We start from the raw sequence: 115,343 nt of genomic DNA on the forward strand, positions 1-115,343 counted from the left end.
CTTTGAAGGTAGGCGCAAGATTTCGTTTGGAAACCACCTTTTCTTCCATTTCTTCTAGAGGAAGTGTCAGTTGCATGGTATAATGATCATTAGTAGTCGTCAGATTACGCATAAAAACCGTCCCTTCTTAAAATGTTTGTGTGGTAACTTTCATTTTACAGGAAAAGACGGTTTTTTTGTGTACATTTTTAACATTCAACAAAAACGGGGCGTCCAGTCAGTTTTCACTGGCTTTCTGGACAGCCCCTTTTTTGAATTCTTATTCAGATTAATCTTTCCTTGCGCTCCTTTATCATTTAATCAAAAATGGCTTCCAGCAACAGATAATTGCCTTTAATTCACGGAAGCCGCATAGTTAGCGTTACGGGCCAATACGAGATTAGCCTCTGCGATCATCAACGCCAGCCACTCGCCAACATGTGACAATGAACATCTAACACAAGGAGGTCTGCTGTATTTTATGAAAGCTCAACGAACTGATCCTCTGGCATCGCCTCCCTCTCCGAACAAGAAAGCCTCTTATGGGAACAAGCTGGCGAAAAGAATGTGGAAAGACCGCTATCTGCTTCTTATCGCTTTGCCGGGAATCGCTTATTTTATCATCTATAAATATGTTCCCATGCTGGGCTTGTATCTTGCTTTCATCGATTTCAATCCTTTTATCGGGATTACGCAAAGTGACTGGGTTGGACTTGCTCATTTCAATACGATCTTTGCAGATGCCGAAATCGTTAACGTACTGTGGAACACGCTGCAAATCTCCTTTTTGCAGATCGCCTTTGCCTTTCCTGTTCCTATCATTCTCGCCCTGATGCTTAACGAGCTGCGTGGTCAGGTGTATAAAAGAGTGGTGCAATCGATCGTCTACCTGCCCCATTTTCTATCCTGGGTAGTCGTCATCGGAATTTGCGTCATTTTTATGCGAAGCGAAGGGTTGATTAATCAGTTTCTAATCAACGTATTAGGTATGGAAGCCATCCCTTTCCTGTCCAATGCCTCTTTATTCAAGCCTATAGTCGTGCTACAGGTCATTTGGAAGGAATCCGGCTGGGGCACGATCATTTTTCTGGCTGCATTGGCGGGTGTCAATCCTCAGTTGTACGAAGCGGCGGTTATGGACGGAGCCGGACGGTTCCGGCGAATGTGGCATGTCACTCTGCCTTCCATTCGCAGCACAATCGTCATTTTGCTCATCCTGCGCCTGGGCAATGTGATGGACAGCGGCTTTGAACAAATCTTCCTTATGCTGAATCCGTTTAATATGGAGGTCGGCAATGTGCTCGATACGTATGTATTCTTCAAAGGAATTGAACAGTCCGATTACAGCTTTGCGACAGCCGTAGGATTGTTCAAAGGAGCGGTCGGGTTTATCCTGGTCGTATCGGCCAACTATCTTGCCAAAAAATTCGGAGAAGAAGGCATCTATTAGATCAAAAGGGGACTTTATGAACAACCTCGTGAAAGGAGAGCAGCCTGATTTGAAAGAAAATAGTATAAGCTCACGCCTGTTTGATGCAACCAACGTCGTTCTGCTGGCCATTATTTCGCTGGTCATGCTGGTTCCCTTTCTATATGTGGTAGCGGTATCCTTCTCTTCCTACAAAGATTTTTTGGAGAGCAGCTTCGTTCTTTTTCCTAAAGAATGGGTGATTGATTCCTACCAATATATTTTCAGCTCCAGCTCGTTTGTCCGCTCGATATTTGTAACTATTTATATTACGGTCATCGGTACTTTGATCAATTTATTTTTTACGGCTACTCTTGCTTACGTACTATCCAGACCGGTGGTCGGGCAAAAAACCGTCTTATTCGCCGTCTTGTTCACTCTGCTCTTCTCTGCCGGAATGATCCCGACTTATTTGGTCGTCAAAGAGACCGGCCTGCTTAACTCGTTCTGGGCGCTCATTCTTCCCGCGGCGATCAGTCCATTCAACCTGATTGTGATGAGGCAATTTTTCCTCAGTATTCCTTCAGAATTGAATGAAGCCGCTGTCATCGACGGTGCGAACGATTTGCAAACATTCATCAAGATCATTCTGCCGTTGTCCAAGCCTTCCATGGCCGCCTTCGGACTCTTTTACGCCGTAGCGCATTGGAACAATTATTTTAGCGGAATTTTGTACTTGAATGATCCTGCCAAATGGCCGATCCAGGTCATTTTGCGGCAAATTGTCGTCGTCAATGAAGCACAGAATTCATTGGGTAATCCCCAGGTGCTGATGGAGCACGCACCTCCAGCGGAAACGATCCAAATGGCAGCCATTATCACCGCCACGCTGCCTATTCTGCTCGTCTATCCCTTCCTGCAAAAGCACTTCGCCAAGGGGGTGATGCTCGGTTCCGTCAAAGGCTGACGAGGCTCGAAGGGCTCGAGCGATTCAAGAAAGCTGCAGCTTAATAGATGCGATATGCTGTAAAATAAGAATAAGGGGGATTTCGACATGAAAATGAGACAATGGTTAGCCGCCGGATTAGTTCTGGCCGTATCCGCCACGACAGCTGCCTGTGGTTCCAAACCGGATAGCGGAGGCACAAGCAACGGTGGTGAATCGCCTAAAGAAGACGAGAAATTTACGATTACGGCCATCGATTTCCGTTACGGTGCTATTCCGCCATCCAATGGCAGAGGCATCGAAATGATTAATGAACGCTTTAATGTCGATTACAAGCCGCAGTACGTCGTCCAATCCGATTATGTGCAGAAGCTGAGCGCAGTCATAGCCTCCGGCGATATTCCGGACATTATCGTCATGGAAGGAACCGATTCGAATTTCTATAAATGGGCGAAGCAAGGAGCCTTCCTGCCACTGAACGAATATATGGACAAATATGAAACCTTCAAGCTAATTCCGGATAATGTACGCAATGCCGTTACGCTTAACGGCAACGTGTATGCCATTCAAAGATACTTAACCGAGAACTACGAGCTGACACCCGTCATCCGTAAAGACTGGCTGGACAACCTGGGCTTACAGGTTCCGACGAATTATGAGGAGCTGAAGGAAGTCGCGATCGCTTTCACCAAGAACGACCCTGACGGCAACGGCAAGGTTGATACTTATGGAATGGCCATGTCCCAGAACATCAACCCTCATTATGGAATGGGAGCCTACTGGGACTGGAACGCCTGGTACCACAAGAATGAGGAAGGACAATTTATTCCAGGCTTTATTTCCGAAGCCCGCAAGGAGCATATTGCCTTCTTGGCCGAGCTGTATAAAGAAGGTGCCATCTCCAAAGATTTTGCGCTGTTGAATTGGGGACAGACGAATAAAGAATTTTACTCCGGGAAGGCCGGAATCTTCATCGGAACTCCGCGGGGCATGAGTGCGCCCTACATGCAAGGCCTGGTCGATATCGATCCTAAAGCAGATATTGTACCGATTCCTCCATTCGAAGCGCCGGACGGCTCACAGGGCTTTACTTCCTCCCCGGGTTATTATGGAGTCATCATGCTTAATGCCAAGCTGAAGGATCAACCGGCCAAAGTGGAGAAGATTTTGGAAATGATCGACTTTGGGCGTACGTTTTACCCGCTGGAGGACCGCAAACCGGACAATGCTGATTTCGATTGGATGAATGGCGGGGAAAACAACGGATATACCCTAGTTGACGGCAACGTTCAAAGAGAACCGGATGACAAAGGTCTCGCTCCCATTAACTACATGCCGGACAATCGGATGTGGGGTCCTAGTGATTTAGCCAATGGCTACTCCAAGGAATATCCAGTAGAGCTGCTGCGCAAGCTGGCGGGAGACTTGGAAATCATGCACGAGGAAACAAAGCATTATATTAATCCTATGAATGCCGTCTTCTCGGATACCCGGGCGGCCAAAGGCAGCGATCTCGATAAATTCCTGTTCACAGAGCAAACCAAGATGATCGTCGGCGAGAAATCGATAGACGATTGGGACAAAATGGTGCAGGAATGGATGGATAAGGGAGGCGCAGAAATCATTAAGGAAGCCAATGAGGGCATGAAGGAAAACGGCTACTCCGAGCCTCAGTGGAAGTAATTATAATTCTATATGTGATCAAAAAAAAGCATCCTGCGAGCGGGATGCTTTTTTGCGCGTACTAAAGGGTTACAGCCCTTTCGTCTTATCATCGTTATAAGCGGCGGTTAGAGTCGCCAAAATGAATAAAGCAAACACGATAATACTGATCCAGAATGCGAAACCCATAAAATGCACCCCCTGCGTTATTTCCATTGTATTTAAGTATGCATGACGTATCCAATAAGTAAACACCTATATTATACCCAATAGACAGCTAAAAGAAAACGGCTAAATGTGAACATTTCCTTACAGCCCTATGGGTCTGGCCTACCAGATGCCTTCGATGAGGAACGCCCGTGTTTAAAAGATTGTTTTTATCGCCAATTAGTCTTTAATGTAAGTAGGGAAGTCAAATATTATAACGATCGTTACAGCACCATTGCCGCAGAAATTTTGGAAGGAGTGACGGATAGAGCCCGGTTCGTCAAAGCATACGACCTTACGCTGGTGCCTCCGGAGGATCCGGAAATCAGCAATGCGGATTTCGACAAAACGATGGTCGACTTTCCTCCCTTTCCATTGGATATGGACAGTGACCAGCCGGATGCGGCCGAGATCCAGCCGTGGCTGGAGCAGGTAGATCTTCAATTTGCCGAAGGTCTGGTCATGAACGAAAAGCCGATCAGTGCCAATCAGCGGGAGCGAATCCGGTCCTGGCTAAATCAGTCGTTTACGGAGGAGAAAACCGAAGAGCTTCTCAATCAATATGTGCTCGATATCAATAGCGAGAGATACATGATTATGGGAGGGTTGCTGAATCTGTTCCCACCTGCCATTATCGACAAAACAGAGAATGCAGAGCTGCAGCCGCAAGCGGACGGAACTTACGTCTACACTCTAGACATTGTCGCAAGCGGTACAAACGATTTTAAGCTCATGTGCACCCTTGTACTGGAAAACGGCTTATGGAAGATCGGAGTTTATTCATACGATATGTTTTAAGGCTGCAGATTAATGAGCGGCTCCAACCTAGGCCATACTACTATAACGGGAGAATGACTTATCAGGGTACAGCTAAAGGAGCGCTGATCATCCATATGAACTACGAATGCATCATCGTAGGGGGAGGAATTGCCGGGCTGCAGGCCGCCATTCAGCTGGGCCGGTATGAGCACCGCGTGCTGGTTGTCGACTCCGGTCACGGAAGATCTACACTGTGCCGCAATTACCATAATCTGCTGGGATGGCCCGAAGGGGTATCGGGGGATGTTCTCCGACAGCTCGGCCGGGAGCATGCGGCTAAGTACGAAGTGGAATTCGCCGAAGATTACATCGTCGATGCGTATCAAGATGAGCCCGGCTTTGTATTGAAAGGGCGCAGCGGACAAGAGTACCGTTCTTTGACCCTGCTTCTGGCCACCGGAATTCTCGACCGATTGCCGGAGCTTCCCGGGCTTTTACCTTGTCTCGGGTTAACCGTCTATGTCTGCCCGGACTGCGACGGATACGAAATTCGCAACCGTCCCACTCTCGTTCTAGGCTCAGGCGATGTGGGAGCCCGGATGGCTTTGACGCTTCACTCGCGCACAAATCAGCTCGTTTACATCAATCACGGGGGAGAACCGGTGAATCCGGATAACGTCGCACGCTTGCGACACAAGGCGATTCCGATCGTAGAGCAATCGATTCAGGAGCTGCTGGTCGAGGGAGACGGCAACCTCCGTGGGGTTCGCTTAGCAGATGACGAAATTTATGAAGCGGACCGAGCCTTTGTCGCCTTCGGTGGAAATTTGGTCAACTCGCAGCTCGCAGAACAGCTTGGTATCGAGCGGATGGAAAACAAGCATATTGTCACCGACCCGCGCACCAAAATGACGAACGTCAAGCATGTATGGGTCGCCGGAGATATCGGGGTTCATTCAGAGCTTGCCGCCATCGCGATGGGAGAAGGGGTTCAAGCCGCCATCTGGATTCATAAAGCGTTATTGCAAACCGCCGAGCAAAGCTAGTCGGATCATATGCCACGCCCTGCAATCCGCCGGTCATTTCTACCTATGGCCATCCTCATTGATCTGAATTGGATATATCAGTATAAGCTTGAGCCAGCCGAGGCAAGCTATGGGGGAAAACCTAAAAGGGAGGCGTTAATTATGAGCCAAAGCAATGATTGGAATAACAGTGGCGACAGCAACAACAGGAACAAACAAGCCCGGTCAAACCTTGCCCAGCAAGCAGAACTGGAAAACAATAACAACCAGGCGACCAATGACGACGCAGTGCAAGCCTTAACTCAAAGAATTAATGATAATGATGCCGATCCTGACGAATGTTAATTTAATTATAGACAGATACCCTGCGAGGCTTAATGCTGCGCAGGGTCTTTTGAACAAGAGCAGTTGGCAGATAAACTCAGCTTACTCTAAAGCCGATCCGCCGATAATATCATCGGGCTGCTGGCCATTATTCGCTTTTTCTGCTGTGCCGACTCCCAGCATCGGTTCCACAACATAAGCGAACTCCTTAAGCGCTTTTTCACCTTGGGGAGTGATTTCATAAATTCCTCGACTGACCCGGCGGAACCATAGATAATAATTATGCTGCAAAATGCCCGGCACGTTAGGATGACCCGTCAGTTCTTTTAATTGTCTCGGAGCCATGGGACCGTTCTGCTTCAAATGATAGGCGCAATGAAGCGCCTTTTCCCGGTAAGCCGTCACCAGCTTTCGCTGACTGCTCCCCCCTACATTGTAATCTCCGCTTCTCTCTTTGAACTCGTTAACCAGTCTCATCGTCTTCCGCGGACTTTTTCTCGGCATGTAGGACTCGGGATGACATACGACCTCAACCAGCGGAGCCTTGCGCTTGTAGAATCGGACCGTCATCAGTCCGAGACCGAGCATTTGGCACAGCCTTCGCAGCTCGCTCCACTTCAGTTGATGGGGAGCCCTTCCGTGCTCTTTTTTCTCAAAAGCTATGTAAACCATATCCGATTGCCGAAGCCGGTCGATTCCTTGAACCAGCAGCGGAACGGTGAACGATTTTTTGAGCTCGACAATTAGCGGGGGCTCGTCTCCACGAATAGCGACCAGATCGCAGTTCTTCACTTCCCCTTTAACTTCATATCCCAAGCTTTCCAAATAAGTCTTTACCGGCGGATATAGCTCGGTCTCACTTTGGATCGCCACTTAACTCTTCCCTCCCGCGGTACTTCAGCACAGCTTTTTTATTGCCAATCCTGACAAGAAGCCAGCCAGCTTATGGTCATTACTTTATTTGAACAGCGACCTCATAACCTGGTCCCTCCTCTTCCTCATTATACCATACCCCCTGAAATCACGGCCGAGTCACGAATCTTGAAAGCAGGAAGGAGATGATCCAATGACTCAGCTGCCAAAACGCTGCTTATTCTGTGAGAGTAACATAGCCGGACTCCGCTTGGAGGGGCGGAAGAGTTATCTTTTTAGAAATTGCTACTGCACTAACAATGGCGAATATGAAATTCTAGAGGAGGTTTACGAACGGCTCCACGCACGTCCTCATTCGCAGAAAAGGGTGCAGTATCCGTACATCTCCGGATATATCCGGGAAAAAACGGATAAGCGGGAGAAAATCATGCTGGACTCTGACAATTTATCGCCGATCCTGGAATCCTCTGACATTCCAAAGACTCTGGAAGAAAAAATGAACAAGTGCCTGTTATTCCTTTATCGCCATTCCTCCCGACCGGAAGATTCTGTCGTCCTGAATTCGATTCATTATTCGTACAACATTACTTATTCACCGAATTTGCAGGAATTTATTTATATATTAGAAGAATTAAAAACGAAAAAGCTCATTACGAGAATAGGAGCTGCCTTGCAACTAACGGCCAAAGGCTGGGAGCACGCAGCCTCATTATCCGACAAAAAGCCGAATAAAACATGCTTTATCGCCGTTCCCGCCGACTCCTCGCTGTTCGAGCCGTTTCGTGACGTTGTGGTTCCGCATATGGACGATAACGGCTTTGCCGCCGTGATTCAGCAGCCAGCTGCCGATTCGTCACCTGAGGCCGCCAACCCATTAGAGCAAATCCGCCAAAGCGATGTGGTCATTGCAGACTTGACCCGATCCCATCCGGACGTTTACTTTAATGCCGGCTTTGCGCTGGGCCTCGGAATCCCTGTCATCTATACCTGCGGCCAGGAGGACACGGCCTCGAGCATCGCCTCTCCAGGGGAACCGCTTGTCTGGAAAACGGTAGAAGAACTGGCTGACAAACTGGTTGTCGCTCTATCCGAAACCGACCGTAAATGAACGTCTCAACAAAGCCTGATTAACGGAAAATATCAACAGGATAACCTCCTGACTTTTTTGTCCAAAAGCTCCCATAGGGGAAGGGATAACACGGCAAATAAAGAGGAGCAAGATGAACCGTATGGCTTCTTTTATTTTGCTGGAAGGTTGCCCTCCCCTTCTTTTTTGGCTTGTCTTCTTGGAATTTCGGGAAACATCTCCTCTTCCTCTGCATAGTTATTAATACGTTGGTTTAGCACTAGCTGGGAAGAGAGGAGGCTACCATGGATATTTTCAAACGTATATCCGAGCACAGAGCAGAGATGGGAAAGCTATCGTGGACCGGCACCTTTGCGGAATACATCGAAAAAGTGAGAGAGAACCCGGAACTGGCCATGACCGCGCACGCAAGAGTCTATCGGATGATCGAATCCCATGGAGTCGAAGAGGATAACGGGCAGATTAAATATAAATTTTTTGAAAAAGAAATTTACGGGCTTGATCAACCTATTCAAAAGCTGGTAGAGGAATATTTTCATTCTGCCGCGCGACGGCTGGACGTTAGAAAGCGCATCTTGCTGCTGATGGGACCGGTGAGCGGAGGAAAGTCAACCATAGTCACGATGCTCAAAAAAGGGCTGGAGGCCTTCTCCCGTAAGGAGGAAGGGGCGGTCTATGCCATTAAAGGCTGTCCGATGCATGAGGAGCCGCTTCATTTGATCCCGCAAGAGCTCAGGGCAGATATCGAATCAGAGCTTGGCGTCAAGATCGAGGGAACCCTCTGTCCTTCGTGCCAGATGCGGCTAAAAACCGAATACGACGATCGAATTGAGGATGTCCTCGTCGAACGCGTCCTTATTTCCGAAGAAAATCGAACCGGAATCGGAACGTTCAGCCCGTCCGATCCCAAATCTCAGGATATCGCTGATTTGACTGGGAGCATTGATTTTTCGACGATTACCGAATACGGTTCGGAATCCGATCCTCGAGCGTACCGTTTTGACGGAGAACTGAACAAGGCCAACCGGGGACTAATGGAGTTCCAAGAAATGCTGAAATGCGACGAGAAATTTCTGTGGAATCTGCTTTCCTTGACGCAAGAGGGAAATTTCAAAGCCGGCCGCTTCGCCCTTATCTCTGCAGACGAACTAATTATCGCTCACACGAACGAATCCGAATACCGTTCGTTTATTGCCAATAAGAAAAATGAAGCGCTCCAGTCCCGAATTATTGTTATGCCCATTCCGTACAACCTGAAGGTGTCCGAGGAGGAAAAAATATATACGAAGCTCATCAAGCAGAGTGACATGAATCATATTCATATGGCGCCCCATTCTCTTCGCGCGGCGGCCATTTTTACAATTCTGACCCGGCTTAAAGAATCGAAGAAGCAAGGGATGGATCTGCTGAAAAAAATGCGGATGTATGACGGGGAAGCGGTGGAAGGGTACAAAGAAAATGATCTCAAGGAAATGCAGAATGAATTTGTTGAGGAAGGCATGTCGGGAGTCGATCCGCGGTATGTCATTAACCGTATTTCCAGCGCACTGATCCGTCATGATGTGCAGTGCATCAATGCCCTGGATGTATTAAGGGCTATCAAAGAAGGGCTGGATCAGCATCCGTCCATTACGAAGGAAGAGCGGGAGCGGTACCTCAACTTTATCTCCACTGCCCGCAAGGAATACGATGAGCTGGCCAAGAAGGAAGTGCAGAAAGCTTTTGTCTATTCGTTCGAGGAGTCGGCCAGAACGTTATTCGAAAATTATTTGGACAATATTGAATCTTACTGCAATTGGACAAAAATGAAGGACCCTTTAACCGGAGAGCCCGTAGACCCCGATGAAAGATTGATGCGTTCGATCGAGGAGCAAATAGGTATTTCCGAAAATGCTAAAAAGGCGTTCCGGGAGGAAATTCTCATCCGGCTGTCCACTTATTCCCGAAAGAGCAGAAAGTTTGACTATAACACGCACGAGCGGCTGCGAGAGGCCATTGAGAAGAAGCTGTTCGCTGACTTGAAGGACATCGTCAAAATTACGACATCGACCAAGACGCCTGACGCGACTCAATTAAAGCGGATCAATGAAGTGACCCGCAGACTGATCGACGATAATGGCTACTGCCCGGTCTGCGCGAATGAACTGTTGAAATACGTCGGAAGCCTGCTTAACAGATAACCTGTCCAACGTCTTTGCTAAAGGTATACATCAAAAAGCGCACCTCTTGAAAAGCAGGTGCGCTTTGGTTCATAATCGCTCTTGCTGTCAGCGATTGTAATTATCCTATGCTTATGTAGATCAAGGGATATCACTCTTTCCCCGTCACTTGCTGCAAGCATTCTTGACAAATGTGCTTTTCCTTGAACTCGAAGACTCCATCCAGAGTACTACAGAACACGCAGCGTGGGCGGTACCTTTCCAAAATAATGTGGTCTCCCTGTACGAGTATTTCTACAGGATCGCCTTCATTCATCCGGAAGCGGTTCCTTAATGATTTGGGCAAAACAATTCTCCCCAATTGGTCGACCTTCCTAACGATCCCGGCTGGCTTCATTTTGATATCCCCCCAATCTGTTTAAACATTTTGCCCCTCTTTTATGATATTCGTGACCACCTCCCGTTTTATGTCCTTAGCTTTCAATTTTTCTTCCATCAGACAGCCTCGCATTCCAATAATCCAGATTTTTCAACGATAATAGCACCGATGCGCCAACACGCCGGTGCTTCTCAGCACTGCAGCTTCGCCCGCCAACTAACGGCGTCTTGTCAACCCATCAGCATCGTTGCCAACGTACATTGCTTTCTTTAGCACCGGAGCCTCGTACGTCAACTATTGTTAATACCCATTAATGGCACTGGCGAAACAGTCTAATTGGCTTTCACGTCATAATGAACAAAATGGAAGTTTCAAGTCAAGCGGCATAGAGCCGAAATTCTTGCTCCGCAGTCGCCTTTTTCCGTTATGGATTCACCCCCCTTCAAGATAACCCGTTAAATTGAAGTTGGCGAAGTCCTTCATACAAGATGATAGCGGCAGAATTGGACAAATTAAGAGATCTAACATCATCGCTTATCGGGATTCTCATGCAGGTCTCTTGGTTACTCTCAATAATATCCTTCGGCAGCCCGGCGGTCTCTTTGCCGAACACAAAAAAATCCCCGTCTCGAAATTCGAAGTCGGCATAAGATTTATCCGCTTTGGTCGTAGCATAAAAAAAGCGCGCTTCTGGATACTTGTGTTTGACCTCGTCAAACGAGTCATGATATTCGAGTTTAACGGAGTGCCAGTAATCCAGTCCCGCTCGTTTTAGCGTCTTGTCGTCAGTTGAAAAACCGAGAGGGCGAACCAGGTGCAAATAGGTGCCGGTTGCGGCGCAGGTTCGCGAGATATTTCCTGTGTTGGCAGGAATTTCAGGTTCGACTAGTACAATGTGAAATGCCATAAGCTCTTATTCACCCCCGATTATTTCATCTTCAAATTTTACATCTAGTTTACTCTTTATTAATTCGGCATTGACAAAGATAGTGGATAATTAACAATAACTTAGTCACATAATACTCAGTCGATAAAGGAGATCCGTTGATGAATAACAGAATTTTGGTCGTTGACGACGAGCCGTCCATTGCCATGCTGTTGGATTATAATTTAAAGTTGGCTGATTATGATGTCCGTTGTGTATACGATGGCGGGGCTGTCTTTGAAGCCATTCGATCCTTCCGCCCCGATTTAATGATATTGGATCTTATGCTTCCGACTATGGATGGCGTTCAAATATGCCGCAAGCTGAGAAGTGAAGGAAACGGCCTCCCTATCATTATGTTAACTGCCATGCAAGAATTATCAGACCGGATTGCCGGGCTCGATCATGGCGCCGATGACTATATGGTTAAGCCATTCAGCCCGCAGGAGGTCATCTCCCGGATCCGAGCGGTTCTGCGCCGCTCTGGTGCGTCCAGCCCCGAAGCTCCTCCTGCGGAAATTCACTTGGGGGAAATATGCATAAGCGCAGAGCGCAGAGATGTGACACTCAATGGCCGATTGATCGATTTGACACCGAAGGAATTCGAGCTTCTTCTTTATTTGTGCCAGCATCAGGGAAGAGCGCTAAGCCGGCAGCAGTTGCTGCAAAACGTATGGGACTATCATTTTCTAGGAGATACTCGGATTGTCGATGTTCATATCAGCCATCTTCGTGACAAAATCGAAGCCGATGCGCGCAATCCCCGATATATTCAAACCGTGCGCAGCGTCGGTTATAAGATGACCGACCCTTATGCCATCCCTGGCCAGAGAAAAAGCACATTGGCGAGTCGCTGATCCAGAGTATGTTATTCAACAGCGTATCCATATACGATAAACCACTTACTATCCACAAGCAGCGTGTTCCGGAATCCCGGAACACGCTGCTTTCGCCTAATTACAGCAGGCTCTAGTCAGGTGGCAAGACCGTGTAGAAGAAGCTTGCTCTAATAAGTTGGAAGAATTCTACAAGAGTTGTGTTTCAAACTCTCACTATTTATATTTTAACCGTTACGGCGCTGAAAATCGACCATAAATTCGGCTAATGCTTTACAACTTTCATAAGGAACCGCATTATAGGTGGAGGCTCGCATGTGACCTACGCTGCGATGCCCCTTCAAACCAACAAATCCATTAGCGGATGCATCTTCTAAAAACTTCTTTTCCAGTTCATCCGACTGCAGCTTAAAAGTAATGTTCATGATGGAACGGTCTTTCTTGGCCGCCATTCCTTCATAGAATCCCCCGCTGTTATCGATCGCATTATAGATTAAAGCGGTTTTCTCCCGATTCAGCCTCTCTACAGCATCTATTCCGCCGCTATTCCGAATCCATTTCAATACGAGATTCATCATATACACAGAATAGACTGGGGGAGTATTATATAAAGAATTGTTGCTCGTATAAGTATCATATCGCAGCATGGTCGGGATGGTTGCAGGAGATTCCCGCAGCAGATCTTCGCGGATAATGACGAGTGTCACTCCGGAAGGTCCGAGATTTTTCTGTGCTCCCGCATAAATAAGCGAGAATGGGGAAGCATCGAATCGACGGGACAAAATATCGCTGGACATGTCGCCGATCAGCGGAACGTCCCCCGTATCCGGAAATGCGAAATACTGTGTACCGGCAATCGTCTCATTGGATGTGACATGCAGGTAAGCGGCTTGCTCAGGCAGTTGGATTTCATCCAAAGCCGGGATGTTAAGCGGACCATCTTCCTTGGAAGCAGCCGCAATATAAGTCTCTCCAAAGAGCTGCGCTTCTTTATAAGCTTTATCCGCCCAGCTGCCGGTCAGCACATAGGCGGCCGTCTTGCCGGGAGTCAGCAAATTCATCGGCACCATAGCGAATTGAGTACTGGCGCCCCCCTGCATAAAGAGAACTTTATAACCGGCTGGCAGTTCCATCAATTCCTGAACCAGCTGTTGAGTTTCATCATTGACTTGCTCATATTGCTTGCTCCGGTGCGAGATTTCCATGATGGACATGCCTATTCCACCGTAATCGATAATCTCTTCCTGAGCCTGCTTCAGCACTTCCAACGGAAGTGCAGCCGGACCTGCGTTAAAATTGTATGCTCGATTTGCCAAGTTCCACACCTTCTCCATGTATGATATCGTAATGATAACAATATTTTTTTCTCGCTTCAACAATATAAAAGACATTAAAGACAATAAGTCTTTAAACCGTACTATCCAGCAAGGAGGAGTCCTATGTCCACTGCCCGATTGTTTATTGCCGCCCCTATTTCCCCCTCCGTCAAAAATACGCTAGAGCGATGGACTCGAACGCTTGCCGGTGAACTGCCCTTTCGCAAGTGGACCCATCCTGACGACTACCACATCACTTTGCAGTTTTTAGGAGAAACCAGCGCGGAGAAGCAGAGGCAAGTCGAGCAGGCTCTTCGCTTCACCGCGGAAAGACACCCGAATTTTTCATTGACGCTGAATGGATTAGGCTTATTCGGCCCGGAGCCATCCCCGCAAATTCTGTGGGCAGGAGCCGAAGGGGATACCTCTGCCTTACGCTCCTTACAACAAGACGTCGTTGAGGCTATGTGCAAGGTCGGCTATGAAGCTGAATCAAGGCCTTACCGTCCACATATTACACTGGCCAGAAAATACGCAGGCCCTTCCCCATTCGAGCGTTCCAAGCTTAAGTCCGCGCCGCAACCGGAAGCGGGCGTTACCTCCTGGCTTGTTAACGAAGTCGTTCTGTACCAAAGCCATTCGGGGAAACGTCCTATGTACGAGCCATTGTCTGCATTTCCGCTAACCCAAGCTATGACTCAAAGATAAACGCCTGCGCTTTCTTGAACTCTGATCAAGAAAGCCTACGTTTACCTTCGAAATTTAATATATAGAACAAGCCGCCGGGGAGCAACCCGGCAGCTTGCTTCTGATCCCCCACCTAATAAAGATCTTATTGGGATCCTTCTAGGCTCCAGGCATCAGCAATCGAAATATAACGAATATTCATGGGGATGAATACGGATCTGGACGCCCTTCGCTTCGTTTCTCTTCAATTCGATATAGTTATAAATAAAGTCCTTCGTGAAGACTCCGCCCTGCAGTAAAAACTCGTAATCAGCCTGCAGTGCGTCCAAAGCTTCTTCCAATGTGGCCGGCACACTGCGAATATCTCTTTTTTCCTCCTCGGTCAAATCGTATATGTTCCGATCCATCGGGCCATATCCAAGCTCGCGTGGATCGATCCGGTTCTGAATGCCGTCCAGACCGGCCAGCAGCATCGCCGAGAAAGCAAGATAAGGGTTAGCGGTGGAATCGGGCGTCCGGAATTCGATACGGCATCCCTTTGGGGTAACCGCCGCAACCGGTATGCGAACCGCAGCGGACCGATTTCCTTTGGAGAAGACGAGGTTCACGGGAGCTTCATAACCGGGCACCAGCCTTTTGAAGGAATTGGTGCTTGGGTTCGTCAGCGCGAGCAAGGCGTTCGCGTGATGAAGAAGGCCTCCGATATAATATAGAGCCGTATCGCTCAGATTGGCATAGCCGCCCTTATGATAGAACAAGGGAAGGTCGCCGTCAAAAATACTTTGATGCACATGCATTCCGCTGCCGTTATCCCCAAATAGAGGCTTCGGCATGAAAGTCGCCACTTTGCCATATTGACGGGCCGTATTATGAACAATATATTTGTACTTCATCAGATTGTCCGCACTGGCCGTCAGCGTATCAAAGCGAAAGTTGATCTCGGCCTGACCCGCCGTCGCCACTTCATGATGATGACGCTCAATCCGAAGGCCAGACTCCATCATAATACGGCACATTTCGCTGCGCAGATCCTGCTGGGTGTCGGCCGGAGCGACCGGAACGTATCCGCCCTTATGGCGGATCTTGAAGCCGAGATTTCCGCCTTCTTCCTCACGAGAGCTGTTCCAGAACGCTTCCTCGGAATCCACCTCGAAATATGATTTATTCATGCCGCTTTCGTAGCGGACATCGTCAAAGATAAAAAATTCCGGCTCCGGAGCAAAGAAGGCCTTCGTGCCAATATTCGTCTGCTGTAAGAAGGCTTCCGCTTTCTGCGCAATCCCTCTTGGATCCCGATCATAGCGCTCCCCGTCCGGGGTGTAAATATCACACATGACGATCAAGGTTGGATGAGAAGTGAAAGGATCCATATACACTGTGTTGATATCCGGCATCATAACCATATCGGAATCTTCCACACCTTTGAAGCCCGGAATGGAGGAGCCGTCAAAAGCAACGCCGTTGATCAAGGTGTCTTCCTCTACTTCAACAGCCGGAACGGAAATATGGTGGGCTTTACCATTCAGATCGACAAACCGGAAATCCACCCATTCTATTCCGTTTTCTTCTATCATTTTCAATATTTCATCAGCTGACATGCTTTAAACCCCCATTATCCGAACATTTATTTAGATCCCGTTGATGAATGTTCAACTTTCATCCATCTTTACCTGAATAATTATAAATCTGCTCGAAAATGGCGTCAATAGCTATGTCAGCTTTTATTACATAGATGCCGTCTGCCTGAACCCCGGACGGTTTTCTTTTTGCTTTTCCATGCGAATTCGATTATTCTCCCGCGAGATGCTGAGCAAGATTCCCGTTCCGGCCATGGACACGAGCAGGGAGGAACCGCCATAGCTGATAAATGGCAGGGTCACCCCGGTGATGGGCAGACTGCCGGTCACCGCCCCGAGATTGAACACGATTTGAACACTGAACATGATCACGATCCCCAACCCCAGAAACATTCCAAATAAATGCTCGCAGGTTAGAGCCGCCACAAAACCGCGGACAATAAAAATACCGAGCACCAGCATCAAAAAGACAATTCCAGCAAACCCCAGCTCTTCCCCGATAATTGCAAAAATAAAGTCCGTATGAGCTTCCGGCAAATAATGAAACTTCTGAAAGCTTTGTCCCAAACCTGCCCCGGACAGCCCCCCTCTGGACAAGGCAAATAGCGATTGAATCAACTGATATCCCGTGTCGGTTGGATCGTCCCATGGATTGAGAAAGGCTGTAATTCTTTGAAAACGATAGCTTTCAAAAATAACGAGCAATACAATAAGGGGGAGCGCAACCAAACCAATCGTAAAGATATGACGCATGTTCGCCCCGCCAATAATAACGAGAAGAAAGGTAATGCCGAGCAAGTTAATGGCCGTTCCTAAATCAGGCTCCAGCAATATTAATCCAATCATCAATCCCACGATGACCAGAACAGGGGCCAGCCCCTTTTTAAAATCTCGGATCTGCTCCTGTTTCTTACTAATGAAAACCGCCAAAAAAAGAATTAACGACAATTTAACGAATTCGCCGGGCTGCAAGCTGAATGGGCCTATGAAAATCCATCTTTTAGCGCCGTTAATATCGGTTCCGATCTGGAGTACCAGAACGAGCAGGACGATGGACAGAAGTAAAGAGGGATAAGCCAATGCTTTCAATCTGGCAAAAGGTATATTCATGAGCACAAGCAGAATGATCCATCCTACTACTGCAAAAATAATTTGCCTCTGCAGAAAATACCAGGAGTCCCCATACTTATACAGAGCATGCGGAGAACTGGCGCTAAAAACCATTATGAGCCCGAACCCCACTAGCAAAAAGGTGGAAAACAGCAATATAAAATCGGGCCTTCCTCTAGATTTATACTTCATATTTCTGCCGTCCTTCTTTCCTATTGAATTAATGATGTGTTGTGGATGCACTCATATCTCCAGCCAATATTCCTGTTAAAAAATAAAAAGCACACCCTCGAACAATGAAGGTGCGCATAAAATTCAACATAACTATCAATAAGTTATCGGTTGAGTTCCAGCACGGTATGGCATAGGATTCGATGCTTACCAGCTGCGTTCAAAACCATCGGCTGCGATGATTTCTGTCGACCCGTTGGCGTCTCTGGACATTTCCTGGGCAGCAGCATCTCTCCAACCAAGAGCCTCATCTAACGAGGGGATCAATTTGGTTGTTATCGACACCATACCGAAAGGCGGGAGCTTTGTCAACCATTGGCAATAGGATTCCGGACTCGCTGTATCCTGCTCGGGTCCAAACCAGCCAGCGTTCTATATAGGAAATACCCCCGCATCATGAACGAGCGGGGGTATACACAAGCCGTCTGGCGCTGTAACTTATATTTTCCATGATCCGGCCAGCACAGGCTCCTTCTTGGTCGAGAAGGTTTTGCCCATGAGCTCAGCCAGCTTCTCCAAATCGACAAGCAGGTTGGCGAATTGGTCGGGGAACAGAGACTGAACTCCGTCTCCGGTCATCGAATTATCCGGATCCGTATGCATCTCGATAATCAAGCCGTCGGCTCCAGCCGCTACCGATGCTTTACACATAGGCTCAACCAGCTCGCGGCGTCCCGTTCCATGGCTCGGATCGGAGATAACCGGCAGATGGCTCAGCTGCTTCAATACCGGGATAGCCGTTAAGTCAAGCGTATTCCGAGTGTAGGTTTCGAAGGTCCGGATTCCCCGCTCGCACAGCATAACGTTAGGGTTTCCTCCGGCCAGAATGTACTCGGCGGCATTAAGAAACTCATCATAAGTAGCACTGAAGCCTCTCTTTAGCAGCACGGGCGTCTGAATGGTACCCAGCTTGCGAAGCAGGTCAAAGTTCTGCATATTGCGCGTACCGACCTGCAGAATGTCTGCATGCTCCGCGCACACATCCACATATTCCGGTGTCATGACTTCTGTAATCGTCAGCAGGCCATGCTTCCGACCCGCTTCCGCCATCATCTCCAATCCTTCCACTCCGACGCCCTGGAAGCTGTATGGACCCGTCCGGGGCTTAAATGCGCCCCCGCGTAGCACCTGTCCGCCCGCCGCCTTCACCAATCTGGCGATTTCGTCAATTTGCTCCGGGGTTTCCACCGCACATGGACCACCCATGACAACCAGATTGTCTCCTCCGATGTCTACCCCTTTAATGGAGATGACCGTATTGGACGGATGGAAATCACGGCTCGCCAATTTGTATGACTTGGATATTTTAATAACTTCTTCAATACCGGACATTTGGCGAAGCTGCTCGGCCAATACCGGATCCGCTTTGCCAATAATGCCGATGACGGTCCGGTCCTCACCTTTGGATACATGTGCAGATATATCATGCTTCTCAATCCAATGGACGATTTCTGCTATTCTTGCATCCGTTATGTTATGGGATGTGATGGCTATCATGCTGAATCTCTCCTTATCTCTCAATCATTATTATTGTTGTTAATGGAAGCTTATACATTAATGAATATCCATGCAGAATGGCGTATAATTAATTTTCGCACTGCACCGCTTATCCGCTGTTCTTCGTTAAAGCAACTATAGCGGAAAAACTTCGAGCCGTCAATCCTTATTTTCGCCTCGAAGTTTAACGCTAATACGAGATCAAGCTTTCTTCTTCGCCTTGACCGTCGGAATAAGCCGTGCCATATCAATCGTCCGACGGATGGTCCAGGTCTCGGGATCGCTCGGGTTATAGCCCTCCAGAAAGTCGATGACCTCTTTCGTTATGGGGGTCGGAGTGGAGGCTCCCGAAGTGACGGCCACCTTCCGCACGCCTTGCAGCCAATCGGTCTGCAGCTCGGAAATATCAGCTATCCGGTATGCACGCACTCCCGCTATCTCCTCAGATACCTGGGCGAGCCGGTTGGAATTGTTACTGCGCGGATCGCCGACGACAATAACGAGGTCGGCCTCCTTCGCCTGCTCAGCCACCGCCTCTTGTCTGACTTGGGTAGCCAGGCAGATTTCGTTATGAATCTCCGCCGTCGGATACCGCTCAATAAGGCGGTTCATAATATGCCGGATATCCCACTGACTCATCGTCGTCTGGTTTGTAATAATGATCCGGTCCGTGTCCAATTCCAGAGCATCGACCTCTTCCAGCTTCTCGATCAGTGTGACATGATCCGGAGCGATGCCGACCGCCCCTTCCGGCTCGGGATGGCCTTTTTTGCCGATATAAATAACCGAATATCCTTCGCCTGCCTTCTCCCGGATCAGATCATGCGTACGCGTAACGTCCGGGCAAGTTGCATCCACGACGGTCAGCCCCTTCTCTCTGGCGCGCTTGCGCACTTCCGGCGAAACTCCGTGTGCGGTAAAAATAACCGTTCCTTGCTCAACCTGATCTAATATTTCAAGCCGATTGACCCCGTCCAGTGTTACAATCCCTTCTTTTTCAAAAAAATCGGTTACGTGGGAATTGTGAACGATCATTCCAAGGATATAGATAGGCCGCGGCAGATCCATATTCTTGGCCGTCGTCATGGCCAGCGCCATCGCGTCAACTACACCGTAGCAGTACCCCCTCGGGGAGATGCGAATCACATCCATCATATCACCTGTCCATCTGCCTTAAGCATATTTCTTCTATTATAGCATTAATCTTGCTCTCTCGATACGACAGGCAGCCAGATGATGAAGCTGGTGCCCTCACCCTTGCGCGTAGTGACCTCAATAGATCCTTCATGCTCATCGATTATCCATTTGGCTATCGATAAGCCAAGCCCGGTTCCCTGGGTTCTGCCACGGGAAACGTCAGCCCGGTAGAAACGCTCGAAGATGTGCGGCACTTCATCCTTGTCCATTCCGATTCCCGTATCGCTGATCCGAAGTCCAATCTGACTTCCATCCTCGGATTCAAGAGCATCCACCCAGACGACTCCTTCCGGCGTATATTTAAAAGCATTCTCAATGAAGATAAAGAGCAGCTGCTGCAGGTAATCCGGATTGCCCATAATCCGAATCCCTTCCAGAGCGGATAGATCCCCTGCCCTCCATTGGGCCTTCTTCGGGAATAAATTCGCTTTGCGCGAAACCTCCTCGACCAACGGCTGGAGCTCCAGAATATGTTTCTCCAACACATAGCCGGCATCCGCGCGAGCCAGCGACAACAAACTATTAACGAGACGGCTCATGCGGGCCGCTTCGTCGGATATATCCCGCATCGCTTCCAAAGAAAGATCCATGTTGCCGTTGCTGTTGCTGCCCGAGGTCGTATCCTGCTCGAGCTGTCCCCACATTTTTTCGAGCAAATCGACGTTGCCGCGAATCGTCGTCAGCGGAGTGCGCAGCTCATGGGAAGCATCCGACACGAACCTTCTCTGCGCCCGATAAGCCTCTTCCAGCTCGGTATATGCCACCTGCAGCCGGCCAAGCATACCGTTAATCGTGTCGGTCAGCCGCCCGATTTCATCCTGCGGCCCATCGTAAGCGATTCGCTTGCTCAAGTCTTCGCCGATTTGAATCTGATCGAAGGCAGCAATAACATTATCGATCGGCTTAAGTGCCTTACGGGATAAAAACCAACCAATGGTTGCAGCCAAGGCAACCGTAACTATTCCTAAAGAAATTAAAGTGTACTTTAATGTTCTAAATAGCTGAAGATCATTAGCAACAACATGGCCCACCTGCAAAATGGCAATCGGTCCCCCATCCAGCAGCACCGGGTGGTTATAGATGAGAATATCGACTCCCCGGTAACGGGCCTGCTCGAAATACCCTTTTCTTTCTTGAGCCGCCTGAATAGCTGCATTGGATACCTGAAATTGAATATCCGTCTTGATCAGCGGGGGATTTCTGGTCACGTTCTTGCTTTCAAGATCGTTAAATTGCAGTAAAATATTGTTGTTGCGAAGATCCGATTCATCCAACTGGAGATTAATATAAAGGCCCTTGCGGGATACATAAATATCCGGCTTAATTCGGGAATAAATATCTTCCGCCTGAGCCTGCACCCCTCTTCTGACATCACCAAAATATACATAGTGCAGGGAAGAATATAGTCCGACGCCCAAAATCATCAACGTCAATAGCAAAACTCCTGAATACCAGAGGGTCAAACGCATTCGGATCGACATGGTCAGGAAACCCCTCTCAACACATAGCCGGCGCCCCGAACGGTTTGAATAATCCGGCTTCCTCCATATTCCTCCGTTTTTTGGCGGAGCAGAGCAATATATACCTCTAGTACATTCGATTCGCCGCTATAATCATAACCCCATATTTTATCCATAATGACGTCACGGGAGAGAACTCTTTTCGGATTTTGCATAAATAAATGCAGCAGGTCGAATTCTTTGGTTGTCAGGTCGATTCGCTGTCCCGAACGCAGAACCTCACGCGTATCCAAGTCCAGAATAATGTCTTCATAGCTGATTCTGCTGTTATTCTCCGCGCGATCCGCCTTTCTCCGCAGCAAGGAACGCACTCTGGCCAGCAGTTCCTCGAGAGCAAAGGGCTTGACCAAGTAATCATCTGCTCCTAAATCCAGCCCTTTGACCCGATCGGCCACCTCATCTTTAGCCGTGAGCATCAGAATCGGAATATTCATTCCGCTTTCCCGAATTCTGCGGCATACTTCCCAGCCGTCAATTTTAGGCATCATAACGTCCAAAATAATCAAGTCAGGGACCTGCTGCAAAATGGACTTCAGTCCCTCTTGACCATCATTCGCCGTCCCTACTTCGTAGCCTTCAAATACGAGACTCCTCCGCAGCATAGATGTAATCTTCTCATCATCGTCGATGACCATAATGATTTCTCTCATCCGCTTCACCCCTTCCTTTTCATTATAACAAGAAATAAGAGAAGCAGCCCTGCGGAATATTCCGCAAAGTCTGCTTCCCAGGCAGCGGACATTATTGCTGCTGCTGTGCTTTCTCCATTTCGTTCATGTCGCCGATCGTCACTTCAATGTCCCTCTTCTCCCCGTCGCGGACGATGCCCAACGTCACCTTGTCTCCTACTTTCATAGTCAGCACTTTAGCTTTGAAATCATTGAAGTCCTTCACCTTATTTCCGTTAAAGGTGAGAATGACATCATTCTGCTTCAAGCCCGCTTTGAAGCCTGGGCCTCCCATAAGGACATTGGCAATAATCGTTCCGTCCGTGCTGTCCAGATTCAGCACTTCAAGATAAGACTCCTCGATATTTGCCACTGAAATTCCGACGAAGGGAACGGGCTCTTTAGGAATTTCTACGCCGTTCTTTAAATTATCCAGCACATTCTGTACCGTGCTCATCGGAATAGCAAAGCCTATCCCTTGCGCCTGGGCGCTTACCGCCGTATTAATACCGACCACTTCTCCATTCAGATTAAGGAGAGGTCCTCCCGAGTTGCCGGGATTGATAGAGGCATCCGTTTGCAGCAGGTGCTTATATTGCCGTGTTCCTTGTCTATCCTGAATCGGGATTTCCCTTTCTTTCGCACTCAGAACCCCTACCGTTACAGTATGGTCAAAGCCGTAAGGATTCCCGATGGCGACCACCCAATCTCCTACGTTAATATCAGAGCTTGCCATCCGTAAGTAGGGAAAGTCGTGGTCCCCCTGGATTTTTAGCACCGCCAAATCCAGATCGTAGCTGCTGCCCAGAAGCTCCGCCTTGAACGGTTCATCGTAACCTTGAACCGTGAGCAAGATTTCATCGGCGCCGTTTACTACATGCTCATTAGTAAGAACATAGCCGGATTTGTCAAAAATAAAGCCGGTTCCTATACCTGCAGCTTCCTTGCTTCCTTCTTTGGGCTGTTGATTAGGAGCAGAGTCAAAATCATCTCCAAAAAAGTAGCGGAAGATCGGATCGTCCATCAACGGGCTGCGGCTTCCCCCTCCGCTCCGAACTTGCTTGTAGGTCTCTACCTTAACTACTGCTGGACCCGTAGAGTCTACAATCTCCGCAATGTTAGTCGGCCGGGCGGAATCCCAAGCGGCGCTTTGCGCCATACTGCCGCTATTGGAGCCGCTGTTATTATTAAAGGCTGGAGCAGGAGAGCCGCCTCCGTTGCCCATCGCCCCTTGCGCCGGTGTAAACCAGTTGCCATTGTCTGCAGCGAACATCAGACCTCCTACAACGACCGCCCCCGCCAGGAAGGAAATAAACACCGATTTCCAGCGGCTCTTCTTTCGTTCGCTATTAACGGACCAGGAGGCGCTTGACGGTTGTCCTTGGCGCTCCTCCGTCACACCAATGGGCTTTACAGGGCGAGGCAGGCGCATCTCAATATCTGTAGAAGAGCTGGAACCATACGAGAATGCCGATTTGGCGGAACGCTGGTCTTCCTCTGACGGACGCTGGGATTTATAGGGTCCGTAGGAATAATAGTAGGACGAAGGAGTTTGATTCTCTTTGCCAGAAGAAAAGTTATCTTCCTTGCCGCTATCATCATTAGAAGATTTGAAAAAATCATCGTACCCATTATTTTTTTGATTGTCATCCATCGTAGTACTCCTCCTCCGCTAAATAGATCAGTTTAAAATAACATCCATGGAATGTGTATTCGATTAGAAATCGAATATGAATTAATAGTTTTATTCTTAACTATATAATGGACTGTTAACCTTAAACCAACATTAAAAACAGCTAAAGAGGAGTTAAAAAGTAAGAATCGATTGGGAAATCCAGTCTTCAGGATAAATGCTGCTCCACTTCCTGTACGATTTCGCGTGCTTTATCCGCCCATTCTTGTCCTATTTCAGCGTCCTTGTCTACCGGCGTTTGGAACTGATTGATCAATCCTCCCATAATCTGCATGTCGGCCTGGGGGTCGGAGCTTTCCCTATAAAGATGCCTCAGAGCAAAAGGTTGACCCAACTGAATAATCGCATCAGAGCTGTCATGATCCCCGTCGAAAGTACCATGTGTCACCTGAAAAGGGATGCGGAGCCACATTTGCTGCTTTTCATCCAATGCCCGGTCGAAGCTTCCCTGCCCGTATTCCCAATTTCCTCCTAAAGTAAAATCTATTTCCTGCAAGCTTCGATACAGATTGACAAAAGCCTCTTCGCGATTTTCCAAAGATGATGAAATCGGAATCAATAAACTCCACTCCTTATCTTGAAATCATTTTCTCATAGCATTTTCGAATATCGCCCTTTTTATGTGCCTGAAGGCAATCATGGGGCTTTGGGGAAAGGCCTATTTACAGCCCTCAGTTGGCCGCGGTCCTGCAGCGAGTAAACCTATATAAAGAACGCCGAAACGGTTTCGACTTGCCGTTCCAGCACTTGTATCACCTCAAAAAGAGAAAAGACCGCCACTTATGTGGCAGCCCTTGTTATGTTATTGCTAACGGGTTCCTATTTTGTTTGCGCAGTAATATATCTTATTTTACAATAACGAACGTTATCAGAAAAATTAAATGCGGGTCCAATATATAAAGCTAAAACAAGCACATCACAAAACCATGGAGGTCTTTAACGATGTGCTTGTTACATTTCCACGAGCCATTTATCTTTTGAACGCCTCTTCGAGACGTTCTTTAATGAACTGACTGTTTCTCCGTCTATTCGCCCGCTGCTCAAGTATAACCTGCGCCGCGCTTTTCTTAGAAGGTGCAAACAACAGCGCCTCCTTCGGCTGCGTACCTACTGCTTCCGAAATAACTCCGTTCAACGATACATAAACCTTAGTTGCCATGCTGCATCCCTCCTATCAGCATACGTGCAAATTCGAACGCCAATGCATTTTTATCTATTATAACACGTATAACGCTATCTTTGGAAGCCATGAACTTGTCGGTGTTCCATTCCGGTCCACACGGCAAATGAAACGTCATAACATGGTTTGGGAGCCGGAGGCAAAAATAAAATGTACAATTCGATTCCTTGAAGAATACCTGATCGTCTGGCTCTGGGTTGCTGTACGTAAGTGCAACAAAAGAGTCTTTGTTGTCCAGCAGGTAATAATCTTCTCCAGTGGCAGATCCCGTCTTCTCCATTACCACCATGCGGTCATTTTGAAACTCATACAAGGTGACGGCCGAGCAATCACCGAAAGAGCCCACTGGTTCCTTAACGAAACCATAGTCGTATTCCACAACATCACCCGTCACCGAACGTTGGAAGGTTTCCAAAAAAGCTTTAAGACTGCGAAATCCAGCGATATTAACAATCGGTATGACATTGGTCAGTATATCGTAGAAATGTTCGTGTTGATCTAATTGGCGCTCATTCGTTTCAATCGCATCTTTAAATGGCATCAGTTGGATGCCTCTTCGCAATAGATCACTGAAATACACTTTCCAGTCGGGAGCGACAGCGAGGTTTAAGTCCTCAAAATAGATGCTCCGTCCAACAATGTCATGGAGTAAAAACCAAACGTAGGGATCGACTTGAGAAGACAGATCCGCAGAACGGAGTGCCGTAACGATTTCCGAAGCCTTTGGAAATGAAGACGTTTCCGCTTTACAGGCCTCTATGTACTCCTCTATAATGGCCTTCGCCTTTGCGAAATATTCTGCCTTCACCGCACTATCCACAAACACAAGAATGGTTTTGCGCCGAGCACAAGCTTCAATAAGCTCCATATGCGTAACGGTACGCTGGGATTCTTTATAAAACGTGCCAGCCTTGTTGGAAATGAAAAGCAAAAACGCATCTGATTCCCGTACGCACTCAATGCACTTTTGTACAGGATTAGTATGGATTTCCCATGCTCCGAAATTTCGTTCAAACAGCATCGGTTCATGCCCAAGCTCATGCAGTATTTCCCACATGCTCTCTCGTAGAGGCCGGAGTGAATCTTGAGCGACCGAGCTTATAAAAATCTTAGTTTTCGTGAACATGGCGAGTCCCACATCCTGTCACACGCGTTATCAATTTACTATCTTCTACTATAACATACTTTCAGAATGTGGCAATTATCGAGTGATTTCATTCAAGTTAATTAGATAAAAATATTTAATTGAAAAAGGAACCCGCTTATTCGCATGGTTCCCAATGGAATCCTTTATTTTCGCACTCCTTCGCTAGGATTGTTCTGAGCGGGATGCTTGGCGTTCTTCTCCACAACCTCTTCGGCAAACTCGGAATTATAAAGCTCCTGGTTTTGCTTGTTCTTCTTGCCTTTCTTTTTCACTCATTTCACCTCCTGATTGGTAAGTATTATGGTCCCGTCCGATTTATTTATGTATCTTCTGATTGGCATGCCAAGTTCCCCAAGCTCCCCATCGGCCAGAGCCCCAAATTTTAAAAAAGCAACCCGTTCGGCAACGGGCTGCTAAGCTCAAACTTTTATGGAGTTAACGGAAAATCGACAGGAATGGCCTGCCCCGAATTAAGACGGTCCATCATCACCTCGGTCACACTGCCGTCTCCCCGTCTAAGCACATACACCTTGACGCTTCGTTTACCCCACTCGGAGTAAACCTGATCTTTGGTTTGAAAATACAGATCTATTTTTTTTCCTTTAATGGCACCTCCGGTATCCGCTACCACGCCAAATCCGTACCCCGGTATATACATCAACGTTCCGATTGGAAACACTTTAGGGTCAGCGGCAATGGTCGAAAATCCATCCTTTTCCCTTCTAACTTTGACGCCGGAATACGTAATCCCATAGCCGGGATGTCCCGGATGCTTACCTGTGGATTCGACACCGGCATAATAGCCGGTAGCGACGACTTCCACCGTTTCCGCTTGCTGCAGATTGGAAAAGAGAAGCTCATAATCTGTGAATTCAGCGGTGTCTGCCGCTTCCGCGTCAAAACGGCCGATAGACGAGGATGACGTAGTCTGGGCGCTTAGCTGATCAGCTTCGATAAAAGCTTCAGACTCACTAGCAAGCATCCCTGCCAGTGTAAGGACAACGATAAAAAGCAGAAACAGGTGAAGCCACTTTTGACGCAAGGTCAAGGAAAACATATTTGGATACCCTCCCTAATAGGGGAGGATGCCCAAATGATGGCCGTTTATACATTTGGTAAATAGCGGAAAATAATCTAGTCGACTCTTTTTGCCGTAATTTCTTCCCGCAGCCTTTCTATTATATGATCTGGAAGATATTCACCCAGAATCTCTCCCCGTCTGCGTACACTTACCGTCCCACTGGCTACCTCTTGTTCGCCAACGACCAGAATATATGGGATTTTACGGAGCTGGGCCTGGCGTATTTTGTAGCCCAGCTTTTCTCCGCGGCAATCCGCTTCTGCCCGAATTCCGTTCCCTTGAAATTTCTCCCGCAACTGGAGAACATCAGCATTGAATTTATCCGATACGGAAAGGATAACCAACTGCACGGGGGCAAGCCAAAGCGGAAAGGCTCCCGCATAATGCTCGGTCAGAATTCCTATAAACCGGTCGATCGAGCCATATACTGCACGATGGATAACTACGGGACGATGCTTTTCGTTATCCTCGCCGATAAAGGACAGGTCAAATTTCTCCGGCATTTGAAAATCCAGTTGAACGGTAGCACACTGCCAACTGCGCTTCAAACAATCGAGAATATGGAAGTCAATTTTAGGTCCGTAAAAAGCACCGTCTCCTTCATTGACAGTGAAATTCACACCCCTTCTTGCAAGCACATGGGCCAGAGCTGTTTCGGCGCGTTCCCATAACATCTCCGATCCCATGGAATCGTCCGGCCTCGTCGACAGCTCCATTCGGTATTCGAAACCAAATATACCGTAAATATATTCTATAAGGTTGAGGACCTGCTCAATTTCTTCTTCGATTTGATCGGGATGAACGAACAGGTGAGCGTCATCCTGGCAGAAGGTTCTCACTCGGAACATCCCGTTCAAAGCTCCCGATAATTCATGGCGGTGAACCTGGCCGAATTCTGCCAGACGAATGGGCAGGTCCCGGTATGAGCGCAGCCGATGCTTGTAAAGCAGCATGTGACCCGGACAATTCATCGGCTTCAAAGCAAATCGGGCTTCATCGACTTCCGTGAAATACATATTGTCGCAATAATGATCCCAATGTCCCGATTGTTCCCACAATCGCTGATTCAGCATTAAAGGAGTCTTCACCTCTTCGTACCCGCGGGATTGCTGAAGCCCTCTTAAAAACTGCCCCAATTCATTCCGAAGGATAGTACCGTTAGGCAAATAAAAAGGCATGCCAGGAGCTTCTTCGGAGAAGAGGAACAGCTCCAGCTCCTTTCCCAGCTTGCGGTGATCGCGCTTTTTGGCTTCCTCGAGCAGATGCAGGTGCTCATCAAGCTGCGACTTCTTCGGGAATGCCGTACCGTAGATTCGCTGCAGCATCTTGTTCTTCGAATCTCCGCGCCAATAAGCTCCCGCTACACTGAGCAGCTTGAATGCCTTGATCCGGCCTGTGGACGGCAGATGCGGTCCGCGACAGAGATCAAAAAATTCCCCTTGATCATAGATCGTAATGACCGAATCCTCCGGCAAATCCCGGATCAGCTCCAGCTTCAGCGGGTCCTCCAGCTCTTCAAAGATGCGCAGCGCCTCTTCGCGGCTGACGACCCGTCTTTGGATCGACAGATTCTCCTTGATGATCTTGTTCATTTCGGCTTCGATCTTGGCCAGATCATCCGAAGACAGCGGCGTCTCCAAATCGATATCGTAATAAAACCCGTCCTCGATGACCGGACCGATGCCCAGCTTCACCTTCTTCTCGCCATAAATGCGCTTGATCGCCTGAGCCATCAAATGCGCAGTGCTGTGTCGATATACCTCCAGCCCGTCTTCGCTGTCCAGCGTGACGATTTCTACCTTGCTGTCTGCGTCGATCGTCCGGTTCAAATCTACGACTTGCCCATTAATCTTGCCAGCCACCGCATTTTTCTTCAAGCCGGAGCTGATCGAACCGGCCAGTTCCTCTACAGTCGTTCCCTGCTCATACTCCCGGACCGCTCCATCCGGAAAAGTAACTTGAATCCCCATCTGTAACCCTCCAATGTTTTTCTTGAAATTTCGTTGACTCTTTTGTCTAAGGAGCTGTGCTCCCCGCAGCTCTTGCCAAGGCCAATCGCTGCTTTGCCCTAAGGCTGACTGCAAATGTGCAGGCGAATCGATAAAAAACTACCCGTTTTCAAGGATTGGCTGCAAATATGCAGGCGATTTTTCGTTTTTGGCGAAAATAACCAGAAATCAGCTGATTCTGCTGTACTTTCGCAGTAGATTCATCGCCAGGATGCCGAATAGGTCCAAACCACTGCATTTTTGCATTCGCCCCCTGGCTATTCTCACCGCGTCTTAAATGAACGCAAAAAAACGCAGCCCGCCCAAAAGGGACGAGTGCGTTCTGCTCGTGGTTCCACCCTTATTCGATTCGCCCATGTCCAAGATGTGTTCAGACAACCTAAACGGCTGCCGGACCAGCATCAGGTAACCAGGCACCGAAGCCGAATGAGCCTCTTCTTCGCCTGATTCAGTTCGCCCACACAATAGCTGAGGGCCTAAAACCGATAGAAATCGGAATTAAAATGGCTGTACGAATCCTCTAAGTATTCGATAACGGGAATAATCCGGTAACATTTACTTTCGCATCGCTTATCGAGACGGTCATGGGATACATCCATATCCAATCTGTAGCCATCGGGTATTCATTCTCCAGAGTCTCCGAACGATAAGCTCAATGCGGGTTCCATATCACAGCTGCAAAGGGGTAACGCCTCTCCCGGAATCAGAAGAAGCTTGCAGCCCAAGGCTCCTCTCTCTGTACAGTCCGGACAAGGGTCATGTCTTTGGTCATGGCCTTTAGAGTCATATGCTGCTTTTCTTAGATTTACTTTGCTTCACATACACTGGACTAACTTGGCTTCAAAAAAACTTGGGGCGTGCTTCGCATAATTTTCCATGCCCAATATGAGTTCTGAACGATTTACATAATCATGTTTTATTCGCCCGTATCTTGATGCTTTTTGCTGCGTATTTCTTCCAGAATCATGTTAGCTGTATCTTCTATACTGTGAGCACCTATATCCCCTTGCCCTCTTCGACGAATAGAGAGGGTTCCGCCCTTTTCCTCGTTCTCCCCTACTACAAGCATAAAAGGGATTTTCTCCAATTGAGCTTCACGGATCTTGTAGCCGAGCTTCTCGTTGCGCTCGTCGGCTTCCGCGCGAATTCCTGCCGCTTGCAGTGCTTCAACCGCTTGGCGGGCATAATCATTGTAAGAGGGCGAAACGGGCAGCACTCTGGCCTGAATCGGAGCCAGCCACGTCGGAAGAGCGCCGGCGAAATTCTCCAGCAGGAACGCCGTCATTCTTTCCATGGTGCTGATAATGCCACGATGAATGACGACCGGGCGATGCTTCTGTCCATCTTCACCGACATATTCCAATTCGAATCTTTCCGGGAGCAGAAAATCAAGCTGGGCCGTGGACAAGGTTTCTTCTTTTTTCAAAGCCGTTTTGATCTGCACATCCAGCTTGGGCCCGTAGAATGCCGCTTCCCCTTCCGCCTCGTAGAACGGGAGCCCCATTTCTTCGACAACCTCTCGCAGCATTCGTTGGGACATTTCCCACATTTCATCGTTCGGGAAGTATTTTTCGGTATCCTTCGGATCACGGTACGATAGACGGAAACGGTATTCCTCGATGCCGAAGTCGCGATAGACTTCACGAATCAAGTTGACGACACGCGTAAATTCCTCCTTGATCTGATCAGGGCGGCAAAAGATGTGAGCATCATTCAAAGTCATCGCCCGCACCCGATGAAGACCGGTCAACGCCCCGGACATTTCATAGCGATGCATCGTGCCCAGCTCGGCAATACGCAGCGGCAAATCGCGGTAGCTGTGCATTTCGCTTTTATAAATCATCATATGGTGAGGACAGTTCATCGGACGGAGAACCAATTCCTCATTATCCATCTTCATGACAGGAAACATGTCTTCCTGATAATGATCCCAGTGTCCGGAAGTTTTGTATAAATCGACGTTTGCCAACACCGGAGTGTACACATGCTGATAGCCGAGACGCTCCTCCAAATCGACAATATAGCGCTCCATCGTGCGGCGAAGCTTCGCTCCATTCGGCAGCCACAGCGGCAGACCTTGCCCTACTTCCCGCGAAAAAGAAAAGATTTTTAATTCTCTTCCCAGCTTGCGGTGATCGCGCTTTTTGGCTTCCTCGAGCAGATGCAGGTGCTCATCAAGCTGCGACTTCTTCGGGAATGCCGTACCGTAGATTCGCTGCAGCATCTTGTTCTTCGAATCTCCGCGCCAATAAGCTCCCGCTACACTGAGCAGCTTGAATGCCTTGATCCGGCCTGTGGACGGCAGATGCGGTCCGCGACAGAGATCAAAAAATTCCCCTTGATCATAGATCGTAATGACCGAATCCTCCGGCAAATCCCGGATCAGCTCCAGCTTCAGCGGGTCCTCCAGCTCTTCAAAGATGCGCAGCGCCTCTTCGCGGCGGACAACCCGTCTTTGGATCGGCAGATTCTCCTTGATGATCTTGTTCATTTCGGCTTCGATCTTGGCCAGATCATCCGAAGACAGCGGCGTCTCCAAATCGATATCGTAATAAAACCCGTCCTCGATGACCGGACCGATGCCCAGCTTCACCTTCTTCTCGCCATAAATGCGCTTGATCGCCTGAGCCATCAAATGCGCAGTGCTGTGTCGATATACCTCCAGCCCGTCTTCGCTGTCCAGCGTGACGATTTCTACCTTGCTGTCCGCGTCGATCGTCCGGTTCAAATCTACGACTTGCCCATTAATCTTGCCGGCCACCGAATTTTTCTTCAAGCCGGAGCTGATCGAACCGGCCACTTCCTCCACAGTCGTTCCCTGCTCATACTCCCGGACCGCTCCATCCGGAAAAGTAACTTGAATAGCCATCTGTAAACCCTCCAATGTTTTTCTTGAATTTCGTTGATTCTTTCCAATGCACTCGCGAGCTTGCCCTAAGGCTGACTGCAAATGTGCAGACAAATCGATAAAAAACTACCCGTTTTCAAGGATTGGCTGCAAATGTGCAGGCGATTTTTCGTTTTTGGCGAAAAGGGGAAGAAATTAGCTGATTCTGCTGTACTTTCGCAGTAGATTCATCGCCAGGATGCCGAATAGGTCCAAACCACTGCACTTTTGCAGTGGCCCCCCTGCTATTCTCACCGCGTCTTAAATGAACGCAAAAAAACGCAGCCCGCCCCAAAAGGGACGAGTGCGTTCTGCCCGTGGTTCCACCCTTATTCGATTCGTGTAACACGAATCCTCTAAGTATTCGGTAACGGGAATAATCCGGTGACATTTACTTTCGCATCGCTTATCGAGACGGTCATGGGATACATCCATATCCAATCTGTAGCCATCGGGTATTCATTCTCCAGAGTCTCCGAACGATAAGCTCAATGCGGGTTCCATATCACAGCTGCAAAGGGGTAACGCCTCTCCCGGAATCAGAAGGAGCTTGCAGCCCAAGGCTCCTCTCTCTGTGCAGTCCGGACAAGGGTCATGTCTTTGGTCATGGCCTGCCGTTATTTCATTTACTATATGCAACGGAGTTAAGCAGTGTTTACTATAGTAGATGCTTGTTTGATTATCAATTATAAATTCATCATGTCGGATGGTCAAGCAGCATTTTATTGCTGGCATTTTATTGAGGTCTATGGATCCTTTTTAAAGTATGGCTTTGAGGGTTTACACCGAAATCAATATCAAATCCAGAACTCGCCACAATCCGCTAAGGAATCAAGAATGAAGAGTGCACAATTCCACTCGGTGCTCAAAAATTTGTTGAATCGTTTTGATCACCTGAAGCTCGGGCTCTCGGGTATGAATGTAAATTTTTTGTGGAGAGACCGAAAGCAGCGCACTGACGATCAGGTCCTCCTCGCTCTCCTCCGCATCGAACACTTCCCCCCGATTTATATGAAACAGCTTCGGGTCTATCGGCTTCATATGCTCGTTAAGCAATTGGAATTCATGTCCGCCCTTGTGCATCAAATGAGCGGCAGGAATGACCGTATCCTGCACATATACATAATATTTCAGCAAGGAAATAAAATCCTGATACTGCTGCTCCATCATCATTTCTTCAACCGCGTAATCGACAGCCTCCTCGAGCTCCCTAGTATAATCCCCCAGTCTGAACCGCATAAATCCTGTAAGATGAAGGACTGGAGTTTCCAGTAAATAAGACTGGATGGCCGACGATACTTTCGCTTTCCGCCGTCTTTTAATATCGAACGGATGGGCATCCTCCGAAGAACCATCCAACAGTTCCTTGCAGTAGCAAGAAATTTTATCTGTCTCTTCTTGACTGCAGCGGTACTCTTTAACAATAATTCGATGGATAATTTTTAACTCCTCACAGTCAACGATGTATTCCGCCAGCACGCGGCCTACAGCCGTTCCCGCTATTTTACGCGTCTCCTGTTTTAATACTCCCTGTTCCCCTGAAACCCAATGAATGGTTACCGTGAAGCGGCCGGCATCGTAATACAGCTGGTATACGTTATCCGATCTATTTATTTTTTGCAGTTCCTTTTTTAACGTTTGAACCAAGACAGCATAATGATTATCCGGCATCTCCGGCAAGTATAATTGAAACAGCTTCATCCCGCACCACTCCTTTCCGAACGAAAGTTCTTTTTTAAGTATATGGTGGTCGAAATGGAGATATACGATTAAACTTTATATGATGTAAACATTGGAAGTTGTGGGTAAATGAGGTTGTAGGGAAGATGCTTTTCTTATCGCTAAATAAAATTGAGGGATTCAGGAAAAAATGATAACTTCCTTATGTGGTTAGAAAATCAAGTTATACCTTAACCTAAGAAAAGTTAATTCCAAGCTTTTAATAATACGCGGCAGGATGTGGTTTTATATGAATAGCCCCTATTCCCCTTATACGACCTTCACTCCACCCGAATGGGGAAAATTGTACGATGACTCATCCGAAAGCTCATCGCTTACTGCTGAAGACCTGCTGGCTCTGCAGGGGATTAATGAGTCTCTTTCCCTGGAGCAAATTCGAGAAGCTTATCTTCCGCTTTCAAAGCTGTTGAATCTCATCGTCGAAACAACTATAGCCATGCGGCAAGCGAAAAACCTTTTCCTGAAAAAAGCTTCTGGAACCGTGCCCTTTATTATCGGGATTGCCGGCAGTGTAGCCGTAGGCAAGAGCACTACCGCCCGTTTACTGCAAAAGCTGCTCTCCTGCGGGCCTTCCCATCCTCGTGTGGATCTGGTCACTACTGATGGATTTCTGTATCCTAATGAAGTGCTGGTTCAGAGGGGAATCATGGCCAAGAAGGGATTTCCTGAAAGCTATGACACGCGGAGGCTGATTCAATTTTTGGCGGATGTTAAATCCGGCGTTCCCCAAGTCGAATGCCCTGTCTACTCTCATTTGGAATACGATATTGTTAAGGGTAAGAAGCAACGGGTGATCCAGCCCGATATTGTCATTATGGAAGGGCTTAATGTACTGCAAACGAACACTTTAAATTCTGCCCCGGACGTTTTTGTATCGGATTTTTTTGATTTCTCCATATACGTCGATGCGGATAGTGCATTGATAGAGAACTGGTACATTGATCGGTTTAAAATATTACGAAACACGGCCTTTCAAAGCGAGCATTCTTACTTTCACAAATACTCAACCCTGACGGAAACGGAGGCGGTAGATACGGCCCGCAGCATTTGGCAGGAAATTAATTATTCGAATTTAATCCATAACATTTTACCTACACGAAGCCGTGCAGATCTTATTCTGACTAAGACGGAACAACATAAGCTCAAATCCGTCCATATAAAAAAATGAGTCCCGATTCCGGGCATTTCCGGAAAATCGAGACTGTGCGCGCGATAATATTCTATTCCGCAGGAGACGAAGCAGCTCTTGTTACTGCGGTAAGGTTTCACCAGCCAGCCTAGAGGGTGATAAGTCCTTCACGGGAAACCGTAAGCTGCTCATATCCGGCGGAGGTTATGACATAGCTATTTTCTATCCCGACAACGCCCTGTCCAGGGAACGTAAATTTGGGCTCGATGGCTAGGACCATGCCCGGCTCCAGCGGGTATTGAAATCCTTTGGCCAGTACCGGATACTCATCCATTTCCAAGCCGATGCCGTGTCCGATAAATTTAACCTGCTCGGCCCCGTACCCCATAAAATGCTCCCGCAACCCGCTTGGATCCACCTGCTCCAGCGAAGCAGCGTATAATTCCTGGCACACCGCACCCGGCTGCAGCCTCGTCTCCGTCGAACGAAGCACTTCTTCTGCGAGTAAATAGGCGGCGTATAAATCGTCAGGAAGCTCGCCGATGACGACCGTCCGCGTCTGATCGATGACATAGCCGTTAATGCAGCAGCCGATATCGATCAGGATCGGTTCGTTCCTGCGAATCCTGCGAACGCTGGAGCTTTGCGGGCTGGCCGCGCTCATTCCAAGCCCTCCGGTCGGGCCGTCAAAGTAGGTCGGCTGCGCAATCGCCTCTCCCGCCCCTACTACACCGGTGATGATTTCTTGGTTAAAGCCGCGCGTCCGCATCATCCCCAAATGCCCTTGCAACCGAATGGCCTTCTCAATGAGGCTCATCAGTTCTATTTCCTTCATTCCCTCCTGAAGGGCATCCAGCCCTTCTTCGAAAGCGTGATCGATTACAGCAGCAGCTTGTTTGATCTGAGCTATTTCATCGTTCGTCTTGATCATTCGAGTTTCACGTATGAGGGTAGACCCATCCACCCATTCCACGCGAGGAAGAGCGGCCTGCAAACGATGATACCACTGAACCGGAAGGACATCGAATTCAGCCGCTATGACCGGACGGGCTCCTTCGCGAAAGATTTCGGTAAACGTTTGCGCCAATTTGGATTCGAACATTCTCAGCGATCCGAGCTCCTCGACAGGCATGTAAGACTCCGTGATCGCCCGGCTCAAGCTTCGCCTGACATAATATCGAGGCTCTCCTTCGGCAGGAACAAACATAAATCCGGTCTGCATCGAGCCAGTCAAGTAATATAAATCCACATTTTGCGCAATCAGCATTCCATCGATAGCCTGTGCCTGCATTTTAGCCTGTAACCGGCTCAGGCGGCTTTGATAGCTAGTTGGCTCCATCGTTGTTCCTTCCTTTCCAACACCTCTTCCGATTCAGGAGTAAGTAAATTTAGGCTTTCGTTTCTCGAGAAACGCGTCAACCCCTTCCCGATAGTCTTCCGTTTCAAAGGAATCCAGGACCAGCTTGGCGATTTCATCCGTATCCCGAGTTTCTCCCTCGCATACTTTGCCGATAATATATTTCGAGCCGCGGACGGCAAACTGCGCATTCCGGCAAATTCCTTCGGCATATTCGTAAGTTTTGGCCTTGATTTCATCGCTTGAATAGATGCGGTCTATTAACCCGATGTTGAGAGCCTCTTCGGCATCCAAGAGCCGCCCCGTAAACAAGATGTCCTTCGCTTTAGCCGGTCCCACCAGGTCAACCAAATTTTTCGTTCCGGGTAAATTGTATACAAGACCAAGCTTAGCCGGCGTGATGCCAAACTTGCCGGACCCATCGGAAAAACGGAAATCGCAAGCTAAAGCTATTTCGCAGCCGCCGCCGACACAAAAGCCCTGGATCATGGCAATCGTCGGTTTGGAGAGATGCATAATTTTTTCCTCCGCGACGAGTGTGGCTCGATTGTAACGATCCGCAGCCACCGCTGTATAACGCAATGTTTTAAACTCACTAATGTCCGCTCCCGCGGCAAAAGCCGATTCGTCCACTCCACGAAAAACGACAAATTTGATTTCTTTGTCCTGCTCGCATTGATCCATCAGTTCACCGATCGCAACCCACATTTGGTAATTCATCGCATTTCGTTTGTCTGGACGATTTAAATAGACGGTGGCGATTTCACCATTTTTCTCCATATATACATAGTTTTCAGACATGTTCAACCTCCGTTCATCCCTGTTGGATGTTCATTGAATAGCCCCTTCTTCACGCAGCTTCTGAATGGAATCTGCCGATAGCCCGACAGCTTCCAATACTTCGTTGGTATGCTGACCGAACGTCGGGGAGGGGGTCCGGATCTGTCCGGGAGTCAAAGAAAATTTGGTTGGAATGCCGATCGTTTTCATCAGGCCGATGACAGGATGCTCCAGCTCCTGCACCATACCTCGCGCCAAATAATGCGGGTCCCGAAGCGCTTGCTCGAAATTGTTAATGGGTCCGGACGGGACGCCGGCTTTCTCGCATTTTTCGATCCAGACCTTGTTGGGCTGCCCGGCGAGAATCTCTTCAATCATCGCCTCCAGCTCCTCCACATTTTGCTTCCGGTCGGTATTGGTCTTGAATCGGGCATCTTCGATCCACTCCGGTTTCTCCAACACATCGGTACAAAATCGTTCCCAGGTCCGTTGATTGGCACATCCCAGCATCATATAGCCGTCCTGCGTTTTGATAGATTGATAGGGAGCCAGAACCCGATGACGCCAGCCCGTCGGACCCGGAATAGTCCCATTGGTGAAATAGGCGGCCGCTTCCCAAATAAACCACGGCAGCCCGCTTTCTACGAGCGACACGTCAACATGTTGTCCTTTCCCGGTTTTTACCTTATGAATATAAGCGGCAAGAATGGAGTAAGTGGCGGTAAGACCCGCTCCAATATCGTAGACGGCAATCCCCGATTTCATCGGCTTCTTGCCTTCTTCGCCCGTCATGCTCATCAGGCCGGACATCCCTTGAGCGACCAGATCAAATCCGCCCTTATGCGCATAAGGACCCGTCTGGCCATATCCCGAGATAGAACAGTAGACGATGCCGGGATTGATTGTCTTAATCGTGTCATAATCAATTTGCAGCGACTTGGTTACTCCCGGACGATTATTTTCCACAAGAATGTCCGCAGATTTAGCCAGCTCATAAAATATTTCTTTCCCCTGCTCGCTTTTCAAATTCAAGGCTATCCCTTTTTTATTTCTATTGATTTGCGCAAAACAGGTCGATTCTCCATTGACGAAGGGACCCATTTGCCTGGAATCGTCGCCGCCGTTAATTTTTTCGACTTTGATGATTTCAGCCCCCAAATCTCCAAGAACCATCGTACAGTAAGGACCTGCCATGATTTGTGATATATCGAGTACGCGAATTCCTTGTAAGGGCAGCATGTTGTACACTCCTTTAAACTCAATTCGATAGTATCGTTCTATTTATTTAATAGGGTTACTTCATAAGAGAAGGTAAAAAAGTTACGACAGGCGGGAAGATCATCATAAGCAAGATGGTAATGATAATGCACAGAATGAATGGGATCGACGCCCGGAATACCTGCAGCACATCGACCTTGGCAATCGACGAGGCTACGAATAGATTCAATCCGACCGGCGGAGTCAACACTCCGATACTTAGATTGACGGTCACCATAACACCGAATAATATCGGGTCTACTCCGAGCTCGAGAATCGTCGGGAAAAAGATCGGTGTCAGAATAATCAGGATGGACACCGCGTCCAAAAACATTCCTGCCAGTAATACAACTAGATTAATAAGCAGCAGAATGATAAAAGGATTGTCGGAAACCGACAGAATCGTGGCCGATACTTGCTGCGGGATTTGTTGGGTCGTCAACGTCCACGACAGTAAATTAGCGGTTGCCATTATAATCATGACAACAGCGGCCGTTAAAGCGGCGCGGCCAAATACGTTCATTAAATCTTTAATCTTGATTTCCCGGAATACGAAAACCGATAGCAGAAAGGCATATCCGGCGGCAACAGCAGCCGCTTCCGTAGCGGTAAAGATACCGGTTACGATTCCCCCCATAATAATGACGGGCAGCATAAGCGTTGGAGACGCTTTCAGTGTAATTTTTAAAAATTGCTTGAAAGTGATTTTATCGCTTATCGGAAACATCTTTCTTTTGGCAATAATAAAGACGGTCAGGATAAAAGCCAGACTCATCATCAGCCCCGGAATGTACCCGCCGACAAACAATTTACCAATCGACACCTCAGCGATGACGCCATAAATAATAAGCGGGATACTGGGAGGGATAATCGGACCAATCGATCCTGCGGCAGCGACTACCCCCGCCGAGAAATCAGCCGGATACCCTTCTTTCTTCATCGCCGGGATCAGTGTAGCTCCGACGGCCGCCGTATCTGCGGAAGCCGAGCCGGAAATTCCCGAGAAGAATACCCCTGTCCCGATGCCGACCATAGCCAAACCGCCGCGAATTCTTCCCACGATAGCTCTCGTAAAGTTGACAATCTGTCCAGCGATGCTTCCGGTATTCATCAGTTCCCCGGCCAGGACAAACAACGGAATAGCCAGAAGTGGAAAGCTGTCGATGCCGACGAACATTTTTTGCCCGATCATCTCCACCGGAACCTCTCCCGTATTCAGCAAGAACAGAACCAGAGCGGAAATTCCAAGAGAAATAAAGATCGGTATACTCAAAATGATGGAGATCAATAAAACAATGGCGAATATAAGCAGTATCATCATAGGGTCCCCCCGTTGGGTTGGGATTTCTTGTCGCTCACGGCCTGCTTGATGTCCGTCCACAGGCGGATGATCGTAATCAGCATCATGAGAGCAGCCGTAATCGGGATAACGGAATAGACATAGCTCATTTTGATCGAAAGTCCCGGAGAGGTCTGAAATCCGGCAATTTCCAACAAGGAGAAGCTCCCCGCCATCATCAAACCGAGAAATACCAGCATGGCGGCAGACCGGATGATCAGGAACACCACTTTAGCTTTAACAGGCAGCTTTACGATCAAGTTATCGATTTGGATGTGCAAATTTTGCCTCAGGGCGATAACCGCCCCGAAGAAGGTCATCCAGATCATTAAGAAACGAACCAACTCTTCCGACCAGGTAAGCGAGCTTTCCATAAAGAATCTGTAGAACACCTGGGCCAACACCAGCGCGGTCATGACCATCATCACAATAGCGAGAAATCCTATCTCCAATTTTTCTAAAACCGAAGATTTTCCAACCGGTCCTTTCTCGGAATCTGTAATCATTTGAACTCTTCCTTTCGGCTGGTTTCATTCGTCATACAATCTATATATAAGCGACACTAAAGAATAGCTCTCATTCCGTTCCGAAGGAAAGTGCCCCCGAAGCTTCAAACATCTTGTTTCGTATTCCTTATTTATGGGATAGGCCTTCGGATGGTAGGAATACAAAGCCAAAACTCGCCCTGGAAGCATCTTTCTTTCTCCACTTCATGAGCTATCCAATCATTAGCTCAGCTTATATATTATTCCCCGCGAATTCTCTCCACCAAATCTTTTAATTGAGGATTTTTTTGATAAAAATCTTCGTAAACCGGTGCACTGAGCGCACGGAAGGGTTCCAGATCAGGAGTAGTCACCTTCATTCCATTATCCATGAGGGTCTGCTTGTCTTTCTCTTGCTCCTCGCGGAATATTTCTCTTTGGTATTTGCTCGTTTCAAAAGCGGCTTCCTCAATAATTTTCTTCTGATCATCCGGCAATTTGGCGAACCATTTCTCGCTGCCGACAATAATAAAGGAGCCCCACATATGATTCGTCTCCGCCACATACTTCTGGACTTCGTAAAATTTCGAGGAATTGATTGTCGGGTAAGCGTTTTCTTGTCCGTCGACAACTTGCTGCTGCAAGCCGCTATACAGTTCATTGAAGCTTAGAGTGACTACATTGGCGCCGAGCGCTTGCAGGTTGGCGATCGAAATCGGCGCTTCCGGCACGCGGACTTTCAAGCCTTTTAAATCTTCCGGTGTGTTGATCTCTCTCTTGCCATTGGTGACTTGACGGAAGCCGTTCTCCAGATAAGCAAAGCCGTGAAGTTTCTTACTAGGGAGGTCCGATAAAATTTCCTGTCCGAGCGGTCCGTCCAATACAGAATCCAGATGAGCGTAATCCTTAAATAGATAAGGCAGATCTAAAATATTTATTTTCGGATCAATATTTCCTAATACAGGACTTACATAGGCCATATGCACCGTGCCTAACTGCAAATGCTCAATAACATCCCGTTCTCCGCCCAATTGACCATTGTCGAATACTTCAACCTTGATCGCCCCATTGCTTTTCTCTTCGACCAGCACTTTGAATTTTTCGTTGATGGCCCTTACAGCCGGGTGCTTGGCGTTGTTGATAGCAGAAAACTTAAGGGTCATTACCTCTCCGGATGAGCCTGTACCTTTGCCAGCCGCCGAAGTATTGCTTCCGCAACCGGTTACAATAATGAGGATGGAACAAACTAATGCGAGCCACAATGCTTGATTCCTAACGGTTTTCATAAAAGGCCTCCCCCTAGTATGGCGTTTCGCCCCGGCCTTCTGCTTCGGCCGCATAGGGTCGGCAGAAGACGGAGGAAATCGCTTTACAACTTTTATTTACTTAGCTATGCTTACCTGATTAACCAGTTTGGTTTCCGCCAAATTTTCGATAACTTGGCAGACAGCCGTATGATCGAGATTGCCTTTGCCTTGTGTTTTAGCCGCATGATATAGATTGTAGGTCGTGGAGCCGATGAAGGAAGGAATCAGATTTTCCTGAGCCATCTTGACGTAGAGCTCCATGTCCTTGTGCATATGATTGAGCATGAACTTGATGTTCTCGTAGGTGTCGTTGATAATATTCGGACCGAAGAAAGCGAGAGTGCGGCTGCTTCCGACGCTTTTGCCGATGACGTCCGCCATTTGTTTAATATCGAGCCCTTGTTTAACGCCTGTGGCGAAGGCTTCCCCGAGGGCGACGGTCGTCGCGGCTACGACCATGTTGTGGCATAATTTGAGGGTCTGTGCTAATCCGGTATCTCCGATATATTCAATATTGCTTCCTACACATTTCAATGTGGTGAGCAGCTGGTGAAATTTCTCTTCCGGTCCGCCGACCATAATGGTCAATGTTCCGGCATCCGCCCCATCCGGTCCTCCGCTGACCGGACAATCAAAGTACGAAATGTCTCTTTGCGAACAAAGAGCGGCCATTTCTTTAGTGGTAGAAGGATCAATGGTGCTGAGATCTGCTATAAACGAGCCTTCCTTGAGGCTGTTGATAATGCCTCTTTCCCCTGCCAGAAGCTCACGCACGACTTGCGGTCCCGGCAAACTGAGGAACAGAATATCTGCATGCCTAGCCACTTCATCCGGAGCCTGGGCCGATTTGCCGCCTAATGCAGCGATGTTGGACTTGCCTGATTCTGATTTGTCATAGGCGACGACATCGAAGCCATGTTTAATCAAATGCTTCAGCACACCTTTGCCGATGGCGCCCACGCCGATAATACCAGCCTTTTTCATATTCCATTCCCCATTTCTAGTTATGAAAGTCTATAATCAGCCGTTAAGCTTTCATATAAACCGTTTTCAACTCGACATAAAATTCGATAGCAGACTTACCTTGCTCACGCGGTCCCAGGCTTGTCTGCTTAATGCCGCCAAAGGGGAACTGCGATTCACTATAGGTGCTTGGCAAATTGACATGGGTTACCCCAGCTTCAATTCCATCAATATAAGCTTGCGCTTTACGCAGATCGTTCGTATAAATCGTAGAGGATAAACCGAACGGCACGTGGTTCGACCACTCCAGAGCCTGCTCGAAGGAATCGACGACCATGATCGAGACTACCGGTCCGAAGATTTCTTCCTGGGCAATCGTCATCTCGGGAGTGACATCGGTAAAGATCGTCGGCTCTACGAAGTAACCGTTTGCATATTCTCCTTCTGTCAGACGATTTCCGCCAAGAAGCAGCTTTGCTCCTTCCTGCTTGCCGATGGCAACATAGTGCTCGAAGGTTTTGACTTGTCCTACATCGACTACAGCGCCCATTGTCGTCTCGGCATCCAGAGGATTGCCTACTGTAATTTGCTTCGCTTTGCTAACCAGCTTGTCGGTTAATGCCTCCGCCACCGACCGCTCTACGATTACGCGGCTGGTTGCTGTACATCTTTGACCGCATTCGCCAAACCCGCCGAATATAATATGATCTACCGCAAGGTCGAGATCCGCATCGGCCAGAATGACGAACGGGTTCTTGCCGCCCATTTCCGCTTGCATCCGAGCGCCGCGCTCGCATACGATTTTGCCCAGTGCGGTTCCAACCTCTGTCGAGCCTGTGAACGATAGGGCTTTAACCTGCGGATGCGTCGACAATACTCTGCCGGCGGGACCTCCTGGACCGGTAATCATATTCAGCACGCCTTTGGGAAGGCCGCATTCCTCCAGCAGTTGAATGAACATCACGCTGATCAGCGGGGTGTTGCTCGCCGGCTTGAACACCGCCGTATTGCCTGCTATTAACGCGGGAGTAATCTTCCAGGCCGCAATTCCGAGAGGAAAGTTCCACGGAGCGATCAACGCGACGACACCGACAGGTTCTAGTGTAGTATAAGCGAAAACTCCGGGGGTTTGCGATGGAATTGTTTGGCCACAAAGCCGTGTCGATTCTCCGGCTAAAATCCGCATGGCCGCGATCGAACGATTGACCTCACCGCGTGCTTCCGCCAACGTCTTTCCACTTTCTCTGGCTAACTCAGTCGTAAATTCGTCCGCGCGCTCCTCCAGCTTTTGAACCGCTTTGAAGAAGATTTGTCCCCGTACCGGAGCCGGCGTGCTCCGCCATTCCGGAAAAGCTTTCGCTGCAGCTTCTACGGCAGCGGTTACATCGGTTTCGTCGGATTTGGCGAATTCGCCCAATACTTCCGTTGTGTTAACCGGGTTAACGCTTACAAAAGTGTCGCCACTAGCTGCATCTACCCATTCCCCGCCAATATAATTTTGATAACGGCTCAAATCGTTCAGCTCCTTTTACTCAGTAAATAATTTCCATGGTTCGTTGGTCAGACCAACGAACCTATAAACAGAGTATAAGGGGGCCGACACAAAATTGTCAACACTACTTTTTCTCTCTATCAGGGGATTTTCCCAGTTATTCGTCACTTTTTAATTGACTATTTATAAATTCCGCGTTGACTCTCTGTTGAGAATAGTCGATATGATAGAACATTTTCTCTCCCGCAAGCTGACCATTCTGGTCCTTGATCGCCATATAGATATCATAATGCTGCTCATAAATAATGTTGTTATAATTCGGATAAGAAGCCAGAGTTTTTTTAGTAAATGCGACACTGTACTGCATCAATCCCGCTATCACTTCCATCACGGCATTAAACAAACTATTCCCCGCTGCCTGGGTAATGGCACGGTGAAACATGACGTCGGCGGAGATCAGATCCTCCTGCTCGTCTTTGCTGGCCAGCATTCTATCCAATTGCGCCTTGATCGCCTTCAAATCCTCTTCCGTTCTTCGCTCAGCCGCCATCTGCGCAGAGCATACTTCAAAGCATTTGCGGATTTCATACAATTCCCCATGCGGCTCCTCGTGAGTGGCGAGCAGCATCATCGGAAATAGCTTTAACAAGCTGGACACGGAAGGCACCTTGAGTATTTTCCCTTCCCTCGGCTTGACCTCGATCAGATCCATAACTTCCAGCACTTTAAAAGCTTCGCGAATCGAAGAACGGCTCACATTAAGCGTTTGTGCCAATTCACGCTCAGGCATGATTTCATCGCCAGGGAGAAGCTTTTTCTCCGCAATCAGATCCAGAATTTGATTGAGAATCAATTCGAATATTTTTTTGTTCTCGATGGGGATTAAATCATTCTTCATCACCAAGTGACCTCCTTGTTAAAGTACGTAATTTTTATATAAAGGCCGAATTCCTTTTTTGTCAATCTAATATTAAATTTCACCGCCCTTTCTAGATTTGACAAAAAAACCGCCCCGATTCCGGAACCTATCCGGACATCGGGACTGGTTTATTGTGGCCAGAAATTTGGTTTAATTCTGCATAATAAAGTCTTTATCCACTGCGTCAGACTCTTCGAACATCCGAATAATCTCGTAGCGGGTGTTACGCTGTGCCGGTATTTTGCCAGCCTCGCGAATGAGCTTGAGAATAGTGCCGATATTCACCTTATGAGTTGTGCCCGCTGCAGAGACCACGTTCTCCTCAATCATCGTGCTGCCGAAATCATTACAGCCGTACTGAAGAGAAAGCTTGCCGATTTCCGGGCCCATCGTGACCCAGGAAGATTGGAAGTTAGGAATGTTATCGAGCGTAATCCGGCTGATCGCCAGCGTCTTCAAATATTCCTCCGGCGTCGACTTCTCCGCCTTCAGCCGAGTGTTATCGGGCTGGAATGTCCATGGAATGAACGCCAGGTAGCCAGGTGTATTGAACTTCCGTTCTATACACTTGTCCTGGGATTCGCGAACTCTAAGCAGATGAAGGGCCCGCTCCTCCATCGATTCGCCGAATCCGATCACCATCGTGGCCGTCGTATGCATTCCAAGGTTGTGAGCCGTCTCCATGACCTCGATCCAGTCCCGCCATGAGCCTTTAAGACGGCTGATCTTACGGCGCGTGCGATCATCCAATATTTCTGCTCCGCCGCCCGGCAGAGAGTCCAGACCCGCGTCCCGTAGTTCCCGGACGACTTCCTCCAAGGTCAACCCGTTGGATACTTCTTTCATTTTCAAAATTTCGGCAGGAGAGAAGGAGTGCATTTGAATGTCAAAACGCTTTTTAATTTCACTAAGCAAATCGGTATAGTACGTAAAAGGCAGATTCGGGTTCGTTCCACCCTGCATTAAGATTTCAGTCCCTCCGACGTCGAGGGTTTCCTGGATTTTCTGAAAAATCGTCTCGTCCGGCAAAACATACCCTTCTTCGGAACCCGGCGGACGGTAAAAAGCACAGAAACGGCAATAGACATCACATACGTTCGTATAGTTAATATTGCGGCCGACTACAAAGGTCGTAATCGGTTCCGGGTGCCAGCGTTTCATAATTTGATTAGCCGCATGCCCCATTTTTTCAATTTGATCAGATTCGAACAAGGCAATGCATTCTTCCAAATCGATTCTCTGACCATCCAACGCTTTTTGTAAAATTCGGTCTATGGAACTCAAGTCCCCCACATCCCTTCCTATCCATGGCTGCCAAAGGCCAACCATATCTCATCGATTCTTTCATCGTATCATAAAGGGGACCTGAACGTCATTACTTTTTACGCAGCCATTTCCAAACAAGAGACGATCATCCGTCCTGAAACACGGCAACGCACGCCACAAACTCGCGTACGTTGCAAGTATACGGCAGGTTTTGTCAACAAATTGCTCCCAGTTCCCTAACACGCTTAAACAGCTTTGAAGGAATAATTAATCCTCGGCGAGAGCTCTCTCCAAATCGGCGATAATGTCATCGATCGATTCCAGACCGACAGAATAACGAAGCAAACCATCGGTAATTCCCCGCTCAAGCCGGACTTCTCTGGGCATAGCCGCATGGGACATCATGGCCGGGTAGGACAGGATGCTTTCGACGGCCCCCAGGCTTACCGCCACTATCGGAATACGCACCCGGGACAGCAGCCGCTTCGCTTTCTCCCCGCTTCCCAGATCGAAGGAAACAACGGCTCCGTAGCCTTTGGACTGCTTCTCATGAATGGCTCGTCCAGGATGATCCGCCAGTCCGGGGTAATAAACTTTAGCTACATCCAGGCGGCCGGCCAACCAACTGGATAAGCGCGCCGCGCCTCGTTCGGAGACTTCCATCCGGGCCTGCAAGGTCTTCATTCCGCGGATGAGCAGCCAGGAATCCTGCACGCCCAGCACGCAGCCCAGTCCGTTCTGTATTTGCTTTAATTGTTCTCCCAGCTTTTCATTGGCTGCCACGGCGAGACCTCCGAGCACATCGCTGTGCCCGCCCAGAAATTTAGTGGCGCTATGCAGCACGATATCCACTCCGTGTTCGAGCGGTCTTTGGTGATAAGGGGTCATGAAGGTATTATCCAGCATCGTCAGCAGCTGATGCTCCTTGGCCCAGGAGACAACCGCCTCAATATCCGTAATTTTTAAAGTCGGATTGGAGGGCGTCTCAATATAGATCGCTTTAGTATTGGGCCGCAGCGCTGCCTTGACGCGATCGAGATCGGTCATATCGACGAACGTTGTGTCGATATTCATCCGGTTCAATACTGTCGTCAGAAACCGGTAAGTTCCCCCGTAAACATCCTCCGTACAGATAACATGATCCCCTGCTGACAGCATGAAGAACGCCGCCGATATAGCTGCCATTCCCGAGGAAAAGGCAAAGCCTCTTGCTCCCCCTTCCAAGGTCGCTATATACTCCTCCAGCACTTGACGCGTCGGATTGCCGGAACGGGAATAATCGAATTCCGGGGGCTGCTCAATGTCAAAATGATGAAACGTAGACGCCTGATAAATAGGAATACTGGCGGCTCCCGTTTGTTTACAAATCTCGGAGCCAAAATGAATAAGACGAGTGGAAAAATCAGGGCGGGCTGCAGCTTCTTTCTCTGCTATCTGCTCTTTAGTCATTACTTTGACCTCCTTCTTGGACCTGTCCTTCTGCATGCTCCTCCGCCAATGCCGCATCGAAGGCATGAGCCAGATCGCTAATTAAATCATCGATGTGCTCGATGCCAACCGAGAATCTCAGAAGCCGGTCATTCACCCCGACCCGATTGCGAATTTCCACCGGAATATCGCCATGTGTCTGAACCGCTGGATAGGTCATTAAAGATTCGACGCCACCCAGGCTTTCAGCGAAAGCTATCAACCGGATATGACGCAGAATGGGATCGACATACCGGGCCTTTCTTACTTTAAAGGAGAGAATTCCGGTATTTCCCGAAGATTGCTTGCTTTGCAGTACTTGGTCAGGGTGGCTCTCCAGGCCGGGATAATAGACCTCTTCTACCAGTGCATGCTCGGTCAAAAATTTGGCAATTTGCGTAGCGTTGAACTGATGTCTTTCCATTCGCAGGGCGAGCGTCTTCATCCCCCGCATTAACAGCCAGGAATCGTTAGGCCCCAGAACGGCGCCAATCGAATTTTGCAAAAAGCCGATTTGCTCACTTAGTTCCTTGCCCTTGGTCACGATCAATCCAGCGAGCACGTCATTGTGGCCACCCAGATACTTGGTTGCACTGTGGATGACCAGATCTGCACCAAGCTCCAGCGGTCTTTGGAAAAAAGGAGTTAGCAGCGTATTGTCCACGATCACCAGCAAACCTCTGCCCTTCGCCCACTCCGACACCTTCCGCAAATTGGTAATTCTCATCAATGGATTAGTTGGCGTTTCGATAAGAACCGCTTTCGTATTGGCCGTACAATTGCGCTCCAGCTCATCCAGATCATTCGTATCCACATAAGATGCCGTAATACCAAAGCGATTCAAAACCTGCTCGATCAGCCGATAAGTTCCGCCGTACAAATCCAGCGATACCAATAAGTGATCCCCTTGACCGAACATAGCAAAAATAGTTTGCAGCGCCGCCATTCCGGAGCTGAAGGCAAAACCGGCATCCCCCGATTCTAAATCAGCGATGGCCTCCTCGAGAACGGTGCGGGTAGGATTTTTCGTTCGGGAATAATCAAATCCGGTGCTTTCTCCGAGCCTCGGATGACGAAAGGCTGTTGCGTTGTAGATCGGGAAGCTAACCGCTCCCGTGACTGGCTCCGAGATAGAACCGATTTGGGCGAGACGACTTTCGAATTCCATATCAAATTATCCCCCTCTATTTAATGAGTATTTAAGCGAGAACAGACCCTAGCCGATCTGTCACCAACTATCCCAAGCATGGCTTCAGGTGGAGCCTGAGTCCACCTGATTCGCCCGTTGGCAGCAATCATTCATTTACTTCTGCAATGATTTGGAAGCATTCCAATCGTAAGGAGTTTCCTGGTAAACATAATAGTTAAGCCAATTGGAGTATAACAGATTGGCATGAGCTCTCCATTGGATGAATGGGGGTTTGGACGGGTCGTCGTTAGGGTAATAGTTTTTGGGGATATCTATATCCAGTCCCTTTTCAATATCACGATCGTACTCCCATTTTAACGTATTGGAGTCATATTCGGAATGACCGGTAACAAATATTTGTCTGCCATCTTTAGTGGCCGTAATGTACATTCCCGCTTCCTCGGAAACCGACAGCACTTCAAGCTCCTCTATTTGTTCAATATCGTCAATTCTCACTTCCGTATGTCTCGATTGGGGAACGTAAAACACTTCATCGAATCCGCGCAGCAGCTTCACGTTCTGCTTATTTACCACGTGGGGAAACACTCCAAAAATCTTCTTGTCCAGCTTGTACTTGGGAATTCCGTAATGATGGTACAAGCCGGCTTGGGAAGCCCAACATATATGAAGAGTGGAGGTCACGTTCTCTTTGGTCCAGTCCATAATTTGCTGCAGCTCTTCCCAATAATTAACTTCTTCAAAATTTAACTGCTCGACCGGAGCTCCGGTAATGATCATTCCGTCAAATTGCTGATCCTTAATATCGTCAAATGTTTTGTAGAACATTTCCAAATGCTCAAGAGAAGTATTTTTGGACGTATGAGACTTCGGATGCAGCAATACAAATTCAACCTGAAGTGGCGTATTGGCCAGCAGCCGCAGAATCTGCGTCTCCGTCGTTTCTTTCGTCGGCATCAAATTCAGAATGGCAATTTTAAGAGGACGGATGTCTTGGTGAAAGGCCTGCTGTTCACCCATCACAAATATGTTTTCTTGATGCAGAATTTCTTTAGCCGGCAAATGATCGGGAATTTTGATCGGCATCTGAATCCCTCCTTATTCATCATTTGTTTGTCAATTGTGTCATCTTAAAACCAACAACTTGTGGAGAGGGCGTTTTAATGATTAAAAAACCGCCCATCTCATTGAGAAAGGCGGCTTGATTATCCGTGTGTCCTCTCTCATCTCTCAGAAGCGTCTAAGCTTCTGCAAGAATTAGCACCGTGCGCTCCTTGGCTACAAGGAATGTCGGTTGCCGGGTATCATCGGGCTAGTCCCTCCACCTGCTCTTGATAAGAGTTTGCATTATTCAATTAATGAATCTAGTTACAGTCTACTCTAGCCCAAAAAAACCTATCCGTCAAGGGCTGAACGGCAGAGAAAGAAGGAATGGCAGCCATACCCCCTTAACCCGCTTGCCAAAAGCAAACCTCCCCATTCAATATGGCAGGTGTCAGCAACTCATGACTCAAGTCGCGAGTATCCTTTAGCGGATCATGAAGCTTGCAGCCCTTCAAATGATAAGGGGCAGATGGATTCTTGATGGATTTCATCCCGCAGGTTATACTATTCAAGAATTAATGACAAGGTCAGAGGGGTGACGAGCAAATGGACGGAGACCGACCGCGATTATCCGATCGGGATCGGATCATCCACAACATCGCAAGATCGGTCGGGTCCGTTCGTTCCCGTCACTCGCTGAACGTTCGGAGAGCCCGACTGTTTCTTCAGGGGAGAAACAACACGGGAGAGTGATAGCTAATGAAAGCACGCTGGGTGAGAAATGGCGTCTTTACGCCGATGGAAGAGGTAGCCAGCACGATAGCTCCACCGACAGACGGCTTCTATTGGATTGATGCGGATGCGGATGAAATCGAAACGCTGCAGCCTCTATTCCATTTACATGATCTGGCGGTGGAGGATTGCTTGAGCCAGGAGGTTCAGCGGCCGAAGCTTGCTATTTATGAGCACCATTACTTCATGGTCATTAACAGCATTCGATTTGACGATGAAGAAATTTTCCTTCGATCTTTAAATATTTTTTTGGGGAAGCACTTTATCCTTACAGTTACGAAGCAGAAAATTAACGAAATCCGGACAATCAAGCCGCTTTTGCTGGATGAGCAAGCCCATTCTCCATCCCGCTTTCTTTACCACTTACTCGATTTGGTCGTCGATAATTATTTCCTCGTGGCTGATCGGATCGAAGCCCGCATAGAAAAGCTGGAAGAGGATATTCTGATGCATACGAAGAAATCTCACTTGAATGAAATTATAGGCTTGCGCAGTGAAATCTTATGGCTCAAAAAAACGCTTGGCCCTCAAAAGGAATTAATCGCTACCCTGAGCAAAAAAGAACTGAGGCTTATTGACGATCGGCTGCAAAAATATTTCAGTGACATCCACGAAAATGCGGTTAAAATCGCTGAGGAATTCGATACGTTTCGCGATTTAATGGCCAACCTGCGCGAAGCTTATCAATCTAGCCTAGCGAACCGAGCCAACGAAATTATGAGAATTTTTACCGCCTTGACGACCATATTCATGCCACTCACGTTCATCACCGGGATTTATGGGATGAACTTCGACGATCTTCCCGGACTGGATATTCCGGGCTTTGACTTTATCGTACTCATTGGCATGGTCATTGTCGCTATCACTATGCTATTTATTTTTAGGAAGAAGGACTGGCTTTAGAGCCTGTCCTTCTTCATTCCTCATAAGATTGAGGCACGCTCTACCCGAAGATCACCCCGCTTGCTTGCGGTATTTAAGACGATAAAGACGGAGCCAGTTATAAATTTGGCCGACATCCCGCTGCTTTAATTCCTCCTCGGAATAGAGCTCCTGCACAACCGGCTTCAAGTAGTGGTCCCCCATATCCCGAAACAGCCGTTCCGCTTCCTGCTGTTCTGTTTTTCCGATCGCTCGCAGCTCTAGGTCTATGACAGGACTGACATCATAGCCTTCACGATCCAATTCCTCCACCAGTAAGATAAGCTCCCGCCGCTCCATCGATAGAATCCGGCCGATTTCGTTCAAGGCTTCCCCTTGACTGATCGCTTGAAGCAGCTTTTGCTTTAATTCCTTTTTCTTCTCTCCGGCTGCGGCTTTTCTCTCATGCTGCTCCACCAGCCAGTTCTCAAAAGATCCGGGATCCACCTTTTCCTTCACCCAATTCAACGGAAAGGATGTGCTTCTTGCTACCGGTTTAAGCTGCTGCACCAATTGTTCTCCGTAGCTGGACAGCCGCTGCTCTCCGAAACCCGGAATCTGCTTTAATTCGTCTATTGTATGGGGAACAAAGGCGCTAAGCATTTGCAGAATCCGGTTGGTCGCAATTATAAAGGCTGATTTGCCCTCCTTCGCTGCCTGTTCTTTTCTCCATTGCTTCAACTTCTCGTATAAATCGGACCGTCCATGGGTCTCGCTGTAAAATTGCAGCATCTGTGAGAAACTTCCGCGCAGCCCCCTTCCCCTCCTCATATCTGTCCCTTGAACAAGTGGAATATAGTTCTCTTTGAATTTGGCCGCGAGCCCTTCACGGAAACTATCCAGCGCTTCGTTCCACATCGAACCTTCGTACCAGGCCTCCCTTACGGTATGTCCCTCCTCCTTCTCCTCATTCCAAAAAACATGCCATACTCCATGCTCTTCATAGATGGACACAAGAGCAGAACGGACTCGATTCTCCCCCGTCGCTTTCTCCAATGTGTTGCAAAAAATCAGATTCATCCCTATTCCTCCTCATTAAATGGATTCGCGGATAAATAAAAAAGCACCCCTCTTATTAAAGTTAATAAGAGAGGTGCTTCCTCCGCGTCAAATATATGTAACTCTATTATACTACATTAGGAATGGAATGCAATTGCTAAATTTAATAATTTGCGCAACAACCCCTCTCCGCGATTAACTTTCCTTCTCCCCGATATGTTAAGATGTAAACAATCGGACTATGGATGGACTGTTATCCGGTCCATCCGTCAGCGTAGGGCTGACAGCTATTTTTAAGGGCGGAGGGAAAGCCATGCTGGATAAAGAAATTGACTTTTTATACGATGCGACAGAAGAAACATCGACAAGATTTGTCTGCTTTGTGAGCGAGAGCATGAAACGTTTTGATCTTGCCATCACGTCCTCCAATCGATTCTACGGTAAAAAGCTGGTTACGGATATTCAATACGGGATTACCGCTATATTAGGTCCGGACGATGTCGAGGAAGAAGGGTGCTTGGAACGGCTATTCCGATTGTCGGAGGAAGAAGCGGCGGATTTGCGCTCTTTCTTGGGTCAAATTATCGGAACGGTAAATTTTACCGATATTTGACAATAGGTCATACCTGCAACCAAACGGGGAAAGCTAAGTTAGTGAATATTTCCCGGAGGTGGATCATGAAAGAAGGCTTTATTAAAGAAAATCGGACGGAGAATACGGATTTGGCCACGGTAGAATCACAGAGGAATGATCTGACTGCCGAAGAGTTTCCGGAAGGTCCTTATGGGTCCAGCCTGCAGACAGAGTCATTAGGCAAGAGCTCTCCTTGGAGACAAGATCAACGTCCCCCGAACACCTTCAGCTATGAAAACCGCGAGCTTCATGAAGGAATGCAGCGGAACTTTCCTGAGGATCACGAAACGCATGATGAACCTAAGGAAGATTAATCCGGTTGTCCTCAACCTCGCTATCAAACAAGAAATGGACGCCTTCCTGAGGCGTCCATTTTGTTTGAATCCATTAAATTTTCATAACCCCGCCGGTGCTGGCCGAGGTGACCAGCTTCGAATATCTGGCTAGATAACCGGTCGTTACCTTCGGCTCGAAGCCTTTCCAGTTCGCTTTGCGGCGTTCCATTTCCTCGTCGCTGATTTGCAGTTCGATCTTACGGTTGACCAGATCCAGTTCAATGATGTCCCCGTCTTCGACGAAAGCGATCGGTCCGCCTTCTGCGGCTTCGGGCGAAATATGACCGATGCTGATTCCACGGGAGGCTCCCGAGAAGCGGCCATCCGTAATGAGACCGACTTTGGCACCGAGACCCATTCCTACGATTTGGGAGGTCGGAGCGAGCATCTCGGGCATTCCAGGTCCGCCCTTCGGCCCTTCGTAACGAATGACCACGACATCTCCTTCCTTCACCTTGCCGTTGGCGATACCGTACAGAGCATCCTCCTGCGAATCGAAGCAGACCGCAGGACCGACATGGCGGCCGCCTACTTCCGGATCAACCGCTCCGACTTTGATAATGCTTCCGTTCGGAGCCAAATTACCGAAGAGAACGGCCAATCCGCCCTGTTCACTGTGGGGGTTATCCAACGGACGAATAACATCGGTATTCAGAATCTCGCAGCCTTCCACGTTCTCTTTCAATGTTTTGGCAGTTACGGTCAAGCAGTCCCCGTTAAGCACTCCGGGCTTCTTCAACAGTTCATTAATAATCGCGCTGACGCCGCCCGCATTATGCACATCCTCGATATGATAATCGGAGGCAGGAGCGATTTTCGCCAGATGCGGCACACGCTTGGCCACTTCGTTGATCCGCTCGATCGGATACTCGAACCCTGCTTCATGGGCAAGAGCCAGCGTATGAAGCACTGTATTCGTAGAACCGCCCATCGCCATATCCAGAGCAAAGGCGTTGTCAATCGCTTCAATCGTTACAATGTCACGCGGCTTGATGTCCTTCTCGATAAGCTCCATCAATTGCTTCGCCGAACGCTTGACGAACTCTTTACGCGCTTCATCGACAGCCAGAATCGTTCCGTTGCCCGGCAGTGCAATACCTAAACCTTCCGCCAAGCAGTTCATCGAGTTGGCGGTGAACATTCCGGAACAGGAGCCACAGGTCGGGCAGCCGTACTGCTCCAGCTCCTCCAGTCCTTGCTCGTCGATTTTACCCGCTTGGAAAGCTCCGACGCCTTCAAAAACGGAGGACAACGAAATCGAGCGGCCATTCTTGTCTTTACCAGCCTTCATCGGGCCGCCGCTTACAAAAATAGTCGGGATATTGACGCGCAGGGCGCCCATCATCATGCCTGGAGTAATCTTGTCACAGTTCGGGATACAGACCATTCCATCGAACCAGTGGGCAGCGACAACCGTTTCTAAAGAATCGGCAATGATTTCGCGGCTCGGCAGCGAATAGCGCATTCCGATATGTCCCATAGCAATTCCATCGTCCACGCCGATCGTATTGAATTCGAACGGAACTCCGCCGGCTTCTCTGATCGCTTCTTTAACGATTTTACCGAACTCCTGGAGGTGGACGTGTCCGGGAATAATATCTACATAAGAGTTACAAACAGCGATAAACGGTTTGTCGAAATCCTCTTCCTTAACACCTGCGGCACGCAGCAAGCTGCGGTGTGGCGCGCGGTCGAAGCCTTTCTTAATCATATCGCTTCGCATCTTGGGCTTTTGTGTCATGCTGGCAAATCCTCCTGACCTGTAATATAAAAAATAAGAGCGGAGAGATTTCCGCTTCTATACAGCTATTAATCTATTAAATTGTATCATGTTTAGCAAGATTTAAACAATCCCCGTTCTGATTACAAATTAGCCGGTGGAACCGATCAGGCTTCCGTTTCCGCGACCCGGACAAATACGCGCTGCCGATGGTTTTCCACAACAACCGGTGTTTCAAAAAATTCACTCAACGTCGCGGTCTCCAGAATATGCTCGGTCTCGCCGCTTCGAATCACTTCCCCCCGTCTTAACAGCAGAGTATGGCTGAAGGCAGGAACAATTTCCTCCGTATGGTGAGTTACGTAAATAAGCGTAGGGGTTTCTTCCTGCTGCGACAAATCCTGAATGCTGTCCAGCAGCTTCTCCCGCGAGAATAAGTCCAGCCCGTTGCAGGGCTCGTCCAGTATTAAAATTTGCGGATCCGCCATTAACGCCCGGGCGATAAGGATTTTCTGCTTCTCCCCTTGGGAGCAGGTCAAAAACTGACGGTCCCACAAATGAGCGCAGTCCAAAGAGCGCATCAGTTCTTCGGCGCGGCTCAGATCTTCGTCGGACAAACGTTGATATAACCCGATTGTAGCGTATTTGCCGCTAATGACAACATGCTGGGCTTTATCACTTCTATACAGTCTCTCCTGCAAAGACGAGCTGACCCAGCCAATGGACTTGCGGAGGTCTCGCAAATCGACGGTTCCAAACTTCTTGCCCAGCACGGACAGCGTCCCCTGACTCGGCCAGATATACCCATTGATCATATTCAAAATGGTCGTCTTCCCCGATCCGTTCAGTCCCAGCATCGCCCAATGCTCTCCCGGCCGAACCGTCCAACTGACATTATTCAGCAGCACCTGGCTGCCTTTGTTCCAGTAGACTCCTTGCATATCAATAACATTTTCCACAATGGCAACCTCTTTCCGGCAGTTAGTCTTCGGCATCGCCTGAAATCGGCTAGCCGTCATCTGTTTTTATGGTTACATTGTAAAGAAGTTGTCTGGAAATGTCGATGTGAAAAGTGCTAATTGATCGGGCAACTTTTGCTATAATATTAGTGGTGATGTATATGAAAATGGAAATCACGACAGAGCGGCTGGAATTAATCCGGTACGACGAAGAGTTCGTCAATACTCCCCATGTTCATGAGGACTGGTATCAGATAACGATACCGATACGCGGAACCTGCGTTCTGACCCAACAAAACAGAACCTATCGGCTGAAGCCTGGTTCGAGCCTTCTCCAACGACCGAGCGACGTGCATCATTTTCATATCGGGGCTAATGATGGGGTCATCATTATTAAAGTCCAGCAAAGCCTGATTTCCAGTCGTTTCGACGGCCGGGCGGCAGACATTGCTCCTAAGCAGCAGTTCGATCCCCGGGAAGTAGCAGAACGATTCCGCTCCTGGACCTCCGCATTCTGTATGCATGACGTCCAGAATTCTATATCCACCGAGAGCGAAGTGCTTCATTACCTAAGAGGATCCTTGAAAACGACTTCGCCCGCTGAAACCGGCCTTCCCGTTCAAGGCTCAGCCGATACGCAGATAGCTGGCGTTTTTGCATACATCCATGAGCATTACACGACTCCGATAGCTATCGACACTTTAGCTTCCATTGCCCTGCAGAGCCGGTTTCATTTTATCCGTACGTTCAAGCAGGCAGCCGGTTTAACACCGTATCAATATATTTTGCAGCTAAGAGTAGAGGCGGCCAAGAAGCAGCTTAGACAAACTGCGGCTACGATCACTAGTATCAGCGCGAGCCTCGGATTTTCATGCGCCAGCCAGTTTTACCGGGCGTTCGTCAAAGCAGTAGGGATGACCCCCGTGCAGTACCGGCATCGTTGGAACGGTTCCTGAACCTTCAATGGCTCAAAGCCACAACAAAGGCTGGCGAATAGCCATGTTCCTGCGAATCTCCGGATCGGCCGGATCAGGGTCGAGCGAACGCCATAACTGCACGTACTGGCTATCTCCAAGTGCCAATCCCGTGAACAAAAGCCCGGACACCGCTGCGGGCCAGCCTTCGTCATGCTCCACATCGGGGGGATGGGGCCAGCTTGTTTTGTCCACCAAATAAGGGTACAGATAATCGAGTCCCTTGCGAATCCCTCTTCCGTCCTCCAGACGGAAATCCCATAAGTCATCCTCGGGAGTGGACAGCACTTGACACAGGGTGATCATATTGTCGAGAACGAAAATCGAATACCCGTAGGGCTTCGTCCGTGCCAGTTCCCGGGGGAAGCTGCCGTCCACCGCCATCTGATCGGGCAGCAGGGTGTTTTTATACTGGTTCCTGCAATAAGCCAACATCTCCTCATCCCCGACCAAGCTGGCAAAAACAGCAGCCTGCACATACCAGCAAACGCCATGATTATTATCCGCATTCATTTCCTCTATCCCGTATGGATGAGTCCGCATCCAATGCAAATAATCAGAGAACCAGCGCTTTAAACCAGAACTAATCTCTTCCGTCATTGCCGGTGAGACGCGCAATTTAGCCACAGCCGCGGGAACATCGATCAGATGCAGCGTATCGATAATGCCGATTCCCCGGCCAGAGCAGATTCCAGGGATGGCCTGGGCATAGAGCAGGTGGGGATTCATCCGGGTCTCCTCATCAAGAAAAAATTGCTTAAGCAGCAGGATGGCTCTCTCCGCAAAGTTCTCCTCGTTCGTCACCACATAACCGGCGGCCAGATGAGCCACATTCGTCCTTAAGCTGCGCAGAATTTGCCTATGCTCGTTAAAGCTGCCGGGATTCGATTCCCCGTCTCTGCGCACATAAGGCAACCCGTCTGGAGTATCGGGATTAGGCCACCAGTAATCTCCATTGGAATAATAGTCGTGAATCCCTCCCTCACTCATGGGTGCCACTGCATCGGTAATATGCATGGGTGTGGCGTTCATGGCCTCCTCTGCTTTGGTTACAACCCATTTTGGGTCTAACCAACCCCCTAGCCTAGCTTTTTGCATGCTGTAGCCTCCTCATAGTGGTTTAATGAACTCAACTTTCGCAGCTTGGATTTAGAACAAAATTAATGCCCGGAAACACATGAGTAGGGATAGGAATCCGTGCCGTGCGCAGCCACTGCCTTATTCAATACTCCATGGATTCAATCACAACATGCCGTTTGAGCCCATTTTGCCTCCGCGATTGGAAGCAGCCGCTTGAAAGCCCAAAAGACATGCGGAAATGCATGTCCATTTGCGGGAATCCAGTAAATAACGAAGAAGACAGGCAAAAGTGCATGTCATTCCCTACCTAAAGCGGAAAATCGGCCAAATCGATAAATTTAACTGCACAATTGCATGTCATTAGATGTCATTAGCTGATTTAACTAAAAACCTCCTCAAGACCTGCATTATTTACAGGCGGATCGCCCTCTTTTTCGCCCGTTTTATAAGGTTACTGCGAATTATAAGCCAATTCACGGCCTGTTTAAAAGAGGGATTATTTTATGATCCATGTACGAAACGGTCACCCTTCCGCCTCGATCCCGAGACATTTCAGAAGCTTCCCGATATGGCCCGCCAGAGCCTGTTCATATTCCCCTTCATTCGCGCTCAATGTGCGGAACAGTTCCTCCTTAAACAGAGAATTCCCCTTCTCGTCTGCAGCCTGAAGCAGTGATATGGAGCAGTTGCCCGGCGTTATTATCGTTCATATAATCGGGCAGTTCCTCGTCCGGCAAGACATGGCGATCAACCGGTACGTCCGCCCGCAAAAAAAAGCCGCTTCCCTTGAAGATAGGGAAGCGAAGAATAGGGGTTATAAAGATGAATCCGAATGGATTACGAAGTTAGCTTTAGTTAAATGCGGGCCGGCTCTCCGGTTTGTCCTCCTGCCGCATCCCCCGGCTGATTGCCTTTACCAAGTTTTTTGAACCAGTTGCGGACGAAGGGGATGAGATAGTAATCTACACCCCATTTACCAGCGTTGGCGCCAGCTACGAACACCAGACCGCCAAGGAGTACCATCCAGGGGTTAGTCGAAATCGTTCCGGCGAAGAGGAACATGAAGTTCATCAAGAGTCCGAAGAATGCGGCCGCTGTCGTTACCGCTCCGAGGATCAACCCCAGCCCTACCAGAAATTCGCCCCAAGGGATCATAAAGTTAAACAGCTTCACGTTTGGCAATGCAAACTTCTCAAGGAAAGCCGTAAACGTCGGATAGACCAGCTCCTGGGTAGCTTTGTCAGCGACGGGATTATTGACCGCCCCTTGAAGGTATCCACCGGCATTGAACGGTTGGCCTCCAAAGATTTTACCCCACCCGGCTGTCATCCATTGCCACCCGAGGTACACCCGGAGAAGGAGCAAAGCTACCGACGCATATTTGTTTTCTCTCAACCATTTAATCATGATCGTTCAACTCCTGTCCTTTGTATTGAGATCCTCCCTTACTCGAGTGGCACATTAATTGGTGAATGTTTTCACATTGTATTCCATGCTGCTCACTTGTTTTTTTATTATTCGGGGGGAGGTGATCTCCTTGCTTTTACTTTACAACATTTTTGCTGCTATGGATGTGATTTTTTTCACAAAATAGTGAACTTGTGCTTTATTTCACAATACATTCACAATTGCAGCCCTTTTATTTGTCATAAAGGCTCTATCTTGCTCCTTTGGGGCGGATTGATGAACGGAGAGCTGTTCTCCCAAACTCTTTTGACTGCAAGTCTTGTCAGCTCATCCCGGCTTTTTTCTCTTTAACCTAACTTGTGGTAACCTATTATTACGAGATAGGAATGAAAAGCGGGAGCTCGAGGATGGCGGATGTTCGATGTCGTTCGGCTCTCTCCGGCATCCTCCTTAATCACCGGAAGGCTTATTTGAACATCCATGAGAGTTTGGCCGGATGTTACTCGGCAACCTGGACGAGCATTCGCCCGTATAATGGGTAAGAATAATAAGGGGGGCGTATAGAATGAGCAGGATATTGCTCGTGGAAGACGAGAAAGTGATGGCCAAGAACATTGCCTTCTTCCTGGAAAAGGAAGGCTATCAAATCGATATCGCTTATGATGGACAAACCGGATTGGACATGTTCCAGAAGGCCGCATACGATCTGCTGCTGCTGGATTGGACGCTGCCCAGAATGGACGGATTGGAGCTGTGCAAGACGGTTCGCAAGCTATCCAACGTGCCTATCATGATGATCACGGCTAAAGAGGAAATTATGGACAAGGTGGTCGGACTGGAGGTAGGCGCCGACGATTATGTCACCAAGCCGTTCCATCAGCGCGAGCTTCTGGCGAGAATCCATGCGCTCCTTCGCCGGCATCAGGTGCAGCCCTCCTCCGCCTCCTCCGATAATACAGTGGAATACGCCGACCTCCAATTGGACAAAGCGAGATTGCTGCTGAACTGCGGAGGGAAAAGCACCCCGCTCACAGCTAACGAATATAAGCTTCTGGAGGCGATGATGCGGCATCCGGAGCATGTATACAGCCGCGAGATGCTGTTCGAGCAAGTCTGGGGAATGACTTCCGGCTTCAGTGACCGGACGGTGGATGTCAACGTCAGCCGGCTGCGCAAAAAGATAACGGAGCTGACCGGCAAAAAATATTTGCACGCTGTGCGAGGAATGGGCTACCGGTTCGGTGGTGACGGATGAAGCTGCATGCACGGCTATGGGTGACGTTCTCGCTGCTGATCGTTGTCGTCAGCTTGATTCTATATATTTTTATTATCAAGGTATACGAAGCCCGCATGCTGGAAGGCCAGAAGCAATTAATCGTCTCGCAAGGGTATTCCGTCGTCGATAAGATCAGCGGGACTCTGCCCCGTTTTCCCGAGCGTACGGAAGGATACCTCTCCTTCTACAGCAAGCAATTGGACATGCGTCTGTTCGTGCTGCACCCGGATCGGACTGTCTGGTTTGACAGCTTTCGGGAGCTCCCGGAGCATTCCAAGCTCACTCTGGAAATATTAAAAAGCGATGCGTCCCCTCCCGTCGGACTGTACGTGCCTACATCGAGCTACGGGTATGTCCAATATACTATGCTTGAGCTAGATCCGGGAAGAGCGGATTCCGGCTACCTGCTGATGGTCAATAACGTCGATTTTCTATACGAGGACATCCGTTCCTTCCGAATTCAGGTCATTACTATTTTACTGGCTACCGTTATTTTGTTCTTTTTTATATGCTACTTGATCGCTTCCTGGTTCACCAAACCGATCCGTTCCCTGAGCGAGCAAATGAAGAAGATTACTCCGCTTAAAAGGGTCTTCCGTCCCCCTTCCGGGCGCAAAGACGAAATCGGGGAGCTGGCCGTCGAAATTGGCGAAATGGTAAGCGAGTTAAACCGTTACGATCAAAGACAGAAGCAATTCATGAGCTCTTCCTCTCATGAGCTCAAAACCCCTTTGGCGACTATGCAGCTCATCTGCGAGAATCTGCCCTACGTCCGGGAAGAGAAAGACGCTCATCAGGAATTTCTGAATGACCTCGAGGTTCAGATTGGCAAAATGAAGCATATCGTCGAAAGCATGCTCGACGTCAATCGGATGTGGGACCGCCCGTTGAACCGCATCCGGCTGCAAAGCCAATCTATCGAAGCTCATATCCGGGAGCATTTTCAATTTGTCCTCGATCAGAAAAGTATCCGGTTAAAATTTATAGCGGAGGATGGAGCCTGGTTGGAAGTAGATGAGGAGCTGTTTCATCGGGGACTGGACAATGTCGTATCCAACGCTATCCGTTACTCTCCGGCCAACAGCGAAATTACGGTCGCCGTGAAGCGGCTGGATCTGTTCCGCATGGAGTGCACTGTGTGCGATCAGGGGATCGGCATCTCTGCCGAAGACTTGCCGCAAATCTTCGAGCCTTTCTATCGCTCTCCCGAGGCGGGCGAATGGGATCAGGAAGGAAGCGGACTGGGCCTCACGATCGTCAAGCAGATGGTAGACATGCACGGAGCAGAGATTCGGGTTACCTCGACCCCCGGAGAGGGGACCTGCATAACGATGGTCTTCCGTAACAAAACTGTTACGGAGCCGCCATTTCCATGATACAAACGAACTCTATACTTAAGGTGTACTATAAAAAGGAGGGAACCAACATGAGAGAGAGAAATACGAACAAATGGATGAAGCTTGCTTTAGCCACGGCCTGTGCGGCGGTAATAGCGACAGGATGCGCTCAAGGCGGCAAAACTCCTGAGCCGGGCAATGCCGCACCGGTACCGAGCCAACAGCCGAATAATCCGGAAGAGAACAACGAAACGAATATTGCACCGAAGCCGAATGAAGATAAAGAAGTCGTCAAAAAAACCGTCACTCTCTACTTCGCCGATAAAGATTTGATGGAAATTTTCGCCGTGGATCGGGAGGTCGAAGCGGAGGAAGAGCAAAATTTGCCGTTGGCCGCCTTGGAGTCCTGGATTAGCGGTCCGAAGAACGACAAATTGGGCAACCTGGTTCCGCCGGGAGTCTTGGTGGAATATGTGAAGGACGAGAATGGAGTAGCTCAGGTCAGCTTCTCCAAGGAATTGAAAAACGCTAACCTTGGATCGGGGGGCGAGATGTTCCTCCTCGACCAAATCACCCTCACTATGAAGCAATTCGGTTACGATTCGACCCAAATACTAATCGAAGGCGAGAAGGATGAGTCTCTGCTTGGACATGTTACCACATCGGAGCCATTACCAGCGGGAGATCCAAGCCAGTACAAAAAACTGGAGGAATAGAGCCCTTCTAACCTCCTGTCCTGATCCAAACGTACTTTAATTCTCATCGTTAGAGAAAATTCTGCCACTCACTGCCTTGTATTGCCGGAGCCTACTGACTTGTTATCAACGAGTTCTGTAGGCTCCGGCTTTTTTACATTCCGTTAGCAAGTATTTACAATTCCGCATATTAGAGGTATAAAAAATGAGAACAGCATCTATCGCAGGCTTTTCTAAAGGTCCTGCTGAAATTCATCCTTAAGGTCGGCTTTCCTTGGGATGTAAGAACATCTAATCTAACGAACATACTTAAAAGCTACGCATTCCTTTGGACAGGAGACTACCCAATGAATCCTACTATTCCCCTATCGGGCCCGGGCGGGCATCGTCCGGTCACCATCATAGCCATCGTTACCGCGCTGTGCTTGCTGGGAGACTCGATGCTGTACATCGTGCTTCCCATCTATTGGCGGGAGATCGGCCTCGATGCCTTGTGGCAGGTCGGAGTGCTTCTGTCTATCAACCGCTTTGTGAGACTTCCCTTGAACCCGTTCATCGGCTGGCTCTATAACAAAATGTCCCTTAGAACCGGGATATTTGCAGCCGTTCTTCTCAGCTCGGTCACTATGATGGGTTACGGGCTATGGAAGGGATTCGTCGTCTGGCTCGTGCTTCGCAGCGTATGGGGCTTGGCCTGGTCTCTGCTGCGTATGGGCGGGTATTTCACCGTTATTAATTATTCAGATGATACGAACCGGGGACGCCTGATGGGACGCTATAACGGCCTGTCTCGCCTGGGAAGCTTGTTCGGCATGCTGCTGGGCGGCGTATTGACACCTATTATCGGAATTCAGGGAATTTCCATCGCCTTCGGAGTGGTTGCCCTGACGAGTCTTCCTTTGGTATTCCTTTCGATCCCCCATTCCATCTCGGAGAGCGAACCGAGCCGCCGCCGCTCCCCCAAGGAGCCCGGCTCGATATGGACCGGAGCCGTCATTAGAGTTATCTTGGCCGGACTGGGCCTATCCCTTCTATGGACGGTACTCGGCTCAACGTTAAGTTTATTGATCGATTCGAACTATCCCCAGCCGTATATCTTCGGGTTCATCATGACAAGCACAGCTCTCGCTGGAGTCCTTCAGGCTATCCGTTGGGTGTGGGAACCGTTCCTCGCTTCATGGATCGGACGACGCTCGGACGGTCCGAAGGGGCGGCTGCCGATGTTCATCTTCGCGCTGCTTGCATCGGCGGCAGGGTACGCGCTGGTTCCTTGGCCAATGCCGTTATTCCTCTGGTGCTTCGTCATCCTGTTCGTTATGATGTGCGGTACAGCGATTACGACCTTGATGGATGCATTGGCATCTGATGCCGCCCGGGCCACCTCCGTCATTGCTGTCATGACGGCTTATTCCGTAGCCACCGATCTGGGAGCCGCCCTCGGTCCTATGCTCGTCTACTTATTCGCCAACCTGAACCATGGCTTATTTTATACTTACTTGGGCAGCGCTCTTTGCTTTTTGCTGATTGCCTTGTCGTACCGGCCTCTTCTAAGCCGACAATCACAGTCCGTCCCGAGTAGAATGAATTTTCCCCGCTAGCTTTTCCTAACAATAGGAAGTTCGTGTTCGCTTTCCCGGCTGACTCAATCATCTGCTCCAGTTGTTTTATGCAGCATGCGGCGATTAGGCAATTCAGTCAGCTCATCAGAGCCCCGGAACTTATAAATTCTATAATAGTAAAAAAGGAGACTCCTATCGAAGAGAAATGGAACGATAGGAGTCTTATTCATCGGTTCTTCTGCCATAATGGTCATCAGGCTTTCTCGTTTGTTCTCAAGGATGTCGTCATCTACCCCGGAAAAGCCAATTTGCCCATGATGACCGGTACCTCCGCTCCCGTAGCGGAAGGCAAATTGTTAGCGACCCCATGAATGGCGTTGTTCGCGAACAGCGCGAAGGCGATCGCTTCCTTCGCGTCGCCGGACACGCCCAACTCGTCGGAGACGAGAATGCGCTGGTCCGGCAGCAGCTCGCCAAGCTGGCGCAGCAGCGTGGCGTTGCGGGCTCCGCCGCCGCTGACGATGATTTCCTCTACCGCATACAGCGGGAAGAGGAAATCACGGTAGCTGTCGGCGATCGACTGCGCCGTGAACGCCGTGAACGTGGCGATCACGTCCTCCGGCGCGAGGCCGCGCGCAGCCGCCTTCCCCAGCCACTCCGCCGCATACGCCTTGCCGAACATTTCTCGGCCCGTCGTCTTCACCGGAGGCTGGCGGAAGTACGGGTGGCGCAGCATCTCGCCGAGCAGGCGCGCGTCCGCCTCCCCCTGCGCCGCCCACGCCCCGCCGTCGTCATAGCTCCTCGCCCCGTCCGACAGCTGATAGACCGCCTGGTCTATCAGCATGTTGCCGGGGCCGGTGTCGAAAGCGACGACCTGCTCGGGGCGGGCGGCGGCGGGGATGGCGGCGCAGTTGCCGATGCCTCCGATGTTCTGGACGATCCGCCCGCGGCGATCGTCCCGGAACAGAAGGTAATCGGCATACGGCGTAAGCGGCGCGCCTTGACCGCCCACCGCCATATCGGCGGTGCGGTAATCGCCGACGACCGGCAGGCCGGTCTCCTTCGCGATGACCGACAGGTCGCCGATTTGCAGCGTGGAGCGGACGAAGCCCGGCTCGTCGGCGGGGATATGCCAGACGGTCTGGCCATGCGAGCTGACCAGATCGATGTCAGCCAGCGTCATCCCCGCCTCGGCCACGACCTTGCGGACCGCATCGGCAAATTGCCGGCCAAGCTCGAAATTCATCGAGCAGACGCCCGCCGTGTTAGAGCGGTCCAGCGTGCACAGCTCCTTCAGCCGCTCGCGCAGCCCGTCCTCGTAAGGCAGCGTGGCAAAATGCAGCAGCTTCGTCCGCGAGTCGGAGCCGACTCCCTCGATCCGGACTATCGCTGCATCGATTCCGTCCAGCGACGTGCCCGACATAAGCCCGATCACGAGCTTAGCCGATTTGGCGGTTATAGCATTCAACGTATTGATCATATAAACACCCCTCCCTGCAGCCATGGCTCCTCTCGCTGAATCATCCCTCTCCGTAAATCAAAAAGGGCTTTCTGCGCTCGCACCACTCGGCGGCTTCCTCCCTCCATTGCGCAATGAGCTCCTGCAAACCGGACGGTTCATGCAGCTTCGTTCGGACCGCATCGCTTCCTGTAAGCAGGTCGATAAACGGCTTGCCGCCCTCCTTAAAGGGAGGCAGCCACTCGAACTTCTCGGGATGCAGACGCTGGACCTCCTTCAACAGATGCAAACCAGCCGTAACCGAACGAAATTCGCGACGATCCGTCACGAACAATTGCACTCCCGCGCACAGCTCTCCTTGATGCTTGGAGAAGGTGGGGGTAAAATACATCGGGCAAAAGCGAACCCCCGGGAGATTCCGCTCATTCATAATTTCCGCCAGTTGTCTGGCATCGAGCCACGGGGCTCCGATCAGCTCGAACGGACGGGTCGTTCCCCGCCCTTCCGACAGGTTCGTCCCTTCAAACAAGCAGGTTCCGGGATAGACCCGGGCAGAATCGAGGGTGGGAATGTTCGGAGAGGGCATGATCCAGGGAAGTCCGGTGTCAGTGTATTCCATTCCTCTGTGCCAGCCCTCCATCGGCACTACCTGAAGTCGGCACGGCGTATCGGTCTCCGCATTGATCAAGGCGGCAAATTCTCCGATCGTCATCCCTGTGCGGAACGGAATCGGCCAGCCCCCGACCATCGACCGGTAGCCTTCGCGCAGAATGCCCCCTTCACACACTTCGCCTCCAAGCGGATTGGGCCGGTCCAGCACGATCATTTCCTTGCCGCTCTCGGCACACGCGGCCATCGTGTAAATAAGCGTCGTCAAGTAAGTATAGAAGCGGACCCCTAAATCCTGAATATCAAAAACAACGGCATCGACCTGAGCGAGCATCTCCGCCTCCGGTTTTCTTCGTTTTCCATACAGACTGTACACTGGAATACCATACTGCTCATCGGTTTCGTCCTCGAACAGCACTCCGGCTTGGCGCTCTCCGCGGATACCATGCTCGCAAGCGAACAAAGCTGTCAGCTTCGCGGTCTGCAGCCTCGCGCAAACATCGATTACCGATTCTAACGAAGAGGTTCTACCTGTCGGATTTGTCAGCAGTCCGATTCTTTTTCCTTCCACAAAGCTCCGCTCCACTTCCAGCAATCGATCTGCTCCAGTCTGAACCCTGATCCTGCTCATCCTGTTCCCTCCTTACTTTCTACTGAGATCATAAGATAATGACCGCAATCGCTGATCCACCAATACTCCGATGGAACGACTATTTCGCTTACCTTGCCACTAATCCTTCTTTCTCAGCTTGCCTTCTTTCTCATCTTATGCTCTATATTCGGTCATCCATGCCCTGAGAATCCGGCGGCTTAACACTTCTTATTGCCGTCCCACACCCGCATTAATTGGAATCGCTTCCATCCACAAATAATTATAAGTTGTATAAAATAAAATTTCAATAATAAAATTAATTTATGAAATATAATTTTACATTCTTCATTTTTTTTCGTATACTCATATCAGGCTAGATCTCTTCTATTTAGAATCTATTCTTTTATAATGAACGAATGCAGGATGAATTTGTGTAATATAAATACTAGTATCCGATATTCAAAGAGAATGCCTTCTCAATCTATCGGAAAACGATCATTCCAGACAGTATCCATGCAATGCAATTAACATTATAGAGGGTTTATAGGAAGGAGCCTATCATGACGTTCTTTATCGGTGTGGACGGCGGAGGAACCAAAACAGAAGTGATTACTTTGAATTCTGACGGGGAAGTTCTCGTCACCCTTACGGGCCCCTCCACCAATGCCCGTGCGGTAGGCTTCCCTCGGGCCTGGGCTCATTTGCAAGAGCTTCTGGACAGCTTGCTTAACCACCCTGCATTGGGTAAAAGCCGCTGCGCCGGTCTTTGCCTCGGTTTGGCGGGGGTTGATCTTCCGGAAGAAAGACAAAGCTTTCTTCAAGCTTTGGAGGGCTATTTTCAACAACGCGGAGAAAACTTACCGATTACGATTACCAATGATGCAGAAATTGTGCTGATGGCGTCCTTGTCACAGAAGTACGGAATCGTTGCCGTTTCCGGAACCGGATCCATCCTGTATGGGCTGACTCCAGAAGGAAATCGCTGGCGAATTGGAGGCTGGGGCCATCTTCTGGGGGACGAGGGCAGCGGTTACGCCATTGGGTTAAAGACGCTGCAGACCGTTATGAAAAGCTATGATGGCATGCTCCCTCCTACGCTGCTTACTGACCTAATTACGGAAGCTTATTCCTTTGGCTCGATTACCGAGTTAAAATCTTATATTTATCAACCGGACATTAAAAAACAGCATATTGCTGAATTCGCGCGCTACTGTATCCAAGCCGGCATTCAGGAAGATGCTGCGGCTGATCGTATTCTTAGAGATGCGGCCGGCCATTTGGTCCGGCAAACGACGACCCTGATCGGCAAGGACCCTTGGTTTGCGAGCTGCGAGCTGGTGGAAGCCGGGTCGGTTTTTAAGCATTCGTCCGTATTTGCAGAAACCTTTCGTCAGCATCTGAACGAAGCGTACCCGGACATCCGTTGCTATCCCTCCAAGCGTAGTCCCGCCTACGGAGCCGCTCTGCAGGCGATGCAGCGTTAATGGATGTTAACGACTAGTTAACGACTATTCCAAGAAGGAGTTCTTACTTTATGAATAACTTGCTCAGCGGGCTTACGACCGAACAAATTAATGAATCCACGCGAAATATTGACCAGTTGGATACAGAGCAAATCATGAGACGGATCCATGCGGAAGACAAGCTTATTGCGGAAGCGATTGAACCGTTGGTTCCCGTTATTGCCCAAGCCGCCGATTGCATCGTAGAAGCCTTCCGAAACGAGGGACGTTTGTTCTATGTCGGCGCAGGAACGAGCGGACGTCTGGGGATTCTGGACGCTTCGGAATGTCCTCCCACCTTCGGAACTCCGCCCTCGATGGTTCAAGGAATCATTGCCGGAGGCTTTCAAGCGGTCAAGGATCCCGTCGAAGGAGCTGAGGACAGCGACACTCTGGGCTCCTCCGACATGGACGCTCATGAAGTCGGACCTAACGATGTCGTCGTCGGAATCGCCGCCAGCGGCCGGACCCCTTATGTTCTCGGCGCAATGAAACGCGCCCGCGAGCGGGGAGCCAAGGTGGTGGGACTCACTAATAATTACAATACCCCCATGATCGCTGAAGCGGATTTAATGATCGAAGCGGTTGTCGGTCCCGAGGTCATCCTCGGTTCCACTCGAATGAAAGCGGGAACGGCACAAAAGCTGATTCTCAACATGCTGACAACGGCTTCCATGATTCGGATTGGAAAGGTGTACGATAATTTGATGGTCGATTTGAATCCTTCCAATGAAAAGCTCGTCTATCGGGCCAAACGAATCATCCGCCTGGCGACCCAGGCCTCCGAAGAAGCCGTCAACAAAGCGTACGAAGCATCCAATGGTCACGTCAAAACGGCCATCGTCATGATTCTGGCCAATGTGAACTATGAAGAAGCGGCACGCTTGCTGGATACAAGTGAAGGATTTGTCCGGCAAGCCGTCGCTCTGGCTCAAGAGGACTAATATTTTTATAATCGCAGGTCGGGAGACAAGGTCCTTGGCCTGTTATTTTTTTCAAGATGGTTACAAGTCCGGTGATATAGAGTAAATCTGCATCTATTTAGACCCGAAAGCCTCCATTTTCCATTCTAAAACAAAAAATACAGATCAGATCCTTAGACCTATTGACAAATAATTTTATTTATGATATAATAAATTATTTATACTTTACTTTCTGTTCATTCTCTTTTATTATGTTCTTTACAGCCCAATACCATGGGACTGAATACAACCTTCCTGTCCAGGAAGGAAACCAAAAGAACACGATAATGGAGGAATTAGATGAAAATTGCCAATGGAGTAGAGATGCTGGAGATTTCCGCTACTGTTATGGGCAAGAAGGATGTTATTCATCCAACGCTCATCTGGGATGAGGATATGGCGATCTTGGTGGACACAGGATATCCCGGCCAGCTATCGTTATTTCGTGAGGCCTTCCTTACCGCAGGTGTACCTTTTGAAAAGCTCAGCAAAATCATTGTGACCCACCAGGATCTGGACCATATTGGCACCTTGCCAGCCCTTCTTGCAGAATCTCCTCACCGTGTGGAGGTTCTTGCCAGTGAAGAGGAAACACCATTTATACAAGGTGAAAAAAGGCTGTTGAAAATTTCTCCGGAGGCCATAGACCAAGCGCTTAGCTCCCTGCCGGACACAGTTCCGGACAAGCTTCGGCAAGCCTTTCAAGCGATTCTCGAAAATCCTCCAAAAGCTAAAATTGACAAAACAATTGCAGATCAGGAAGAGTTACCTTACTGCGGGGGCATTGTTGTTATTCACACTCCAGGCCACACACCGGGTCATGTCAGTTTGTATCATAAGCCGAGCCAAACTTTGATCGCTGCAGACGCGTTGACTGTTGTGGACGGCCAGCTGCTGGGACCTGATCCTGAGACGACAATCGATATGGACACAGCGCTCCAGTCTTTAACGAAGCTTGGCGAATACGACATCCAAGCTGTACTCTGTTATCACGGTGGACTATACAATAACAATCCCAACCGGCGTATCAAGGAACTGGCTCTGGAGAGCAGACATTAGGATTAACAAGGCCGTTTTATATTTAGGGAAGAACTCAGGCACCGAAGCAGATCGGTGCCTTTTTTGTATCGGGATAGTCTAGCTATGCCCGACCTTGGAGAACTGCTGTCTTCTTAGACATGCCGGGAAAATAAAGGCATTCGGTGTGGATACCCATGGTTTCCTAATAGTCACTAAGACGATATTCCGCAGGCGATTGAGCGGGTGTTGATTTTTCAAGAGCAATGACCCGAAAATAAGCGGAGAGTTCCATTCCCTAGGTAACGCCTAATTGATTGACGGCCAGCAAAGTGGTCTTCCACTCACTTACCGCAAGGTTAAGGTAGCTCCGGCCTTCTTCCGTAATTCGGTAATACTTACGTTTAGGTCCATTGGATGTTTCGCCCATGTAGGTTTCGGTATATCCTTCAGCATGCAGACGGCGCAAAATGGCATAGACGGAACCGTCGTATACATCCGGGAAAGCCTCTTTGATAAGCTTCATAATTTCATGATCTGCGTAAAGGATACTCGCGACTTGAGTCGTGAGAAGAATTTACGCCCTTCTCTTATTAGTCCGGCCCCTTTACTCCTCCTCTTTTGATTGATAGATGATCTTCCACTTATTTCTGAATTTCTGCTTCAAACAGGAACATATGTTTGATATAATGGAGTGTGTAGGATACAGCCTAACTGATCATATTAACACGAAGCAAGGTGACTTGAGTTGAAGATCACTTTAACCGCCAAAGTGAAGATCTTGCCCACTCCTGAACAAATCGATTGGTTACGACAGACTTTACGAGCTTATCGTCTGGCAAGTGATTACCTGTCCAAGCTTGTATTTGAAGAGAAAATTCTCTCCAAGACGAAGCTGCATCAGTTGATGTATCGAGAGTTGCGTTCTACCTTTTCCTTGCGATCTCAAATGGCCCAATCAGTCATGCGAACGGTGATTGCTCGGTACAAGTCATTAGTCGGCAACGGCCACCTCTGGACATTCGTCCGGTTCAAGAAACCGGAGCTCGACCTCGTTTGGCGTCGAGATTACTCGTTTACGCAACGGATGTTTTCCATCAACACCCTGCATGGTCGCATCAAGGTACCTTATGAAACGAAAGGCATGGAAACTTATTTCGATGGATCCTGGTCCTTCGGGACCGCCAAGTTGGTCTACAAGCGAGGGAAGTTCTTCTTACACCTTCCAATGACCAAAGAAGTGGAAGAAGTCTCGGATCAATCTTTGAATCAAGTGGTTGGATTAGACATGGGCGTCAATTTTATCGCGACCAGCTATGATTCCCAAGGTCAATGTACGTTCTTTCACGGTAGACCCATTAAGAATAAGCGCTCGAAGTACAAGCATTTGCGAAAGCAGCTGCAGCAACTGGGGACAGCCTCCGCTCGCCGGAAGTTAAAGCGAATCGGGGGACGAGAAAACCGCTGGATGACGGATATCAATCACCGGATATCCAAGGCACTCGTCCGCCGATATGGGGCCCATACGTTGTTTGTACTGGAAGACTTAACGGGTGTTCGAAACCGTACAGAGCGGGTTCGGGTCCAGGATCGTTATGAAACCGTGTCTTGGTCCTTCTATCAGCTGCGCCAGATGATCACGTACAAGGCCATCCTCCATGGAGCCAAAGTCATGGCGGTTGATCCCCGTTACACGTCACAAGCCTGCCCCAAATGTGAGCATACAGAGAGAGCCAATCGGGATAAGAAGAGGCACTGCTTCTGTTGTCAGAAGTGCGGGTATCGCTCGAATGATGATCGCATTGGCGCTATGAATCTTCAGCGCATTGGAATCCAGTACATCGCTGAAGTGGCTGTGTAGGAATACCTATGCAGTCGGGCAGCAGTCAACCTGCCTATGGTAACGCCACCCCAAGGAAGGAGGCTAACCGCCGTACTCACTTCCGGGCAGTTACAAGCTCGTGACTTGAGTCATGAGTTGTTGACTTGTGTATCCATTTAGCTGCTCCTTTGGCTCCTTATCGGCGATGACGACTGATTAACTTTTGTCTTGGCGATAGCGCCTTGCACCGTTTGATGTTCTTCCGAGAGCATAGCCCAGAAGAAGGAGATCAAATGGCTGATCCCCAAAGTTAAGCTGCCTGCCACCGTTCTCCCGAGAACCTCTCTCCCCAGCCCTTTAAGAAAGATAAGAAAAACCGGTTGATACAGTACAAAATATAAGAGACTGGCCAGCGCCATAGCAGCCGACCAAGGGGACGGAGGTGCAGGCACCGAATATAAAAGAACGACAGGCGGCCAACTCAAAGATACCATACTTATTTATTGAACAATAGTTAAAGCTTCTAGGAAACGGGTCGTTGCCAGCAAAAAAGGGGCAATGAAAGAAGCTTCTATTCAGGTTCTTCGAGGAACACGGATCACGAAGAGGATTTACTGATCGTCAAATAGTACTGGAAGCGGAGGAAGCAGGTGATAAGTGAAAGGAACAACCCGGCGTTTCGTAGAATCGAAGCAGAGGTCATGGTCATATAATATAGCAAAGCAAAAAAAGCTAGCCTCCGCAGCCTATAGCATAGGGATTGACTAGCCGTTAAATATCGGTCAAATGGCACTTCAAAGATATTGCTGATCCCCCGAACACTAGACCATGCAGCTTCATTGCTGGTAACAGGGATACTTGAAAGCCTACCATCGGCCCTTTGTCTTCTGTTCAGCAATAAATCGGCCCAGCCTTGTCACTACGTCCTTAAGGACTTCCTCCTCCCGGACAAGCGCAATTCGAACATACCCTTCTCCTTCTTTGCCGAAGGCATCCCCTGGAATAACGACAACTCCTGTTGAATACAAAATTTCCCGGGAAATTTGTCGAGATGTCCAGCCTTTCGGAATGGGTGCCCAGAGGAACATTGTCGCCTTTGGTGTCGGAATGTCCCAACCCGCATCACGCAGCCCATGAATCAACACATCTCTTCGGCGTTGATAAATTCCCGCCACTTTAGGGCCGGTTCCTTGTCTGTCTTCCTCCAACGCTACAATTCCGGCTTGCTGTATGGCCTCGAATACACCATAATCGATATTCGACTTCAGCTCTCCCAGGGCCTGCACCGTCTCCGCGTTGCCGACCATATAAGCAAGTCTGCAGCCCGCCATATTATAGCTTTTCGACAGGGAATGAAATTCGACAGCGACTTCTTTCGCCCCATCGACCTGAAGAATGCTTGTCGGCTCATAACCGTCGAAAGCCAGCTCCGAATAAGCGATATCGTGAACGACAAGAAGCTCATGCTCCCGTGCAAATCGGACCAACTTCTCGAAGAACTCGGGGTTTGCCACGGCCGAAAGAGGATTGCTGGGATAGTTGCACAGAATGAATTTGGCTCTCTGCGCGATGTCTGTCGGAATAGCGTCCAGCATGGGCAGAAAATCATTTTCCGCCCTCAACGGCATAATCCATGGAGTCACCCCCGCCAAGACAAGGCTGGCATGATAGATCGGATATCCTGGATCAGGGACGATGGCCATATCCCCTGGATCGGCAAGAGCCATTGCCAGATGAGCCAGCCCGTCCTGCGACCCCATTAGCGTCAGCACCTCTGTCTCCGGGTCCAAGTTCACCCCGAAGCGATATTCGTACCAGCGGGAAACCGCTGCCCGAAATCCGAGTCCTCCCGAACTGGTGGGATACCCGTAATTTCCCGGATCAGCGACAGCTTTCCCCATTGCGTCCATAACCTGAGCGGAAGGGGGAAGATCCGGACTTCCTATGCCGAGGTCAATGATATCCATTCCTTGCTGGCGGACCTCTTCTTTCCATTGCTCCATTTCTGCAAAAATCGCGGAGCCCAATTGCTGGATTCTTGCGGATTTTCTAAGTCTCATTGATTCGTTTCCCCCATTAATGATTAATCTCCATAACAATCTGTTAGCGCAGGCCAACAGTCAAGCCAGCCCATAATTAGCCCAGACTGCCCCATCACGAACTAACCAGCCAATGAAAATGAGAGAAGGAGTACAGCATATAAATAAGAGATACAGCCAATGCCAAGTAGACCGATCCCAGCGTCCAGCGAATTTTTTGCGGAACAAAAAAATATTCTTCATTCTCATAAAAATAATAGTCCGCGCGACAGTGGACAAGCAAAAATCGGCCTTCTTTCTTATCCTTAATATCTGTCTGCAGCAACCGGGCGCGGCGAACCAGCACCTGGCCGGGAAGCGACAGTATTCCCCGCAATCCAATATCATCCCATAAAAACATCATCGTTTGTTGACCGCTTAAATCCGATATTGTCGTAAATTCCAGATCTCTTTGCTCCCCCGGCTCAGGAAGCTCCTGCCCCCGCTCCCGCAGCCTGTCTTCCACCCAAGTAAGCGGAAGCTCATAGGAAGCTTCCATGCTGCGCAATTTCGGCCCTTTCCTCCGGTCAATATACTTGCGGCCCAGGTCCACCGCAAATAAAAACCAGAAGATAAACAAAATATACAGCTGATAATAGACAATGATGATCAAACCGGCGATTAGCCCGATCGAAACAAGCCTCCGGCTCACCGCCGTCGCTATCCGTCCCCCATCCAACGGATGAAGAGGCAGTAAATTAATGAGATTAATAATGAATCCTATATAGGCCAGGGCCAAAAAGAGCAGCGAATCGTAACGGGAGCCAATCCAAAAAGAAGCGAAGGCTCCCAAGCTGCCAAGCAGAGGTCCCCCTAAGGCAATATAAGCTTCAATAGCTGCGTTGCGCGGGTGTCTCTCCAGATTGACCATGGCCCCGACGAAAGGAATAAACACGGGCGCCGAGGTCGTTAGCCCTTTGTGCTTGGCAGCCGCCACATGACCCAGTTCGTGAATCAGTACCATGACCACCATGCCGACAGCCAATTCAACGGGAGCAATCAAGGTATAAGCGCCTACTGAAACAAGCATGGTCAAAATCGCGCCTCCGAAGGAGCCCATTTTCACATAAATTAGCCCTTGCTTCAGCTTCGTTAGAAAAAAAGTCCCTGCAGCTTCAAGCGGCCGCAGCGTACTCTTATCCTCGCGATTTTGTTTCGACTCCATCCGCCCTGTCCCCCTCTATGCTGTCAGCAGGCTAAGTCTTTCATTCCCAGACCTGCTTATACAATTCTTCCTTGAATCCGACAGTCACCCGACTGCCATCCGTTACTACCGGACGCTTGATCAGCCTTCCATTGGAAGCCAACAGACGGATCTGTTCCTCCACGCTCATCTGTCCCAATTTATCCTTCAAGTTCATTTCCTTGTATACTTCACCGGAGGTGTTAAAAAACTTTTTCAGCTCCAATCCGCTCTTGCTGAGCAGGTCAGTCAATTCCTCCTCAGACGGCGGTTCCTCGAATACGTTCACTGTCGTTACTTCGTGTCCCTTGGATTGCAGCCATTTAAGCGCATTGCGGCAGGTGCTGCATTTGGGATAACCATACATCTTAAGCTTCATTGTTACTCCTCCTTGCCGGTCATTCCATAATCTATGGTGTGGCTATTTGCCGGGTTCGCGGCACTCGATAAGGCTTGCCTCAGCCGATTCATATCGGGAGGAAGCTCCGCTTGAAACTCTACCGCCCGCTTCGTCCCCGGATGAACGAAGCCAAGCCGATGAGCATGCAGCGCCTGCCGGTCAATTGCAGCGCCCTCTGGAAGCGGAGGTCCGCCTTCAGGGGGGTAAATTTTGTCACCGATTAGCGGATGGCCGATATACAGCATATGTACCCGAATTTGGTGAGTCCTGCCGGTCTCCAGTCTGACGGAGGCCAACGTAGCTCCATTCAGCCGCTCCACTACCCGGTAATGAGTGACGGCCGGATACCCCTGCCGAGTGACTATCCGATAATGAGGCTGCTCCGGATCCCGATCTATTGGCGCATCGATGGTTCCTTCGTCCGCCTGTATCTCCCCGTGCACGAGCGCCCTATATTCCTTGAGCACTTCTTGAGCTTTCATTTGCTCGGAAATATGCTGGTGGACGAACGGATTCTTGGCGATGGCCAGCACCCCCGACGTGTCCTGGTCCAGACGATGAACCGGCCGGAAGCGGACTTTTTCCCCCCGCTCCAGCCAGTGATGGACTACCCCGTTCGCCAGCGTATGAACATAATGCCCATGCGTCGGATGGACGATCATCCCTGCGGGCTTATTGACAATAAGCAAATAGGCATCCTCGTAAATGATATCGAGCGGAATGGGCTCGGGCAAAATATCATCCGACTGCTCTTGCTCCATATGGATTTCTATTAGGTCTCCAGCGCGAACCGGAACATTAATGTATTGACGTTCCCCGTTAACGGTAATGCCCTTCTCGGTTCGTTTCAAACGGGAAAGCAGTCTGCGTGAAAGCTGCATCCGGCTTTTCAAAATGGTTTTAAGCTGAATGCCCTCCTCTTCGGGAGAGACAATATAGGTTAACGGTTCATAGTAGCTCATTTCTTCCTGCGAAACACCTCGCCGCTGCGAATATATTCGACATCCGGTACTCCCAATCGATAATTGACCGTTCGAGCTACCGTAAAGAAGAAATCCGACAAACGGTTCAGATAGATCCGGACGTCCTGGTTGATTTCATCCTCTTTGGCCAGGGTGACGACTCTTCGTTCCGCTCTCCGGCAAACCGTCCGGCACACATGAAGCAGCGCCGATGCTTGAGAACCCCCAGGCAGAATAAAGCGGGAGATGTCCGGTGTTTCCTCATCATACTTGTCAATGAGCGTCTCCAGACGTTCGGATAGACCCGAGGCCAGCTTAAATTCTCTTTTGGACCTTGGCAGAACGGCCAAATCATGCCCGCAATCAAATAGCTCATGCTGAATCTGCAGCAGATCGGCCAGCAAATCGGCAAACTTCTCTTCGTCCAGCACAGCCATGGCCTGTCCGACAAAACAGTTCAATTCATCCACCGTGCCATAGGCTTCTACCCTGACATTATCTTTATCGACCCTGCCCCCAATGACTCCCGTCTGACCAGCGTCGCCTGTTCTTGTATAAATATTCATGATTTCACGCCTCCCAATGGTTAATTAATACGTTCCGTTCCCGTTTTCGTTGCATCTATCATCTCATAAATTTCTCGGATAGCCAAATGCTCCCGAACATGAAACGCCAATTTTTCAAATGCGGCTTCCCGCCGTCGGCCAAAAAGGAGCGTCCCTTCCCGGGCAGGCCATCCTTTATCCTGTCGAATCCGGTTCAGCCAGGCTCTCCGAAATTCGTCGTTATGCAGAACTCCGTGCAAATTGGAGCCCCAAATCCGTCCGTCCGACGTCATAGCCCCCTCCGGATGAAAATCATCCTGCCGTTCTCCTTCCCGTTCATTTCTTACCCTAAAAGGATGTTCGCCAGGAGATAAAAATCGGGTGAGCCCCATATGAATTTCATAGCCTTTAATCGGAATGGCCCTTCCCTCTTCCCAGCCGTCGGCATATCCTGCGATTCGCTCTGTTTTATTGTCGGGGACGAATAAGGTTTCCGTTGGAAGCAGGCCCAAGCCGGAGCTTTCCGACCGATTGGATTCGTCGGATTCACTGTCGATCAGCTTCTTGCCAAGCATTTGGTAGCCGCCGCATAAACCGGCCACCCGGCCCCCTTCCCCGATATAACGGGCAATGGCTTGATCCAGACCGCAGCTCCGCAAGTAAGCCAGGTCTTCCATCGTGTTTTGGCTGCCAGGGAGAATCACGGCATCCGGCCAACCCATGTCGTCCGCGGAGGTTACGAATCGAATCCGCACATCTTCTTCCTCATAAAGGGGATCGATGTCCGTAAAGTTCGCAATGCGAGGCAATCGGATGACGGCAATATCGAGAGCCCTTGCTTCCTTTGGACGCTGCTGCTTCCTTTTGCTTTCCAGAGAGGCCGAATCCTCATCTTCGAGCTCCAGACCAGGAAGGAACGGAATGACTCCCAGCACCGGCTTGCCCGTCTTTTGCTCCAGCCAGTCCAACCCCGGCTTCAGCAATGTCACATCCCCGCGGAATTTGTTAATGATGAAGCCCTTGACCCGGTCTCTCTCTTCGGGAGTCAAAATTTCAAGCGTGCCCACGATAGAGGCAAACACACCTCCCCGGTCAATATCGGCCACTAACAAGACCGGAGCATCGGCCCAGCCTGCCAGCCTCATGTTGACGATATCCCGATCTTTCAGGTTGACCTCCGCCGGGCTCCCCGCCCCTTCGATAACGACCAGTTCGTAATCTCGACGCAGCCTCGCCAGGGATTCCCGGACGATCCCTTCCGCTTCCGACAAATAGCTTTCGCGATACGTGCGCGCATCCAGGTCTTTATACGGCTTGCCGTGAACGACCACCTGTGAAACCATATCCTGCGTCGGCTTCAGCAGAATCGGATTCATATCTGTGGTGGCCGCGATTCGACAAGCATCGGCCTGCATCCCTTGGGCCCGTCCGATTTCTTTCCCGTCCGGCGTCACAAACGAATTAAGCGACATATTCTGCGATTTAAAAGGAGCCACCTTCCAGCCGTCCTCAACAAAAATTCTGCACAAGGCGGTGGCCAGCAGGCTCTTGCCGACATCAGAGGACGTCCCCTGAAGCATGACGGTGCGTCCCGGCTCTCGTTCTTGGACTGGCCTGGCTACTCGCTCAGCTTCTCGTTCAGTGGCTTGCATTTCCTCATTCGTTGGCTCAGCCGCTTGATCCTGCTCGCACACCTGTTCAGCTATACATTCAGTTCCCTGTACTCGCTCATTCGTTGGCTCATGAATCTGCTCATACTTAAGCTTCGTTTCGTTGCGATCCATCGACCCTGCCTCCTTTTCAACAAAATGGGTTAAGGCTGTATTGGCGGCTCAAGCTTTAGCCGTTATTTCCTGTCTTCGAGGACGCGGTGAAGGCCGCTCAACAGCCGTTCATTATCTTTTCTCAGCCGCACTGCAATTCGACAGTGTCTGGTGTCCAAGCCAGGAAATAAGGAGGCGTCGCGGATCAACAAGCCAAGGGTCCCCATCCGGGATTGCAGCTCCTTAACCTTCATCCCCAACCGCTCCGGAATCGAGAACAGCAGAAAATTCGTATCGCTTGGATAAACGTTCATTCCCAACTCCGACAGCTTCGCGGACAGCCATTCCCGCTCCGTCTGCAGCCACGCCTTGGTCCGTACGGCATATTCCTGTTCCTCCAGAACAGCCGTCCCGATTCGTTGCGCCAGCGAATTGACCGACCACGGAATTTGCAGCCGCCGCATCGCTTCGACCGTCCGCGGATGAGCAACGGCAAAACCGAGCCGAATGCCCGGCACCGCATAAAATTTCGTCATCGAGCGAATGACGATCAGATGCTCGGAAACCGGCGCCTGCCGGATCAGGCTGATCGCTTCCTCCTCCGGAGCAAAATCGATGAACGCTTCATCCACAATGACCTCCCTGCCGCTTTCCATAAGAACGGCTATCGTTTCTTTATTCAATAGCTGTCCGGTCGGATTATTCGGGTGGCCGAGAAATAACGTATCGCAATAATCAAGAGCAGCCAGCACGTCATCCGGCATAAGCTCGAACTGATTTTCCGGACGAAGAGGCAAATCGTGAATTCGTCCCCCGGTCTTCATAACGGCTTCCTCATATTCCGAGAAGCAGGGACGGGCCAAGCCCGTTACCCTCGGCTGAAGGACGCGTGCAGCCAAATCAATGCATTCCGCCGCTCCGTTGCCTACAAGCACGCTTTCTTCCGGCACTCTGTAGACGCTAGCGAGCTTCTTCCGGAGCTCTCTCACCCCCGGATCGGGATAGTGTATCAAGTGTCGGGCATAATCCATAATTATTCGTTCCACCGCATCTGGAGGGCCGAACGGATTCATGTTTGAGCTAAAATCGACAAACTCGTCTCCGGATAAACCGAAAGACTCCTGAGCGGTCAGTAAATCTCCGCCGTGACCATATTTTTCGATCATTAATCGTTTCACGCTCCTTTCTATGTCCATAATTATTCTAAATAAGCGGCACTGAAGAAAAGCTGTCCTTCCGTTCCGCAAGAAAGAGCTAAGCCAATCGACTGAACCGTTCCTACAACCATCCGATATATACCACAATCGCTAGTAGTTGAGCCAGTTCACATCCTTCATTAATAGCCCCGTATGTATCTCCGGTTAGGCCGCCAAGCTTAGAACTAAGGTAAGAAGCAAACGCCCAGCCGATCATTCCGGTAACCGCTAATAAAAGGACTGCGCTCTGGAGCGTCTCCATCCATCCCCAGCCAAACAGCAATAAAACAGCACAAGTAAGCAGCATCGCTATGATCGCAACGGCCCAAGCCTGTTTGCCGCGAACTTCACGATACACGGAGCCCATGCCGCTGTCGCTTCGCGCATAGGGCCAACCGGCAATAGCCGCGACCATATAGGTGCGGCTCCAGATCGGAATGCAAATAATGAAGGCGGCGCCGATGGCCCAGTTCTCGTCTAACAGAACGAACAAAAGGGAGAGCTTGAGCAAGAGGTACAGCACCCCCGCGATAACACCCATGGCGCCGACCCGGCTGTCCTTCATAATTTCCAGCATTCGTTCTCGCGATCGGTAGCTGAGAATCCCATCGGCCGTATCCATCCATCCGTCGAGATGCAGGGCTCCTGTCATAAACACCCACAGCGCCAACAGGATGACAGAAGCAGGAAAAGCCGGCAGCAGAGCCTGAACTCCTGTGCCAAGTGCAGCAAGAACGAGCCCGATGGCCAGCCCCACCACCGGATAGAACAGGACGCTTCTTCGGAACACCTCGTCCGTATAGCGGACGGCGACTGGGCAAGGAAATCGGGTCAACAGTTGAAAGGCTGCGGCACAGCTATGCAGTACAGCGATTAACCGATGATTATGGCGATCCATGCGCACACCACTCCTCCCACGATGAAATCCGACGTCCGCAGCAACAGACGAACGGTCGCTATAATATGCTCCCGGTTCAACGATTGAAGCGGCCAACCCATTCCGGCTCTTTCGCTAACCGTATCCCCATACCGGTTAACTCCTCCAAGCCGGACCCCCATAGCACCCGCTGCGGCTGCTTCCGGAATGCCGCTGTTAGGGCTGGGATGAAGCCGGGCAAAGTGGAGTATGCTAAGCCATGCCCGCTTAGCCGACATGCCCCGGATAGACAAGGAAGACACGACGAGCAGCAGCCCGGTCAGACGAGCGGGAATCCAGTTAAGCACATCGTCCAGCCGGGCCGAGAACCAGCCGAAGTGAAGGTAACGTTCATTCTTATACCCGACCATGGAATCGAGTGTGTTGGCTGCCCGATAGGCCATAGCCAGAGGGGCTCCGCCGAGCAAAGCAAAGAACAGCGGGGATACGACAGCATCCACCGTATTCTCGGCAACCGTCTCTACGGCGGCTCTCGTAATTTCCGATTCCTCCAAAGAGGCGGTATCTCTTCCCACGATATAGCCTACATAGGTTCGCGCGTCTTGAAGATGACCCTCCGTCAGCGGCTTATAGACTAGTATCGCGGCATCCTTCAAGCCCTTGATGGCAATAGTCGTTGCGATAAACCACGTATTGACGGCATACCCCAGCCAAGGATGAATCATGACCGCCCCCCATACGATTCCATATAGAATAGCTGCGGCGGATCCTACCGTTAGTATCGCTAGAACAGCCCCCCGCAGGCGCAGGGAGCTGGAGGAGAGGCCATTCTGCGATACGGTATTCCGCCGGCCTTCCTTCCCGGAATCATTTCCCCGCAGGCCGGTATCCCGAGACTCGCCATCCCCCGCGCTTTCGCTTCGTTTACTGACCGAGATGGCCTGATGTTCGTCCCGGCGAAGGGCTTTCTCCAGCCAATGTATTAAACGACCCATCCATATGACCGGATGAGTAGGCCACTTCGGATCGCCAATCCAGCGATCCAGCATGATGGCCGCAGCCAGCATAAGTAACGTTTCCTGCAAGCTAAACAACAGCAGAGCTCATCCCACCTATGACTAACGCTTGTCCATTCGGAAAGCGATGCTTTTCAACTCGACGGGAATGCCCGCCGTCACCAAGAAGGCCTGCTCGCTGACAGCGGCGACCTTCTGATTCATCCGCCCGGCCAGATCACGATATAGCCGACCTAACGGATATTCGGGAACGATGCCGCCTCCGACCTCGTTAGAGACAACCAGGACGATCCCCGAATAACCGGCCAAAGCGGCGACCAACTCCTCCACCTTGCGTTCTACCCGATCGGCCGCGTCCGGCTCCCCTTCGAAGCGGAGCAGCCAGTTCGACAGCCATAAGCTCAGGCAATCGACCAGAACGACCCCATCTCTCGCCAATCCGCTCGCAGAATCGGAGGAAGCGAGAGCAGCGGAGGCAGTGAAGCCGGATGCCGAGTCCTTGACAGCCGTCGTTGTCTCGTCCCCCCGGGAGCCGTCAGCGAGCCATTCTGCCAAAGAATACGGCTCCTCCACCGTCTTCCACGGAAATCCGGTTTCGGCCCGCTGGCTCTGATGCTGGCGGACCCGTTCGGCCATCTCTTCATCGTATATTTGCGCGGTTGCGATATATATGCCGCTTGTCCCCAGGTGCTCCGCATAGCTTTCCGCGAATCGGCTCTTGCCGCTGCGGGCACCGCCCGTTACAAAAATGACCATGTGGCCCTCCCTCCGCTTCTGTTCCGCTGCCTTACAATATTGGCCATAACATAGCTCGGCAAGCAGCTATCAAGCCTTCGATACTCCGGCACTCTCGAACGTCGCCATTTCGTTAATGATCTTCATAGCGGCTTCCACCAAGTGAAAGCTGAGCACCGCGCCTGTCCCTTCGCCGAGCCGCATATCCATATGGATCATCGGCGTCAGGCCAATCGCCTCCAATAGCTGGCCGTGACCTTGCTCTTGCGACAGATGGGAAGCCAGCATATATCCCGTCGCCAGCGGCGCCAACCGCGAGGCTACCAAGGCAGCGGCGGAGGAAATGAAGCCGTCGATGACAATCGGGCACTTCCGCGCGGCTGCTCCGAGAATGACGCCAACCAGACCGGCGATTTCGAAGCCGCCCAGCTTGGCGAGCACCTCCAGCGGCTGATTCGCATCCGGCTGGTTCGTCTCGATCGCCCGGCGGATCACCTCCTGCTTATGCCGCCAAGTGGCGTCATTAATGCCCGTACCCCGGCCAGCGGCCTGCTCGAGGCCGATTCCGGCGAGAACGGCCAGCAGCGCCGAGCTCGCTGTCGTATTGCCGATCCCCATCTCTCCCGTAGCAAATATACGATAGCCTTGATCGGCAAGCCCGCTGACCAGCTCGAAGCCGGTCTGCACCGCCTGCTCGGCCTCCTCCAGCGACATAGCCGGCCCGTTCACCATATTGCTGGTCCCTTTGCGAATTTTGCGATGCACCAGATCGGGATGGTCCATGTCCGCGCAGACCCCCATATCCACACATACTACTTCCGCGCCCGCATGTCTAGCCAATACATTGACGGCGGCACCGCCGTTTAAAAAATTCAGCACCATCTGCGGGGTCACTTCCTGCGGGAATGCGCTGATTCCTTCCTCGCACACCCCGTGGTCACCTGCCATGACGACGACCGCTTTGTTACCGAGGATTCCATTCTCCCCCTCAGCAGCCTCGAAGCCGCCCGTCATTCCAGCTACTTGCCGTGCAACCACCTCCAGCCTGCCCAGGCTTCCGGGCGGTTTCGTCAATGAATCTAGTCTTTGCTGCGCTTCGGCCATCGCCTGTTCATCCAACGGCCGGATTTGTTCTATATATTTTTGAATCGTTCTCAATGCAAGTCCTCCCTTTAAGCTACCCCATCCCCGACTGATTCCCCAGCCCGCGAATCAAAACGGAATCGGTTGAAAAAGTTGGTTATATTCTTACTCCGACACCTAAGATATTCACGACAAAATAAATGCATTGTACCTTTATTTCAACGTACACGAGACTTTGGAGCAGAAACAGATGCATTTAATACCTCTATTCCACGCACATGAGCTTTGGAGCAGAAACAAGTGTATTTACACTTATTTCACTTCAATGGGCACAAAATGCGGGAATTAGATGATGGCCAAGACCGCTTGTCTCATGCTTCGTATTATACAGGCTGCAGGCGGAATGCTCCACACCTCATCCGCTTCTATAAGCGTTAATGTACATTAACCTTAGGAAAAATCTTAGTTGAAACGCATAAGATTGGACCCCGCCCGCGACGCATACCGCGTACCCGGCGCACGGTACAAATCAATCGATGCCAGCCTCAGGAAGAACGTCCTTCGGTAAATTGCGGATTGAGTAAAATTTGCGGAATGCCGCTTTCCGGATGGTGGATCACAATCGGCGTCGTCCCATAAACATCGGAGATTAGCTCACTGGTCATCATATCGTTAGGCGCTCCTACACAGACCGTTCTTCCTTCATGCAGCACAAGAATACGGTCGCAATATTGAGCAGCCAGATTAAGGTCATGCAGTACGGCAACCACCGTCAGCCGCTCTTCGGCTTGCCATGTCTTTACATAGTCCATCATCTGCATCTGGTAGCCGATATCGAGAAAGGTGGTCGGCTCGTCCAACAGCAGCAGTCGGGGCTGCTGAGCCATCGTCTTGCCCAACGCCACCCGCTGGCGTTCCCCTCCGCTCAGCAGCTCCAGCGGCAGCTCCGCCAACGAATTCAGGTTAAGCCGGTCCATAATTTTGTTGATGACTTCTTCACTGTCGTCTTTTTCATCCCCGAGCCAGTTCTGGAACGGATACCGCCCCATTTCGACCACTTCCCGCACTTTGAAGCCGATCGGCGGCAGCGCATCCTGCTGCAGGACGGCCATCCAACGAGCCAGCTCCTTGCGGGTGTATTGCTGCGCCCTCCTCCCGTCCAGCTTAATCTCGCCGGCATTCGCGGGCTCCAAAGCAGAAACCAGCTTGAGCAATGTAGATTTTCCGCTGCCGTTAGGGCCGATAATACCAAAGAACTCCCCTTTATCTACCCGGAAGCTGATGTCGTTAAGTATCCTTTTTTTTCCATATGCTTTATGGACGCCATTCACTTCAATCATCGCAATCACCCCCGGCTTTTATGCTTGTTCTTGTTAAGCAGGTATGCAAAGAAAGGTGCGCCAATAATAGCGGTTACCACACCTAACGGAATTTCCCTCGGACTCAGGGCGATTCTCGCCACCGTATCGGCCCACAGCACGTAGATTCCTCCAACTATCGTGGAGATGGGGATGATGATCCGGTAATCCGGGCCGACGATTAGCCGTACGAGATGAGGAACGACCAGTCCTACGAAGCCAATTACACCCGACACCGAAACGGCTGCGGCCGTCACCAGGGTGGAGACAACGAGAACGATCAGCTTGGTCCGTTCCACATTCACTCCCAAGTGGGAGGCTTGTCTTTCGCCCAGGGCCAGCAAATTTAACGACCGGCTAAAGCCGATCAGCACGATAATAACGAATATTAAATACGGGATCAGCACCTTGGAGAAATTCCAATTCCGCATGGACAGACTTCCCATTAACCAATACAAAATTTCGTTAATGACTTCTCCGGATAAAGAAACCATGAAAGACACGAAAGCACCAAGAAAAGCCTGCACTACAACGCCGGACAAAATTAGGGTCTCCAACTGGGACTTCCCCTGAGTACTGGCCAGCTTATAAACAATAAACAGGGTTGTCATCCCCGTTGTAAAGGCCACAACCGGAATAGACCATTGGCCAATGAAGCTCTGCAGCCCGAACAATATAATGAAAGCCGCTCCGACCGAGGCCCCGGAAGCGACACCCAGCGTGTAAGGATCGGCCAACGGGTTTCGCAGCACCGCCTGGAAGCCCGCTCCCGCTATAGCCAGCGATGCCCCGACGAGAATAGCAAGCACGACTCTCGACAGCCTCACCTTCAAAATAATCGCTTCATCCGACGCCGACCAGTCCGGCTGAATCATGTCCCCAATTCCGGGGAGAGCATGGAACAGAATCCGCCACACATCAGCGACCGGCACTCTGGCTGAGCCAAAGGAAAGGCTCAATGTAACCGAAAGCAGGAGGAGCAATAAGGCTCCTCCTCCGTAAGTAAACAATCTCGCTTTCATATTATTTCACCAGATCCGGGTGGATAGCCTTGGCCGCTTCCAGCAGCGCATCCGTTAATCGGGGACCTACCCGGCTAATAATATTTTCATCGATGGCGTATAAAGCACCGTTCTTGACGGCATCGATTTGATCCCAGCCCGGACGCTTCTTAATCTCTTCCAGAATGGAATCCATTCTTTCTCCTTCAGAATACAGAATGACCTCCGGATTAATCTCGATGATTTTCTCGGGATCGATCTGGAACCATCCGGATTCCCCTGCTGCTACGTTCGTTCCGCCTGCGAGCTTAATCAGTTCGTCCATGAATTCGCCGTCCCCAACAGTCCAGCCCGCATTATATTCAATATAGACTCTTTTTTTAGGGGCATCCTTGACCGCATCTACAACCTTCTGCTTATCGGCCTGCATTTTCTCAATGACCTTGGCCGCTTCTTCCTGCCTGTTCATGATGAGCCCCATCGTCTTGATCTTCTCGAACACTTCATCCAATGTTCTAGGATTAGAGAAGTAGAGCGGAATATTCAATTCGCGAATGGGATCGATCACTTTTTTATTACTGCTGCTGGCCAGTACCAGATCCGGTTCCGTAGCAAGCAGCGCCTCCATATTCGTATCCAGCGAACCTACCTGAGGCTTGGATTTGGCTTCCTCCGGATAGTTGCTCCACTTATCCACGCCGACCACCTGATCGCCTGCCCCGATGGCGAACAGCACTTCCGTCTCGCTCGGAGCGAGGGAAGTCACCCGTTCCGGCGCTTTTTCAAACGTAATTTCTGTCCCGCTGGCGTCTGTAATCGTTAACGGATATTGCGTTTCGGTCGATGAACCGGCTTCATCTTTTTTCCCTTCGTCCGGCTTGTCTCCCTGATTATTCTTCTGCTCATCCTGGGTCTTGGCCGGATCATTCGAACCTTGCGGCTTCTGCTGTTTATCTCCGCAGCCGATCAACCCGATCGCCAGCACAGCGGCCAACAGCCATGCTATTAGCGTACGCGCCATTCCTTTGACATTAGGTTGATTACTCATTTTGTCCCTCTCCTTTGTATATAACTCCTGCTAGAGAAATGCGCCTGAACCGATGAACGCCCGCTTATTATTGAGCCGCTGGAAGAACCAGCCGGACTCCTCTTCCGCTTTTTATCGAAGGATTCCTGTTGGAAAAATAACCACAAGTTCTATCCTCATGGGTTCGCAAAGTCTGATCTTGATTACGGACGCACAGTGAAAAACCCTCTATCCATTCGATAGAGGGCGCAGCGATCCAGGGACGGGTAACAGCATGTATGCCAAAACACTCCCGATCAGCCGATTCCTTTTCCTCGAAGGACTTCTTTCAGCTTGGCCTGGCAGGCAGGTCTCCTGACTTATGGGGCTTGATAAGCCTCGCCTTCCCATTGCTTGCAACAGTGGCGTCATGAGGCTCTCCCAATTTACAGTGGCGGGACCGTGCCGGATTTGCACCGGCTTCCCTATTAACCCGGACGCGTAGCGTACACGGGACCTGCAGACTTAGTGGCTATTCAATTCGTTCAAGCTATGATTCTCTTACAAGATTATATGGGAACCATTCTAAAGTTACAAGTCTATTCTTTTGTTTCGTCTATTCTTCCATTATCTTTTTCATCACCAGCTCAGCCTTGTCCTTATCTGTCGCCCGAGGATGAATAAAAGCGATCATCTCCGTCCCTTTATAGCCAACCGACTGAAGCCACTGAGTCCCGCTGACAGGAACCCCATACAAATTTTTAACAAGCGTGCCCTCGTCATTAGGAGCTTCCAGCACCCCTTCGGGATAATCTTCAGGATTGAACAGATGGTCCATACCCGGTAATCCGCCTTGTCTCGCAAAGCTTGTGAACTGCTCGGCAGGGAGAACCATAATGTCGTTATCTCCAGCGGCCACTTCTACCATCAGCTTCTGCAGATCAAAGATTGGGCTTGAAAAAACATCAACTGTCGCAGCTTCCCCTACACTCTCCCGAATCGAATCCTCCAATGCTTCCGTTACGCTAGAGTCCATTCCGCCAGGCGGCAATATAAAGATATTGACGTCAGCTTTAGGCCCTCTGCCGCAGGCGCTCAGCGCCACTACCAATGCTAGCAAGGCAACCAGTTTAAACGCTATTCCCAGCTTTCCTCTCAATCTTGTTCCCCCCACTATTATCACGTCAAAACTATGATAGCACAGAGTTCGTTCCGAAGATAACCTTTTTGTGTGCCGTGTCTATCCTTGCATCCTTTTCTCACGGCAGACCTCCCAATAATTGTATATTCACCTCAATATTGTTACTAAAAAAAGAGCCGTTCTACCGGCTCTCATCTTTAATAAGCTCTAAGTATTGGTTAATCTTCTCATCCAACAGTCGGCTGATGGCTAAAATAGATGAATTATTGAAGCAAGGCTCTTCCATATACATCTGCTCCATCTTCATGCGCAAAACCCGAATTTCTTCCTCCAGATCGTGCAAAACTTTGGAAGCTTTGGCAGGCTCGGTGACCCATCTTATGTGCTGATCCTTCTCCCGAAGCAAAAGGTTGTGATACGAAGCCGAATTCACGTAAGCAAAAGACATAATCATTCCCCCCTTTGGTAACATAAAGAGAAAGGAAAAACGCTTTTCTTCTTGTATATAAGAATACCATATTCAGGTGTAAAAAGAAATCTTACCCATAGAAAATAATTATCTCTTCAGCTTCTCGTAAAACGAACCTATCCGGTTCAGCGCTTCGTTCAATTGGCTCACCGATGTCGCATAGGAGCACCGTACAAAGCCTTCTCCTCCCAGTCCGAATACATTGCCCGGGACAGCGGCGACCCTTGCTTCCTTCAACAGTCTTTCGGCGAATTCCTCCGAGCTTAGGCCCGTCGATTGAATCGAAGGAAAAGCATAGAAGGCCCCTTCCGGTTCGTGGCAATCGAGACCGATTTCTCGAAAGCCATGGACTACCAGCCTGCGTCTTTGGTTATACGACTCTACCATTCGGTCCTTTTCTTCCATTCCGTGCCGGAGAGCCTCCAAAGCAGCGACCTGGCCCATCACGGGAGCACACATAACCGTATACTGATGAATTTTAAGCATGGCTTGAATCAGATCGGGATGCCCGCATGCATATCCCATCCTCCAGCCAGTCATGGCAAACGCTTTGGAAAAGCCGCTGACCAGAATGGTCCGGTCTCTCATACCCGGCATGGAGGCGAAACTAACGTGCTTCTGGCCATAAGTCAGTTCAGCATAGATTTCATCCGAGATGACGATCAGGTCATTCTCCTCGACCAGCTTAACAATCGGCAGCCAATCCTCATAGGTCATAATTCCACCGGTAGGATTGCTGGGATAACAAAGAACCAGCACCTTGGAGCGGGGACTAATTTTGGCTTTCAATGATTCTGCCGTCAGCTTGAAGCGGTCTTTGGCGAACGTTTCAATCCCGACGGGAACTCCGCCTCCAATCGAAGCTATTGGTGAATAGGAAACGTAACACGGCTCTGGAATCAGAATTTCATCTCCGGGAGTAATCAGCGCTCGCAAGGCCAGATCGATCGCCTCGCTCCCTCCAACGGTTACGATTATTTCATCCTTGGGTTCATAGCTGACATGGTACCCATTATACAAGTAATGGGCGATTTCCTCCCGCAGCTCGTACAGACCGGCATTCGGAGTATATTGAGTCTTCCCCCGTTCCAACGAATAGAAGCTCGCTTCCCGAACATGCCATGGGGTGATAAAATCGGGCTCTCCCACCCCTAGCGAAATAATATCTTTGCTCGAACTGACCAGATCAAAAAATTTGCGTATCCCCGAAGGCGGGATATCCCGGACTAATGGAGACAAATATTGCTGCATTTTTGGTTTATTGATCATAACGATACTTCCTTTATGGCGAAATCAGGAGACGGTTGTCTTCGTCATTCTCTTCGAAAATAATACCGTCCTGTTTGTATTTTTTCAGAATAAAATGCGTTTTGGTAGACAAAATCCGGTCAATTGGCGAGAGCTTGTTGGAGACAAACGAAGCGACTTCCTTCAGCGTTCGGCCCTCCACCTCCACCAGCAGATCATAAGCGCCGGACATTAGAAAGACGGACTTCACCTCGGGATACAAATAAATTCTTTCCGCTATGGAGTCGAAGCCGCGTCCCCGTTCCGGAGTAATCTGGACTTCGATCAGAGCCGTCACTTTATCGTCATTCACTTTGCTCCAGTTGACTACAGTTGCATATTTAACTATGACCTTCTCCGCTTCCAGCTCGGCGATGGCGGCTTCCACTTCGGCCTGCTCCGCTCCCAGCATGGTCGCAATCAAATCCGCGCCAATCCGGGAATCTTCTTTCAACAAATCCAAGATTTGAAGTTTCAGCTTGTTCATTCGCGCGCCCCCTCCAGTAAAAAAATTGATATTTCCACTATACAACGAACCAAGCTAACGTGCAAAGAAAAACGATGTTGAACCTGGGGGAAATCGACCTCGAGAAGGAATACTCCGATCGTTCGCTGGATCCCAGCTTACCTGATGGCAGCCATTCCAAGCATCGAGCGGCGTATAAAAAAATAACGGAAGGAACTTTCATTGTGGATGACAAAAAAACCGCCCAGGCAATACTGGCGGTTTGGCCATCCCCATGTTCGCCATGACGCGTTCCGGGAAAGGAGCGTTTAGAAAAGAATGAATAAACGCCTGACGGCGTTCTGCGAAAATAGGGTAATCGAGACCATTCGGCTGGCTATAAAGTTGAATCGAGTTATCTCCAATCAAGTAGAGCAATCGAGGGCTACCGAATGGAAACAAGCTTTCGAAGTCAACGTGGTCTTTTGAAATCAGCCTAAAAGTCGTATCAACATCAAACAAGTTTTCAAGGTCTGCCGCTGACCAATCGAATGTAATAATACATTACTTTTGATTAAAATCCGCAATTGTTCAATCATCGCCTGCAAATATACAGTCCATTTCTTTGATGGATCCATATTAGCAACTCTAGGGCCGGATCCACTTATTTTTGCAGTAGATCTGTCGAAATGAGCTTAAAAGTGACCCAACGACTGTATTTTTGCATTCAATGCATCGAGTGGCGATGACTGGATACACTTGAAAACTCAAATGTACTGGACACGGTAAAGAATACCAGATGCGATGGCTCCAATTTGTATATTAAAAAACTCCCATGCTTAAATAGCGTTCCCCTGTATCCGGGGCAATGCACAGCACCCGTTTGCCTCGGCCGAGCTGCTTGGCCAACTGCAGAGCCGTCCATACGGAAGCTCCGGCTGACGGGCCAACGAGAATTCCTTCCCGCGCCGCAAGCTGCTGGGCTGTCCGAATAGCATCCTCATCCTGCACCTGGATAATCTCGTCATATATCCCCGTGTTCAGAATAGGGGGGATGAAGCCCGGACTAGTGCCAACGAGCTTGTGCGGTCCCGGCTTTCCTCCGGACAAGACGGGGGAGCCTTGGGGCTCAACGACGACGATTCGGATCCCGGGAATTTTCTGCTTGAGCACTTCACCCGTCCCCGTAATGGTACCGCCCGTACCGGACGTGGCGACAAAAGCGTCCAGCAGACCATCCGTTTGCTCGATAATCTCCAGCGCCGTTGTGACCCGGTGGATATCGGGATTAGCCGGATTCTCAAACTGCTGGGGAATAAAGCTGTGCGGAATCGTCTGCTGAAGCTCAAGCGCCTTCCGAATCGCCCCAGGCATCCGTTCTGCTGCGGGGGTCAGAACGACCTCGGCCCCGTAGGCTTTAAGCAAATCTATTCGTTCCTTGGTCATATTATCCGGCATGACCAGAACAGCCCGATAGCCTTTGGCCGCAGCATTCATCGCCAGCCCGATTCCGGTATTGCCGCTTGTAGGCTCGATTATGGTGGAGCCGGGAACAAGCTTCCCCTGCTTCTCCGCCTGGAGAATTAAATTATAGGCAGCCCGGTCTTTGACACTGCCGCTTGGATTAAAGGATTCCAGCTTCACGTAAACTTCAGCATCCTGCTCGGACACGAGGCGATTAAGACGAACCGCCGGAGTGTTTCCTATTAAATCGGTGATCGTTTCGACCATTCTCCCGGCCATTTGAATCCCTCCTTTTAGAAATAGGCAGGTAATCCATACCGAACCAACATTTATACCAACTTATTTTATAGGAATTAGAGGTATTATTCAAGATCTATTTCCCCATATTTAATTGATTAAGTTATGGCGGTCTAACCGTATTCTCCGACTAGTTGTTGTCTTTTTTCGCACCTAGGAAAAGTGCGAGTAGAAGGGTAGCGTCTAACTGTATTTTGAGTAGGTAAATTGAAGCGAATAGGGCAAGTGGACTAAACTAGATGGAAAAACTGCATTTAAAAATAGCGGATTTTCACAGATATCCCTCTTTTTACATAAAATAGATGGAGGTTTTCCATTTAGTTTTCGTTTTTAACCTCAAACAGAGCAAACTAGCTGCAGGAAATCCATTTAGTTGTCAATCCATTTAGATCCCCATGTTGTGCAAGTAGACTGCTAACGTGGCACCAGCAGTTGTCCTATTTTTCGACCATTTGGCCATCTATGCTCAGTTGGGTGCGTGAGATAGGTTGTGCTGTTTGGCTAAATGATGAAGTTGGTATGACTCGATCGGGCTGTTTTCCTGCAGCAACGGCTCGAATCGATCCATAAGGACGCCCAACCGAATCTCCTTAAGCTTTATCTGGTTTAGGGGCCGCAGAGCCAAGCCAGCCTCTAAGCAATAGCCACACGATCAAAGGAGAGCTGCCGATGCCGAGCAGCAGAAAATTCATCGCTAACGGCGCCGTCGTCCGGGAAACAACCGCGATGAAAACAAGAGCTCCGACAATTCTGCCAAGACAGAGAGCCAATTCCCGCAGCACGATATATTCAACTCTTTGCTCGGCACTTTCCTCATTCTGACCGATAATATCGAAGACCACCGAGGTGGTCGGAATCGAATACAATGGAATGAACAATGCGGTTCCGATACCGAAGACGAGCAGAGTGAAATAGCTGACCTGCCAAAAAAACGGCAAAATGACCGCAATCATCATAACTACTCCGGCAAACATTCCCCACCGGCGATATTTAGGCTTAAGCATCCGGCCGGCCACCATAAAACCGAATAACCCCACCGCCGATGTAATTAAGGAAAAGTTGCCGAGCTTCATTTCATTCTGCGTGTAAATATAGACCAACAGGCCAATAATGAACCCGAATACTCCTTCACGCACCCCTTGGGCTGTCATGGCGAGGCCAATTTTTCTCCACGGATGCCGTCGTTTTTTTAACTGGTGAATTCCGTAAAACCATAAGTACTTTCCAAGCGGCTTTCTTTTCTTAAGAAAAAAACTGAAGATCGTCGCCACCACAAAGATGATCAACGAAATCGTAAAAATCAGCCGATACCCTATAGCGTCTTCCATTCTCGTAATGAGAAAACCGGATACCCATGGAGCAATCATTCCGGCTGCTGAGCCGAGAAGCCCGGCCCATCCGTTGAAACGATCGCGATTGTCGGGGTCCGTCACTTCAAAATAAACTACATTAAAGGCGGACCAAAACAGTCCCGCAGAAATGCCTTGGATGGCTCCCAGCCATATTACATAATCAACTGCCTTAACTCCAGCCCATAGCACCGCAGAATAAAAAATGGCGGATACGGCAACGCCCGCCCGGAGTGCATTCATTTTATTGTATTCCTTGATCCATTTACCTGCCAGCCAGAATAACAAGGCGGTCGTCACCTGTTGAGAAATAGCGAATGTGGCAATCATCGTATAGTCGTTCTTGACTTTCCACAGGTAAACATTGACGAACGTTCCCGATAGGGCGTTCGCCGTCGCAAACAAACCGTTGACCAATAGAAGCAGCTTGCATTGGGCCGATAAATGAGGTTTGTCTTTCTGCTTGCCCTTCTGCGTGCCTTGCGGAAGGCTCTCTTCGAGCCCATCTTCTCCAAACCTTAGTCCTCCGTAACGGACACCCCTTGATTTAACGTGGTTATGCATGAATTCACCTGTCCCTAGTAGAATGGCATGAATCGACTTCCATTAACATTCCCAAAAGGCTGGGAAAACATAAGCCTTTGGCCCCCTAATGGAACAAGATGGTTATATCCTGCTTTAATAATGTTTTTACAGGAAGAACAACAAAAGCAGCCCAACACGTGAACCTCCACGTTTTTTGGACTGCTTTTCTTGAGAAGAAGCCTGACTGCTGTTCACTGTTCTGCTGAATCAGTGTTAAAGATACATGATTCTGGCCGCGTCCCCCTGAGCTTAATCGCTTTTTTCACTTAGTGCCTGAATGACAGCCAATCGATCGGCATCGGACAGATAGGTCTCCGTCTTGAAGCAAGAGGGGCACAAATAGACCTTAACCTGATAAGGGGTGGCTAGAAATTCGCGATTCCAGCCTGCTGGAACCAACGGCGTGTAGTGGGATTCCGTAACCGTATGGTTTCCGGCATGGAGCATCAATTCACGACAGGCCGAGCATTCCGGCGCTTCTTCCTGCCGATCTATGCAGCTCTCCACATTTTCTGCATAAATGTCCCTGACCGAATCGCCATCCCATTCCTCCCAGGCTTCACTTTCGTTCCCGGCAACTGGATCTTCTTCCTCTGGATCGGTATCCTCCACCGAAATGGTGACACTGCGATAATCGTTTAATTCATTAAAGCAATTGGGGCATTCGTCTTCCGGTCCAATTTCCGGGTCCCATACAATTTCCGACTGGCACCAGGGACAGAGGGTAGATTTGTTTATATCCAAGGCCATGGTCCTCCGATCTTTCTTCTTATAGGCTAAACGAATCACTATGCATAATTAATAAAGTAATAAATCCCCGCAATCAAAAAAACCAATGATAAAGCAAATAGCGTGCCCCATAAATATTTCATGTCCTTGCTACTCCTTTATACAAGAAATAATATCTGCTCTAAACCAACGATTCAACCTGTCAGGTTACACTGGCTCCGACCACATAAGACATCGAAACGGAAATCACGAATGAAATGAAACCAATCGCGCGATTATCCTTCTTAACCTGCTCGTCAATTCTAAAGCGCGGAGTCAGCAGTTCAAAAATAAAGTAGGCCGCCACTAACAGGACAAAACCATAGCACGACCAAATAATACTTTCAAACAGAGTATCGTTGTTTAACATCGAAAAGCGGAAAATATTACAAATTCCGAAGATTTTGCCGCCCGTAGCCAAGGCGACAGCTACATTTCCTTTTTTAATCTCTTCCCAGTCATTATATTTGGTCACCATATTCCATAGTGTTAAAAAGACCACCAGAGCAAGCACCGCTACCGAATAAAAAGCGAGCGTTTCCAAATAGGGGATAGCCATTAGTTGATCCACCTCTTTATGCATAAAATCCAAGATCCTCCTTACCAGGCATCAGCCTTCATTCAAAACGGTAGAAAAGACTGGGGAAATTTCAATCCCCAGTCCTCTGATGAAGGTCGTTCAATCCCTATTGCCGATGACGGTACCAGACCCTTCTCCTGCTATTTTTGCTGCTTCTATTTGTTCCACTAATTGCGGCTATAACTACCATTATGATGTCATAAGTTTTTTTACTCATTTACATTGCTTGACAACAGTTTTCTTCACACTGTCGATTATTCTGCTTTTTTGTTTTGCAATTTAGCTTTCATAGCAGCCAGTTCATCCTCAATATCACTGGAGCCCAGCTTCGAAAGCTCATCGTCGAGCGTGCGGTTGTCATTGCGCAAATCCTGGCTGGCCTGGGCCTCCGCTTCCATTTGCAGTACTTTCTCCGACATCCGCTCGAAGCCTTTGGTCGCACTGTCGGTACTGAATCCGGACATAGCGCGATTAATGGTTTTCTGAGCTTTGGCCGCTTCCGCACGGGCAATCAGCAGATCGCGCTTATTCTTCATTTGGTTGTACTCGCTCTTCATTTCAGACAATTGGGAACGCAGACGATCGGCATTTTCCTTAGCGATCATATATTGCTTGCCCATTTCATCGTAGCGGGCTTGATGGTCCTTCTTATCTTGAAGGGCGCGGCGGGCCAAATCCTCGTTGCCTTGCTCCAAAGCTTTCATAGCCTGAGCTTCCCTCTTGGCGACCAGCTCTCCCGCTTCTTCAAATTGCAGCTTAAATTTCTTCTCTACTGCGATCTGCTTCGCTACAGCCGATTCCGCTTCGATAATGTCTTGCTCCATATCCCGCAAAAACTGATTCAGCATTTTGACGGGGTCTTCCGCACGATCGATCAGATCATTGATGGATGCGACGGTCAAGTCACGAAGACGCTTGAAAATTCCCATAGTTTGGTTCCTCCCCTTATTATTAAAATGTTAGTTTATCAGCCATTTACTATACATACGTGCCATAAAATCGATAGTTTCAAAAACGCCAAAAAAATGTTTATAAATTTTTGGCCACCATGGAATGATGGCGGCTCCACTGGATATTACCACTATTTACCGCATTATACAACCTGATTGAGCAAAACTATAACCGATGTTCCATCCCTGGGCTCTTGGTAAAAAAAGCGTCGCTTACTGGCTGTCGCTTGCTGCTTCGATATTGGAGAAATCTTCAGCGCAGCTCCACGACCGTTACGCCGCTCCCCCCTTCCCCGTAATTACCGAGACGAAAGCTTTTGACCAACCGGTGTTTACGCAGATAGTCTTGAATTCCCGTGCGCAATACTCCCGTTCCTTTTCCATGAATAATATACACCTGATGAAAATTGGCCAGGAACGATTCGTCCAGAAAGCGATCCACTTCGATTATTGAATCCTCAATATTATTGCCACGCAAATCGAGCTCCGTCCGCACTTGATCGTCGCGAGACCGTTTAACCCCGGTAACGACGGTCTGCTGAGCCGGCTTCGGCGCGGAGGTCGAGACGAGCTCAACATCCGATCTGGCCACTTTCATCTTCATGATCCCCAATTGAACCGTGACCTCGCTGTCCCCATTCAACTCGACTACATGCCCCTTCTGCCCGAAGCTATGGACCAGCACCTGATCGCCCGGTCCTATCGGCTTCGTCGACCTGCCGGCGGAAGTCGAGGAAGGCCGCTGCCCCTTGTCGTTCAACTGAGGCGCTGCTTCATCCAGCCTTCTCTTCGCTTCGATCAGCTTGTGTTCTTTCACCGAAGATCGTTCCTCAATCGCCATTCGCCGCAAATCAGCGATGATTTCGTCGGCCTCTATCCTTGCCTTCTTAACGGCTTCTGCCGCCTCCTGCTCCGCCTTCGCGAGCAGACGGGCTCTCTGCTCCTCGAAACGGCTGCGCTGCTGCTCAAGCTCCTTGCGAAGAGCGGCTACTTCCTCGTGCAATTGCTCGGCGCTTTTTCTCTCCGCCTCCGCTGTCAGACGATTTTCCTCCAGCGTAGCGATCATAGACTCGACGCGTTGATCTTCCTCGTCGACCTGATGGCGCGCGTGCTCGATGATTGCTCTGCTTAAGCCCAGCCGTTCAGCGATCGCGAACGCATTACTGCGTCCCGGAACACCAACGAGCAAGCGATACGTCGGGCTCAATGTCTGAACGTCAAACTCCATGCTGGCGTTAATGATGCCTTTGCGCTCATAAGCATAGGCCTTCAGCTCGCTATAATGAGTCGTAGCCACCATTCGGCAGCCCAACTTGTGAATATGTTCAAGAATGGCAATCGCCAGCGCCGATCCTTCAGCCGGGTCGGTCCCGGCGCCTACCTCGTCCAGCAGCACAAGACTTTTGGGAGTCATGTTGCGCAAAATCCCGATGATATTCGTCATATGACTCGAAAAAGTACTCAAATTCTGCTCAATGCTTTGTTCATCGCCAATATCGGCATAGATGGCATCAAACACACATAGCTGGCTGCTGTCTTCAGCGGGAACGAACAGCCCGGACATCGCCATCAGGCTCAGCAAGCCGATGGTCTTCAGCGTTACCGTCTTCCCTCCGGTGTTCGGTCCGGTAATAATGACAGAGGTATACCGGTTACCCAGCTCTACATCCAGCGGAACAACGGTATCGCGGTCTATCAATGGATGCCTTCCTTTTTTCAGCTTAAAAAAGCCCCGGTCATTCATCAGCGGCAGCGTAGCTTTCATTTCTCTGGCGAGGCCGGCCTTGGCAAATATAAAATCGATATCCGCCAAAGCCTCCAAATTGTCCAGCAAAGGCTCGGCAAACTCAGCCACCTGAGCGGTCAGCATCCGCAATATTTTCTCAATTTCCCGTTCTTCCTTCAGCTTTAGTTCCGTCAGCCGATTGTTCATCTGCACGATCGACTCCGGTTCAATGAACAAAGTGGCGCCGGATGCCGACTGATCATGGATCATTCCGCCAAAATGGCTTCTATACTCCTGCTTCACAGGAATGACATAACGGTCGTTGCGAATCGTAATAATCGGATCCTGCAGCATCTTCTGAGTGGAAGGGGTGCGGATCATTTGCTCCAATCGCTCCCGAACCCGTGCTTCGCCGGTCCGCAATTCCTGACGGATACGATACAGTTCCGGGCTGGCGGAATCGGTCACTTCAGCATGCTCGTCAATGCAGGATTGAATGCTCTCCTCGAGCGGCCGATTTTCCGTTAATCGGTCGACAGCGGCAGACAAGAGAGGAATCGCTTCGTCCTCATGCACCGCCTTCACAAACCGCTGCAGCCTCCGGCCGCCGCTTAACGTATTAGCCGTATCAAGCAGTTCGGCTGGATTCAACATGCCCCCGATCATCGCTCTTTTGACTGCGGCCTTAACATCGCGTATCCCGCCAAATGGAGCGGGTCCCTTCAGTCTTTCGACCTTGACAGCTTCGTCGGTAGCCTGCAGCCGGGACTTCACTTCAGCCAAATCTCCGCTCGGACGAAGCTCCTCTGTCCGTTTTTTACCCAGAGAAGTTGCCGCGAAGCCGGTTAGACTGCGAATCATTTTATAATATTCAAGTGTATTCAAAATTTTATCATTCAATGGTGAAACCCTCTTCTCAAAAAATTACTTCCTTTATCCTTTTATTATATCGGAAGGAGAGCCGATTAGCCATTGAGCAAAAGCATTATAGATAATCTTTCCGGCATTAGGGAGAAAATCCTATGATAGTTTGACGGAAATGCGGAACACTAATTAGAGAATTCGACATTTCCTGCCTGAGCCTTTCCTGTTTCTTTTCAGCGAACATATGTTGATACAAAGGAGGTTATGCTTATGAGAAGCTTTTTTGCCCACCTGATTAGATTTGTGGTCTCTGCCCTAGTCTTGATGGTCGTCAGTTGGCTCGTTCCCAACTTTTCGGTCGGTGGCTTCTGGAGCGCTTTTTTCCTGGCCCTCGTTATCGCTTTTGCCGGTTGGATTATTGAAGGAATCTTCGGCAAACGAATTACACCGTTCGGGCGGGGAATTGTCGGATTTCTCGTCAGTGCTTTAATCATTTGGTTGGCCCAATTTGTGGTAGGAGGCGTATCCGTCTCGATTATTGGCGCGATTTTGGCCGCCTTGGTCATCGGGATTATCGACCTGTTCATTCCGATTGCTACACCGTTCGATCGAGGAAGAGCACGCGGTTAACAATCAAGCCCGTGTCACCAATCACAAATTGCCAAACCGGAGGAATCAGACGGGGGACTTTTCCCCACTGATTCCTCCTTTCTGAAGGCAAATATCCCACCAGTAAACCAAAGATCCAATGGATTCTTTGGTTTTTTGTGCTAGATTTGTCACAAAGGCTTCACGGGTTTGTCACTGAAAAATTTTCCTCCCAGAGGTATGATAGAGGATGTAGACAGACATAAATCCAAATGGGAGGGAAACCCAATGAAAAAATTAATGGGGCTCATAATGGCGGCCGTTTTTGTAACTGTTCTGGCCGCATGTGGCGGCGGTGATGGAGCCAGTGGTATAAGCGATGCAGACAAAGCCAACGCCCAAGAGGTTAAAATGGTGGCAACCAATTTCCAATTCGACCAATCCGAATACAAAATTAAAACGGGCGAAACCTACAAGCTTGTCCTGGACAATCAGGAAGGGATTCACGGTATTGAAATTAAAGGAGCTAAAGTCAAGCTCGACAACAACAACACTACGGAATATTTCAAAGCCGATAAAGCGGGAACCTACGACATCATCTGCAGCATTCCTTGTGGTTCGGGACACGCAACTATGAAATCCAAACTCATTGTTGAAGAATAAAAAAAGAGGTGCATGTCCTTCGACATGCTGACCTCTCCATTGGCCGGGGAAGAACAGACTTCCCCGGTTTTTTTATATTTATATTGCAGTAGCATTTCATGCTCGAAATGGGATGCGTTGTTGGCGAGCGGTCCCCTAAGCGAACCGTGCGAAATACGAATTCCTGCAATTATACAGGGATTACTCATCGAAACAAGCTGTAATAGGAAAAAGCCTGCGATTCTACAGGAATTTTCGTATCAAACTACCCAACGCCAGTTGCACTGCTACATTTATCCCACCACAATCATAAGCTTTTGGACGAAATTCGCTAAAGCCATTAATGGGACAATCACCTGCAAATTTGCACCACCAAATAAATATAGCCTTTTGGCAGTCATCGAAAACATACAGCCTCTGCTGTTTCCCAAAAAACAATAGTCCTGCCTGTCCACCGATATACTTCAACTTTATCTTCTTCAGGAAATTGAAACAGATCCGGCAGCTTCTCCATGACGAGCGGCGGCCACTGTAAAAGATACGGGACAGCAGCAGATTGCTCCAGCACCTCCTGAAGCGGATCCGAAGGAACCGCAATGAGTAAAAACACAAGCAGGGTCAAGATCAAAAAAGCCTCAAGCATGGCGAGAATAGCTCCGGCCCACCGGTTCAACCCATTCAAACCCGGTACCTTCACTACGGCATGGAGCAGCCTCCCCACTCCATGCCATCCGATTTTGACAACAAAAAACAGCAGAACAAACGCAATAGCATTATATATATAAGTCTCCAATTGAAAATGGTCGAGCAGGAATTCGTAATCCGAATTCGCTGTAAACGTCTTGAGTGGAATCCATTTGGCCAAATAACCCGCTACATTGGCATAAAAGAAAAAGGCCGCAAGTATTGCGGCGACCAACCCGACTACCGAAACCAACTGGCTGATCAAGCCTTTGCGGTAACCGGCGGCAAACGAAGCGATAATTGTGACCGCAACAATTAAATCGACGATATTCATCATCACGGCCACTCTATGCCTTCGGTCCGGTATCGTCTATAACCAGCTCAATCCATTCGTTGTATTCCTTCTTAAGCTTCTCGTATTCGATCTCGAGCCGCTCATATTTTATCTGCAGCTCGTCATTGCTTTCCTGAGACCGCAGTGCTTTCTCGTTCTCTAGTTGTTCTGTCAGTTGTTCAATGCCTTCCCGATGACGTTCGTTTTCTTTAGCCAGTTCCAGTACCTTTTGGGCATGCCGGGATTCTTTTTCCACAATGGCGCTTAACTCCTTGCGCAAGCTCTCCATCTCCTGCCGGAGGCGATCCCGTTCTTCCTCCAGATTTCCTTGCTCCAATTCCCATTCCTCAAAAAAGCTTTTCATCGACTCCAGCTCTTCCTGAGCTGCGGCCGCTTCGCTGCGGCCCGTAAGCTCAAGCTGCTTCACTAGATCCAGCTCGGCCTCCTGATTCCGCAGTCGCTGCTGAAGCTGCTCTTTTTCATCGTTCCACTCGGCTTGACGAGCTCTCCATTCGCGGTCCTCCCGACGGAATTGCTCCAGCTCGGATTGAAGCTCGGCTTGGCGAGCCTTCCCTGCCCGCTCGTCCTCCTGGGCCTCTTCCAAGGAAGCCTGCAGCTTCTCGACAGCCTCCTCAAGCGATGCCGCCCGATCCTGCTCGCTTCGGCCAGCGGCCTTGGCTTCACTCAGCTCATTTTCCAGCATCCTGACGGTCGTTTCCAGAGCGGACATTCGCTCTTGAGCCTGCTGCTCCGCCGCTTCCGCGCCTTGCACCTCATTCTGGGCAGAGCTTAATTCCGCTCTAAGCTGCTCCACAGCCTTTTCCAAAGAGGCAATCCTCTCCTGTTGGGCCGACTCGGTCTTCACCGCCTGGGCCAAAGAGGACTGAAGCCGATCGCGCTCCGTTGTAAGTGAGCCAATCTTGTCATGGCTCAGCTTCTTCAGCTCGTCGGCCTGCTGGATTTCCGTTGTAAGACGACGAATATCCTCTTCCAGCCGATCCCTCGCCGCCTTCCATTCAGACTCCAGCGTGTTCCATTCATTTTGCTGTTTGCGAAGCTGTTCCAATTCGTCGTTGAGCTCTTTGAGCTGGCCGATTTGACTCTGCTCGGTATCTTTAGCTTGTCTCAATTCCGACTTCACTTGCTGTATAGTGGTTTTCAAAGCAGCCGCTTCGTTCTCCCGGCTGAGAACCGCTTCTTGAGCCTGCCCCAGTTCGGTCTCCAGCTGCTGAATATTCGCTCTCATGGCGCCGATTTCATCGACGGATCTCTGTTCGTCCTGCTTAGCCTGCTGCAAGGCCGTTTCCAATTGCTCCCTCTCCGATTCGAGAAGAGATATCCAATCCGTCTGGCTCTGCGCATTCTCCTCGGCGCGTTGCAGTTCCGTCTGGAGCTTGTCCACACGGCTTTCCCATGTATGACGCTCCTCCGTCCAGGCCGTTTCTAGCTTTGTTAGCTCCTCATTGCTCTGCTTAAGCCGTGCTGTGTTCTGCTTTAACTCCTCGTTATTCTGCTCTAGCTGCATTACGTTCTGCGTTAACTCCTCGTTGCTCTGCTCTAGCTGCATTACGTTCTGCGTTAACTCCTCATTGCTCTGCTCTAGCTGCATTACGTTCTGCGTTAACTCCTCGTTGCTCTGCTCTAGCCGCGCTGCGTTCCGCGTTAACTCCTCATTGCTCTGCTCTAGCTGCGCTGCGTTCCGCATTAACTCCTCGTTGCTCTGCTCTAGCTGCGCTGCGTTCCGCATTAACTCCTCGTTGCTCTGCTTTAGCTGAGCCATATTCTTCCTTAAGTCACCATTGCTCTGCTCTAGCTGCGCTGCATTCTTCGTGAGCTCCTCGTTGCTTTGCTTTAGCTGCAGCAATTCCTTCTTGAGCTCCTCCACTTGGGCAGCTTGTCTCCGCTCAGCTTCCTTGGTCTGATTCAAGGCAGACGTAAGCTGCTCAATACGCTCCTCCAGCGACGTTGTATTTTCCCTGGCCTTAAGCTCCGCTGCTTTAGCCTCGTCTAATGCGGCATGCAGCTCTTCGCCATTCACCTCAAGCAGCTCGATATGCTGCCTGTAGCTCTCAGCCGTCTCTTCAGCTCCCGCCAAGACAGCATACAGCCGATCCTGCTCTTCCTCCAGCTCCTTAATCCGGTCGCGATGACTCTGTCCGGTCTCTACGGCAGCCCGAAGCTCATTATCCAGCTTCGTGACAGCTGCCTCCAGCTGATTCCTCTCCCCTTTCCACTCGGTTTCCTTCTGTCGCCATTGACCAAGCTCATTCTTAAGCCGATCGGCCAATTCCGACAGTTGACGCGTTTCCTCCAGCTGGTCCTTATATTTGTCTTCCATCCCTGTCAAATGCTCGGCGTTGGATTTAATTTTGAAAAACTCATCCGCCATATTGACCGCCGCCAGCACCGCGATTTTCATCGAGTCCAAGCGAGAATTAAGACCAGCTATATTATGCATTTGTTCATTAACATGAGCTGCCACCGTTTTGATATAACGCGGGCTGGCGCTGCTCATCAGCTTGTAATTGGTGCCAAAGATGTCTACGGTTATACTGGTTTTTTGTTGTTCCTCGTCCATATCGCATTCCTCCTCCCTTGCGATCTTGAAATGGAGTAAAAAGAGTATGTTTATTGTTTCTGCTCCTGATTTGTGAGTTACAAAATCATGATCATGAATTTCCGATAATAGATCTACTGCAAAAATACATCCAAACCGCTAAAAATCAGTTGATTTTTGAGGATCGACTGCAAAAGTGCAGTGAAAAAATCCGTTTCCTCCAATATCGGGCTCAAATGGCCGAAATGACTGTATATTTGCAGTAAATGAGCAGCAATCGGACAGCATCTCCCAAAAAGCATGTACTTTTGCAGTAGATTCGCGGAAGCGAAATCCCCACGTTCCATTTTTGCTGCATTTTCCCGGCAGCCTCTTAAATATAAGCGGAATAACTCTAACAACCTGCAAGGATTACAAGGAATCGATCTATAGTTTAGCAGATTTCAGTTACAATATCGAATAGTCTCACTATATAAGTGGCACTAAAGAAAGCGATCATTCCGTTCCGAAGGAAAGTGCCCCCGAAGCTTCAAACATCTTGTTTTGTATTCCTTATTTATTGGTTCGGCCTTCGGATGGTAGGAATACAAAGCCAAAACTCGCCCTGGAAGCATCTTTCTTTCTCCACTTCATGAGCTTTGAAATCTTTAGTGCCGAGTATATAGCTGAAGTTCACTTGATCGCACTTGCAGAATATTTTCCTGCCAGCGCCTCTCCAGTCTTAAGCCCGCTCTCTTGTCGCCATCGGATCATTCTTTTTCAAGCCGACACAAAAAGAAAGACCAGCCTTATCGTCCACACCGATTAGTATTCGATAAAGCCGGTCCGTTTTCCTTCTATTTTCGAAGCTCCGCGCCAAAAGTTTGCTCCAAGGCGGCGATAGTTTTATCGTTCCGTTCCGACACCTCTTCTTCGGTCAAAGTCCTGTCGGGGTGACGGTAGACCAGAGACAGAGCAACGCTCTTCTTGCCAGCCCCCACCTTGTCCCCGGTGTAAATATCGAAGACTTGAATCGATTCGAGCAGGGAGCCTGCGGTTTCCCTTGCCTTATTCTCCATATCACGGACCGCGACAGCCGCGTCGACTACAAGAGCCAGGTCTCGAGTCATAGCCGGATAACGGGGCAATGTTTTATAGCGGATGGAAAAATCAACATAACGAGCCAGCGTATCGAGCTCGATTTCGGCGATGTAAGTATCGTCCAGATCTTTATCCCTCTGTAAATCAGGATGAAGCTGACCGAGCGTGCCCAGCAGCACAGGCTCCGCTGCATTCGCCAGCCATATTTCGGCGGAGCGGCCCGGGTGGTAGCCATCGGGCTTGGCTGCTCTATACTCCACAGTCAGCCCGAAGTAATCTGTCACTTTCTCAATCAGGCCCTTCACATCGTAGAAATCAACCGCAGCCGATTTGCACGACCAATGAAGCGGACGATTGGACCCGGTCCACAGAATGGAGAGCAGCAATCTTTCGTCCGGCTGCTTCGTAAGAGCCTTCTCTCCGGTAATGAAGACTTTACCAATTTCGAACACCGCCACATCGTCCATGCTGCGGTATCTGTTATGAACCGCCGTCTCCAGCAAATTCGGAATCAAGCTCGTACGAAGCGTGCTTCTTTCTTCACTCATCGGAATCGCAAGCGCAATGGGCTCGGCGTCCTTGTATCTTCCTGAAAATTGTTCGATCAGCTTAGGATGAACGAACGAATAAGTAATGACTTCATGAAGCCCGCTTTGGGTTAAAAGCTTGCGGATGCTCCGGCGCACCTTCTGCTCCCCGCTCAGCGTCCCCGGCGTCGTCACGCCAGTCATCAGACTCGTCGGAATCTGATCGTAGCCGTACAAACGGGCTACCTCTTCGATCAGATCCACATCACGCGTAATGTCGCCACGACGGCTGGGGATCTGAACGGTGATCGCGCCGTCCGCTCCTCGCCCGTAAGAAAAATGAAGCCGGTCGAAGATGGACAGAATCGTCTCTATCGGCATGTCCGTGCCCAGATAAGCATTGATCCTGTCGGCGCTTACCGTCACCGTGACCGGCTCGCCGCTGCTTACGGACGCTTCGGCGATGCCTTCCGCCGCCTGACCGCCCGCATAGCGGCAGATTAGCGACGCAGCGCGATCGAGCGCAGGAAGCACCGCCTCCGGATTCACTTCCTTCTCGAACCGGAGGCTGGCTTCCGAGCGCAGCCCGAGCTGACGCGACGTTCTGCGCACGGACGAGCCGGCGAACCTCGCCGATTCCAGCACGATGCGGGTCGTCGACTCCGATACTTCGGAGTTGGCGCCGCCCATCACGCCGGCAATCGCGATCGGCTTGGCTCCGTCCGTGATGAGCAGCATGCCGGCGTCAAGCGCCCGCTCCGCATCGTCCAGCGTGACGATCCGCTCGCCGTCGGCGGCTGCCCGCACGTCGATGCGGCCGCCTTCGAGCTTGTCGGCGTCGAACGAGTGCAGCGGCTGTCCGTACTCAAGCATGACATAGTTCGTAATATCGACTATGTTATTGATCGGCCGGACTCCGGCAGCCATCAACCGGTTCTGCAGCCACAGCGGCGAAGGCCCGATTTGTACGCCGTCTACACAGCGGGCCGCATAATGGCCGCACAGCTCCGGCGCACTGATCGTAATGCTCAGCCGGTCCGCGGCTTTCTCCCCGCTTGCAACCAGGCCGTCCTCCGGCGATGGCAGCTTAACCTCGCGTTCCAGAATGGCCGCGATTTCGTAGGCGACCCCGATCATGCTGAGACAATCCGAGCGATTCGGAGTCAGATCCAGCTCCAGCACTTCGTCGCTCAGCCCAAGCACATCCAGAATGCTGTCCCCGATCTTCGTTGTCTCCGGAAGGACGAGAATGCCTTCCTGAATTTCCTTGGGCAGCAGCCGGTCGTTCATGCCAAGCTCTTTGGCCGAGCAGATCATCCCTTGCGACTCTACGCCGCGCAGCTTGGCCCGTTTGATCTTCAGGCCGTCCGGCAGGGTGGCTCCGACCAAGGCGACCGGCACCTTTTGCCCGGCATCCACATTCTTCGCTCCACATACAATCTGCAGATCTTCACCAAGTCCCGTATCGACCACACATACATTCAGCTTATCGGCGTCCGGGTGCTTTTGCTTCGATTTGACATAACCGACCACTACTTGCTGGACGCCTTTATTTCTAGGCTCGACAATATCGACCTCAACCCCGCTTCGGGTCAGCTTCTCCGCCAAATCCGACGCGGAGTATCCGCTAAGATCCACATAATCGGCAAGCCATTGATAAGATACTTTCATCGTTACTACCTTCCCTTCTCCTCTAGATTACACGCGCACAAACTGCTGTAAGAAACGTAAATCGTTCGTATAAAAATGACGAATATCGTCAATTCCGTATTTCAGCATCGCAATCCGCTCCACGCCCATTCCAAAGGCAAAGCCGCTGTATTCCTGCGGATCGTATCCCGCCATCTCCAGAACACGCGGATGAACCATTCCGGAGCCGAGAATTTCCAGCCATCCGGTTTGCTTGCAGGTCCGGCAGCCTTCGCCGCGGCACATCATGCAGCTGACATCCACCTCTGCGCTCGGCTCTGTGAACGGGAAGAAGCTGGGGCGCAGACGGATTTTCGTATCCTTGCCGAACATTTCCTGAACGAATTGGAGCAAGGTTCCTTTTAAATCGCTCATCCGGATGTTCCGGTCGATGACCAGTCCTTCGATCTGAGTAAACACATGGGAATGAGTCGCATCGTCATCATCGTTGCGGTACACCTTCCCGGGACAAATAATTTTGACGGGAACGTTGCCTTTCATTCTTTCCATCGTGCGAACCTGAACCGGAGATGTATGGGTTCTCATCAGGATCTCATCGGTGATGTAGAAAGAATCCTGCATATCCCTGGCGGGATGATTTTTAGGAAAATTCAATGCTTCGAAGTTGTAATAATCGGTTTCTACCTCAGGCCCTTCCTCCACGGTGTAGCCCATACCCAGGAAGATATCTTCAATTTCTTCAATGACCTTGCTTAACGGGTGCACCGCTCCGGTCGCTGGCTTTCTGCCCGGCAAAGTCACATCGATGGTTTCCTGCTGCAGCCTCCGCTCGGTCTCTTCCTTGCGGAACTGCTCCTGCTTCTGCTCAATCACCTGCTCGATCGCTGCTCGGACATCATTCGCCACCTGCCCGATGATCGGCCGTTCCTCCGCGCTAAGCGAACCCATCCCGCGCAATATTTCGGTCAGCGGGCCTTTTTTGCCCAAATATTTGACTCGAAGGTCATTCAACTGCTGGCTTCTGCCCGCTTGCTCCAATTGCTGCAGTGCTTCCTGCTTAAGAGCTTCCAATTGTTCCTTCATCCATCTCGCCTCCATTTAACTGACTTCCGTCCCATGGACGGACTTTTAGGTACAACCACTGAATAACACGACGATACGACGGCCGAAGCCCAAACCACTAAAGCCCTATTCCAGCTTCATTATTTTCTTCAGGTATCCCAAAGCTGGAGCCAGAAAACAAAAAAGACGCCTTCCTCCCCATCAAGGGACGAAAACGCCGTGGTACCACCCTTATTAAAACAACGAGAACCTCCATGGCCAGCTTTCCACTGCCGAGCCCTGTATCCCGCTATTTTCACTTTGCGAATAACGGCTCGTAACCGGTACCTCCTACTTCCACCCCGCCCATAACCGCGAAACAGGTTCAAAGGACTGCTCCAGAGCGAACTTCAGCAGCCTGCTTCATTAAAGACGCTCTCAATCTGCGGCGTCTTCTCCCTGTAAGAAAAGTTCTGCTTACTCTTCTCCTTCATAGCATTTCATACATTAATTCACTTGCCTATATAAGCGACACTAAAGAAAGGGATCATTCCGTTCCGAAGGAAAGTGCCTCCGAAGCTTCAAACATCTTGTTTTGCATTCCTTTTATTGGATAGGCCTTCGGATGGTAGGAATACAAAGCCAAAACTCGCCCAGGAAGCATCTTTCTTTCTCCACTCCATAACCTATGCATTCTTTAGTTCAATTTATATAGCATGGTTATTCAATAATCAATATCGAATCCTCATTAACAGATATTATATGCAAATGTTCGCAGTGATGCAAGCCGCTTAAAGCGCGAATTCCTGAAACTATGTCTACCCGTTTACATAAATCGGGGATATCCAGGCGAACTGATTATTGCTTTGACGAATCTCTACATGATAAACGTCGCAAGCAGCATCCTTTGTCTCATCCGTCCATGTCCCTTCGAATGTATATTCACATTCAGGTACTGCGCGGTGAATTAAGAACGCCTCCGAATTATGCGGTTTCAAATGCATACTGCGGCTGCCTTGCAGCAATTCGCCGATCGAAATTTCCATTCGGGCTCCATTCAACTCGACATCCAGCATAGTTGCAGCATCGCCATTAATCTCAAAAATTAATGCCGCTGTATGAGGATGAAGCGTTGTTGGATTTTTAAACGTTGTACATGTCCAGGATGCATGCGATTCGCTCTGCTCAATCAATTCATTATGCAATTCGTTCAAATCAGGATTATCCTTCATCTCCGGTGTCGGGGCAAGAACGCTTCGACCGCGGAAACAAGTCTCTACAGACGCTATGCTGCCATTGCGAACAGCTGCATTTCCTTGCCAGAAATATCCGTCCTTAGCGTCACCCCAGCCCATCTCCACTCTAACTTTATAGGTTCCCGCAGCAGCCGCTCCTTCTTCAGAAGTACGTAAATCCTCTCCCGAGATTACTTTCCAAGGCTTTAAGTTTTTATACACTACCGCCTTGTCCAGGCGATCGCAGCCCTTGATCGACAGTTGAATCTCACGATTGCCTCCAGCCGTAATTTCGCTCCCCATTGCAGCGCCATTCACAGAGAAGCCGCATTGAATTTTGTCACCTGTTACCGCATAGGTCCGGCGGGCAAGTATTGCCTCCCAAATCGCTTCGCGCGTCTTCTCCGCTGCAATAACCGCCATTCTTCCGTCTCCGTAAGAACCCGGATAACCGGCATGATGGTCTGTGGAACCGACAAATCCGAAGCGGCGGCCTTTTTGAATACCGGCAAACACCATGCTGCGGGAATCACGAGGCCCCATATCATGCAAATAAGGGTACAAGCTTTCTTCGGACAAGCCGCATCCGTGCTTGGAATATACTTCTACGATCGGGCTTATGGCCGGATCGAAAGTATCCCAGTTGCCGCCACGATACCCGGGTGTATAACCGACATGATGAGGAACGGCAATAACATCCCGGGGCTTCAAGCCCGATACTGCTTCATAAGGCGATATGCCTTGCAGGAGAGGCATGTCATCGTTCTTACATACGATGTGATGATCTCCATACTCGCTGGAATGGGCTTCATAGCCTTGAAAAGTAATAAATTCATGCGGTACATTCGCACGTTGTACAGTTTCTCTGACCTGATCCCAATGGGAAGCCAGCTTGGCAAAGCCCTTCTCATGGAAGTCGATAAGAAATTCAAGGTCGGGGGTCCGTTCCGGCATATCATGCCATGATGCATGCCCGATAATCGACACAAAGTCGAGCTGTCCTTTAGCAGCCTTCAATGCATTCTCCAAACTCCCGTATCCATAGCTGATTCCGCAATGATTGTGTATATCTCCCCAATAAATATTCATACGATGTTATCCCCTCCGTATTTTAATGCTGTTCCATTACATCCGTATATTTGGCTTTCAATTGTTCAGCCTGGTCTTTCCAGCCTGCCCGCTCCAGCCTGCTGATCCATTGCTCAGGCCTCATATAGCGGAACGGTCCGCCGCTATCTATAATTTCCTGCATCGGGTCTTTCGCGCGGCCATTTTTCGCCATGTTCGTCTTGAGCCACCGCTGCAGCCGTTCTTCCATCAAGCTCACTACCTCAGGATACTTGTCCGCCACATTCACAGTCTGGTGGGGATCATTCTTAAGGTCATACAGCACCGTTCTTGGGAAATTATACAAACCTTCATGATAGGTGCGAATAAAATACCAGTTATGATCGCGCACAGCCCGCTGACACGCATATAGCCCGTGCTCCAGAACGATATAATCTCTACCCTCAAGTTCTTCACCGCTGAGAGCAGGAAGGAAGGACGTTCCGTCCCAGCCTGACGGCTTCGGCAGGCCGAGCAAGTCAATTACAGTCGCCATTACATCGACATTGTAAATCAAGTCATTGTTCACATGCCCGGCTTTCGTCACACCGGGCACTTTCACGATGAGCGGAATATGATGAACCGCCTCGGCCGCCATGCCGTGCTCCATATAAATGCCTTGTTCACCAAAAGATTCGGCGTGATCGGCGCTTATAATAAAGCAAATGTCATCTTCAATGCCCAATTCCCGATAGGTCTCCAATATTTCACCGACAAATTTATCCATATAGGATATTCCGCCATCATAGCCATCAATCAATTTCTTAAAGTCTTTGCGATCCGCAATTTCCAGCGGCATCGTATCCTTCGGAAGCTTGCTATAATCGTCAGACCAATGAAGGAACGTCGCCGAGCGCGGATGCGAATCGCTGCGATGTTGTTTAATCGTTTCCTCATCGGGATAAGCAGGCGCCGGATCGTCTGCGAATTGCTCGGCGTATTGTTTCGGATACGTATACTTGGCATGGGGATCCCAATACTGAATATGCAAGAAATAATTGTCTTCTTTGCCATGCTCCTTGATCCAAGGGATAACGGCCGCGTTCACTTCATGAGCGTCTTCATTGCCTCCCTTGAGTGAATGTGTATGAACCTCGTTCCATCCGGCGAAATACCACCACGCGTGGTGACGATCTCCGAAGGATGAGAACGTAATGGTCCGATAATCCGCCTGCCGCAAGTAGCGGGTAAAGAACGGCAATTCCTCGCTGTGGAAGTCGCCCTCCGGGTAATAATACTGGCCCCCGGGTCCCCAATGGGTCAGAGCGCCGTGATTGATTCCGAATCGTCCCGACATGAAGCTTCCCCGTGAAGGCACGCAAGGCGAAGCTGCTGCATAAGCATGATTAAACCGGACGCCATCCTGTGCAATTCGATCCAGATTCGGCGTTGTATTGCGCGAATAACCGTAACATCCCATATGATCAGGCCTGAGTGAATCGATATCCAAATATATAATACGCATAAGTTCCTCCGCACCATCCTTTATATATCAAAAGCCATAATTATTTTCATAGTGAAATTATATGGGCGGGACAAGCCTGCCACGCTGGCTTGCCAGACGTTTCAACGTACTTCCCCCAACTTGCAATAAATAAACAGTAACTATAACAAAGAATATAAAGAAAAAGCATCATCAATCACTTGAGCCGCCGCTCCCAGCACAATGACTTCCTTCAATTCGGAAGCAACAATCGCCGGCTTCGGCGCAAAGATCTTAATGTCCCTGGCCAGCACCGTCGCCTTGATCTGTTCCAGCATAATGGGGTCACAAGTGCCAAGCTTGCCGCCGACAATGATCGTCTCCGGTGCAAAATGCTGAATAACATTGGCGATTCCAATTCCCAAGTACTTTCCGGTATCTTCTAGAACTCTGCGGGCGAGTATCGAGCCTTTCCGATAAGCGGACAGCATCTCTTCGAAATTCATAGCTTCAATATCTTCGCTCTCGAAATAATGAAGCTCATCCCGGCCCTCCAGCTTAAGTGTTTTTTTCATTCGCTCCAATACTCGGGGGATTGATACCAATGTCTCCAGACAGCCGTAATTGCCGCAAGAGCATAGCTCTCCAAATATATCGACTGTGGTATGGGCAATTTCTCCTGCCTTGCCGCTCAATCCCCGATATAACGTATCGCGAATAATAATGCCGCTGCCAATCCCCATTTCGGCGTGAATATAAACCAGATCAGTCGAACCTCTTCCTTTGCCAAACCACTTCTCCGCGAGCGCCGCGACGTTAGCATTATTGTCGATGACGATCGGATAAGGCAGAGCCTCTTCCAGAAGAGAACGAAGCGGTATCTTGGTTTGACCGTAAAAGTTGGACGGTGAAATATAGCCTTCCTCCGTCTCATTCAGCCAACCGGGGATCCCTACGCCAACGCCGAGCACATGCGAGGGATCAATCCCTTCCTCCTGAATTAGTTGCTCCACCCGTTCCTTCAAATAGCGGATAATGTCCTCGATCCGATCCTGCTTGCTCGACTGCCGCACCGCGAAATTCGTCTGATTTCCCTCCAGATCAACGAGTGCCGATTTTACCGTTGTACGCCCGATCTCCAATCCGATAGAGAAATAGCATTTGGCATTTAGCCCCAATAGCACTTGACGCCGGCCACGGCTGGAAGGAACGGTTCCCATTTCTTTAATGAGGCCCACTTGCAGCAGCTGCTCAATAATCCGTGTAATGGTTGGCTGAGGAATATCCATCTCCTCAGAGATTTCCTTGCGTGATATAGGGCCTCTCTCGCGCACGAACTTGATGACTTTCTTAATATTCAGTTCTTTCCCTACGTGGACAATATTCATAGCTTCACCTATGCCTTATATTTACCTCATCTTACTATACACTAGTCCCAAATACATCTTCTTACAATCGAATTTCCTTCGAAGCTGGCACCTATATATGTGGCACTAAAGAAAGGGATCATTCCGTTCCGAAGGAAAGTGCCTCCGAAGCTTCAAACATCTAAACTATTTCCCCAAAAAGTGAAGATGGGCTTCGAAGCGATTCCAGGTACTTTTCGGGGACCCCGTTCCAACAGATTCCTTCTATATAGATGGGCCTACGGATGGTAGGAATACAAAGCCAAAACTCGCCCTGGAAGCATCTTTCTTTCTCCACTCCATGATCTATAAAATCTTTAGTTCAATTTATATAGCCCGGAACAATGGCAAATTCCACTACAAACTCGATGCTTTCACCCGGCTGCAAGTACTTAAGGCAGCCTTCCTTGCGTGCTTCCGAGCGAGGCTTCACAGCACAATTCGACGGCTCAATCGCCGTTACATATAACCCGTCCATCACATTGTTCCACTGCCACAGATGAGGGAGAGTTTCGTGCCGATATCGAATTGCCAGATCGAACCCCTCTTTTCCTGCAAAGCGGGGATTGTGTATCGTGACCCGGCCCCATTCGGAAGAGCTGTAATCGCACTCGTGATACAGCATTTCCGTTCCAGTATTCGTTATATTGCGAAAGCAATCCGCATCGGCCACCGTCAATTCTTGCCCCTCTTTCAGCAATCGCTTGCGATGAGCAACAATAAACCGAGTATCATCCCGTATGATTGGAAATCCGAAGTTCATATGGTATTTGATCATACACGGCATCGCCATCGCACCCAAATTGCTGACTACGTCAGTAACCCGAATAACCGCCTCATCCGCCTTCAACGTAATGTGGCGATGGAGCTGCAAATGATCGCCTAACGAGCTGCAATCATGAACTTTGCCGCTGATCGAGATCGCATAATCATCCGCTGTCCATGCTCCTCCGTACTGCAGTTCAGCAGCAGGCAATCTGCTGACCCGGCCATGCATTTCATGTGCTCCATCCTCATCCGTACACGAGCGGCCTACATTATTAAGGCCGCAAGTCGCCAGCAGGCCTCCATGGAATCCTGCCATCCAGCCACGATCCTGCAAATACGATGGATGTACATATCCTGTCTTGCTCGCCCAGGTTAACGGAATGCCTTTATAGTAGACTGCGCCAATATCCATACATCGATCCGGCAAGACCCAGAACTGCAGCCCTGCCGCATTCCAGACA

102 protein-coding genes, 3 riboswitches and 1 other annotated feature (1 of these 106 running past the window's edge) are annotated in these 115,343 nt (G+C 49.6%); of the genes, 26 read left to right on the plus strand and 76 right to left on the minus strand.

Going from position 1 to position 115,343, the window contains the following annotated elements:
- Window positions 1-460: 460 nt before the first annotated feature.
- From KJS69_RS17235 to KJS69_RS17260, 6 genes are all read left to right on the plus strand, one after another.
- Window positions 461-1,429, plus strand: a complete 969-nt coding sequence (locus KJS69_RS17235; protein ID WP_213585033.1) for an ABC transporter permease — start codon at window positions 461-463, stop codon at window positions 1,427-1,429.
- A gap of 16 nt (window positions 1,430-1,445) precedes the next feature.
- Window positions 1,446-2,354 (plus strand): carbohydrate ABC transporter permease, encoded by a 909-nt coding sequence (locus KJS69_RS17240; RefSeq protein ID WP_213585034.1) that lies wholly within the window; start codon window positions 1,446-1,448, stop codon window positions 2,352-2,354.
- Window positions 2,355-2,441: 87 nt separating this feature from the next.
- A complete protein-coding gene (locus tag KJS69_RS17245) occupies window positions 2,442-4,016 on the plus strand; it encodes an extracellular solute-binding protein (protein WP_213585035.1) in 1,575 nt (524 codons plus the stop codon).
- Window positions 4,017-4,292: 276 nt separating this feature from the next.
- Complete coding sequence (locus KJS69_RS17250) at window positions 4,293-5,000, plus strand: IseA DL-endopeptidase inhibitor family protein (RefSeq protein WP_213585036.1); 708 nt, start codon at window positions 4,293-4,295, stop codon at window positions 4,998-5,000.
- Between the two features lie 95 nt (window positions 5,001-5,095).
- Window positions 5,096-6,007, plus strand: coding sequence for an NAD(P)/FAD-dependent oxidoreductase (locus KJS69_RS17255; protein WP_213585274.1), 912 nt, complete (start codon window positions 5,096-5,098; stop codon window positions 6,005-6,007).
- Window positions 6,008-6,148: 141 nt separating this feature from the next.
- Window positions 6,149-6,331 (plus strand): hypothetical protein, encoded by a 183-nt coding sequence (locus tag KJS69_RS17260; RefSeq protein ID WP_213585037.1) that lies wholly within the window; start codon window positions 6,149-6,151, stop codon window positions 6,329-6,331.
- A gap of 81 nt (window positions 6,332-6,412) precedes the next feature.
- On the opposite strand, the gene KJS69_RS17265 is transcribed toward KJS69_RS17260, so the two are convergent.
- Entirely contained in the window at window positions 6,413-7,183 is a 771-nt protein-coding gene (locus KJS69_RS17265) for a DUF2161 domain-containing phosphodiesterase (RefSeq protein WP_213585038.1), read from the minus strand.
- A gap of 193 nt (window positions 7,184-7,376) precedes the next feature.
- On the opposite strand from KJS69_RS17265, the gene KJS69_RS17270 reads away from it, so the two are divergent.
- Both KJS69_RS17270 and KJS69_RS17275 read left to right on the plus strand, forming a co-directional pair.
- The gene (locus tag KJS69_RS17270) at window positions 7,377-8,291 is read left to right on the plus strand and encodes a TIR domain-containing protein (protein WP_213585039.1); all 915 of its coding nucleotides are present in this window, start codon (window positions 7,377-7,379) and stop codon (window positions 8,289-8,291) included.
- A 263-nt stretch (window positions 8,292-8,554) separates the two neighbouring features.
- Window positions 8,555-10,450, plus strand: coding sequence for a PrkA family serine protein kinase (locus KJS69_RS17275; RefSeq protein ID WP_213585040.1), 1,896 nt, complete (start codon window positions 8,555-8,557; stop codon window positions 10,448-10,450).
- A gap of 130 nt (window positions 10,451-10,580) precedes the next feature.
- Here the strand turns inward: KJS69_RS17275 and KJS69_RS17280 are convergent, their stop codons facing one another.
- Entirely contained in the window at window positions 10,581-10,826 is a 246-nt protein-coding gene (locus KJS69_RS17280; protein WP_213585041.1) for an AbrB/MazE/SpoVT family DNA-binding domain-containing protein, read from the minus strand.
- A 424-nt stretch (window positions 10,827-11,250) separates the two neighbouring features.
- Complete coding sequence (trmL, locus tag KJS69_RS17285; protein WP_213585042.1) at window positions 11,251-11,715, minus strand: tRNA (uridine(34)/cytosine(34)/5-carboxymethylaminomethyluridine(34)-2'-O)-methyltransferase TrmL; 465 nt, start codon at window positions 11,713-11,715, stop codon at window positions 11,251-11,253.
- Window positions 11,716-11,855: 140 nt separating this feature from the next.
- Here trmL and KJS69_RS17290 point away from each other — a divergent pair, with 140 nt between their 5' ends.
- A complete protein-coding gene (locus KJS69_RS17290) occupies window positions 11,856-12,590 on the plus strand; it encodes a response regulator transcription factor (RefSeq protein WP_213585043.1) in 735 nt (244 codons plus the stop codon).
- Window positions 12,591-12,796: 206 nt separating this feature from the next.
- On the opposite strand, the gene serC is transcribed toward KJS69_RS17290, so the two are convergent.
- Window positions 12,797-13,885, minus strand: a complete 1,089-nt coding sequence (gene serC, locus KJS69_RS17295) for a 3-phosphoserine/phosphohydroxythreonine transaminase (RefSeq protein ID WP_213585044.1) — start codon at window positions 13,883-13,885, stop codon at window positions 12,797-12,799.
- 123 nt (window positions 13,886-14,008) lie between these two features.
- Between serC and thpR the strand changes: the two genes are divergently transcribed.
- The gene (gene thpR, locus KJS69_RS17300; RefSeq protein ID WP_213585045.1) at window positions 14,009-14,593 is read left to right on the plus strand and encodes an RNA 2',3'-cyclic phosphodiesterase; all 585 of its coding nucleotides are present in this window, start codon (window positions 14,009-14,011) and stop codon (window positions 14,591-14,593) included.
- A gap of 152 nt (window positions 14,594-14,745) precedes the next feature.
- On the opposite strand, the gene glnA is transcribed toward thpR, so the two are convergent.
- The 16 genes from glnA to KJS69_RS17370 all read right to left on the minus strand — a co-directional run bounded on the left by glnA (window position 14,746) and on the right by KJS69_RS17370 (window position 34,070).
- On the minus strand, window positions 14,746-16,170 hold the full coding sequence (gene glnA / locus KJS69_RS17305) for a type I glutamate--ammonia ligase (protein WP_213585046.1): 1,425 nt from the start codon (window positions 16,168-16,170) through the stop codon (window positions 14,746-14,748).
- A 126-nt stretch (window positions 16,171-16,296) separates the two neighbouring features.
- Window positions 16,297-17,451, minus strand: a complete 1,155-nt coding sequence (ftsW, locus tag KJS69_RS17310; RefSeq protein WP_213585047.1) for a putative lipid II flippase FtsW — start codon at window positions 17,449-17,451, stop codon at window positions 16,297-16,299.
- Between the two features lie 138 nt (window positions 17,452-17,589).
- A riboswitch (M-box (ykoK) riboswitch) is annotated at window positions 17,590-17,756 on the minus strand.
- Between the two features lie 172 nt (window positions 17,757-17,928).
- Window positions 17,929-18,987, minus strand: coding sequence for a 3-deoxy-7-phosphoheptulonate synthase (gene aroF, locus KJS69_RS17315; RefSeq protein ID WP_213585048.1), 1,059 nt, complete (start codon window positions 18,985-18,987; stop codon window positions 17,929-17,931).
- Between the two features lie 201 nt (window positions 18,988-19,188).
- The gene (locus KJS69_RS17320) at window positions 19,189-20,139 is read right to left on the minus strand and encodes a 4-hydroxy-3-methylbut-2-enyl diphosphate reductase (RefSeq protein ID WP_213585275.1); all 951 of its coding nucleotides are present in this window, start codon (window positions 20,137-20,139) and stop codon (window positions 19,189-19,191) included.
- 47 nt (window positions 20,140-20,186) lie between these two features.
- A complete protein-coding gene (locus KJS69_RS17325) occupies window positions 20,187-21,608 on the minus strand; it encodes a sensor histidine kinase (RefSeq protein WP_306434415.1) in 1,422 nt (473 codons plus the stop codon).
- A gap of 59 nt (window positions 21,609-21,667) precedes the next feature.
- The gene (locus tag KJS69_RS17330) at window positions 21,668-22,354 is read right to left on the minus strand and encodes a response regulator transcription factor (RefSeq protein ID WP_213585050.1); all 687 of its coding nucleotides are present in this window, start codon (window positions 22,352-22,354) and stop codon (window positions 21,668-21,670) included.
- A 91-nt stretch (window positions 22,355-22,445) separates the two neighbouring features.
- A complete protein-coding gene (locus tag KJS69_RS17335) occupies window positions 22,446-24,026 on the minus strand; it encodes a trypsin-like peptidase domain-containing protein (protein ID WP_213585051.1) in 1,581 nt (526 codons plus the stop codon).
- Between the two features lie 187 nt (window positions 24,027-24,213).
- Window positions 24,214-24,624 carry a YugN family protein gene (locus KJS69_RS17340; protein WP_213585052.1) on the minus strand — a complete coding sequence of 137 codons (411 nt, stop codon included), beginning with the start codon at window positions 24,622-24,624 and terminating at the stop codon, window positions 24,214-24,216.
- A 411-nt stretch (window positions 24,625-25,035) separates the two neighbouring features.
- Entirely contained in the window at window positions 25,036-25,224 is a 189-nt protein-coding gene (locus KJS69_RS17345; RefSeq protein ID WP_213585053.1) for a hypothetical protein, read from the minus strand.
- A complete protein-coding gene (locus tag KJS69_RS17350; protein ID WP_213585054.1) occupies window positions 25,214-26,371 on the minus strand; it encodes a DUF4062 domain-containing protein in 1,158 nt (385 codons plus the stop codon). The genes KJS69_RS17345 and KJS69_RS17350 overlap by 11 nt, the downstream gene beginning before the upstream one ends.
- Window positions 26,372-26,535: 164 nt before the next feature.
- Window positions 26,536-26,664: a hypothetical protein gene (locus KJS69_RS30005; protein WP_283777470.1), complete on the minus strand. Its 129-nt coding sequence runs from the start codon at window positions 26,662-26,664 to the stop codon at window positions 26,536-26,538.
- A gap of 155 nt (window positions 26,665-26,819) precedes the next feature.
- Window positions 26,820-27,449, minus strand: coding sequence for a 3D domain-containing protein (locus KJS69_RS17355; protein WP_213585055.1), 630 nt, complete (start codon window positions 27,447-27,449; stop codon window positions 26,820-26,822).
- 77 nt (window positions 27,450-27,526) lie between these two features.
- Window positions 27,527-29,443, minus strand: a complete 1,917-nt coding sequence (thrS, locus tag KJS69_RS17360) for a threonine--tRNA ligase (protein ID WP_213585056.1) — start codon at window positions 29,441-29,443, stop codon at window positions 27,527-27,529.
- A gap of 148 nt (window positions 29,444-29,591) precedes the next feature.
- Window positions 29,592-29,720: a hypothetical protein gene (locus KJS69_RS30010; RefSeq protein WP_283777471.1), complete on the minus strand. Its 129-nt coding sequence runs from the start codon at window positions 29,718-29,720 to the stop codon at window positions 29,592-29,594.
- Between the two features lie 678 nt (window positions 29,721-30,398).
- Window positions 30,399-32,351: a threonine--tRNA ligase gene (gene thrS, locus KJS69_RS17365; RefSeq protein ID WP_213585057.1), complete on the minus strand. Its 1,953-nt coding sequence runs from the start codon at window positions 32,349-32,351 to the stop codon at window positions 30,399-30,401.
- 849 nt (window positions 32,352-33,200) lie between these two features.
- The gene (locus KJS69_RS17370; RefSeq protein ID WP_213585058.1) at window positions 33,201-34,070 is read right to left on the minus strand and encodes a putative sporulation protein YtxC; all 870 of its coding nucleotides are present in this window, start codon (window positions 34,068-34,070) and stop codon (window positions 33,201-33,203) included.
- A gap of 268 nt (window positions 34,071-34,338) precedes the next feature.
- Between KJS69_RS17370 and coaA the strand changes: the two genes are divergently transcribed.
- On the plus strand, window positions 34,339-35,277 hold the full coding sequence (gene coaA / locus KJS69_RS17375) for a type I pantothenate kinase (RefSeq protein WP_213585059.1): 939 nt from the start codon (window positions 34,339-34,341) through the stop codon (window positions 35,275-35,277).
- A gap of 109 nt (window positions 35,278-35,386) precedes the next feature.
- Here the strand turns inward: coaA and KJS69_RS17380 are convergent, their stop codons facing one another.
- From KJS69_RS17380 to metA, 13 genes are all read right to left on the minus strand, one after another.
- Window positions 35,387-36,577, minus strand: coding sequence for a M24 family metallopeptidase (locus tag KJS69_RS17380; protein ID WP_213585060.1), 1,191 nt, complete (start codon window positions 36,575-36,577; stop codon window positions 35,387-35,389).
- 33 nt (window positions 36,578-36,610) lie between these two features.
- Window positions 36,611-37,396, minus strand: coding sequence for an enoyl-CoA hydratase-related protein (locus tag KJS69_RS17385; protein ID WP_213585061.1), 786 nt, complete (start codon window positions 37,394-37,396; stop codon window positions 36,611-36,613).
- Window positions 37,397-37,426: 30 nt separating this feature from the next.
- Complete coding sequence (locus KJS69_RS17390; RefSeq protein ID WP_213585062.1) at window positions 37,427-38,614, minus strand: CaiB/BaiF CoA transferase family protein; 1,188 nt, start codon at window positions 38,612-38,614, stop codon at window positions 37,427-37,429.
- A gap of 55 nt (window positions 38,615-38,669) precedes the next feature.
- Window positions 38,670-39,953, minus strand: a complete 1,284-nt coding sequence (locus KJS69_RS17395; RefSeq protein ID WP_213585063.1) for a TRAP transporter large permease — start codon at window positions 39,951-39,953, stop codon at window positions 38,670-38,672.
- Window positions 39,950-40,477 carry a TRAP transporter small permease gene (locus KJS69_RS17400; RefSeq protein ID WP_213585064.1) on the minus strand — a complete coding sequence of 176 codons (528 nt, stop codon included), beginning with the start codon at window positions 40,475-40,477 and terminating at the stop codon, window positions 39,950-39,952. The genes KJS69_RS17395 and KJS69_RS17400 overlap by 4 nt, the downstream gene beginning before the upstream one ends.
- A 239-nt stretch (window positions 40,478-40,716) precedes the next feature.
- Window positions 40,717-41,742, minus strand: coding sequence for a TRAP transporter substrate-binding protein (locus KJS69_RS17405; RefSeq protein ID WP_213585065.1), 1,026 nt, complete (start codon window positions 41,740-41,742; stop codon window positions 40,717-40,719).
- 96 nt (window positions 41,743-41,838) lie between these two features.
- Window positions 41,839-42,747, minus strand: coding sequence for an NAD(P)-dependent oxidoreductase (locus KJS69_RS17410; protein ID WP_213585066.1), 909 nt, complete (start codon window positions 42,745-42,747; stop codon window positions 41,839-41,841).
- Window positions 42,748-42,790: 43 nt separating this feature from the next.
- A complete protein-coding gene (locus tag KJS69_RS17415) occupies window positions 42,791-44,239 on the minus strand; it encodes an aldehyde dehydrogenase family protein (RefSeq protein ID WP_249730577.1) in 1,449 nt (482 codons plus the stop codon).
- A gap of 136 nt (window positions 44,240-44,375) precedes the next feature.
- Window positions 44,376-45,116: a FadR/GntR family transcriptional regulator gene (locus KJS69_RS17420; RefSeq protein ID WP_213585067.1), complete on the minus strand. Its 741-nt coding sequence runs from the start codon at window positions 45,114-45,116 to the stop codon at window positions 44,376-44,378.
- Between the two features lie 171 nt (window positions 45,117-45,287).
- On the minus strand, window positions 45,288-46,421 hold the full coding sequence (gene mqnC / locus KJS69_RS17425; RefSeq protein WP_213585068.1) for a cyclic dehypoxanthinyl futalosine synthase: 1,134 nt from the start codon (window positions 46,419-46,421) through the stop codon (window positions 45,288-45,290).
- 249 nt (window positions 46,422-46,670) lie between these two features.
- Window positions 46,671-47,852, minus strand: a complete 1,182-nt coding sequence (locus tag KJS69_RS17430; RefSeq protein ID WP_213585069.1) for an aminotransferase class I/II-fold pyridoxal phosphate-dependent enzyme — start codon at window positions 47,850-47,852, stop codon at window positions 46,671-46,673.
- Complete coding sequence (locus KJS69_RS17435) at window positions 47,845-49,038, minus strand: aminotransferase class I/II-fold pyridoxal phosphate-dependent enzyme (RefSeq protein WP_213585070.1); 1,194 nt, start codon at window positions 49,036-49,038, stop codon at window positions 47,845-47,847. Before KJS69_RS17435 ends, KJS69_RS17430 begins: the two co-directional genes overlap by 8 nt.
- 135 nt (window positions 49,039-49,173) lie before the next feature.
- The gene (gene metA, locus KJS69_RS17440) at window positions 49,174-50,103 is read right to left on the minus strand and encodes a homoserine O-acetyltransferase MetA (protein WP_213585071.1); all 930 of its coding nucleotides are present in this window, start codon (window positions 50,101-50,103) and stop codon (window positions 49,174-49,176) included.
- Between the two features lie 134 nt (window positions 50,104-50,237).
- Window positions 50,238-50,358, minus strand: a riboswitch (SAM riboswitch).
- A gap of 309 nt (window positions 50,359-50,667) precedes the next feature.
- On the opposite strand from metA, the gene KJS69_RS17445 reads away from it, so the two are divergent.
- Both KJS69_RS17445 and corA read left to right on the plus strand, forming a co-directional pair.
- Window positions 50,668-50,814 carry a hypothetical protein gene (locus KJS69_RS17445; protein ID WP_213585072.1) on the plus strand — a complete coding sequence of 49 codons (147 nt, stop codon included), beginning with the start codon at window positions 50,668-50,670 and terminating at the stop codon, window positions 50,812-50,814.
- Window positions 50,815-50,820: 6 nt separating this feature from the next.
- On the plus strand, window positions 50,821-51,756 hold the full coding sequence (corA, locus tag KJS69_RS17450) for a magnesium/cobalt transporter CorA (protein WP_213585073.1): 936 nt from the start codon (window positions 50,821-50,823) through the stop codon (window positions 51,754-51,756).
- 51 nt (window positions 51,757-51,807) lie between these two features.
- Here corA and KJS69_RS17455 read toward each other — a convergent pair whose 3' ends face one another.
- Window positions 51,808-52,794 carry an HRDC domain-containing protein gene (locus KJS69_RS17455; protein WP_213585074.1) on the minus strand — a complete coding sequence of 329 codons (987 nt, stop codon included), beginning with the start codon at window positions 52,792-52,794 and terminating at the stop codon, window positions 51,808-51,810.
- 292 nt (window positions 52,795-53,086) lie between these two features.
- On the opposite strand from KJS69_RS17455, the gene KJS69_RS17460 reads away from it, so the two are divergent.
- Together KJS69_RS17460 and KJS69_RS17465 are read left to right on the plus strand one after the other, a co-directional pair.
- Window positions 53,087-53,386: a DUF3055 domain-containing protein gene (locus KJS69_RS17460; protein WP_213585075.1), complete on the plus strand. Its 300-nt coding sequence runs from the start codon at window positions 53,087-53,089 to the stop codon at window positions 53,384-53,386.
- A gap of 65 nt (window positions 53,387-53,451) precedes the next feature.
- A complete protein-coding gene (locus KJS69_RS17465) occupies window positions 53,452-53,721 on the plus strand; it encodes a hypothetical protein (protein WP_213585076.1) in 270 nt (89 codons plus the stop codon).
- Window positions 53,722-53,794: 73 nt separating this feature from the next.
- Here KJS69_RS17465 and ilvD read toward each other — a convergent pair whose 3' ends face one another.
- Both ilvD and KJS69_RS17475 read right to left on the minus strand, forming a co-directional pair.
- The gene (gene ilvD / locus KJS69_RS17470; protein WP_213585077.1) at window positions 53,795-55,483 is read right to left on the minus strand and encodes a dihydroxy-acid dehydratase; all 1,689 of its coding nucleotides are present in this window, start codon (window positions 55,481-55,483) and stop codon (window positions 53,795-53,797) included.
- A 146-nt stretch (window positions 55,484-55,629) separates the two neighbouring features.
- A complete protein-coding gene (locus KJS69_RS17475; RefSeq protein ID WP_249730578.1) occupies window positions 55,630-56,421 on the minus strand; it encodes an ABC transporter ATP-binding protein in 792 nt (263 codons plus the stop codon).
- 161 nt (window positions 56,422-56,582) lie between these two features.
- Between KJS69_RS17475 and KJS69_RS17480 the strand changes: the two genes are divergently transcribed.
- Entirely contained in the window at window positions 56,583-57,377 is a 795-nt protein-coding gene (locus KJS69_RS17480) for an AraC family transcriptional regulator (protein ID WP_213585079.1), read from the plus strand.
- 12 nt (window positions 57,378-57,389) lie between these two features.
- On the opposite strand, the gene KJS69_RS17485 is transcribed toward KJS69_RS17480, so the two are convergent.
- The 3 genes from KJS69_RS17485 to KJS69_RS17495 form a co-directional block, all read right to left on the minus strand.
- Window positions 57,390-58,493 (minus strand): alginate lyase family protein, encoded by a 1,104-nt coding sequence (locus tag KJS69_RS17485; protein ID WP_213585080.1) that lies wholly within the window; start codon window positions 58,491-58,493, stop codon window positions 57,390-57,392.
- Between the two features lie 614 nt (window positions 58,494-59,107).
- Complete coding sequence (locus tag KJS69_RS17490; protein ID WP_213585081.1) at window positions 59,108-59,245, minus strand: hypothetical protein; 138 nt, start codon at window positions 59,243-59,245, stop codon at window positions 59,108-59,110.
- Between the two features lie 85 nt (window positions 59,246-59,330).
- A complete protein-coding gene (locus KJS69_RS17495) occupies window positions 59,331-59,882 on the minus strand; it encodes a DoxX family protein (RefSeq protein ID WP_213585082.1) in 552 nt (183 codons plus the stop codon).
- 565 nt (window positions 59,883-60,447) lie between these two features.
- Here KJS69_RS17495 and KJS69_RS17500 point away from each other — a divergent pair.
- The 4 genes from KJS69_RS17500 (at window position 60,448) to KJS69_RS17515 (ending at window position 64,788) form a co-directional block, all read left to right on the plus strand.
- The gene (locus tag KJS69_RS17500; protein ID WP_213585083.1) at window positions 60,448-61,137 is read left to right on the plus strand and encodes a response regulator transcription factor; all 690 of its coding nucleotides are present in this window, start codon (window positions 60,448-60,450) and stop codon (window positions 61,135-61,137) included.
- Complete coding sequence (locus KJS69_RS17505) at window positions 61,134-62,534, plus strand: sensor histidine kinase (RefSeq protein WP_213585084.1); 1,401 nt, start codon at window positions 61,134-61,136, stop codon at window positions 62,532-62,534. Before KJS69_RS17500 ends, KJS69_RS17505 begins: the two co-directional genes overlap by 4 nt.
- A 50-nt stretch (window positions 62,535-62,584) precedes the next feature.
- Entirely contained in the window at window positions 62,585-63,211 is a 627-nt protein-coding gene (locus tag KJS69_RS17510; RefSeq protein ID WP_213585085.1) for a GerMN domain-containing protein, read from the plus strand.
- 326 nt (window positions 63,212-63,537) lie between these two features.
- Complete coding sequence (locus KJS69_RS17515; RefSeq protein WP_213585086.1) at window positions 63,538-64,788, plus strand: MFS transporter; 1,251 nt, start codon at window positions 63,538-63,540, stop codon at window positions 64,786-64,788.
- 250 nt (window positions 64,789-65,038) lie between these two features.
- Here the strand turns inward: KJS69_RS17515 and KJS69_RS17520 are convergent, their stop codons facing one another.
- Both KJS69_RS17520 and KJS69_RS17525 read right to left on the minus strand, forming a co-directional pair.
- Window positions 65,039-66,229 (minus strand): anhydro-N-acetylmuramic acid kinase, encoded by a 1,191-nt coding sequence (locus KJS69_RS17520; protein WP_213585087.1) that lies wholly within the window; start codon window positions 66,227-66,229, stop codon window positions 65,039-65,041.
- Between the two features lie 40 nt (window positions 66,230-66,269).
- Window positions 66,270-67,448 (minus strand): exo-beta-N-acetylmuramidase NamZ family protein, encoded by a 1,179-nt coding sequence (locus KJS69_RS17525; RefSeq protein WP_213585088.1) that lies wholly within the window; start codon window positions 67,446-67,448, stop codon window positions 66,270-66,272.
- Window positions 67,449-67,969: 521 nt separating this feature from the next.
- Here KJS69_RS17525 and KJS69_RS17530 point away from each other — a divergent pair.
- The 3 genes from KJS69_RS17530 (at window position 67,970) to KJS69_RS17540 (ending at window position 70,932) form a co-directional block, all read left to right on the plus strand.
- The gene (locus KJS69_RS17530; RefSeq protein ID WP_213585089.1) at window positions 67,970-68,893 is read left to right on the plus strand and encodes a BadF/BadG/BcrA/BcrD ATPase family protein; all 924 of its coding nucleotides are present in this window, start codon (window positions 67,970-67,972) and stop codon (window positions 68,891-68,893) included.
- 50 nt (window positions 68,894-68,943) lie between these two features.
- The gene (gene murQ / locus KJS69_RS17535) at window positions 68,944-69,855 is read left to right on the plus strand and encodes an N-acetylmuramic acid 6-phosphate etherase (RefSeq protein ID WP_213585090.1); all 912 of its coding nucleotides are present in this window, start codon (window positions 68,944-68,946) and stop codon (window positions 69,853-69,855) included.
- A gap of 318 nt (window positions 69,856-70,173) precedes the next feature.
- Complete coding sequence (locus tag KJS69_RS17540; protein ID WP_213585091.1) at window positions 70,174-70,932, plus strand: MBL fold metallo-hydrolase; 759 nt, start codon at window positions 70,174-70,176, stop codon at window positions 70,930-70,932.
- A 256-nt stretch (window positions 70,933-71,188) separates the two neighbouring features.
- Here KJS69_RS17540 and KJS69_RS17545 read toward each other — a convergent pair whose 3' ends face one another.
- Window positions 71,189-71,416, minus strand: a complete 228-nt coding sequence (locus KJS69_RS17545; RefSeq protein WP_213585092.1) for a PadR family transcriptional regulator — start codon at window positions 71,414-71,416, stop codon at window positions 71,189-71,191.
- 222 nt (window positions 71,417-71,638) lie between these two features.
- Here KJS69_RS17545 and KJS69_RS17550 point away from each other — a divergent pair, with 222 nt between their 5' ends.
- Window positions 71,639-72,751, plus strand: a complete 1,113-nt coding sequence (locus KJS69_RS17550) for an RNA-guided endonuclease InsQ/TnpB family protein (protein ID WP_213585093.1) — start codon at window positions 71,639-71,641, stop codon at window positions 72,749-72,751.
- Between the two features lie 137 nt (window positions 72,752-72,888).
- Here KJS69_RS17550 and KJS69_RS17555 read toward each other — a convergent pair whose 3' ends face one another.
- The 26 genes from KJS69_RS17555 to KJS69_RS17680 all read right to left on the minus strand — a co-directional run bounded on the left by KJS69_RS17555 (window position 72,889) and on the right by KJS69_RS17680 (window position 99,876).
- A complete protein-coding gene (locus KJS69_RS17555) occupies window positions 72,889-73,197 on the minus strand; it encodes a hypothetical protein (RefSeq protein WP_213585094.1) in 309 nt (102 codons plus the stop codon).
- A gap of 381 nt (window positions 73,198-73,578) precedes the next feature.
- The gene (locus KJS69_RS17560; protein WP_213585095.1) at window positions 73,579-74,772 is read right to left on the minus strand and encodes an aminotransferase class I/II-fold pyridoxal phosphate-dependent enzyme; all 1,194 of its coding nucleotides are present in this window, start codon (window positions 74,770-74,772) and stop codon (window positions 73,579-73,581) included.
- Window positions 74,773-74,866: 94 nt separating this feature from the next.
- Window positions 74,867-75,955 carry a site-2 protease family protein gene (locus KJS69_RS17565; RefSeq protein ID WP_213585096.1) on the minus strand — a complete coding sequence of 363 codons (1,089 nt, stop codon included), beginning with the start codon at window positions 75,953-75,955 and terminating at the stop codon, window positions 74,867-74,869.
- 40 nt (window positions 75,956-75,995) lie between these two features.
- Complete coding sequence (locus KJS69_RS17570; RefSeq protein ID WP_213585097.1) at window positions 75,996-76,352, minus strand: arsenate reductase family protein; 357 nt, start codon at window positions 76,350-76,352, stop codon at window positions 75,996-75,998.
- A gap of 2 nt (window positions 76,353-76,354) precedes the next feature.
- A complete protein-coding gene (locus KJS69_RS17575) occupies window positions 76,355-77,335 on the minus strand; it encodes an RluA family pseudouridine synthase (protein WP_213585098.1) in 981 nt (326 codons plus the stop codon).
- Window positions 77,332-77,901 (minus strand): cob(I)yrinic acid a,c-diamide adenosyltransferase, encoded by a 570-nt coding sequence (locus KJS69_RS17580; protein ID WP_213585099.1) that lies wholly within the window; start codon window positions 77,899-77,901, stop codon window positions 77,332-77,334. Before KJS69_RS17580 ends, KJS69_RS17575 begins: the two co-directional genes overlap by 4 nt.
- 20 nt (window positions 77,902-77,921) lie before the next feature.
- Entirely contained in the window at window positions 77,922-79,532 is a 1,611-nt protein-coding gene (locus KJS69_RS17585; protein ID WP_483874564.1) for a cobyric acid synthase, read from the minus strand.
- A 194-nt stretch (window positions 79,533-79,726) separates the two neighbouring features.
- Window positions 79,727-80,809 (minus strand): threonine-phosphate decarboxylase CobD, encoded by a 1,083-nt coding sequence (cobD, locus tag KJS69_RS17590; RefSeq protein ID WP_213585101.1) that lies wholly within the window; start codon window positions 80,807-80,809, stop codon window positions 79,727-79,729.
- 112 nt (window positions 80,810-80,921) lie between these two features.
- On the minus strand, window positions 80,922-81,737 hold the full coding sequence (cobS, locus tag KJS69_RS17595) for an adenosylcobinamide-GDP ribazoletransferase (protein ID WP_213585102.1): 816 nt from the start codon (window positions 81,735-81,737) through the stop codon (window positions 80,922-80,924).
- The gene (gene cbiB / locus KJS69_RS17600; protein WP_213585277.1) at window positions 81,713-82,816 is read right to left on the minus strand and encodes an adenosylcobinamide-phosphate synthase CbiB; all 1,104 of its coding nucleotides are present in this window, start codon (window positions 82,814-82,816) and stop codon (window positions 81,713-81,715) included. Before cbiB ends, cobS begins: the two co-directional genes overlap by 25 nt.
- Before the next feature lie 18 nt (window positions 82,817-82,834).
- Complete coding sequence (locus KJS69_RS17605; protein ID WP_213585103.1) at window positions 82,835-83,488, minus strand: bifunctional adenosylcobinamide kinase/adenosylcobinamide-phosphate guanylyltransferase; 654 nt, start codon at window positions 83,486-83,488, stop codon at window positions 82,835-82,837.
- 69 nt (window positions 83,489-83,557) lie between these two features.
- The gene (cobT, locus tag KJS69_RS17610; RefSeq protein ID WP_249730597.1) at window positions 83,558-84,571 is read right to left on the minus strand and encodes a nicotinate-nucleotide--dimethylbenzimidazole phosphoribosyltransferase; all 1,014 of its coding nucleotides are present in this window, start codon (window positions 84,569-84,571) and stop codon (window positions 83,558-83,560) included.
- 524 nt (window positions 84,572-85,095) lie between these two features.
- Window positions 85,096-85,890 carry an ABC transporter ATP-binding protein gene (locus KJS69_RS17615; RefSeq protein WP_213585104.1) on the minus strand — a complete coding sequence of 265 codons (795 nt, stop codon included), beginning with the start codon at window positions 85,888-85,890 and terminating at the stop codon, window positions 85,096-85,098.
- 5 nt (window positions 85,891-85,895) lie between these two features.
- Window positions 85,896-86,930 carry a FecCD family ABC transporter permease gene (locus KJS69_RS17620; protein WP_213585105.1) on the minus strand — a complete coding sequence of 345 codons (1,035 nt, stop codon included), beginning with the start codon at window positions 86,928-86,930 and terminating at the stop codon, window positions 85,896-85,898.
- Between the two features lies 1 nt (window position 86,931).
- Window positions 86,932-87,957 (minus strand): ABC transporter substrate-binding protein, encoded by a 1,026-nt coding sequence (locus tag KJS69_RS17625; protein ID WP_213585106.1) that lies wholly within the window; start codon window positions 87,955-87,957, stop codon window positions 86,932-86,934.
- 305 nt (window positions 87,958-88,262) lie between these two features.
- Window positions 88,263-88,451: riboswitch (cobalamin riboswitch) on the minus strand.
- Between the two features lie 80 nt (window positions 88,452-88,531).
- Window positions 88,532-89,074 (minus strand): hypothetical protein, encoded by a 543-nt coding sequence (locus tag KJS69_RS17630; protein WP_213585107.1) that lies wholly within the window; start codon window positions 89,072-89,074, stop codon window positions 88,532-88,534.
- Between the two features lie 163 nt (window positions 89,075-89,237).
- A complete protein-coding gene (locus KJS69_RS17635) occupies window positions 89,238-89,504 on the minus strand; it encodes an aspartyl-phosphate phosphatase Spo0E family protein (RefSeq protein WP_213585108.1) in 267 nt (88 codons plus the stop codon).
- A 108-nt stretch (window positions 89,505-89,612) separates the two neighbouring features.
- Complete coding sequence (locus KJS69_RS17640; RefSeq protein WP_213585109.1) at window positions 89,613-90,794, minus strand: aminotransferase class I/II-fold pyridoxal phosphate-dependent enzyme; 1,182 nt, start codon at window positions 90,792-90,794, stop codon at window positions 89,613-89,615.
- A 13-nt stretch (window positions 90,795-90,807) separates the two neighbouring features.
- Window positions 90,808-91,299, minus strand: coding sequence for an Lrp/AsnC family transcriptional regulator (locus tag KJS69_RS17645; protein WP_213585110.1), 492 nt, complete (start codon window positions 91,297-91,299; stop codon window positions 90,808-90,810).
- Window positions 91,300-91,497: 198 nt separating this feature from the next.
- On the minus strand, window positions 91,498-91,779 hold the full coding sequence (locus tag KJS69_RS17650) for a hypothetical protein (protein ID WP_213585111.1): 282 nt from the start codon (window positions 91,777-91,779) through the stop codon (window positions 91,498-91,500).
- Between the two features lie 300 nt (window positions 91,780-92,079).
- Window positions 92,080-93,000 (minus strand): cysteine synthase A, encoded by a 921-nt coding sequence (cysK, locus tag KJS69_RS17655; RefSeq protein ID WP_213585112.1) that lies wholly within the window; start codon window positions 92,998-93,000, stop codon window positions 92,080-92,082.
- Window positions 93,001-93,608: 608 nt separating this feature from the next.
- The gene (locus tag KJS69_RS17660; RefSeq protein WP_213585113.1) at window positions 93,609-94,931 is read right to left on the minus strand and encodes an MFS transporter; all 1,323 of its coding nucleotides are present in this window, start codon (window positions 94,929-94,931) and stop codon (window positions 93,609-93,611) included.
- 270 nt (window positions 94,932-95,201) lie between these two features.
- A complete protein-coding gene (locus tag KJS69_RS17665; protein WP_249730579.1) occupies window positions 95,202-95,696 on the minus strand; it encodes a hypothetical protein in 495 nt (164 codons plus the stop codon).
- 187 nt (window positions 95,697-95,883) lie between these two features.
- A complete protein-coding gene (locus KJS69_RS17670; RefSeq protein ID WP_213585115.1) occupies window positions 95,884-96,303 on the minus strand; it encodes a DUF350 domain-containing protein in 420 nt (139 codons plus the stop codon).
- A 251-nt stretch (window positions 96,304-96,554) separates the two neighbouring features.
- Window positions 96,555-97,229: a PspA/IM30 family protein gene (locus tag KJS69_RS17675; protein ID WP_213585116.1), complete on the minus strand. Its 675-nt coding sequence runs from the start codon at window positions 97,227-97,229 to the stop codon at window positions 96,555-96,557.
- A gap of 274 nt (window positions 97,230-97,503) precedes the next feature.
- Window positions 97,504-99,876: an endonuclease MutS2 gene (locus KJS69_RS17680; RefSeq protein WP_213585117.1), complete on the minus strand. Its 2,373-nt coding sequence runs from the start codon at window positions 99,874-99,876 to the stop codon at window positions 97,504-97,506.
- Between the two features lie 234 nt (window positions 99,877-100,110).
- Between KJS69_RS17680 and KJS69_RS17685 the strand changes: the two genes are divergently transcribed.
- Both KJS69_RS17685 and KJS69_RS17690 read left to right on the plus strand, forming a co-directional pair.
- Complete coding sequence (locus tag KJS69_RS17685) at window positions 100,111-100,470, plus strand: phage holin family protein (protein WP_213585118.1); 360 nt, start codon at window positions 100,111-100,113, stop codon at window positions 100,468-100,470.
- Window positions 100,471-100,716: 246 nt separating this feature from the next.
- Window positions 100,717-101,091, plus strand: coding sequence for a cupredoxin domain-containing protein (locus tag KJS69_RS17690; RefSeq protein ID WP_213585119.1), 375 nt, complete (start codon window positions 100,717-100,719; stop codon window positions 101,089-101,091).
- A gap of 376 nt (window positions 101,092-101,467) precedes the next feature.
- Here KJS69_RS17690 and KJS69_RS17695 read toward each other — a convergent pair whose 3' ends face one another.
- The 8 genes from KJS69_RS17695 to KJS69_RS17730 all read right to left on the minus strand — a co-directional run.
- Window positions 101,468-102,091 carry a CvpA family protein gene (locus tag KJS69_RS17695; RefSeq protein ID WP_213585120.1) on the minus strand — a complete coding sequence of 208 codons (624 nt, stop codon included), beginning with the start codon at window positions 102,089-102,091 and terminating at the stop codon, window positions 101,468-101,470.
- A 10-nt stretch (window positions 102,092-102,101) separates the two neighbouring features.
- Window positions 102,102-104,666 carry a cell division protein ZapA gene (zapA, locus tag KJS69_RS17700; RefSeq protein ID WP_213585121.1) on the minus strand — a complete coding sequence of 855 codons (2,565 nt, stop codon included), beginning with the start codon at window positions 104,664-104,666 and terminating at the stop codon, window positions 102,102-102,104.
- A gap of 815 nt (window positions 104,667-105,481) precedes the next feature.
- Entirely contained in the window at window positions 105,482-107,923 is a 2,442-nt protein-coding gene (gene pheT, locus KJS69_RS17705; protein ID WP_213585122.1) for a phenylalanine--tRNA ligase subunit beta, read from the minus strand.
- Between the two features lie 27 nt (window positions 107,924-107,950).
- The gene (gene pheS / locus KJS69_RS17710) at window positions 107,951-108,985 is read right to left on the minus strand and encodes a phenylalanine--tRNA ligase subunit alpha (protein ID WP_213585123.1); all 1,035 of its coding nucleotides are present in this window, start codon (window positions 108,983-108,985) and stop codon (window positions 107,951-107,953) included.
- Window positions 108,986-109,165: 180 nt separating this feature from the next.
- Window positions 109,166-109,446, minus strand: a binding site (T-box leader).
- 315 nt (window positions 109,447-109,761) lie between these two features.
- Window positions 109,762-111,267, minus strand: a complete 1,506-nt coding sequence (locus tag KJS69_RS17715) for a DUF3604 domain-containing protein (protein WP_213585124.1) — start codon at window positions 111,265-111,267, stop codon at window positions 109,762-109,764.
- 22 nt (window positions 111,268-111,289) lie between these two features.
- Window positions 111,290-112,750, minus strand: a complete 1,461-nt coding sequence (locus KJS69_RS17720) for a sulfatase family protein (protein ID WP_213585125.1) — start codon at window positions 112,748-112,750, stop codon at window positions 111,290-111,292.
- Window positions 112,751-112,890: 140 nt separating this feature from the next.
- Entirely contained in the window at window positions 112,891-114,096 is a 1,206-nt protein-coding gene (locus KJS69_RS17725; RefSeq protein ID WP_213585126.1) for an ROK family transcriptional regulator, read from the minus strand.
- Window positions 114,097-114,436: 340 nt separating this feature from the next.
- Window positions 114,437-115,343 carry the 3' portion of a DUF4432 family protein gene (locus tag KJS69_RS17730; protein ID WP_213585127.1) on the minus strand. 128 nt of this gene lie beyond the right edge of the window, so the window shows 907 of its 1,035 coding nt (coding positions 129-1,035); the start codon falls outside the window, past its right edge; its stop codon occupies window positions 114,437-114,439.

The sequence above is a fragment of the Paenibacillus sp. J2TS4 genome (assembly GCF_018403245.1).
GTDB lineage: Bacteria > Bacillota > Bacilli > Paenibacillales > NBRC-103111 > Paenibacillus_L.

Bases quoted from the DNA above. Each gene is read 5' to 3' on its own strand.
- KJS69_RS17235 (WP_213585033.1), top strand. From the start codon at position 461: ATGAAAGCTCAACGAACTGATCCTCTGGCATCGCCTCCCTCTCCGAAC.
- KJS69_RS17240 (WP_213585034.1), top strand. From the start codon at position 1,446: ATGAACAACCTCGTGAAAGGAGAGCAGCCTGATTTGAAAGAAAATAGT.
- KJS69_RS17245 (WP_213585035.1), top strand. From the start codon at position 2,442: ATGAAAATGAGACAATGGTTAGCCGCCGGATTAGTTCTGGCCGTATCC.
- KJS69_RS17255 (WP_213585274.1), top strand. From the start codon at position 5,096: ATGAACTACGAATGCATCATCGTAGGGGGAGGAATTGCCGGGCTGCAG.
- KJS69_RS17260 (WP_213585037.1), top strand. From the start codon at position 6,149: ATGAGCCAAAGCAATGATTGGAATAACAGTGGCGACAGCAACAACAGG.
- KJS69_RS17270 (WP_213585039.1), top strand. From the start codon at position 7,377: ATGACTCAGCTGCCAAAACGCTGCTTATTCTGTGAGAGTAACATAGCC.
- KJS69_RS17275 (WP_213585040.1), top strand. From the start codon at position 8,555: ATGGATATTTTCAAACGTATATCCGAGCACAGAGCAGAGATGGGAAAG.
- KJS69_RS17280 (WP_213585041.1), bottom strand. From the start codon at position 10,826: ATGAAGCCAGCCGGGATCGTTAGGAAGGTCGACCAATTGGGGAGAATT.
- trmL (WP_213585042.1), bottom strand. From the start codon at position 11,715: ATGGCATTTCACATTGTACTAGTCGAACCTGAAATTCCTGCCAACACA.
- KJS69_RS17290 (WP_213585043.1), top strand. From the start codon at position 11,856: ATGAATAACAGAATTTTGGTCGTTGACGACGAGCCGTCCATTGCCATG.
- thpR (WP_213585045.1), top strand. From the start codon at position 14,009: ATGTCCACTGCCCGATTGTTTATTGCCGCCCCTATTTCCCCCTCCGTC.
- glnA (WP_213585046.1), bottom strand. From the start codon at position 16,170: ATGTCAGCTGATGAAATATTGAAAATGATAGAAGAAAACGGAATAGAA.
- ftsW (WP_213585047.1), bottom strand. From the start codon at position 17,451: ATGAAGTATAAATCTAGAGGAAGGCCCGATTTTATATTGCTGTTTTCC.
- aroF (WP_213585048.1), bottom strand. From the start codon at position 18,987: ATGATAGCCATCACATCCCATAACATAACGGATGCAAGAATAGCAGAA.
- KJS69_RS17320 (WP_213585275.1), bottom strand. From the start codon at position 20,139: ATGGATGTGATTCGCATCTCCCCGAGGGGGTACTGCTACGGTGTAGTT.
- KJS69_RS17325 (WP_306434415.1), bottom strand. From the start codon at position 21,608: ATGATTTTGGGCGTCGGACTATATTCTTCCCTGCACTATGTATATTTT.
- KJS69_RS17330 (WP_213585050.1), bottom strand. From the start codon at position 22,354: ATGAGAGAAATCATTATGGTCATCGACGATGATGAGAAGATTACATCT.
- KJS69_RS17335 (WP_213585051.1), bottom strand. From the start codon at position 24,026: ATGGATGACAATCAAAAAAATAATGGGTACGATGATTTTTTCAAATCT.
- KJS69_RS17345 (WP_213585053.1), bottom strand. From the start codon at position 25,224: ATGGCAACTAAGGTTTATGTATCGTTGAACGGAGTTATTTCGGAAGCA.
- KJS69_RS17350 (WP_213585054.1), bottom strand. From the start codon at position 26,371: ATGTTCACGAAAACTAAGATTTTTATAAGCTCGGTCGCTCAAGATTCA.
- KJS69_RS17355 (WP_213585055.1), bottom strand. From the start codon at position 27,449: ATGTTTTCCTTGACCTTGCGTCAAAAGTGGCTTCACCTGTTTCTGCTT.
- thrS (WP_213585056.1), bottom strand. From the start codon at position 29,443: ATGGGGATTCAAGTTACTTTTCCGGATGGAGCGGTCCGGGAGTATGAG.
- KJS69_RS30010 (WP_283777471.1), bottom strand. From the start codon at position 29,720: ATGCAGTGGTTTGGACCTATTCGGCATCCTGGCGATGAATCTACTGCG.
- thrS (WP_213585057.1), bottom strand. From the start codon at position 32,351: ATGGCTATTCAAGTTACTTTTCCGGATGGAGCGGTCCGGGAGTATGAG.
- KJS69_RS17370 (WP_213585058.1), bottom strand. From the start codon at position 34,070: ATGAAGCTGTTTCAATTATACTTGCCGGAGATGCCGGATAATCATTAT.
- coaA (WP_213585059.1), top strand. From the start codon at position 34,339: ATGAATAGCCCCTATTCCCCTTATACGACCTTCACTCCACCCGAATGG.
- KJS69_RS17380 (WP_213585060.1), bottom strand. From the start codon at position 36,577: ATGGAGCCAACTAGCTATCAAAGCCGCCTGAGCCGGTTACAGGCTAAA.
- KJS69_RS17385 (WP_213585061.1), bottom strand. From the start codon at position 37,396: ATGTCTGAAAACTATGTATATATGGAGAAAAATGGTGAAATCGCCACC.
- KJS69_RS17390 (WP_213585062.1), bottom strand. From the start codon at position 38,614: ATGCTGCCCTTACAAGGAATTCGCGTACTCGATATATCACAAATCATG.
- KJS69_RS17395 (WP_213585063.1), bottom strand. From the start codon at position 39,953: ATGATGATACTGCTTATATTCGCCATTGTTTTATTGATCTCCATCATT.
- KJS69_RS17400 (WP_213585064.1), bottom strand. From the start codon at position 40,477: ATGATTACAGATTCCGAGAAAGGACCGGTTGGAAAATCTTCGGTTTTA.
- KJS69_RS17405 (WP_213585065.1), bottom strand. From the start codon at position 41,742: ATGAAAACCGTTAGGAATCAAGCATTGTGGCTCGCATTAGTTTGTTCC.
- KJS69_RS17410 (WP_213585066.1), bottom strand. From the start codon at position 42,747: ATGAAAAAGGCTGGTATTATCGGCGTGGGCGCCATCGGCAAAGGTGTG.
- KJS69_RS17420 (WP_213585067.1), bottom strand. From the start codon at position 45,116: ATGAAGAATGATTTAATCCCCATCGAGAACAAAAAAATATTCGAATTG.
- KJS69_RS17430 (WP_213585069.1), bottom strand. From the start codon at position 47,852: ATGACTAAAGAGCAGATAGCAGAGAAAGAAGCTGCAGCCCGCCCTGAT.
- KJS69_RS17435 (WP_213585070.1), bottom strand. From the start codon at position 49,038: ATGGAATTCGAAAGTCGTCTCGCCCAAATCGGTTCTATCTCGGAGCCA.
- metA (WP_213585071.1), bottom strand. From the start codon at position 50,103: ATGCCGATCAAAATTCCCGATCATTTGCCGGCTAAAGAAATTCTGCAT.
- KJS69_RS17445 (WP_213585072.1), top strand. From the start codon at position 50,668: ATGGACGGAGACCGACCGCGATTATCCGATCGGGATCGGATCATCCAC.
- corA (WP_213585073.1), top strand. From the start codon at position 50,821: ATGAAAGCACGCTGGGTGAGAAATGGCGTCTTTACGCCGATGGAAGAG.
- KJS69_RS17455 (WP_213585074.1), bottom strand. From the start codon at position 52,794: ATGAATCTGATTTTTTGCAACACATTGGAGAAAGCGACGGGGGAGAAT.
- KJS69_RS17460 (WP_213585075.1), top strand. From the start codon at position 53,087: ATGCTGGATAAAGAAATTGACTTTTTATACGATGCGACAGAAGAAACA.
- KJS69_RS17465 (WP_213585076.1), top strand. From the start codon at position 53,452: ATGAAAGAAGGCTTTATTAAAGAAAATCGGACGGAGAATACGGATTTG.
- ilvD (WP_213585077.1), bottom strand. From the start codon at position 55,483: ATGACACAAAAGCCCAAGATGCGAAGCGATATGATTAAGAAAGGCTTC.
- KJS69_RS17480 (WP_213585079.1), top strand. From the start codon at position 56,583: ATGAAAATGGAAATCACGACAGAGCGGCTGGAATTAATCCGGTACGAC.
- KJS69_RS17485 (WP_213585080.1), bottom strand. From the start codon at position 58,493: ATGCAAAAAGCTAGGCTAGGGGGTTGGTTAGACCCAAAATGGGTTGTA.
- KJS69_RS17495 (WP_213585082.1), bottom strand. From the start codon at position 59,882: ATGATTAAATGGTTGAGAGAAAACAAATATGCGTCGGTAGCTTTGCTC.
- KJS69_RS17500 (WP_213585083.1), top strand. From the start codon at position 60,448: ATGAGCAGGATATTGCTCGTGGAAGACGAGAAAGTGATGGCCAAGAAC.
- KJS69_RS17505 (WP_213585084.1), top strand. From the start codon at position 61,134: ATGAAGCTGCATGCACGGCTATGGGTGACGTTCTCGCTGCTGATCGTT.
- KJS69_RS17510 (WP_213585085.1), top strand. From the start codon at position 62,585: ATGAGAGAGAGAAATACGAACAAATGGATGAAGCTTGCTTTAGCCACG.
- KJS69_RS17515 (WP_213585086.1), top strand. From the start codon at position 63,538: ATGAATCCTACTATTCCCCTATCGGGCCCGGGCGGGCATCGTCCGGTC.
- KJS69_RS17520 (WP_213585087.1), bottom strand. From the start codon at position 66,229: ATGATCAATACGTTGAATGCTATAACCGCCAAATCGGCTAAGCTCGTG.
- KJS69_RS17525 (WP_213585088.1), bottom strand. From the start codon at position 67,448: ATGAGCAGGATCAGGGTTCAGACTGGAGCAGATCGATTGCTGGAAGTG.
- KJS69_RS17530 (WP_213585089.1), top strand. From the start codon at position 67,970: ATGACGTTCTTTATCGGTGTGGACGGCGGAGGAACCAAAACAGAAGTG.
- murQ (WP_213585090.1), top strand. From the start codon at position 68,944: ATGAATAACTTGCTCAGCGGGCTTACGACCGAACAAATTAATGAATCC.
- KJS69_RS17540 (WP_213585091.1), top strand. From the start codon at position 70,174: ATGAAAATTGCCAATGGAGTAGAGATGCTGGAGATTTCCGCTACTGTT.
- KJS69_RS17545 (WP_213585092.1), bottom strand. From the start codon at position 71,416: ATGAAGCTTATCAAAGAGGCTTTCCCGGATGTATACGACGGTTCCGTC.
- KJS69_RS17560 (WP_213585095.1), bottom strand. From the start codon at position 74,772: ATGAGACTTAGAAAATCCGCAAGAATCCAGCAATTGGGCTCCGCGATT.
- KJS69_RS17565 (WP_213585096.1), bottom strand. From the start codon at position 75,955: ATGGAGTCGAAACAAAATCGCGAGGATAAGAGTACGCTGCGGCCGCTT.
- KJS69_RS17570 (WP_213585097.1), bottom strand. From the start codon at position 76,352: ATGAAGCTTAAGATGTATGGTTATCCCAAATGCAGCACCTGCCGCAAT.
- KJS69_RS17575 (WP_213585098.1), bottom strand. From the start codon at position 77,335: ATGAGCTACTATGAACCGTTAACCTATATTGTCTCTCCCGAAGAGGAG.
- KJS69_RS17580 (WP_213585099.1), bottom strand. From the start codon at position 77,901: ATGAATATTTATACAAGAACAGGCGACGCTGGTCAGACGGGAGTCATT.
- KJS69_RS17585 (WP_483874564.1), bottom strand. From the start codon at position 79,532: ATGCAAGCCACTGAACGAGAAGCTGAGCGAGTAGCCAGGCCAGTCCAA.
- cobD (WP_213585101.1), bottom strand. From the start codon at position 80,809: ATGATCGAAAAATATGGTCACGGCGGAGATTTACTGACCGCTCAGGAG.
- cobS (WP_213585102.1), bottom strand. From the start codon at position 81,737: ATGGATCGCCATAATCATCGGTTAATCGCTGTACTGCATAGCTGTGCC.
- KJS69_RS17605 (WP_213585103.1), bottom strand. From the start codon at position 83,488: ATGGTCATTTTTGTAACGGGCGGTGCCCGCAGCGGCAAGAGCCGATTC.
- cobT (WP_249730597.1), bottom strand. From the start codon at position 84,571: ATGGCCGAAGCGCAGCAAAGACTAGATTCATTGACGAAACCGCCCGGA.
- KJS69_RS17615 (WP_213585104.1), bottom strand. From the start codon at position 85,890: ATGATTGAAGTGAATGGCGTCCATAAAGCATATGGAAAAAAAAGGATA.
- KJS69_RS17620 (WP_213585105.1), bottom strand. From the start codon at position 86,930: ATGAAAGCGAGATTGTTTACTTACGGAGGAGGAGCCTTATTGCTCCTC.
- KJS69_RS17625 (WP_213585106.1), bottom strand. From the start codon at position 87,957: ATGAGTAATCAACCTAATGTCAAAGGAATGGCGCGTACGCTAATAGCA.
- KJS69_RS17635 (WP_213585108.1), bottom strand. From the start codon at position 89,504: ATGTCTTTTGCTTACGTGAATTCGGCTTCGTATCACAACCTTTTGCTT.
- KJS69_RS17640 (WP_213585109.1), bottom strand. From the start codon at position 90,794: ATGATCAATAAACCAAAAATGCAGCAATATTTGTCTCCATTAGTCCGG.
- KJS69_RS17645 (WP_213585110.1), bottom strand. From the start codon at position 91,299: ATGAACAAGCTGAAACTTCAAATCTTGGATTTGTTGAAAGAAGATTCC.
- cysK (WP_213585112.1), bottom strand. From the start codon at position 93,000: ATGGCCGGGAGAATGGTCGAAACGATCACCGATTTAATAGGAAACACT.
- KJS69_RS17660 (WP_213585113.1), bottom strand. From the start codon at position 94,931: ATGCATAACCACGTTAAATCAAGGGGTGTCCGTTACGGAGGACTAAGG.
- KJS69_RS17670 (WP_213585115.1), bottom strand. From the start codon at position 96,303: ATGCATAAAGAGGTGGATCAACTAATGGCTATCCCCTATTTGGAAACG.
- KJS69_RS17675 (WP_213585116.1), bottom strand. From the start codon at position 97,229: ATGGGAATTTTCAAGCGTCTTCGTGACTTGACCGTCGCATCCATCAAT.
- KJS69_RS17685 (WP_213585118.1), top strand. From the start codon at position 100,111: ATGAGAAGCTTTTTTGCCCACCTGATTAGATTTGTGGTCTCTGCCCTA.
- KJS69_RS17690 (WP_213585119.1), top strand. From the start codon at position 100,717: ATGAAAAAATTAATGGGGCTCATAATGGCGGCCGTTTTTGTAACTGTT.
- KJS69_RS17695 (WP_213585120.1), bottom strand. From the start codon at position 102,091: ATGATGAATATCGTCGATTTAATTGTTGCGGTCACAATTATCGCTTCG.
- zapA (WP_213585121.1), bottom strand. From the start codon at position 104,666: ATGGACGAGGAACAACAAAAAACCAGTATAACCGTAGACATCTTTGGC.
- pheT (WP_213585122.1), bottom strand. From the start codon at position 107,923: ATGAAAGTATCTTATCAATGGCTTGCCGATTATGTGGATCTTAGCGGA.
- pheS (WP_213585123.1), bottom strand. From the start codon at position 108,985: ATGAAGGAACAATTGGAAGCTCTTAAGCAGGAAGCACTGCAGCAATTG.
- KJS69_RS17715 (WP_213585124.1), bottom strand. From the start codon at position 111,267: ATGAATATTTATTGGGGAGATATACACAATCATTGCGGAATCAGCTAT.
- KJS69_RS17720 (WP_213585125.1), bottom strand. From the start codon at position 112,750: ATGCGTATTATATATTTGGATATCGATTCACTCAGGCCTGATCATATG.
- KJS69_RS17725 (WP_213585126.1), bottom strand. From the start codon at position 114,096: ATGAATATTGTCCACGTAGGGAAAGAACTGAATATTAAGAAAGTCATC.